Genomic DNA, 115343 nt, shown 5'->3' on the forward strand with positions numbered 1-115343 from the left:
CGCGTCTGCTCGAGCAATTGCGCGGCGATGTGGCACCGGCCAAACACGGTCGCGTGTCGCTGGCGGCGGTGCTCGACAAGGCGCTCGACGAGTGCCGCGCGCAGTCGCCGCGACCGGAGTACCTGCCGGTTACGGACGACCTGTGGGTGCAGACAGATACCGAACAGCTGGCCACGGTGCTCGGGCACGTGATCCGCAACGCCCAGGATGCAGCGCAGGCCCACGGTCATGTCATGCTGAGAGTCAAGCGCGAATCCGGACACGCCACCATTGAAATCGAGGACGATGGAGCAGGCATGGATGAGGATTTCATCCGCAATCGGCTGTTCAAGCCATTTTTCACCACCAAGGCCAGCAAGGGCATGGGCATCGGCGCCTATCAGGCTCGCGCGTACGTGCGTTCGTTGGGCGGAACGATGCGTGTGAACAGCACCCCGGGCCAAGGCAGCGTATTCACGATTCAATTGCCGCTGGTCGAGCCCGCCGGGGCTGCCATGGTGGCTGACAAGCCGCGGACCGCGCCATGAGTCAGAAGCAACGCTGCCTGTTGATCGTCGAGGACGATGTCGGCCTGCAGCGCCAGCTGCGCTGGAGCTTCGAGGATTACGACGTGGTCATGGCCGGTGATCGGCCGACCGCGCTCGCCCTGCTGCGCCGCCATGAGCCGGCGGTGGTGCTGCAGGATCTGGGCTTGCCCCCGGACGCCACCGGCACCGCCGAAGGCTTCGCCACGATCGCGGATATCCTGCAGGACGCACCGCACACCAAGATCGTCGTGGTCACCGGCAATGGCGACCGTGACAACGCGGTCAAGTCCATCGGTTACGGCGCCTACGATTTCTGCTCCAAGCCTCTGGAGTTGGAAGTCCTGCGCCTGATCGTGGATCGCGCATTCCGGGTGCATGAACTGGAGGCCGAGAACCGCAAGCTCAGAAGCCAGTCGACCACGGTGCTCGAAGGCATCATTGGCAGCAGTGAAGCCATGCTCGATGCCTACCGGCTGATAGAGAAGGTCAGCCCTTCCAACGCCACCGTCCTGCTGCTCGGCGAGACCGGCACCGGCAAGGAGGTGTTCGCGCGTGCGGTGCACCGCCTGAGCACGCGGTGCGACGGGCCATTCGTGGCAATCAACTGCGCTGCCATTCCTGAAACCCTGCTGGAAGCCGAGCTGTTTGGCCACGAAAAAGGCGCCTACACCGGTGCGCACAAGCAGACCAAGGGCAAGATCGAACTGGCGGTCAACGGCACCCTGCTGCTTGACGAGATTGGCGACATGCCGTTTGCGCTACAGGCCAAGCTGCTGCGGTTTTTAGAGGAGCGGGTGGTCGAGCGCATCGGTGGACGCGAACTGATTCCGGTGGATGTGCGCATCATCTGCGCGACGCATCAGGACCTGCCGGCGCTGATCAGTGCAGGGCGCTTCCGCGAGGACTTGTTTTACCGCGTCAGCGAAGTGACCATCCGGCTTCCGCCGCTGCGTGAACGTGCCGGTGACATAGTGCCCCTGGCACGGCATTTTCTCGAGCGGGCGGCCAGCCGCCACGGCCGTGCAGTCCATGGTTTTACTGCCAAGGCGCTCAAGGCCATCGAGGCGTGTCCGTGGCGCGGCAATGTGCGCGAGTTGGAGAACGCCGTCAACAGCGCAGTCATCATGGCGGACGGGAAGCAGATCGAGCTGGAGGAGTTGCACCTTGGTGCGGCCGGCAATGATATTCTGGACTTGCGCAAAGTACGAAACGACGCTGAAAAACGCGCGATCCAGCGGGCCCTGACCCAAGCCGGTGGCAATCTCTCGAATGTCGCGGGCTTGCTCGGGATCAGCCGTCCGACGCTCTATGATCTTCTGGACAAGCATGGCTTGAAAAAGCCTACCGATACAGATTGACCCCGCGCGTGGCGCGTGGCGAACTGAGGGTAAAGACATGCGCTTGATCAAGTTGAACACGCGAATCGTTCATTACGGCTTGGCGTTGTTATGCGCCACCTTATTGCTGAGCGGCTGCGGCCTCACCAGTAGACATGGCAGCGTCGATGCCGGCATCAAATACCAGGCCAACGGAGAGTATCGCGCGGCCTACATCGAGGCCAAGAAGGTCCTGCAGCGCGACAGCAAGAACGGCGAGGCCTGGCTGCTGCTCGGGCAAGCCTCGCTGATGCTCGGCAATCCAAAGGACGCCCTGAGCGAACTGCAAAGCGCCGAGGCGAACGGGGTGCCGATAGAACGTTGGGCGGTACCCATGGGACGGGCGCTGCTGGCGACACAACAATACGACAAGTTGCTTGCAACCCTGACTCCCGACAAGCCCTACGAGTCCAAGGTCAAGGCACGTGTAGCTGTGCTGCGGGGTGACGCCTATCGCGGGCTCAAGCAGTTCGATCAGGCTCGGCAAGCGTACACGGCCGTGTTGCCAGCGGACCCGAAGAACCCGGGCGCGCTGGTGGGACTGGCCCAGCTGGCGGCCACCGCCAACGATCCGGATTCCGCCCGCAACTATGTGCAACAGGCATTGGCCGCCGCACCGGACAATCCGCAGGCCTGGGTCGCGAAGGGTGATCTGGCGTTCGACAGCGCCGATTTCGCCGGCGCCGAAGCGGATTACCAGAAGGTGATGGGCTTCAAGAACCCTGACTGGTTGCCGCAAGAGCGCTTCTATGCGTTGACCCGGCTGGCCAACGCGCAGGCGCAGCAAAACCAGTTCGACAAGGCGCTGGCCACCATCCAGACGCTGGAAAAAATGTCGCCGCAGCATCCGTATCTGCACTATCTGCACGCCATGGTGCTGTACAAGCAGGGACATCTGGACGCTGCAATTTCCGAGCTTCAGCAGGTGCTCCAGGTGTCACCGGATAACGCCCGGGCGCAACTGCTCATGGGCGCAGTCAACTACGCACAAGGCAACTACAGCCAAGCGGAAATGTACCTCAGCAATGCCATGGGCATGGATCAGAAAAATGTCGATGTCCGCAAGTTGCTGGCGCTCACGCTCTACCGCGAAGGGCGCTCGCGCCAGGCGCTGGATACACTTCGACCGGCTACGCCGGGCACACCGTCCGACACCGAGCTGCTGGCGCTGTTGCAGAGAGCCGCCACCGCGGGTGCCGGTTCACCAGGGGCGGTAGCCACCGCAACCAGTGCAGGCAATCCAATCGACACCCAGTTTGCACGCGCCGGCAACGCGCTTGCCGGCGGAAATGAAGCGGAAGCGCTCCGCCTGCTGGGGGAGATTCCCGCGGGCAATGCCTCCACCGAGGCGCGCCGCAACAGCCTGCTGGTCATGACCTATGTGGGCGAGCAGCGCCCGGCCGAGGCAGTCAAGGTCGCCGCCGCATATGCGTCCAGCAACCCGCGCAACAGCGCCGCGCACCTGCTGTACGGGACCGCGCTGGTCGCCGCCGGTCAGTACCCCGAAGCACGCGCCCAGTACTCCGAGGCCCTGAAACTGGACCCGGAAAATCTTGCCGCGCTCCTGAGCCTTGGCGGCCTGGATTCACTGGAAGGCCATCACGAGGCTGCTGCCAGCAGCTACGCAACAGTGTTGAAAAAGGACCCGCGCAACGCGGCGGCGATGACCGCGCTCGGTCAGCTCGCCGTGCTGCAGGGTGACAGGGCGGAAGCTGCCAAGCGATTCAAGCAGGCCATCGACGCGGCACCGAAGTCCACCGGCGCGTATATCGCACTGGTGGTGCTGTACGGCGAAAGCGGCAAATTCGACGAAGCCGTGAGCACGGCCAAACAACTGGTGGCTGCCAACCCCGACAACCCGGCTGCGCTTAACGCCCTCGGGGCGGCGGAACTCAATGCCGGCCGTCACGGCGAAGCGTTGAAACCGCTGCAGCAAGCCGTGAATATCGCGCCACAGGTGCCCTTGTACCGCACCAATCTGGCGCGCGCGCAGATCGTCGGCAAAGATACGAAGGCCGCCGAAAGCAATCTCGACGCGGTGATCAAGGCCGACCCGAGTCAAGTGACGGCAGTGGTGCTGCGGGCATTCCTGAAGTCGCAGGAGCACGATCTGCCAGGCGCCATTGCGCTCGCGCAAATGCTGCAGAAGCAACCCGCCACCAAGGCAGCGGGGTTCACGCTGGAGGGCGATCTGCACATGGCGAACAAGTCTTATCGCGAAGCCGCCCAAGCCTACCAGCAGGGATTGAAGCTCCAATACGACCGGCCGCTGGTGGTCAAGAGCTTCCTGGCGCTGAACGAAAGCGGGGCCAACGCTCCGGAGGACGTACTGCGCAACTGGTTGGCCAAACATCCGGACGATGCCCCCACCCACCTGCTGTTGGCCGACTACTACCTGAAGCATACGCAGAACGCGCTGGCTGCCGGCCAGTACGAGCAGGTGTTGAAGACGTATCCGTCCAACATCGACGCACTCAACAACCTCGCCTGGATTTACACGGAGCAAAACAATCCCAAGGCGCTGGCACTGGCGGAGCGGGCCTATAAACTGGCGTCTGAATCGCCGGGCATTGCGGACACCTATGCCTGGGCGCTGATCGCGCATAACCAGCCCAAGGCCGCACTGCCGATCCTGCTGCAAGCAGCCAAGGCGGCACCCAAGGCACCGGCGATTCAATATCACCTGGCCGTGGCCCAGGCGCGTACCGGCGACCATGTCGGCGCGCGAAGCACGCTCGCGGCGCTACAAAAATCTGGCGCCGATTTTCAGGGCAAGCCAGCCGCGGAAAAACTGTATCGAGAGTTGACCGGCGTGACCGCCAAGTAGGTGGAAGCCATCGGCGGTTTCGCGCTCTTACCGACTTCCAATATAAAAGCCCAGAAGAATCAGCCCAACCCCGATGACCCAACCGGCGGTCAACGTAACCAAAAGCCGACCGATCCGGACGCCTTGCAGACGCCAGTACAGATCGCTCAGCAACCACCATAGGCCGGTGAAAACGGCAAGCGCAAAAGTGCCCCAGCCCAGATGACCGGACGACCACAAGAAGTCGTTCATGGGGAGGTAGCGCCTTCTGCAACAGCAGTTTCGCCGGCCCAGACGCGATCACCCGTACGCACCAGCAGGTTCACGGCGGCCGGCAGCTCGAGTACCACGGTGCTGCCCAGCAGGATCCGGCCGATCCGCTGGCCGCGCGCGATCTCCTCGCCCGCCCGGACCCAGGTCTCGATACGCCGTGCCGCCAGGCTGGTAATCAGGCGCACGGCGACTTGCCCGGCATCGGTCGCAATCACCAGGCGTTTTTGCACCGGACAGGATTTCTCCCGCAGAAAAGCGAACTCCCTTCCCTCTCCGTCCATGAAGCCGTCGCCGTGCGATTCCACGCTGAGCACCCTTCCGGACACCGGGCTGCGCTGCACATGCATGTCCCAGAAACTGAGCGCAATCACCAGATAGCGCACTCCTCCGTGTATCTCCGCACTGGTCACCAGCCCATCTGCCGGGGCCAGCATGCTGCTGCCGGAAGGTGCGATACGCTCCGGGTCACTGTAAAAATGGCGCAGAAATGCACGCTGAAATCCCCCCTGCTTCAGCCACGTGCGGATTTGCGTTTCCGGCCAGCGTTTGCGCGGTGGAAGCCAGCGCCGTATCAGCGGTGATGGATAAGGGAAATAAAGCGCCCAGAGCACGATGGCTGCGGCCATCAGGCACAAGATCACGATTTGCAGATCAAGTATCGTCATTTGGGATGGGACATCGTGTCTGACTTCTTGCTGGCGACAAACCGTGTAACACAACGAATACTCAAGATCGACCCCCCGTTCAGATGTGCATCGAATCCGTCAACTACCGCAAACACTGGTGGGAGGAAGCCACCGCTTCGCTTCGGTAAAGTGACATTGCGACACGATCGCGATCCGGGGAGACAAAGCGACGGCTGGGTATGAGGTTAGCGCAGGTGCGGACTGCCGCCAGGCTCGCCGGGGCAGTCAGAAGGGTTGGCGAAGCTGGCGAGACGATGCTGAACCAGATTCTGCAGGCGCAGGTGTTCACGCTCCCAGCGCCACCCCTCGTTCTGGCGCGAAAGCCGGAAAAAAATCAGGCGCAATAGTGCGTTGCGTGAACTGGTTCACGCTCCCGGGATTTCTTCACTCTATCATCACTGATGATTCATAGAGCAGCCCGCTAACTGATCAACGGTAACACCGCGTTTCCACTTCAGACCGCTTTCGCGAACAGGAGCGGGCTCTGACGGGTACGTTGCGCGCCCTCAAAGCGTAGCGAATTACGCGCCAGCGTGGCGGGTCACGGAGGAGCCGTGAAGTCCAAAGACTGGACTGCCACGCAGGTATGCATGGGGCTGATCCAACCAGCAACGGCGTCTGGGCTTGGCCGGCAACATCGCGGGAGCAACTACATCGTCAGCAAAAAGCCGCATTTGTCGAGACAGCCTGACTCATGCGACCAGCCCCTCCGGACATCATGATGCGGCATCACAAGACAGCAGGATCACAAAAACTAATGCATATAAGCGAGCAATCGGGACGGTTCAGACAAGGAAACTGGCTTGGTCAAGCCGCTGCAAAGATGTTGAGTGGGTGCGCAGGCTGCGTGTTGCTGCTCGGTGCAGTGACGGCAAGAGCGGGAACGGTGGTGACAAACCACGTGATCAGCACGGCCACGCAAGCGCAGACCAATGTCCCCGTCACCTTCGGCCAGATCTTCAAGGCCGGCGACATACCCCGGGGCGAGACGGTTACCGCCACCCTCAATGGCCAGCCGGTCGCCCTGCAGGTGGATGGCAAGGCCACCCATCCCGACGGCAGCTTGCGCCACGCAGTGCTGACAGCGATGGTTCCCTCGCTGTCAGGCAATGCCAATTTACCCTTGACGCTGTCTACCGGACCGGCGCCAACGGCGACGGGACTTGATCAGCCCGTCAGCTTGTCGCAGTTGCTTGCGACAAGCTACGACACCAACGTGTCGCTCAACATCGGCGGTCGCAAGTACACCGCCAATGCCCGCGCACTGCTGCAGACGGCCAACAACGCGAATGCGTGCAAGCCGTGGGGCACCCAATGCAACCAGTGGCTTTCCGGCCCGCAGGCCAGCGAGTGGATCGTCAACGGCCCCGTGACGGCGGCGGATGGCACGACCAACCCGAACTTGAGAATCTACTTCGCAGTGCGAGCCTACGCGGACGGCTCGCGTGGCACCGTACGCCAGGTACAAACCGACGTCATCGTGGAAAACACCTCGGCCTACATGCCGCAGGCGCAGCCGCAATACACCGCGACCCTGACTTCCGGAAACGAGATTTACTCCACTCCGGCACTTACCCAGTACGCCTACACGCGTTGGCACAAGGTGTTGTGGTGGAACCACACCGAGCCGCAAGTCTACTTGCAGCAGAACACCGGATATATCCAGGACAGCAAGGCGGTGTCGCGCTACATGCCGTTGAAGCCGGACGAGAAGTTCCTGGCCAGCTTGCGCCAGACCTGCGCGCCCCTGGATCACTGTGATCAGACCCAGAAGATGCACATGACCGGCGCACAGGCAGCGATCGGTCCGTTGCCGCGCTGGACCAGCGTGTACATCGTCGACCCGGATGTGCGGGCCTACAACTGGATGCTGGCCAACACGGATGCGCTCGGCGCCTATGGCATCCATTACCGAGACCAGGCGACCGGCTGGCCGCTCAGCATCCAGAAGCACCCCTACGTCACCACCGCGGCCTGGACCTATGCAAATGGCGTCGCAAAGCAAGCGATGACTGGATCTGCCGACAACCAAGCCAAGATTGCCGCCTATCGGCGCGACCTATTGCCGAACTGCACAAACAACGCCGTGGTCACGGGATGTACCGAGGCCTATTACAGAACCGGGAACCCAGCGCAATGGGACAACGCGCACCAGCCGGCGCAATCATACGTGCCATACATGGTGACGGGCTCGTACTACTACATGTCCGAACTGGCGTTTGCGGCCTCGATCAACGCGCTTACGCCGAATCCCGTTTACCGTGGTTACTCGCAAGGGCTGATTGACGACAGCTACAGCCAGGTGCGTGGCAAGGCCTGGGTGCTGCGCCAAATGGCCGACGCGGCGTGGTTGTTGCCTGATGGCTACCCGCTCAAGGCCGAGTTCAATGCGAATGTCAATAACTCGCTCGCGGACTGGGGTCGGAAATACGTCAACAATCCGAACGCCAATTCACTGGGACTGATGGATAGTGGCCACAGCTACAGCGCGAACGGTGGCACCAGGAACGCGATGGCGCCGTGGATGCACAACTTCTTCACTTGGTCGGCGGGCCACGCGGCGGAGCTGGGTTTTGCGGGAGCCGCGGAGCTGCGCGACTGGTTGGCGAAGTTCGAGATCGGCTTGATGACGGACTGGCAGGCCAATCCCACCCAGGGCTATTGCTGGCTGGAAGCCTCCGCCTACACGCTTGTAGTTACCGAGCCCACGGGAAAGACCTACCTGCCTTCGTACAGTGCCATGTATGCGGCGACGTTCCCGAGTCTGGTCGGGCTGGCCTGCAATTCGCCGGCCATGGTGACCGCCATGGGAACGCTGGAGAAGCAATCGTGGCAAGCCGGCAAGATGCATGGGTATCCGACCTCGGCAACGGGCTATCCGGCCAATCTGCAGGTCGGCTTGGCCGCCGCAGCCGATAGTTCCGTGCCCAATGCGCACGAGGCATGGAATCTTTTTGAGTCGCGCAGCGTGAAACCCACCGGCACGACCGCCTACAACAACTACCCCAACTTCGCCGTCATCCCGCGGTCGGCTCCGGGCGGTAGCGTGGGTACACCACCGCCAACCACGCCTCCGCCGACCGATCCCGCACCCCCTCCCACGGATACACCGCCACCCACGACGGGACAGTCTCTGTCGGCGTTGTTCAAGTTTGTTGTGAACGGCGCGACCGTCTCGATCACCGATCAATCGGTGGGTGCAGTGAAAGAGCAGTGGCAGTGGGGTAATGGCGGAACGTCAAATACGGTCGGCAACCAAACCGTTACGTACCGATATGCGGGTACTTATCCGATTCGGCTGATTGTATGGGGCGCGGACGGCAAAACGACGGATTACAAGAGCACGGTGACTACGACGGCAGACGCGGGCTCAACACCTCCGCCGCCTCCGCCGCCTCCGCCCGCGGCAAGCGGGGTCGTCTCGGCATCGTTCAAGTTCGTTGTGAATGGCGCAACTGCCTCGATCACCGATCAATCGGTGGGTGCAGTGAAAGAGCAGTGGCAGTGGGGTAATGGCGGAACGTCAAATACGCTCGGCAACCAAACCGTTACGTACCGCTATGCGGGTACTTATCCGATTCGGCTGATCGTATGGGGTGCGGATGGCAAGTCGGTAGATTACAAAGCCACCGTGACGACCACCAAAAACAGCGGCGCACTGTGACCTTGGAGTAGCCGCCCCCAGCAACGACGCCGTCAGTTCGTCGACTCAGCACTGGCAATAGTGCCGCCAAAGGCGGCACGACCAACCCAGCCCTCGCGACTACTCGTTTGCAAGTGTCGCGATGGCGCCGGCGCGCCGCCCGGTGGCATGATCCCACTTGATGTCGACCGAAACCTGCGGCGCCGCAAGGGCGCGATCGAAACACCTTCGCCGGAGGCTGCTGGGTACCTGCGTATGCCTGGTCATCTACGGCTCGTTGTACCCGTTCACGGGCTGGCGGACACCGGGCAACTTCCACCGACTGCTCAGCGCCGCCGCGCTCGATCATGTGTCGGCCGCGGACGTATTGGCGAACGTCTTCCTGTATATGCCGCTTGGATTTCTGTCCGCTTTGGGCCGGCGTTTGCGTGCGATCCCGGTGATCCTGTTGGCGGCCCTGTTGCTCAGTCTCGGCGTGGAAATATTGCAAGCGTTTCTGCCGGGACGCGTAGCGTCTTGGCTGGACGTTGCAACGAATGTTTTTGGTGCTGGCGTTGGTGCCGTGCTTGCCACCGCCGCCGCAATGACGCACTGGCTGGACGGCGGGTGGCTCCGCAATCTGGCATGGCGACTGCCGGGTGATCGTGTCGCCCGGTTGGGCATGGCGGCACTGGCTGCGTGGGGGTGTGCGCAACTGATCCCGTTCGTACCTTCACTCGATGTAAGCGACTTGAAGGCCGGGTTGCAACCGCTGTGGCACATGCTGCAGGGCGCGCGACCAGTGGACCTCTGGCGCGGCGCCGTCTATGCCGCAGCCACGGCTGCGCTGACGATAACCGGTGCCAGCGCGCTGCGTATCTGCAATCGGGGTGGCGCCGCAGCCGCCTGCTTGCTTGCGGTGTTGCCTTTGAAAGTACTGGTCGCCGGACGACAACTGTCGCCGGAGGCCCTTGCCGGCACCTGCGTGGGCGTGGCATTCGGCGTGGTGCTGTGGGCCAGCGGCCGACAACGTGCGCTGGTTGGTGCCGCACTGTTGATCCCCGTCTACATCGTGGCGGAAGGGTTGCATCCCGGCGCGCCCAACACCGTGCTTCACGCATTCAACTGGATACCGTTGCACGCCCAGCTGGCGCAACCCGTCAATGGCCTGGTCAACCTCGTGGACGCAGTCTGGCCACCACTCGCACTGGCCTGCCTCTGCCTTCGCCTGGGAATGCGATCGCTGTGGTATTTGCTGCCGGCGGTCGTGCTGCTTTTGTTTGCAGTCGAATGGATACAGCTCTGGATACCCGGCCGCTATCCCGATGTCACGGCGGTATTGACGGGCACGGCAGCGTGGGCCGTCGCTGCGGCTTATGCCGGAAAGTCACCATGTCGGGAGCAAGCCTGAATGACATTGGGCTTGGTTTTCGCGAATGCCCGGGAGATGGCTGCGGCCAACAGACGCGAGATCACGGAATCTCCATCCGGTGACCTCGACCTCCAAGCTCCTCAATACCACCGCCATCCATGGCCGTTCCTCGCGTGAGCTTGCAAATGCAACCATGAAAGCGCTCTACTGGCTGACGCTAGGCACTGGGGAAAAGTCTCCATGAATCAATTCCTTGTGAAGGTTTTGTGTAGGTGTGCAGGCTGCGTGTTGCTGCTCGGTGCGGGAACGGCGAGAGCGGGAACGGTGGTGACAGACCACGTGATCAGCACAGGCGCACAAGCGCAGACCAATGTCCCCCTCACCTTCGGCCAGATCTTCAAGGCTGGCGACATACCCCGGGGCGAGACGGTTACAGCCACCCTCGATGGCCAGCCGGTCGCCTTGCAGGTGGATAGCAAGGCGACCCATCCCGACGGCAGCTTGCGCCACGCGGTGCTGACAGCGATGGTTCCAACGCTGCCACGTAATGCAAATTTACCCTTGGCGCTGTCTGCCGGGCCGGCGCCAACGACGACAGGACTTGATCAGCCGATCAGCTTGTCGCAGTTGCTTGCGACAAGCTACGACGCCGACGTATCGCTCAACATCGGCGACCGCAAATACACCGCCAACGCTCGCGCACTGCTGCAGACGGCCAACGACGCGAATGCGTGCAAGCCGTGGGGCACCCAATGCAACCAGTGGCTTTCCGGCCCGCAGACCAGCGAGTGGGTCGTCAATGGCCCCGTGACGGCGGCGGATGGCACGACCGACCCCAACTTGAGAATCTACTTCGCAGTGCGCGTCTACGCAGACGGCTCGCATGGCACCGTGCGCCAAGTACAAACCGATGTCATCGTGGAAAACACCGCGGCCTACACGCCACAGGCACAGCCGCAATACACCGCGACCCTGACCTCAGGGAGTGCGGATTACACCAGCCCGGCACTCACGCAGTACGCCTACACGCGCTGGCATCAGGTGCTGTGGTGGACCAAAGCTCAGCCGAAGGTTTATCTGCAACAGGACACTGGATATATCCAGAACAGCAAGGCGGTGTCGCGCTACATGCCGTTGAAGCCGAATGAGAAGTTTCTGGCCAGCTTGCGCCAGACCTGCGCGCCGCTGGATCACTGTGATCAGACCCAGAAGATGCACATGGCCGGGGCACAGGCAGCGATTGGTCCGTTGCCGCGCTGGACCAGCGTGTACATCGTCGACCCGGATGTGCGGGCCTACAACTGGATGCTGGCCAACACGGATGCGCTCGGCGCCTACGGCATTCATTACCGGGACCCAGCGACGGGCTGGCCGGTCAGCATCCAGAAGCACCCCTACGTCACGACCGCGGCCTGGACCTATGCAAATGGCGTCGCAAAGCAAGCAATGACTGGATCTGCCGCCAACCAAGCCAAGATTGATGCCTATCGGCGCGACCTATTGCCAAACTGCATAAACAACTCCGTGGTTACGGAATGCACTGAGGCGTATTACGGAACCGGGAACCCAGCGCAATGGGACAACGCGCACCAGCCGGCGCAATCATACGTGCCATACATGGTGACGGGCTCGTACTACTACATGTCCGAGTTGGCGTTTGCGGCCTCACTCAACGAGATTTGGTCAAACCCTGAGTACCGCGATTATGCAAAGGGGTTGATTGACAGAAGTCATAGTCAGGTACGTGGCAAGGCATGGACGCTGCGCCAGATGGCGGACGCGGCGTGGTTGCTGCCCGATGGCTACCCGCTGAAGGCCGAGTTCAATGCGGATGTGGAGAACTCGCTGGCGGACTGGAATCAGAAATACACCAACAATCCGAACGCCAATCCGCTGGGACTGTTGGATAGTGGCCACAGCTATAGCGTGCAAGGTGGCACCAGTAACGCGATGGCGCCGTGGATGCACAACTTCTTCACCTGGTCGGCGGGCCACGCGGCGGAGCTGGGTTTTACGGGAGCCGCGGAGCTGCGCGACTGGCTGGCGAAGTTCGAGATCGGTTTGATGACGGACTGGCAGGCCAATCCCACCCAGGGCTATTGCTGGTTGCAAGCCTCCGCCTACACGCTTGTGGTTACCGAGCCCACTGGGAAGACCTACCTGCCGTCGTACAGTGCCATATACGCGGCGACGTTCCCGAGTCTGGTCGGGCTGGCCTGCAATTCGCCGGCCATGGTGACGGCCATGGGAACGCTGGAAAAGAAACCGTGGCAAGCTGGCAAGATGCATGGGTATCCGCAATCGGCAACGGGTTATCCAGCCAATTTGCAGGTTGGGCTGGCCGCCGCTGCCGATAGTGCCGTGCCCAACGCGCACGAAGCATGGAGTCTTTTTGAGTCGCGCAGCGTGAAACCCAGCGGCACGACCGCCTACAACAACTACCCCAATTTCGCCGTGCTGCCGCGATCCGTGCCGCTATGACATGTGATTGCGCTGCGTCCACGGCACTGCCGTGCAGTCGGCGCATGCACTCTCGGTGGAGCCGCTCGCCGTTCGTCTCGCGGCTGGCCTGACTTTCGACGCTGCGGTCGACCGCACATGATCCTACCGCGCGCGATCAATGGAAAAGGAGCCGACCGCTAAAAAACCGGACCTCAAGCTCGCATCTGGGCCGCCGCCTGTATTCACGACGCAGGCCACCTGCGTTGGTGTCGCCGGCCTTGCGGTCCCCTTTGTGCGTTGGTCGCGGGTATCCGTAAATCGAAGGGTACAATCCGTCGTCACCCCGAAAAGCCCGTCGATGGCTATGGCTATCCGAGACGTCTTCAACGCCGTGCGCCCCAAAGGGTTTTATCGCCCGGACGTCGACGGCGTGCGTGCGCTTGCGGTGCTGGCGGTAGTCGCCTACCACTATTCACCAGCGAACCTTCCAGGCGGTTTCATTGGAGTCGACGTCTTCTTCGTCATCAGCGGTTACCTGATCACGGGGATCCTGCTCAAGGCCATCGAGAACAATGAGTTCTCGACATTTCGTGGAATGCTGGTGGACTTTTACCAGCGCCGGATACGCCGCATCTTTCCATCGCTCATCCTGGTACTGATTGCCTGCCTCGTCATCGGTTGGCTGGTGCTGTTCTCTTCGGAATACGAGCGCCTCGGGAAGTACGTCGCGGCCGGTGCCGGCTACGTGGAGAACTTTACCTTATGGGGTGAAGCCGGCTATTTCGATCATGCATCGATCGACAAAACACTGTTGCACCTATGGAGTTTGTCCGTAGAGGAGCAGTTCTACATTGCGTGGCCACTGCTTCTGTGGCTTATCACCCGCTGGCGCTGGTCGCTGTTGATGTCCATTGGCCTGATCGCGGCGCTGACCTTTGTGTTGAACGTATCACTGGTCTTCAGCGGCCACACCACACAGGCTTTCTATTCCCCCGTCTCCCGCACCTGGGAACTCATGGTGGGCGCATGGCTCGCAGCAGGGCACCGACATGGTATGCCCTGGTTGTCCAGGTGGCGCTCTGTGCAATCCTGGACAGGCATTGCCCTCATCATTGCAGCGCTGGCTCTCATCGAGCCCTCCAGTGCATTTCCGGGTTTCTGGGCGCTACTTCCGGTGCTCGGTACTGCGTTGATCGTCAATGCGGGGTCGAATACGTTTTTGAACCGGCGCGTGCTGAGCTGGCGCCCGGCGGTATGGGTGGGGCTGATCAGTTACCCGCTGTATCTGTGGCATTGGGCATTGCTTTCGCTTGTGGTCATCGTGTTTGGCGACAGCAACCCGACGTTCCGCCACGCGTCCAGGCTCGTGCTGGTGGTGGTGTCATTCCTGCTGGCTTGGCTGACCTACCGCTACTTCGAGGACCCAATCCGCAGGAGTCGGCGAGGATATACGGCGCTCGGCCTTACGGTCGCCGTTGCGGCATTGGGTGCGGCGGGTTTGGCCGTTTACGCGGCCTCGGGGCTGCCAGACCGGCCCGCAAGTTTCGTTTCAGTCAGGGCCGAACAGTATGTGAAATCCATGCAGATGGGCACTTTCGCCAACTCCCAGGACTGCTTCAACCCCCAGACAAAAATGACGCTTTTGCAAAGACAACGGCATGATGCGTATCTGCCAGATAAATGGTACTGCGACATCGGCGACACCCACTCCAAAACGCTGGTTCTGGCTTACGGTGACAGTCACGCGAGAGCCATGATTCCGACCCTGGACAAATACGGCAAGGCTACAAATACGAGAATCATTTTCTCATCGATCGGGAGTTGCCTGCCGCTGACCAACGTTACGGTGCGCACCGATTACCCGAACGCATGCCGCGAATTGGGCGAAAAAGCAACCCACTTCGCGAGTGAAATGCGGCCAAAGGCAGTCGTATTGATTGAAGCCTGGGCAAGCTATATTGGCGCGGGAAAAATTCACATCCAGCACTCCATCACCGGCGCACAGGCGTTGCGCACCACCTTGAGCGAAACGCTCGCGATCTATCAGACGCTGGATATCCCCGTCGTGCTCATGCAGGACAACCCGCACCAACGCACGTCGGTCCCCAAGGCCAGCATTCGATTTGCCGTGAATCCGTCGGACCAACGGCTGAATACCGGCGCGGTGACGCGACTCGGGTATGTGCAGCAACAAGCGGAAGCCAATTCAATACTCAAATCGGTCGCCGCGAAGTACCCACTGTCGTCGGTGCTGGAGGTCGGCAACGCGCTGTGCAACGAAGATATATGCCCATGGGCAATGCGGCATGAATTTCTCTACTACGACTCGGATCACCTGAGTGCTGCAGGAGCCCTGCAGGTTTACCCGGCGTTTGTTGCACATATGAACGCAATATCGAGACACCGGCCATTATGAACGGGGCTCCCGACACGATGATTTCTCCAAGTCGAGGTTAAAATTGAAAACCAGCATCTCAGTGATCATTCCCGCATACAACGCCGGCAAATTCATAGCTCGTGCGCTGGCAAGTATTGAAAACCAGACGTGTGCCGCGTATGAGGTAGTCGTTGTCGACGACGGCTCCACAGATGATACGTACCTGCGGGCAAAGGAATTCGCCAAGACATCCAAGCTGAATCTCGTCATTGAGCGACAAGAAAACCAAGGTTCTGCTACAGCACGAAACAACGGGATACGGTCGTCCTGCGGCGACCTCATTGCCTTTATGGATGCGGACGACCTCATGTATCCAGATTTTCTGGAGCAAACGACCACCGGGCTCAGCCGTTACCCACACTGGGTTGCGTGCTTCAGCGACCGGGACGTTGTGGATTCACATGGGAGGCTGCTTGCAAAAGATCTGGATCACCCCAAATTTCTGGCAATTTCGAAAAACGACATGGGCCAAGGATTCTTCGAGTTGGCCGATGACGCACTGTTCTCAAAAATCTTGGCAGGAAGCGTCATTCCAATGACGATTGTCTGTCGCCGCTCCGCGGTCAAAGCCGTGCGCGGCTTCGACGAAACGATACGGTTTCATGAAGATAGACTGTTTCTTCTCGAACTCATAAAACTGGGTGGGAAATTTGGTTACACGACTGACTCACTCGGTATCTGGCAGAGACACGATGCGAACAAGACTGGCACAGGCAATTCACTCAGGGGTATCGAATCTTCCGATTTGATATTGAGGAAGATTCTCGCTGACAAGATCAGATTGAACCTGTCGCCACAAGAATTGGTTGATGTCCACTCTGCTCGAAAGCACCTAGCCAGTGGATGGATGTATGCGGCATCACGCGCTCGATCCGCAACCATATTTTCCATTGGCTACCGCCTGCTGAGCGAACGCCGTATAACGCTTGGGTGCTTCCTGAAAGCCATCGCTCGCTACGCCGTCGCAGCAGTACGCGGATAGATCCGTCACACCTGCCTTGATCCGCATGCCCCAGCGCGGAGGCCGACGACGCCGGCTACAGTATCCGCCGCCACACTACTTCGACGGCGAGGGCGCGCGCCAAGGCACGATCATCCGCCAATTGAGTGAGATCGAGCAGCGAGTCCATGCGCCATTCCCCCGGCAGAAGCGTGCGGTATCGTTGCAGCAACGCGGGTGCAACGCGGACGTTCCGCAGGCTCCGGCGGGCGGCATTGATCAGCGGCCGCAGCCGCACCGGACGAGCACATGCTGCCCACTCGGCCAGTCGTGCCCGCCAACCTGGCCCGACATCAAGGCGAAAGCCATAGGCCGAAGGCTGCGCGGCGATAGCCGGATGCAACGCGGCGACCAGGCGGCTTTCCAAGGCACCCGCATTCTTCCAGCGCAGCGGCACGCGGAGAGCCAGGCGCACGGATGCCAGATCCACCAGTGGCGTCGCGTAATACCCGTGGCGCACCGCCACACTGTTGTTGACGCCCATCCAATAGTGGCAGCGGAACAGGGGATAGAGAAGCTCAACCTGCGCGCGCGCGCGACGTTCGTTCCCGCTCGGGGACATGCCCACGATGTCCCGTATCGACGCGGCAAGTCGCGCTTCATAGTTCGCCAGGCCATTGGATTCGCGAAAGGCGCCACGACTGAAGCCGCGGTAGAAGGCTCTCACGATGTCACGTGCGGAAAACGCACGATCCGGAAGGTGGAAGAAGTTGCGGAAGATCTCGCCGCCACCACCATTGAGCGCAATGCACCCGCCGGCGGTTTGCTGCAATCGGGTGCGGCGGTCGGCACCCGGATCATCGATGCCGTCGTTGGGCAGGCCGTCGAAGAACAGCGCGCTCTGCTCCAGTGATCCGAGGTCCGGCTCCGGCAGGTCGTGATTCATCACGCCTTTGTCAATGGCTTCGAGTTCGAGGCCGGTCGCGCCAGCCACCGCCTTCGCTGTCGCTACATCAGCGGAATCGGCGTCGCCATACACAAACAGATGCGGCTGCATGCCAGCCGCGAGCAACCCCGCGACAATCAGGCGCGAATCGAACCCGCCCGACAGAGCCGCGTTGACCCGACCCGGAAAGGCCGCAGCCACCTCGTTCGATACCGTGCGCAGATGTTCGGTGATGGCTTCGACAGCCGCACCCAGCGAGGCGAACCCGGGGTCGTGCAAAGCGAACCCATCGGGAAAGCGTTGCCATGTACGTCGACGCCGCAAATCCTGGGCGTGGCCAAGAGGAAGCAAGTCGATCCCGCGCGCCACCGATTGGCAAGAGTGCGAAGCCCCCACCAGCACGTATTCAATTGCCGAGGCAGCGTCAACTTCGACGTGCTGTAGATAAGCACAGGCAGCGAGCCAACTGGTACTGAAAAAGCAACGATCCGCACTGGCGTGAATACGCACAAACCCCAACGCGTCATTCAGCAGCCAGGTGTGTTCGCCGGTGTTGAGGAACAGCGCAAAGTTGCCGCGCAATGCGCCTTCTTCCAGACGCCCGGTTGTGTGGACTTCGTCAAGCAGCGCCGCTAACGCCTGGCGACCAAAACGACCGCGAAACCACAGCGGGCCGACGCAACAGGCGGTCCCCGATGACGTTTGAACCACACAATCCTCGACCTGCCGCTGTCCTGGGCACCCCCAGGCGACAACGCTGCCGCCATCCCACTCGATTCGCTGGGCGCGAAAAAAACCCTGACGCTCGAACGAGCGTTCCGCACGGACTTCGCCTTTGGAGTCTCCACCCGCAAGAGAGATCGACAGCGCGTTCAGCACGAGCCCGGTCCTCGAGCGCTTGCACTACCCATCTGCACCTCAAGCAGCCGCGATGTTCGTCGGTTATTGCGATGCACTACACGCGAATACTCCATCGGCACCTGCATGAGCGGAAGCGTGGGATGCGAACTGCAACCCCATTGGATGACGGCGAGCGTTATGGTCATAGGAAGTTCCACCACCAAGCGCACGAGACCGGACAAATAAACACCTGTAGCCATACTGCAAGGCATTCCACTCGGGCAAGAGCCCCAATTTCACGCGTCCACAGGCACGGCAGCGCGGCCAACATAATCAACGATGATGACTCTGAGATCTTCGTTAGAATAGGGACATTGCTAAACAACAACATTCCGGCAAGTCCCAAAAAATAGTATTTGGGTCGGACGTAGGCTATGGCTCCGCCCTGCCCACGGTGGACTAAAAGTGGACACTTTACTGCGCTCGTAGCCCCACAACCGCCGCGAGACTCAGACTCCCCAGCGAATGTGCGATAGCCGCCCCCCGGTGCTGCCAGTGCACGGACTATGAACTTGTCCGCATTGTAGGCAGGAATGACGACAGAGATATTTGGGCTCAAGGGCTTCTCTGGGCGACGTTGGCTTCGACCAATTGCAGTATACGGATTCCTGATAGCACGGATTCCCCGACTCATTCCGCGACACGCATTTTCATCAGAAGACTGTGGAGGAACCACGCACGGCACCAGCGTCACCAAGCTCATGAGACTTCCCCAAGCTGCCTCGCAAGCTCTCGTATCAACGGCCCAATCCGCCATCTTGCATAGCTCGCCGCCAAGCGCCCCTTTTGGCAATAGGCACCCAAGTAGCACAGCGCGAAATATAACTGTGCCCAGTACACGGCCTGTGCGTCACCCCCATACCCATACCCGGCAAGGAACATCGACTCCCGCTGCCGGTAATGACGATTTGTCAGCAAGCCTCCAAGCGTGCGGCTGACAAGCCAGAGATGGTTCAGAAACGGTGCAAGGTCATAGACTGCCGATCCCATACTCTGCCAATGTATGTCCAGCCCAATGTATCGGGTGCCGTCACACAGCATGTTCTGGGGTTTGAAATCGCCATGCTGGCGCACGACGCGGAACTCCCTTGCGTCAAGACGCGAACCTGCCTGTTCCAGACATCGGTACGCGGTCCACGTTTCGCGGTCACGGCGCAAGACCGCACCGTAGGTGGCCGCCAGATAGTCGAGCTTGTCCGCCACGCCCAGCATCCGCGTCTTTATGTCCGGGTCGCCGCTCTCGTGCAGCTTGCGCAACCAAACCCCCGCTGCATGACATGCCTCCTGCGCGCCAGGCTCACCCAGGGATCGCAGGTGGTGGGCCAAATCGTCGCCGCAGAAATGGCGCGTGATCATGATCCCGCGTCCCGAGGACTCCAGGTAGCCCAGCGACACCAACGTCCCAAAGTGTTCGTCCTGGGGAAACACGCGCTGGAGTGTGCACAGGGTTTCGTACTCAAGGCGTACCTTCGCACGGGCATCGTTGCGCAAGTCATCCCTTCGACTCACCTTGGCCACGATCTGCTCCTGACAGCGCGCGCATCGCAGCCGCTGAATGCTCGAGTTTTGCCTCAGCAAGGGCCTCGTCACCGCGATCCAATTTCCCGACGCGCGGCAGCTGGTGCAGATGAACCGCGCGTTGAGTATTCCAGCGACGTCCAGTCTGGTCACGGCCTAGCCACGCAACAGACGGTAACGCGAGGAAACACGGGAAACGACAAGCTTGAGCTCGTCCAGCAAGGGATGGCGTGCGAGCACGAGGGCGAGCAACCACCCTGCCCCGCCTCCGACGAGAGCCAATGCAAACGCCAAGAGCATATGTCGCGCCACGAGGCCAGGCCAAAGGACCACGGCTGCCGGTACGACACAGGCACCCAGCGTGACCACGACGCTCGGAAGGAGGGCCTTGGCGCACTTGCGAACTGCCAACGCGTCATAAGTTCGCATTTTGCGGTAATACAGCACGGTAGCAATGATATAGACAAGAACCTGTGAAGCCGCGACCGCAGTGACACCATAAAAGGCTGCGCCGATGGTAATGCCGACCCTGGCGGTTTGATATTGGACCTCCACGCGGGTCACGGCCCTTACCCGCCCCAGCGCAACCAGGAACCGGTTGCACTGGAACATCAATGTCCCGATCAGTGCAGCGGAACACAGCCAACGCATCAGAGGAACTGCCGCACCCCATTGATCGCCGAACAAGATGTTGATGACCGGATAAGCAAGAATGACACCACATGCAAAAAACGGCCAACTGATCCCGGTCGTGTAAACCAACGCCTTCAGGAACAGATCCGGGGCCGTGGCGTGCTCGCGGTGCTCGCGTGCGAACGCAGGAAAGGCAACCGCTCCGATCGCACCAAGGACGTTGGTGCGGTATATGTTGACCACGCCGTATCCGCGCGAAAACAGCCCGGTATCTGTCATGCCCAGCATCTTGCCGATCACCAAGTTGGCGGACTGGTCGCCCAGCTGGCTTGCCAAGTCCGAAATCGTCCGGTTGGAGCCAAAGTGCAGCACACTTTTCCAATGGCTGAAACTCACTCCCTTCACGCGGTATTGCCAGCCCCAAACCGTGCACCCAACGATCATTACCACAATACCCGCCAACGCCGACCATGCCATGCTCATGTAGGAAAACCCGGCATACGCAAGAGCGACAGCGGTACAGCTGCGCACGACGGATTCGCCGATGCGTATCTTGGTCAGCTTCCCGAACTCCATTTCGCGTTTCAACAAAGCCATTGCCGTAGTGCCGAACGGCAGCAGAAAGAATACGACGCCCAGAACCCGCAACACCCGCGTCACACCGATATCAGCGTAGAACGTCCCGATCGCACCACTGGCCGCGACAATGACCCCGCCAAGACACCACGCAATGACGAGGTTCATCGTGAAGACGGTGCGTACCAGCGACTCATCAAGAACCGGTGCCTGTACCACGTATTCACTGACCCCGAAGTCACGGAGCATGTGAATCAAGGCGACCAGGCCCGCGGCGATCGAAAATACACCGACTTCTGAAGGGGTGAGGAGTCGGCTAATGATCGTGACCGATCCGAAGCTGAACACGAATGCGACGAACTGCTGGACGAAAGACAGCGACAGCGCCCTACGCACGCCGTTTCCTTGTTTTTGGTTCTTATTGGTCACAAGGCATCGACCTCAACTATCCCCGAGCGTGGATTCGCCGCATCGCTCTGCTTTTGCGGTGTCGTTGATTATCCGGGATACGGAACGTCGACCTTCTTTGCAACGATATACACCGCCTCGCTTATCAACGGGAGTAGCCGATAGCGCCGCACCTCACGCAGGCCGGCTCGTTCCAATAAAAGTCTGATGTTTTCGTCGGTTATCGGGAATCTGGCTGATGCCTGATTTCCCATCCACCGTTTCAGCCTCCGCCGAAACCGTTGATAACCGGAATCGAGACTTTGATTGATGACCACGACTGAACGACTGAGGCCGGCCACTCCGGTCAGGAACTGCACTTGCTGCTCAAGCGGAAAATGCATCAATACCCGTGCGCACAATGCACCATCACAGATGGGTCCGCTCGGCGGGCGTTCCTTCAAGTCGGCCACCTCACAGGTGAAGTTTTCCCCATGCGACGCCAAGCGTTGCTGTGCCACTACCAACATGGCTTGGGAAATGTCGAAGCCGTGCACTCGATACCCCGCATCCAATAGTGCTTCCGCGAGTCGCCCCGTCCCGCACGGCGCATCGGCGATCGTGGCACCTTCAGGCAGCAGGGAGAAACACTTCGCGACGAGCCGCTTTTCAAGAAAGTTGAATACCTGCCCCGGGATACTCGAGAACCTGTTCCTGTCATAGTCGGCCGCAACTGCGGTGCTCTTGTAATGCTCGTCAGGGTTCCAGCTCATGCTTTTATCCTTCGGTTCCGACATCGGATAATTCTGGGTTCGCTACCTGCGTCGGGCTTGTGGCCGCGTCGGCGATTGTCGGCGAAAACCACCTTCGCCAAGGGGGTCAGGTGCAAACCTGATCCAGCAACCCTGCCAGTAAAGCTGTCCCCTCGCGCCTTGAATATCGGGAAACGACCTCCGGGCGCGTCCGTGGAGCCTGCCCTTCGCGCAACGCGAGGACAAATTCGGACAAGTGCTGCGCGATGGCCGCAACGTCTCCCGTTGGCGCAATTACTGCGCCACCAACATCTCGCAACACCGATGCCGTATCCCCATCCGGCCCCACGAGTGCGAAGACTGGCCGCCCGATGCGCAGGTACTCATACACTTTGGCGGGTATCTGCCGGTCGAACTTGCTGCCCTGGAACAGCAGCAATCCATCCGCAGTGGCCTGCTCGACCAGCGCCTCGCGGTTACCCACGGGTGGCGCCAGGCACACGATGTCGGCAATCCCGAGGCTGTCAATGTCCCTCTGGTAGCGGACCTCCCAACCACTCGCACGCAAAACCACCTTGAGCAGTGCGGGTCCCACAAGCCCGGCAGCCTTAAGCCGGGCAAGTGCGTTAAAAAAGGGCACCGGATCGCGGCCCTCGGGATACAGCAAGCCGCTATGCAACAGCATCAACGGCCGTCCATCCATTCGCGGCGGAACGCGTGGAAGGTCGACGAAGACCGTTTCGTCATAGCCATTGCCAATGACCGACAGACGCCCGCCGCGACCAGCCTCGGGATAGCGTTCAGCATAGTCGTGCATGGCGCCGGGCGTAGTAAACACGGTTCGCTTCGCGTCGTGCAGCACACGCCGCTCCCAGCGCTGCTGCGAGGCAACCGAAAAAGGGTTTTGCGCTTCAACCGAGCTGGTCACCGGGTCACGGAAGTCCGCAATCCACGGCAGCTTCGTAATGCCGCTCAAGGTCCGCGCAATACAATGCGCGGTCATGATGGGATACGTGGACCAGATAGCACGAACTTGGTGACGGCGGATCAGGCGCAACCCCTGCGAGACCGCGGCGGGCCACCATGAGATCCAGCGATCGGGCTGCGCGAGAAACCCAGGATATTTCCCGCCTATTCCGAAATGGCGATGGGCGTCAAGCGCCAACGTGCGGTGTACCTCGCAGCCTTCCGGAATGACGCCCGCGGCGACGGGCGTGGTGCGCGGATAAGCAAATGCCCGCGCCGACAACACAATGGGATCCCATCCGAATTCCGGCAGATAGCGCGCAAAACCGAGCGTGCGCAGGTGCCCGCTGCCCATTGCGGCTGGCGGGAAGTGAAACGCAATCACCAGGACGGCACGCCCCATGTCATCAGCCCCGGATCGGATTGGGTAATTTGCCGGCACGCGCGGTCAACTCCTTGGGTGCGCGCAGCTCGAGCAATTGGCGGCTCCGGATCTGTTGCATGCAAAATTCCGCCAGCACCGCGGAAAGCGCCATCAGCTGGAAGCTCAGGTCAAAGTAACTCATGGGCAGGAACGTCCCCGCCGCCATGAACGCCACCAGGGAGACTTGCAGCATGGAAGCCATATCAAAGGCCCAGCGCATGTCGGGAATATCGCGAGAGCGTTTTCGTACGCGGCTGCAGTTTTTCCAACTCGCGAACAACAGCGCGGCGAACAATGCCAACCCCAGGAACCCTTGTTCGCCCAAGACCCGGAAATAGATGCTGTGTACCGCGCGCGGAATCGCATCCTCCGGACCGTAGCTTTCCCACGCCGGGGTGCTTTGATACACGTTGAAGCCACCGCCCAGCAATGGCCGGTGCAACGCGACGTTCGCCGAGAACTGCCACGACTGTATTCGTGTTTCCCCCGAATCCGTCTGCTGCGCGTTATGCAAAGTTCCCATGCGGGCAGTCCACTGTGCGGGCATGAAGTGCGAACCGGCAAAGCCCACCACCACGATGACAAGCACCACGGCCAGCCGTCCGCGGCTCTTCACGAACAAGGCACCCGCGACGATAGCCAAACCGATCAAGCCGCCGCGCGAGTACGTGCCCAATATCGCGATGCCGGTGAACAGCATGCTGAAGCCCAGGCCGACATGTACGAATTTCGAAGATGAATGCAACTGCAGATAACGCATGAGTGGCAGTGTCATGCACAGCGCGAGCGCCAGGGCATTGTTGTCGGCAATGAAACTTCCCGGAGGTCCAAGCACATGGTTGGCGCCACCCTGGACTAGCGTGAACACGCCACCCTTGACACCATAAAATCCCAGTGAAACCACAATCATCCATACGAGCCAATGCAGGCGCTCGCGGTTGTTGACCAGGATCAAGGTGACAAACACCATGACCATGACTTTGGCGAACTCTTGCCATTTGATCCATGCTGAATCCGGCACCATCGCATAGAAAGTGGTTAGTCCTGTCCACAACAGGAACATCAGCAGCAACACGCTGACCGCCGACCACGGAATCTTCTTGCTTTCCTTGCTGAACAACAGGCTGGCAATAGTGACGACCGCAACCAGGTACACCCACGGAAAGCTGACCGCAAAGCCGTAGCACAACCGATGCGGGTTCATGTAGCCGAGCCACGACCACACGAGCAGGCCGATGTATGGCCGCATCAGAATGCAGGGAAGCGTTCCGAAGATGAACAGGGCGAGGACGATGTCACGCATGCGCTAGCCTGCCTGCAGTTGCAACATGAGCGCGTCCATGAAGAACTTGGCGGCCCAGTTTGGATAACGGTTTTTCATGTAGTCGCCCGACCGCGGATGCGAACCCGGCATGCCACCACGCACTGCCTCGTCGCTCGCCGTCACCTTCTGGATGGACAGATTGAAGCGATTGGCGCGTTCCGCTGCCGCCTTCCAGGCGTGCTCGCCGGTTTCCGCCGCCAGACGACGCCAGATGATGGCCATTTGCGCATTGCCGGTCACACAGGTCCAGCGGCTCGCCGCCTGCCAGGTGGAATCCAACCGCCCGGGCAAGGCCCCATCACGGCGCTGGGTGCCCGCAACGGCCTGCGCCACGCGCGCCGCAGCCTCGATCAGGACACCGTCGGCAGCGATCGATCCAACTTCCAGAATGCCGCGCGTCGCATAGGCGATGGTATGCGTGAGCGGCCGCTCGTTGTCTTCCAGATCGTTGTTCTGCAACCATCCATTGGGCTGCATCTGGGTAAGTGCCCACTGCACGTTGCGCACCGCCGCATCCAGATAACGCGGCTCCTGCAAGACCTGGCTGGCCTTGGCCAGCGCAAACGCCACGCGGGTGTTGTAGGTATTCGCGCCTTGGCCGGCAAAGGGTGAAGCGTAGCGACGCCATGCGCCGTCAGGATCCTGGGCAGCCACCAGCCAATCGGCCGCACGCCTCGCCGAGTCATGCAAGCGCGCGTCTTGCGTCTGTTGCCACGCGGACAGCCAGCCAAACAACACCTGTCCAGTATTGAAGATGGTCGGCACAATCTGCGTTGCGTCCATTGTGCCGGCACGCACGCCCCCTTCAGGAAGCTGGATGGCGGTTTCCCACTCGGCCATGCGGATGGCGCGCTCCCGGTACTCGCGTTGACCGGAAAACTCCGCGTAACGCAAGAAGGTTGGAATGATGTAACCGGTGGTTTCCGGATAGGCACCAGCCCATTGCCGCTTCGTTGCATCGTAATAGGCGCTGACGCCGCCGCAACCGGTGGCGTCCTGGGCGCGCGCCAGCCATTCGGCGGCAGCTTGCAATCCACCCTGCGCGTCCACGACAGGGCGCCCCCATTGTCTGGACAGGAGTCTCGCGACCACGTTCATGGCTTGCTCCCGGCTACCGGTGATCCCGGCATCGTCTTCGAAGTACGGCTGAGCAGCGCGCGACGGACATGCCGCAGGGCTTGCACCAGGCACGGCATGGGATCACTCCACCGGCACACAGCATCGGCCACCTGCCCGCCGCGCGGATAGCCCTGGGTGATGCGCTGGCCTTGGGCAGCTGCGGACTGCACGTCCTCGGAGCGCACCCGCCATACGACTGGTCGTTTTGTTGCGGCAGGCGGCGGAAGCGGCAGACCCAACTCCGAACACCAGGCCGCGTACGGCAGATTGACGCCGTTCAAGGTTGCCACTTCTTCCTGGTAATCGGTACGGCCGATCGTTGGCTCCACCATGCGGAACTCGCCGCTGCACGTGTCGCGCTTGTACTCCATGCTGGCCATGCCGACCACGCCTGCGGCCTGGAAAAACCGGGTGGTCATGGCGGAAAGTTCCGTATGCACTTCGGGGGCGGCTACACAGCTGGCCGTACCGCCCACCTGGGGTGGCCAGGAACGGATTTTGCGTCCGGCAAAAGATCCGGCAGCCTGGCCGTATTGATCAACGTATTGCAGACAGAAATAAATATTCGAATCGGGTCCCTCGATCCACTCCTGCACCACGACGTCTGCCATCACCAACAGGATGCGGCGAATCAACGCTACCGCTTCCGCCGCACTGCCAGCGCGGTAAGCCTTTTTGAACTGCTGTGCATATGCCGCATTCCGCTCGCCAGGCTTGACCACCACCGGATAATGCAGCTCCCCAAGCGCGGGCAGATCCGCAAGCACGCGGACGTGCACCAGCGGCGGAATGGGACTGCCGAGTTGTTCGGCTCGACGCTGGAACCCCTCCTTGTGCAGCAACGTGTCCACAACTTCCATGGGCGGCAGGCTGAATCGGTACAGAGCCGACAGGCGATCGCGATGATGCGAAATGGTCTTGACACTTTCCTCCTGGGTCAGGAACAACACCGGGCGCACACCGGAAAATTGCGTCGTACCGAGGCGCACAAGGTCTTCGACCAGCGTTTCACCGTGCGTCGCACGTATCTGCAACGGCTTCGCCGCACGGGTATGCATTTCCGCGCGACGCATGTCGGCATCCAGCAGCCAGACCGGGACCCGCGCGCGCGCCAGGCTGCGCGCCACGCCCAAGCCATTGGCTCCGGCGCCCAGTACCACGGCGGGCGTATCAGCGGTCACGCGCCGCTCCTGCGTTGCGACCGTGACGGTCGAGCACGTCGCCATAGACGCCGCGGTAGCGTGCCACGCTCGCCGACCAGGTGCGTTCGCGCTCGACGAACTCCCGCCCATTGGCGATCACCGTGTCCCAGCTCGCGGGAGTCTTCAGCAGCTTGATCAAACACTGCGCGAGGGCCTCGGCCGATCCTGCGGAAAAAAGATGGCCATTGTGGCCGTCGCGAATCAGCTCGCGGTGGCCGCCGACATCCGAGGCGGCCACCAGCTTGCCCATGGCCATCGCCTCGAGCGGCTTCAACGGCGTCACCAATTCCGTCAACCGTCGCGAGATACGCGGATAGACCATGACGTCCATGGCGCCGTAGTAACGAGTGACTTCGCCGTGCGGCACACGACCGACGAAATGCACCACGCGCTCGAGGCCGAGGCGGGCGACCAGCGCCCGCAGATCGGCGTCCTGCGGTCCACCACCCAGCAACAGCAGGCGTGTCTGCGGCACGGCGCGCAGCACCGGCGGCATGGCCCGGAGCAACACATCCAGCCCCTCATAGGCGTAGAACGAGCCAGCGAACCCCAGCGTGTTCCCGCGCGTGAGTCCATATTTCTCCAGCAACTCCGCATCGGCGGTGGCCGTGAATCGAAATTGGGCGATGTCCACGGCGTTGGGAATGACGGTGATCTTGTTTGCGGAAATGCCGCGCTTCAGCATGTCGCTGCGCAAGCCGTCGCAGATCGTGGTCACGGCGTCTGCCTGTTGCAGGGCCCGGGTTTCCAGCGCGCGCGTCAGCCGATATCGCGCCCCGCCCTCTCGCGCTGTACCAAGGTCGACGGCAGCGTCTTCCCAGAACGCACGGACTTCATACACCACCGGGATGCCGACGGCCCGGCCCACCGCGAGCGCGGGGAACGCGTCCAGCACCGGAGAGTGCGCATGAAGAATGTCCGGATGCACGCTGTCCACCACTTCGGCGAGCCGGGTCTGCAATGCGCGCATCAGGTAGCGATACTGGAACAGCGGCAACCTCGCCAGGAAGCCGGGCGCCGGCGGGGTGCGGTAGAACATCCAGTCGCCGACATGTTCCTCGCGCTGCCGGTCGCAGCCCTGCTTGGGGCCGGTCAGTTGCATCGTTTCCCACCCCAACGCACGCTGCGCCCCGAGGATGGCGAGCGTCCGGAAGGTATAACCGCTGTGCAAGGGCAGCGAATGGTCGAGCACGTGCAAGATACGCAACGGCCGGTCAGCCGACGTCCCCGGCCGAGCCCGGCGCTGCGCAACGCTCAGGATGTCGTTCATGGCTCCGCTCCGGGTGCCGCGCCACCTGCAGCGGCCAACAGTACCCGCGCATAAAGTGCGTGCTGCGCTTCCACGACCGGCTGCCACCCCAGCCGCTCCGCCACGCCGCGGGTGGCGGCACGCGTCGGTGCCCGGTCCCGCAACCGCAGCCAGGCTGCGGCAATGGCTTCGGCACTGCGCTGTGCGGCGATCTCCCCCGCTTCCGGCGCATCCAGCAATTCGCCGATCCCGGCAAACGGCGCGGCCACCACCGGCGTACCGCAGGCCAGTGATTCCAGCACGGCGTTGGGCATGCCTTCACGGCTCGATGCCTGCACCAGCACGTCTGCCGCGTTGTAGTAGTCACACAGTTCCGCGTGGGAGATGGCCCCAAGCAACCGCACGCGCGCCTGGAGACCAAGCTGTTCCACCAGGCCGCGCAGCTTGCCCTGTTCCGGTCCCTCGCCGGCGATCAACAGCGTCGCATCCGGCACGCGCGCCAGCGCCGCGATGGCGATGTGCACACCCTTGAGCGCGACCAGATGGCCCACGGTCAACCATACCGGACCCGTGAGACCCAATCTGGCACGGATCACTGTGCGCTCCCGTGGCTCGAAACGATCAAGGTCAACGCCATTGCGCAAAACCGCAATCTTCCCGGGGTCCACGCCCAAGGCGGTGACCTTGTCCTTCAGCGCCTGCGATACCGCCACGATGGCAGCGGCGCGCTCTGCTGCCCACTGGATTTGCGCTCTGGGTCGACGATAGTGCGGGATCCACATCACGTCGGTACCGCGCGCGGTGATCACCACCGGTTTGCCCAGGGCCGCGCCAAGCCGCGCTGCAGCCACGCCATCCGGATAAAAGTAGTGGGCATCGATCAGATCGAAGTCGGTCCCGTTGGCTTGCAGTTTCCGGAGGACCGGCAGAAGGGCGCGATACATCAGCACTGGCGCGATGCTCATGCCCAGTTTCGGAATGGCCGGATAGCGGGGATGGCTGATCTGGATGCCATGGCGCTGCTCCTGCGCAGGCACCCTGGCAAATGCCGAGTAGGCCCCGAAGCGCTGATGCCGAAACGGAAACCATGGCACCGGCGCTACAACGGTCGCGGCAATCCGGCCGGAATCCACGAGGTGGCGCAACCGCTCCTCGACAAATACACCGTGGCGCGGCTGGACGGCATTCGGGTACAGACTGGTGAATACCAGCAGGCGAATCTTGCGTTCGCCACCCGCTTCAGCTCTGGCTCCGGCACTCCGCCACGCCGCGTGGAAGGTTGCTTCAGCTGACGGCAGGACGCCGCTGGCCACGCCGTTGACCGATGCAGTCTTCATGACTGTGCCCCAGCGGCCACGACCCTGCGCGCCGGCTCGGCGGGGGCTGCGGCAGTGGGCTGCTGCATGCGGCGCAGAAAGGCGTCCAGCATCAGCAGGCTCCACAGCGTCGCGCTGTGATCGCGCCGGCCAGCCGCATGTTGCCGCACCAGCCGATCGAGCATGGCCGGCTCGAAATACCCGCATTCAGCAATGGCTCCGGTAAGCAAGGCGTCCCGAGCGCGCTGCGCGAGCGGGCCACGCAACCATGCCGCCAAGGGCACATTGAAACCCATCTTGGTCCGGTACAGCACGTCGTACGGCAAATCCGCTTCGAGAGTTTTCTTGAGGATGTATTTGCCGGTACTTCCTCTCAGCTTCAACCCGGGCGGCAACGAGGACGCCCACTCGACCAGACGGTGATCGAGCAGCGGTACGCGGACCTCCAGGCTGTGCGCCATGCTGGCCCGGTCCACCTTGGTCAGGATGTCGCCGGGAAGCCAGGTCTTGAAGTCCAGGTACTGGGCCAGCAGCAGCGGATGATCGGTGGGCGCGCGTCCGGCGTGGGCGCGGAACACGGCGAGTGCGCTGTAACCCTGCAGTTCGCGCTTGAAGCTCGCGCTGTACAGCTGCTGGCGCAGCGCCGCCGAGGTGGTGCTGACGGTATGGAAATAGGCTTCCACATCGTCGCCGGCGAGGGCCTGCAGCGTGGTCTTGGCGCGCAGCGGGCGCGGCGCCCAGTCCGCCTTGGGATAGATGCTGCCCAATAAACCAAACAGCGGCTTTCTCAACGCCAGCGGCAAGCGCGCGCGCAGCCCGCTTTCCCACGCATGCAGGCGGTAGCGCCGGTAGCCGGCGAAATTCTCGTCGCCACCATCACCGGACAGCGCCACGGTCACCTGGGTGCGCGCCAACTCGCACACGCGGTACGTCGGCAGCGCCGAGCTGTCGGAAAACGGTTCGTCGTAAACCGTCGCCAGCGTGTCGAGCAGATCATAATCATCGGCACTGACCCGCCTCTCGAAATGCTGCGTATGCAGATGCTCGGCCACGCGCCGCGCATAGACGGTCTCGTCGAAACCGCTGCGGTCGAAACCAATCGAGCAGGTGCGCACCGGTTGCGGTGATGCCCGGCTCATGCTGGCCACCACGGCGCTGGAATCCACGCCGCCGGAAAGAAACGCGCCGAGCGGCACGTCCGCAATCATCTGGTCTGCCACGGCGCTGTCCAGCAGGCTGTGGAGCTGCGCTGCAGCCTCATCCGCAGTCATGTCGGCGGCAAGATTGAACGGCACATCCCAATATTGCCGGGGGATCGGTTCTGGTTCGCCGGCGTGCCAGCTCAACCAATGACCGGGCGGCAGTTTGAAAATTCCGCAATAGATGCTTTTCGGATCCGGCACGTAGCCGAGTGCGAGATAATCTTCCAACGCCTGCGGATCGAGCCGGCGTTCCACGCCGGGATGCGCCAGCAGTCCCTTGAGCTCGGAAGCGAACACCAGATCGCCGGAGCCGGTGAAGCCGTAGTACAGCGGCTTGATGCCAAGGTGATCGCGGGCCAGATAGACGCGCTGCGTGCGCATTTCCCACATCGCGAACGCAAACATGCCAACCAGATGCGTCAGGCAGGCTTCACCCCACCGCTGCCAGGCACGCAGCAGTACTTCCGTGTCGCAACGGCTGCGAAACACCACGCCCTGCGCTTCCAGTTCGGCTTTGAGCGATGGGAAGTTGTACAGCTCGCCGTTATAGACCAGCGCCAGACCGGCCGCTTCATCGACCATCGGCTGGCGCCCATTGTCCAGATCAATGATGGACAGGCGACGATGCCCCAGACCCACGCCCTGGCCGATATACAGCCCGGCCGCATCCGGTCCGCGGTGCCGCTGCGCATCCCGCATGGCCAGCAGAACCCTTTCATCCACACCGGCATGCTGCGACAAGACGATTCCGGTCAGACCGCACACGTCAATTCTCCTTGTGCCCGGTCAAGCCGGACATCATGCGTGGCTGTACGGCGCCCGTCTGCCGACCCAGCAGTTCGTCGTACAGTGCGACATACGCGGACACCATGGCGCGCAAACTGAAATGCGCAGCGACGCGCGCGCACCCGGCGTCGCCATGCCGACGCCGCAGTTTTTCATCTGCGACGTAGGCGCGCAGAGCCGTCGCCAGGGCGTGCGGATCGCCGGCCGGCACCAGCGTACCGGTCACCCCGGCCTCGACCACCGAGGCGACGCCCCCAACGTCGGTGGCGACCACGGGCAGCCCGGCGGCCATGGCTTCCAGCAAGGTGATCGGCATGCCTTCGGCAACGGAAGACAAGGCAAACACATCACACTCCGCCAGCAGTTGCGCCACATCACCGCGGTTGCCGAGCAACCGCACCGTTTCCGTCAAGCCAAGCTGGACAATCTGCTGCTCCAAATCCCCGCGTTGCGACCCGTCACCGGCAATGATCAAACGGCATGTGGCATTTTTTCGCCCGTCTTCTTCACACAAAAGCTTGAACGCGAGGAGCAAACCCGCGTGATTCTTGACCTTGTCGAGGCGTGCCACATTGCCAACCAGCACGGTGCCCGGCGGCGCAAAATCGCCCAGCTGTCTGCGTGGCCCGGACCGAATGCGCGGCACATCGAACGGCGCCGCGTCAATTCCGTTCGCGATATACGTCACCTTGGACGATCGAATGCGCACACGCTGCGTGAGCCAGATTCGCAAGTCCGGTGACACCGCGACGTATCGCCCAACCAGCGGCGCCATCCAACGCCGCAGCCGGTGGTATTTGCGATTGTCGCCACCCGGATCGGCAGCGTCGCGTCCGTGTTCGGCGTGAACCAGTCGGTGTACGCCGGCCAGTTTCACGACCGGCGCCAGATCCAGCGTCCCGATGTTGTAAGTCTGTACCAGGTCCGGCTTCAGCGCGCGCAGCGCGCGCCAGAATCGAAAATAGCAGGGCCAGTCCTTGCCCGGCTTCTTTTCGAGCGACACGCATGCAATGGCCGCATTCGCGATTTCGTGCCGCAATGCTCCGAAGCCGGTCAGCACAATCACGGCGTGGCGGTAACGATCATGCGTCGCGTTGATCAGCGACACCACGACGCGCTCCATGCCACCGGTGTCCAGCCCGTAGAGCACATGCACGATCAGCGGCCGCTCGTTCATGGCTGGCTCCCCGCCAGATCGGCTGGCCGCGGCGCCTGCACATCCGACGTGCCGGGCGCGGGCAGCGCCTGCGCAAAGGCGTGCAACCTCGTCCGCACCCGATCGACATCGTCGCTGGCAACCGACGACGACAATGCCCACACCGAAGATTGCGGTACCTGCCCGCGCAGCACACCCCACGCTTGCAGCAACTTGGTCAACACCGGCGAGCGGGTGCAGCGGCGATCCACGCAATACCAGTACCACACCAGCCGCGAGCCGGTCACACCGGCCAGCCGCAGCTCTCCGGCCGTCGTGCTCCACCCGTTGGCGAGCTCAACTTGGCGGCTGGCACGACTCAGGATTTTCGCGTGCGCCGGATCGTAGAGATCGTTGCCGTAGGTGATCAGGGTATGTCCGCGGCGTGGCTTGCCGGTATAGATGGCATGAAACAACTCGACCACATCACCACTGGCGGCCGATTGATAGGACGCGCGTACCTGCCCCGCCGCCCCCTTGAAGATCGGCCGCCAGCCGTCCGCGGCAGCTTGTGGCCCACTCCAGCCCGCGACCGCTGGTGCGGTCAAGTGCATGGTTTCCGGCGGTGCCGGTGCCACGAGTCCGGTGGCCAGGACCGGACCCGCGATCAACAGCGCCACCGCCGCCAGCCAAACCACGGTGCGCGCACTGGCAGGCATGCCGCCATGTGCGGGGGGATGCTCCGGCACCACGAGTGGGTCGCGGAAAAACCAGCCAGCCAGCAGCAGCACCACCAGTACCGTGCCGAAGAACTGCCAGCCAAAGATCATGTGGTCCGTGCCGGTCGCGTATTCCAGCCCCCAGGTCTCGCCGATCAGCACGGTGAAATACACCCGCAAGCCGTTCGCGACGACCGGCGCCACCGCCGCCAGTGCCACGAAGACCACCCGCTTCCACCAGCGCTGATACATCAGGTAGGCATACAGGCAGCCGAGTGCAGTGCACGCGATGAAGAATTTCACGCCGCTGCAAGCATCGGCCACCATCCATGCCGCCGAGGGCGTGATGATCTCCCGGCCGTTGAGCAGGACCGGTGTGCCGGTCAGCTCCAGCGCACGCACTGCAAAATGCGCCGTGATGTCCTGCAGCGGCCCCACCAGCGCGTCGCCCCAGGGAACCGCGAACACCACCAGATAGCCGAGTGGGAACGTCAACACCCATAGCGCGCGCCATCCCCAGCAGGCCAGCACCAGCGCCGGAAACAGCGCCACGAACGCGAAATGCTGCGCCAGATTGATGTCGAGCACGCGGCCGGCATACCAGACAAACACCAACGCAGTCACCGCTGCCAGGCCCCAGACACTCGGCACCGGCGGGTTCGCCTGGAGTTGATGGCGCAGATTGAATGCCGTCCACAGGCTCAACGGGAAGATCAGAAAGCCGTACTGGTAGGTTCCATCGTGATCCCAGGTCCACACCAGCGATTGCACGGTCTGCCAGTAGCAGCCCATCAGCACGACGACGGCGACGGCGAATGCGGCCGCAGCCAGTGTCCAGCCGGAAGTGCGCGCGGAAAAGCCAGCCATGGCGGCAAGCGGCCTGCTGCTCATGGGCACGCCTCCAACCCGGCAGTGCCCACGGCACCCACGGAGGCTGCACCGGGCTGCGCATTGCACAGCACGTTTTCATACGTGTCGAGACTGCGCGCCCAGTCATGGCGGGACAGCACCTCGGCGCGGGCCGCCGGCACCCGCACGACTTGCGGTGCATCCAGCCAGCGCAGGGCTTCCGTCGCCATGACCTCGGGCGATTCATCGATGCAGCCCTGGCGACCCGCGAAATCCGCGACGCCGGCGTAGGCCGCAGGCGTCGCCAGCAGCACCTTCTCCATGGCCAGCGCCTCCAGCACCTTGTTCTGAATGCCGCGCGCAATCCGCAACGGTGCCGCCACGGCATGTGCATGCGCCAGGTACGGCCGCACATCCTCCACCCGCCCGGTAACCGTAATGCCCGCGAGCTGGCCCAGCATGCGGACCGCGGCTGTCGGCCTGCTCCCCACGATGTAAAAGCGGGCGTCCTGCCGCCGGGCGGCAATCCGCGGCCAGACTTCGTGCGCGAACCAGCACACCGCATCCACGTTGGCGCGGTAATCCATGGCACCGACAAACACCACCACCCGTTCCCCCGGTCGGTAGGGACTGGAACAAGCTCGTTGCGGATCCCAATACACGGCATCCACCCCATTGGGGATGCCGTGCACCCGGCCGGCCGACTCCGGTACCAGGTGTCGAAAAAACGCCGCTTCGGCTTCCGAGACAAACACGCTGGCGTCGAATTGCGTGGCAATCGTGCGCTCGAACTCTGCCAGCCGCCGCGCTTCCCGCTGGTACAGCATGCGCTTCACGCTACCGCGGGCCTGCTGCGCATACTGGTGCCATTTGTCGGAGTCCACGTCCACGAAATCCATGACCCGGCGCAGTTGGGTGTGCCGCATGACGAATGGCGCCACGCCAGACGAATAGCACAAGGCCAGCTCCAGCTTGTGGTCGGCCAACAACCGTTCGACCCAGTGGCGCATCACGCGGTCGCGGTAAACCCCAACGGTAAGCGCTTCACCCCGCGTCAGCGCGGCAAGCGCGCGCCAGCCCGCACGCCAAGGCGGCAAGGGCCGAACACACACCTCGGCGCACAAGGCCTCGACCGGCGCAAGGTGTCGCCAGTCAGCCGGATCGTCCACGAACGTGCCGAGATACACGCGGTAGCGTTCGGCGAGCCGCTGCAACACGTGGTACGAGCGGATCTTGTCGCCCTTGCTGGGTGGCCAAGGTAGCCGGTGGCAGAGGAACAGTACCGATTGCATGTGCTAACCCAGATCCCGCGCAAGCCATGGGCCCAGCGCACAACTCACCGGCAGCGGCAGCCGCTTCCAAGCCTCGATGAACAGACTGTATTTGCTGTTCGTGGGACTGATATTGGGAACCGTCCTGGCACGCACCAGGTAATAGGCATAGGGCAGCGGCTGTGGCTCAAAGCCCCAATGCTTCTTGAAGTGATAGGAACCGCTGTCCTGCTTGCTGCGGCCGTAGTCGAACAGCCGGGCGCCGCGCTCCACCGCACGTTGCATCACCGCCCAGTACATGAAATCGTTGGCCGCGAGATCACGGCCACGCGCCACACTGCCGCCGTAATACGGATGCACTTCATCGCGAAAGTAGAAGCTCATGACCGCGGCCACCGGCTGCCCCTGGTGGGTGACTACGGTAACCTCGCAATCCTCGCCAAACGCCTGTTGCAGGCTCACGTAATAATTGCGCGACAACACCGGCGTGCCCAGATTGCGCACGCTCTCGGCGTACACCCGGTAAAACTCGGTAACGCTGCCGTCATGGCGCGCTTGCAAGCCGGCGCCAACGCCCTTGCGCACCATGGCGCGCTGCTTGCGCGGGATCGCCTTGAGATTTTTGTCGTGGTCCGGACAGATCGCTTTGCGGAAGCTGACGTACAGATCCTTGACCGGCCAGGCGGGGTGGCGCAACTCGCGGTCGCGCAGTTCGAGATAGTCGACGCGCAGCTCGTCGGCGAGTGCGGTCGCGGCTTGGGTGAGCTGTGCCTCGCTGTCCGGGTCGCCCGCCACCACCCCGCCATACACGCAAAACGGCGTTGAAATCAGCGCGTGGCCAAACAGCCGGCTGCGCATCTCGGTGAGTGGCAGAACGCCCGTGATGACCCCATGCCGTTCCGCGTACAAATAGTGGCAGCGGTGACCAAGCACCTGCTCAAGGATCCCGCGCCAGGCCGCCCGGTGGAAAAACGTGGCTCGCGACGCACTCTCGACAAAAGTGTCCCAGCGCCGCTCGTCGCCCCTTCCCAAGCGCTTGACGGTGCAAGGGTCGGCGGAATGACTGTCGTCCGCACGGTCGAGCATGTCGCAGGCCCTCTCAATGCGCACAGAGTTCGGCGGTCTGCAGCGCTACCACCGGATAGTCGGCGTGGGCGCGGGCGAGAAATACCCGATCCATGCGGTCGAAACGGAAGTCGCGCACGAGCCGCTCGAGCCGGGGCGCCGTGCGGGTCAGGTTCAAATAGTGGCGCACCCGGTTCTTCAGCGTCACGCCGGGCACCCGCGGCTGCTGCGGATCCATTTCCCATGGATGAAAATAGAACACGCCGGAGCGCCGCTCGCGCCGGTTGACGCGTCGCAGGCCGCGCTTGAACAGCACATACGGCAGCAGGCGGAAATAACCGCCGCCGCCGCACGGCCAGTTGCGCCCGCATAACCGCACCGTCGTCACCGGGATTTCGAGCAAGCCGGAGCGCTTCGCAAAAAATGGAAATCTCGGTGCCGCCGGCATGCCGTACAAATCATGATGGATCGGCACGATGCTGGAACTGTAGCGGTAACCCGCTTCGTGCAATTCCTCGTGGGCCCACAACGTGGTGGGTCCAATGGAATAACTGGGCGCCCGGTAGCCATACACCGCGGTACCGGTGACGTCCTCAAGCAGACGTTTTGTGCGCGTAATGCTGTCGCGAAACTCCGCCGGGCTCAGATTCGTCAAACGCTCGTGGCCGAAACCGTGGCTTGCGATCTCATGGCCGGCGGCGCTGATGTCGCGCACCAGCACAGGAAAGCGCTCCGCCACCCAGCCAAGCACGAAGAAGGTGGCATGCACACTGTGACGTTCGAAAAGCTCCAGCACGCGCCGGGTATTGCCTTCGACGCGAACGGGCCAGTCCGGCCAATCCTCGCGCCGAATGCACTTTTCGAAGGCTGCCACCTGGAAATAGTCCTCCACATCCACCGTCATGGCGTTGGTGACGGGCTCGAGCCGTGGTGACGCCGTGCTCATTTGCCTTCCTGCCCGGAACGCGGGTACCGCGCGTCGGCAATCATTGCCTCGTCCTCGACGGGTGCCTGCGACGACGCGGCCAGCAGTGCTTCCCTTCGTCGGACCTCTTCGCGCATCAATTGCAACATGAATTTGTTGCGTTCAAGGTCCAGCGCGGCAAGTCTGCTTTCCCGTCTTGACGGCGCGGCGGCACGCGCCAGATCCAGGTCCTGGGGTGCGGCGGGCGCTTCCAGTGACGGCGGCACACCGCCCATCTCCTCGTGGATTTCGTCGAGCACAACGGTGAGCGCCGCTTGGTCCAGGTCGTGCAGTTCTTCCAGATAACCGTGCAACAGCAGCCTGTCCATGACGAGATTGATCTTGCGCGGGATCCCGCGACTGGCCAGGTAGACCCCGCTAAAAATTTCCGGCGCCAGTTCCGGGTCGTTGTTCCAGCCGACGGCACGCAGGCGATGCAGGATGTACGCGCGGCTTTCCTCCTCGCTCATTGGCTCAAGCCGGTGCGAGGCAATGATGCGCTGGCGCAACTGTTCCATGTGGTTGCTGACGATGATGCGCCGCAGTTCGGTCTGGCCGACAAGAAATATCTGCAGGAGCGCACGGCCCTTGAACTCGAAATTCGACAGGATGCGCAGCATCTCGAGTGCCGCCGGGGTAAGCGTTTGCGCCTCGTCCACCACCAGCAGGGCGTGCGTCAAACGGGCGTGCAGCGATATCAGGTGCCGTTTCACATCCTGCAGCAGGGCCTCCTTGCTGCGCCCCTCATAAGGCAGGTCAAGCGCCGAAGCCACGGCCGGCAATATATCGTCGCCATCGAGATTGGCCGAGGCGATGCTGGCTACGGCAATGTTGCGATGCGCGAGTGCTTCGAACAGCTTCTGGATGAGCAGCGTCTTGCCGGTTCCGACGGCGCCGGTGATCACCACGAAGCCTTCGCCCTGCTCGAAACCGTAGAGCAGATACGCCATGGCGCGCTTGTGACCTTTGCTGGGAAACAGCATTCCCGGATCCGGGGTCAATTGGAAAGGCTTGCCACGCAGCTTGTAAAATGCCTGATACATGTCGTCCTCAGAACAGGTGAGTGAACTGCAGGAAAATCACGTTCGCGCGGTATCCCTGCGCGCCTGCCGATCCGGTAGACACATTGCGGGAATTACGGCGCAGCCGCAGGCTGGCGAAATTTTTCGGGTTGAGTTGATGCACGACCGCCAGTTGCGCGTACTGGTTGTAGTTGGTCTGCCCATCCTGGTGCTGGTAACGCTGCCAGCCATAAGTCGGGGTCAACGTGGTGAACGGCCCGATATTGAACAGCCAGGTGACATCCGCATTCGCCACTCTTTCCTGAGCGCTGCCCAACAGAAAATAAGTGCGCCGCTCGTCGTATAACGTCACCCGCAACATGCCTTTGGGCATCTCGTAGGCCGCCGACGCGGTGGCGCGCTTCATAAGGTAAACCCGCTGCTCCCTGAGTGAGGGAATCACCGGGAATCCGAGTGACGGGATAGCGTCCACTCCCTCTCCCAGCAACTGCTGGTTGAGGTCGGTGGGTCGTTCCACATAACTTACGGCCGTCGTCAGCAAGGCGGCTGTACGCGTCCAGGACAACTGGTAGCTGCGACCATAAAACCGGTGCCCGACCAGTATCTTGAAATTATTCAGCGTATTCGACCACTCGACACCGGCGTCCCAGAAGCTCGCACCCAGCCTGTCCACCGAACCATCTGCCAGGAACTTGTTTTCCTTGCCGACGTCGGCAAGCAAGCTGGCGTTGTCACGGATCTGCACGGCAGCGCCCAGCTTGGCCATCGCAAAACGCGAATTGCGGCCGGAATCAAACTCGATACGCTGATCGGAATAGCCGAAATTCCAACTCCACGTTTCGTACTGTGGACTTACAAGGTTGAACTGCAGCGCATTGCTGGTGATGTCGGATATGCCGATCAACAAATCGTTGTTTTGCGCGGGAATGCCTTTGGTGTTGTACCAAACGCGCCCGTAGCTGTAACGCAGCATCGCGGTGCCAACTTTGCCAAGGTCCTGGACCCAGTACGGGCTGAGCGTGGCTCGCGCGACATTGGCGCTGTTATTGTCCAGGAAAAACGTGCCGGATCCGGCCGGCAATTCATTATTGATGACCTCGCGTCCGTACAACGCACTGCCGTCGAGGAAGAAGTGCTGCGAAAGAAGGGTGAGCGTGCCGTGAGTGACGAGGTTTTGCGCCAACTGGTTATGGCGCGATTGCCCCTTGTACAGATATCCGGTGAGCGTGTAGTCAAACACTCCGGAAAGCCGCGGCCCGCTGTAGGCCGACTTGATGAACGGTTGAATCTCGGTGATCCAGCTCGTTTGTTTCGGTTTGCCGCTGGCCGCAAGCATGAGATTATCGGTGTACAACTCACCGAGCGTGACGCCCGTTACCACCCCCGGAGAGTCGATGCTCGGCTGCGGGATGACGCCCGGTGGCAGATTCTCGGAGCTCCCGGCGAGTCCGCCGGGGACTGAGTTCGGCGCAGGCGGCGTCCCGACATCCACGTTCTGGGCTGCAGCCCCGGCCAACCAGCCGCCCAGGGTGATCGACGACAAGACAACCGACGCCGACAGGGCACGCATCTAGGCTTCCCCGGCAAGGCGGCCCCGGGAATACAGGCCATAGTAGCTGTAGTAGTTCTCACTTGCCGGCAAGCAGCTCATATTGAGAATCAGGCCGACATATTGCGAGTCATTCAAACTTTGCATAGCCGAATTGACCGTATGCTGACCTGTGCGACCTGCGGCTACCACCACAACAACCTGGCCCATGTGGGAAGCCAGCACCTGCGACTCCGAAGTCGCCAGCAAGGGCGAAGAGTCAAATACCAGCAGACGGTGCGGGTTCCGGCCGCCAAATTCTTCAAGTACGTATTCCATGCGGAGGCTGCCGAACAACTCGGCGGTCAGTGGATGGCGTTCCCCTACCGGCACCACCAGCAGATTCGGTACATCGGTTCGCACGATGACCTCGGCGGGCTGGCGTCGTTCGTCCACCAGCACGTCCATCAGGCCGGGCCGCCCGCCGAGCCCCAAAACGCGGGTGATATGGGATTTCGGTATATCGCCGTCCACCAGCAACACCTCGAAATCCATCTCGCGCGCCAGACTCAGGGCAAGATTCAACGCAGTAAAGGTCTTGCCTTCGCCCGGCACCGCGCTGGTCACCACGATGCGCTCTGCGTGCACCAATACTTTGGGGCCATTTCCGATGGCATTGTCCATCAATGGCCGCTTGACGCGGCGCAGCTCATCCGCGAGCCGATCGTTCGCCTCGTCGCCAGCGGGGAGCAAACCCGCGCGCTCGAGCGCCATCTGATCCACGTGCCAGAGCGGCGCGGTTTCTGTGGCTTGCTCCACCGCCCGCGCCCTGCCGGACAAACGCTCGATTGTCGACGCCGAATGCGGTATTTCCGCCTCGACAGGTGGCGATGCCGGCGGTTCAGGCTGCAAGGTCTTGAGCTTCTCGACTGCCTTCTCAACGATGCTCATGCGGCCCCCACCACGAAGAAATGCTGCACCAGCTGGGTAAGCTGTCCGTCAAAGGCGAACCCCAGCACCAGCACCACGGCCAGCAGACCAGCCCCGGTGCAAAACCCGACCACCTCGCGGCGCTGATCGCGGCGCCGCGACGGCGACACGATCAAGCTGAGCGCCCCGAGCACGGGATAATCGCCGTACTCCCGCAAACTCTTGAGACTCACGAACACCGGATTTATTTTATGCAGGAAATACGCAAACCCGCCGCCGATAGCGAGCGCCAGCACGAGCACCAGCAATAACAACAGCCCGCGTTTCGGGCTCACCGGCAGCGGCGGAACGACCGGTGGATCGATAACGCGGAATTTCAGATTGTTGCCGCTCTGCGTTGCGTCCTGAGACAGTTCGGCCGTGTTCAAACGCTCCACCAATTGGTCGTACTGTTTCTTGGTGACGTCGTAATTGCGCATAAGCCGTTGCAAGGTGGCTTGCACGTCGGAGATCTTGTCCACATTGCCCTTGAGGTCGGCAATCTGCCGTTTCTGCAGAGCGACCTGCGTGGCCAGCGTCTGAATGCTGACCTGGGTGGAATACATGGATTTCTGCATCTCCTGGTATACCGGGTTGTCCGAGACCACGCCCATCATCGAGGTCCCGGGCGCATTCTTCAGCAGCGCTTCGCGCCGTGCCTGAAGTTGCGCGATCATGCGCCGGGTGGAAATCACGTCCGGGTATTCATCCGTATAACGCAGTAACAGCTGGTTGAGCTGCTGCTGGTAAGCCGCAATCTGCTTGTCGACCTCCTGGGTGCGCGGATCGATTCCCGATGAAGTCGAGCTGCTGCTTGCCATGTCGCGCATCTGCTGTTGGGTGGTCGCGCGACCCGCGACGGCCGCATCGTACTGGCCTTGCAAGTTCTGCAATTGGGTCTCGGCCTCCTGCAGGCGCGTGAAATAATTGCTGCCACCCTGGCTCGGAATGTAGCCGACGTTGGCCTTCTGAAAATCCGCAAGTTTCTGCTCCGCCTCGTTCAGCCGGCTGGCGTAAGCCTGGACTTGTTGCTGCAGGAAGTTCTGCGCCGTCTCGGTGGACGCAGTATTCGCGCCCAGCGTGTCGTTCATGAGAATCTGCAGGAACGCCTGTACCACTTTCTGCGCCATCTGCCGGTCTGGATCGACATAGCTCAGGTCGTAGAGGTCTTTGGCGCCAGCGCCCTTTACCGTGACGGCAGTACCAAGGTTCACCAACAACTCATCCTTTTCTGCCGGGGTCGTGGCGCGCAGAGACAGCCCGGTCCTGTCTGCTACTGCTTCGAGATTGGGGCGCGAAAGCAACGTTTGGGTAATGATCTGGAGGCGCCCACGCACATCTGGCTGTACCGCAACCCCGCGCAGCAGCGGGTTCGTCAACGCCTCGGTGTCGGCATACACCTGGGCATTGGCCGCATACTTGTTCGGCAGGCTGAACACCAGCAGCGCGCCGACGATCGTCACGCACCACGCGACGATCAGCGCATGCCAGCGGTAGCGCCAAGTGGCGCGTGCCTCCAGCAGCACATGCTGAAACAGCTCACGCAAATCGATCGATTGTTTCTGCATCACTTCCCTTCCCCGAGGTCATTGACGATCGCCATGCACTCGCGCCCGTCGCGTCAAAGCAATGACTGCGGAATGATCAGAATATCGCCGGGGTGCATGACCACGTTGTACTTGATCGCGCCGTTCATCAGGTCGCCGAGCCGCACCGGGATGGTCTGCTCACTGCCGTCGGACAGCCGGCGCGCGACCTTCGCATCGTTGCCAGCGGCAAATTTGGTGAGGCCACCGACTTCGATCATCACGTCGAGCAGGGTCATGCCGCTGCGGTACGGCACCGCCCTGGGCATCGCTGCCTGCCCGACGACGCGCACCTGTTGGCTATAGGCGCCGACGAAACTCTTGACGATCACGGTCACCAGCGGGGAACGGACGTAGCGGCTCAACGCGCTCTCCAGGTCGCCAGCCAATTCGTCCGGAGTTTTGCCGGCGGCCACGATGGATTGCACCAACGGGATCGAGATACGCCCGTCGGGGCGCACTGGCACGCTGGTGCTCAGACTGGGATTGTCGCGCACGAAGATTTCCAGCGAATCGCCCGGACCGATGATGTAGTGCTCCACCGGCGGCGGCGCCGCGGCCGGGCCATCGATAGTCGGTGCACTGCTGCAACCACCAAGCAGCAGCAAGCCGGCCACCATCACTAGCCAGAAGACGTAATTTCCCGGTAGCGGTTTCATCGCTTGTTCTCCCCGATTTCAGCGCGCGCCACGTCCGAACAGCACCACTTCCACGGTCTGGACCAGGATGCTCAGGTCAAACACGAGGTTGTGGTTTTTCACGTAGAACAGATCGAAATTCAGCTTTTGCTCGGCGTCCTCCAGGGACGAACCGTACGGGTAGTGCAGCTGAGCCCAGCCGGTCAATCCCGGCTTCACGCAATGGCGCAAGCGGTAGTAGCGAATGCGCGTATTGAAGTCGTCCACAAACTGCGGCCGCTCCGGGCGCGGACCAATGATGCTCATGTCGCCGCACAGCACGTTCCAGAGCTGCGGCAACTCGTCCAGCCGGGTGTTGCGGATGAAATGCCCGACCCGGGTCACCCGGCCATCGTTCTTGCTGGCCCAACGGGCCACCCCATCGCGCTCGGCATCGGTGCCCATGCTGCGGAACTTGATCATCAAAAACGGCTCGCCGTTTTCACCAACCCGTTCCTGGCGGTACAGAACAGGCGCACCGCGACCTGACTCCAGCCGGATGGCCAGGGCCGTCAACAGCATGAATGGCCATGCCACCAGCAACACCAGCGCGGCGACGGCCACGTCGAAGGCTCGCTTGATCGTGCGCCGCATCGGGGAGCTGTGGAAGCCACCCGAAAATATCAGCCACGAGGGGTTGGTGAGATCCATCTTGATCCTGCCGGCCTCGCGCTCGAAAAACTCGGTGAGCTCGGTCACTGCGATGCCGTTCTGCTTGCACTCCAATAACGCGTCCACCGGCAAGGTGCCGCGACGATCGTCCGGCCCCACCACGATTTCGTCCACGCCAAGCCGGGTCGCCCACTCGTACAAGTTCCCGTAGGGATGCAGCAGCAAAGGCGCGGAGATGGATACCGGATCGGCACCAACCGGCACGTAACCCAGCACCCTGAACCCGCGTTGATCGCTCTTTCGGCGCATCTTGCGGCTCACCTCGGCGGCGCGCTCGCCGGCGCCGAACATCACCACGCGGCGCTTGAACAGGTCGGCGTCCACGAAACCCAGAAACGCCATCCGCCACAACGCCACGACGAAGTAGCCGACGATCAGCGCGATGCCCAGAACCCCGCGGCCCAGATACGCCGGAGGAACCACGTAATACAACACGGTAAGCGCGGTGCCACCCAGCATGAAGGCAACGCCTTGCCGACTGAGCCGCCCGAGCCAGCCCGCCCGCAGATGGACCTGGTACAACCCCAGCGCTGCCATCGAGACAATCAGCACCATCGCCACCAGCAGCCCACGCCAATGCAGCGCTTCGCGGAACGCAGCCTGGGTGTCGACATCCCCCAGGTAACGCAGCACCACCGCGGCATAGACGCTCGCCACCAGCAGTACAAACTCGGCCGACACCAGCAGCAATTGCCAGTGCAGCGCACGGAATCGGAATAATCCGTACATCTCTGCGCCTCCCGCAGCAACGAATTCTTCCGTTCGCATGACTGATCGCGACGGAAGCGGACCACCCTTATACTCTAAATGTGAAACAAGTCACGTTTTTTGGCGATCTTGTGTGACATAATCGCGCGCGCGATGCGCCTTGGACCCGAGCTGTTTAACCGGGAACTGCTGTCACTCGGGTTCAGACCGCTGCACTTTTGCTTCTTTAGCCTTGAGCAAGTGACCTTCCCGTGAAAACGCTGGTGAGGGAAGGTGATCGCGCACCGCAACACCGGCACGGCGAGTGGCTGGGGTTTCTGCGCCTGATTGACCGACGCACGCCGAAAGAGAAACCCCTGCAGCCGACCCGCGGCCACTGGCTATGCACAGACACCCGAACGTGAAGGCATGGTCGGCGAGACACCCACGATTCTTCCCCCTTCATGCCCACTTCGGCTTCATCGCCGAACATGGTTGAGCGCTCCTTCCGCAGCACCTTGCCGCCGTGTACTGAGGCGAACGTTGGGCCAAACCATTCCAAAATCCCGTGTCGGCGGTTCGATTCCGTCCCCGCCACCATGTGCAGCAACGGCTTGCAGCAATGCAGGCCGTTTTTGTCGGCGGCCGAGGAAGGCTGTTTCCGCAGCGGGCTCTGCGAAGGCGCAAGCGCGCGACAGCCTTTCCATCGTGCTCTCGCCCCCGCTCTTGGCGACACGAATGGACGAGAGCCTGCGGCAGCCAGGCCTCGCTGCCGGGTCGTCGGCCACCGCCACAACGACAGTTCGCAGGCTGCGATCGCGGCACTTGGGCGCTCCGGGTCACTCGTCGACAACTTTTGTATCGTCGATCATCCGCCGGCGGGGACGCATGGTGTTCCGCTGCGCAGATCCAGGCCGCACCTGCGCCGGCTCGCCACGGGAAAATCCGGCCGGCCAGAACCTGGTCTGTGCGCCTCCAGGCCCGCCATACCAGGCCGTTCTGCACCAAGGCGCGGCGCTCGCCACTATCATGCCCCATCCATTCTGTTGCGTGATGACTATCACAGTTACACGCGTTGGCACGGATGCTGCTTTGCCATGCCTCGAACCACTTTTCGAGAAGTCGCCATGGATGAAGATCTCAAGCAGGACATTGCAGGCAGTACACAACGGCTGTTGGCCGACCGGCTGCGGCAGCGATACGCGAGATGCCGCAAGACGTTGGCAAGCTACGCCGGCGAGACTGCCGCACCACCTGCCGCGACCAAGGCGCCCCTCCGCCTCACCGTCGTGCAGAAGGATCCGGCATCCCCGCAGCGACACCCGATGGGTTCAGGCGAACGATTCGCCACGCTTTTTTCGCAGGCCTACAGCGCCGCACGCGATTCGCGGGACAGCGCCCCTGTGCCGATGCCTCGTCGCAACAGGCAGCGGGTGACGGCCTGAGCCGTCGGTTCCGCGGTGGGTGCAACACCCTGCCACGATGCGCCATCGCTGCAACTCGATCCCGACCAACCGCACGCGCTGTCCGGTGTTTCGCCATGGTTCGAATCCGGGCAGGCTGACACCAGCCTCAAACGAAGGCACCGCTGCCGGCACGCAGGCATGGTCGGTGCCGAACGCGTCGCGTCTGCGCCGCAGCGCACCGACGTGCGAAAATCGGGCTACCCATCGATCGTGCCCTTACTTCATGACCTCCCAGAAATACGACTTCCGCCAGTTCCAGGAAGAGCTCGCCAAGCTCGAACGCAAGGTTGAAAAGCAGCAGCCGGCCAAGCCGCTCGGCAAGAAGGCCGCCGCGGCACAACGGCTGGCGATGGCGCGGGAGGAGTTCCTGGTGTTGCGCAACCGGCACAATTTGAGCGTGGCGGACGTGGTGGCGTTCTTCCCCGAGGAAGAGGGTATTGCCTACCTGCAGCAGCTGATCGCGGCGGCGCAGGCGAAGCCCCGGCGGACGCGCAAGTCGTAGGCGCGCCGGACGGGCCGTCTCCCGTGCCCCAAACTGTGCGGCCGCGCCGCGGCAGTCCCGCTGACCGAAGCTATACTGCGCTGCCGACGGTGCGCACCACCCTTCCGGGACGGATGCTGCAACAGGGGACTGCCGGACGATGAGCATGCAAATCGACACCCACACGCTGCCGCCTAGCGCCAGCGTCCGGCAGCAGGGGGCTCGGGCGTTGCTGATTGCCGTAGCCCTGGCTGCGCTGGGTGTGAGCGGCTGCGCCCCGCCACGTGGGTACTCTTCGGTGGTGGTCACTCCATCGCAACCGCAGACAGTATCGCCGACACCGGCAAGAACGTCCCGGGAGCCGTCGCTGGCTGCGATCATCGGCAACCAGCTCCAGCTTGGTCACTACGCCGAGGGTGAGCATGCCCTTCGACAGTATTTGAAACAGCATCCGGGTGACCGCGCAGCGCAGGCCATGCTGCACCAGCTCACCGCCGATCCCCGCCAGGTACTGGGCGAGCGCTGGCGCGCGCATGTCGTGCAGCCGGGCGACTCCTACAGCACCCTGGCCGGCCGTTATCTGGGCGACTCGAACCGGTTCCTGATCCTGGCCCGTTACAACGGCTCGACCAACCCCTCGATGCTGCGCGCCGGCGAGACACTGCACATGCCGCTGACTGCCGCGAGCGACACCGCGGCTGCAGGCATGATGCCGGCCGCCACCATGTTGCCCACGGCGATCGTGCGCGGTACCGAACCGCCAGCGGCAGAGGCGCGCCGGTTGCAGAGCGAAAGCGTGTCCCTGCTCGGCCAGGGACACAAGGAGCAGGCGCTCGCCCGCCTCGACCAGGCGCTGGCCATCGACCCGCGATTGAAACCGACTGGGGCCGGGGCGACCGCGCTGCGAACGCAGCTGCTGGACTCGTACCACGAGCGCGCGATCGTGCTGTACCGCGACCAGCAACTGGACCAGGCCATCGCGCTGTGGGACCGGGTGCTGACGATCGCACCGGACTACGAGCCGGCCATCGTCTACCGCACCCGGGCGCGCGAGCTCAAGCAGCGGCTCAAGCAGTACTGACCTGCGACTCAGGCCTCGCCGCCGCCTTCGTCGGCCGTCACCGACATGATCCGCGTCGGCCGCGTCACGTCCACGCCGGCGCTTGCCGGCGCGGACGGCTCCCCGGGCCGATGCTGCCGGGCCTGCAACGCGCCGTTCATCAGGTTGAAGGTAGCGAACAGCCGGCCCAGCTCATCGCGGCGGGTCAGCCGGATGCGATGGCGAAAGTCGCCACGCGCCACCCGCAGCAGCGCATCGCCAAGCAGGTTCAGCGTATTGAGCGGCCGGCGGAACAGCCAGTAGGCCGCACCGACGACGGCCGCCAGGGTCAGCACCAGCACGATGGCGATCACCCACAGCGTGGTCCGTTGCGCCGCGTCCAAGGCCGCATTGCTGATCCCCAGGCGCAGGTCGCCCACCGTCTTCGCCTGGTAACGGATGGGCACGTCGAACAGCAGCATTCCGCCCTGCGCCTGATCGCCCGCGGTGCGGCTGAGATAGCTCTGGATATCGTCCGGTCGCGGCAGGTATTTCATCCCCTGCGGAGCGAGCAGCTTGTGGCCGACTTCCTCCTGCCGCGTGCTGGCGATGATGTCGCCCGCACGATCGGCGATCGCCAGGTAGTGGATCTGCTGGTTGCGCGAGACGTCCGTGACCAGGGCGCGGGTGGCGGCATGATCGTCGAGCAGCAGGTTCTCGGCCGATTCGCTGGCGATCATGCGGCCCATCGAGCTGCCGAAATCCAGCGCCACACCGGTCACTGCAGCGCTCTGCTTGGCGTAGATCGCAGCCAGCCCCAGCACCAGCACCAGGGTCAGGATGGCGCCCAGACTGCTGGCCCAACGCAGGCGCAATGAAATGATGCGGGTCGCCAGCGGATTTTCGCGCGCGCGCTCGTACTCGCGCTCGGCCAGGCGCAGGTCGTCGATGACCTCCGCGCCACGCTGGTAACGCGACTCCGCCGTGGGCGCCAACAAGGTGCGCACGATGCTGATAAGTATCGACGGTGTCGCCGGGTCGCGCGGCCGAATCGGCGGGCGCGGCGAGCGCAGGCGCTTCCTGACCAGCTGCTGCATGTTGCCGATGTCCGGCCACGGCAGCTTGCCGGTGACCAGCCAATACAGCACCACGCCCAGCGAGAACAGGTCACTGCGCGCATCGCTGCGTTCGCCGCGCAGGCGCTCCAGCGCCATGTAGGCCGGCGTGCCGCCGATTTCCGCCGGCAGGCCACCGACATCACGCGGCGAACCGCGACGTTCGGCGATGCCGAAATCGCTGATCTTGGCGTAGCTCCAGCCTTCGGCCAGCATGATGTTCTCGGGCTTGATGTCGTGGTGGACGACGCCACGGGCATGCGCATAGTCGAGCGCCGCAGCGAGCTGTCCCACCAGGTCGATGATCACCGGCAGCGACGGAAACCCTTCGCGGCTGACCGCGCTGGCGAGCGTCTCGCCCGACAGGCGCTCCATCGCGATGTACGAGCGGCCATCGTCGGTTTCGCCGACGTCGAAGATGGTGACGATGTGCGGATGGGTCAGATGGCCTGCCGCGCGCGCCTCGATCAGGAACCGGCGCCGATAGGCGGGATCGGCAGCAATCTCCCGGTGCAGGCACTTGATCGCCACCTTGCGCTCGATGCCCGGATCGAAACCGGCGTAGACGACGGCCATCGCGCCTTCGCCGAGGATGCCCTCGATGCGATAACGGCCGACCTGCTGCGGAATGGCGCTCTCGCTCACGGCAACCCGAGGAACCACCATGCCAGCACGCCCAGGGCGCCGAGCACGGCAAGCAGCAGGATCGCGCCGACCCAGCGCCGGGATGCGGCTCCTGGCTGGCCGGGCTCGCGGGTCAGGAATACGAACTCCGCCTGCCCCAGGCGGATGTGATCGCCATGCCGCAAAACTGCCTCGTGGATGCGTCGGTCGTTCACGAACGTGCCGTTGGTGGATAGCGTATTCACGATGACGCAGCGACCTTGCTGGTTGGTGATCCAGGCATGGTTGCCGGATACGCTGAGGTCGTCGACGACGATCTCGTTGTCAGCCCGGCGGCCGATGGCCTGCCGGCCCGGGCGCAGGGTGAAGCGGCGACCCTCGATGCCGGGGCTGCTGCCCTCCAGCACCGGTTCGTGCACGCTGATCCGGCCATCCACCCCGTCCGCGGCATCGCTGGCGTACTGCCGCAATGCCTCGGTGGAAAAAAACCGGGTGCCCTGCGGTCCTGAAGATCGTTCGCCGGAGCGGAACGGTGCCTGACCACGATCGCTCATCGAAACCCCATGCCTCCCAACCAGGTTGGCACTATAACGAACTGGCGACAGCCGGGCACAGGCCATGGCCACCGGGCGGAAAATCGTTGACGCGCACGTCACATGCCTTAACGGCAGCCGGCGACGGCAGTTCGCGTTCACTGCGGGTTGAATGGGCCTGCTCAAGACTCGGGCTTTCCACAGGCAACGAGGTGCTCCCCCATGACGAACAAGCTCGCTTCTCTGACTTTCACTCTGGTGCTTGGAACGTTCGCGCTGGGAGTCTGCGACGCCGCGACGGCGCAGCAAGCCATGACCGAACCGCAAGTGCAGAGCCAGCTTACCGCCCAAGGCTATACCAGGGTGCACGACCTGAAGTTCAAGAACGGCATGTGGCACGCCGAGGCGAAGAGCGCGAACGGCGACCGGGTGGACCTGCGCATCGACGCAAAGACCGGCCAAGTGTACCCGGACAGGCAGGTGTCGCAGCTGAGCAAGCAGGACGTGCGTGCGTCGCTGGAAACCCAGGGGTACACGCACGTGCACGACGTGGAATTCGAGGACGGCATGTGGAAGGCCAAGGCGGACAACCCCGCCGGCAACCGCGTCAAACTTAAAATCGACGCCACCAACGGCAAGGTGATCGGCACTTACTAGCCAGCGGGTTGTTGAAAAAGCCTGTCTTTTTCAACGCGCCGAATCCGGCATATGTGCCCGTACTCGGCCACGTCAAACCAGGCACTGCAGTGCCTGGTTTGACGTGAGCCATCCATGGCCCGCGCCAATTTTTCACTACCTTGGCAAGAATACATTGCTCGGCGCCGGATGGACCGGCACAGCTCGCCTCACTACTATCGGCAGGTTCCTTCCTCTACAGGTGACTGCCCGTGAAGCGACTGCTCCTTTCCGCAATGATCATGGCCGCGTGTTCGGTCGTGCAGGCCGCCGACACGCCGACCTTCAGCCCCCAGCGGCTGTCCGCCGAAGTGAAGACACTGTCCTCGGATGCCTTCGAGGGCCGCGGTCCGGCCACGCCGGCCGAGACGAAGACCATCGACTACGTGGTGGCGCAGATGAAAGCCGCCGGGCTGCAGCCAGGTGGCGACCTCAAGGACGGCAAGCGCAGCTGGACCCAGGCGGTGCCGCTGCGGCGCAGCCAGATCGTGGGCACGCCCACGCTGAAACTGAGCCTGGGCGACAAGCATGAAGCGCTGACCCAGGGCGAGCAGATCGCCGTGCGCGCGCCGATGGACGGCTCGACCATGGTCGCGGTCGCCAACGCGCCGCTAGTGTTCGTGGGTTACGGCGTCAAGGCGCCGGAGCGCAACTGGGACGACTTCAAGGGCGTCGACCTGCACGGCAAGATCGCCGTGGTGCTGGTCAACGACCCCGACTTCGAGACCGGCCACGGCGACTTCGGCGGCAAGGCCATGACCTACTACGGCCGCTGGACCTACAAGTACGAAGAAGCCGCGCGGCAGGGCGCGCTCGGCATGCTGGTGATCCACGAGACCGCGCCGGCCTCGTACGGCTGGGCCACGGTGAAGAACTCCAACACCAACGCGATGTTCGACATCGTGCGCGACAAGCCAGCTGCGGTGCACCCGGAACTGGAAGGCTGGATCCAGCGCGACCTGGCCGTGCAGATGTTCAAGCATGCCGGGCTGGATTTCGATGCGCTGAAGAAGCAGGCGCAGACCCGCGACTTCAAGCCAGTGGTGCTGAAGGGCGAGAGCCTGTCGGCGAACTTCAAGGTCGATTCCGAAGTGATCACCTCGCACAACATCGTGGGCCGCGTCGAGGGCAGCAGGCGCCCGGACGAGACGGTGATCTACAGCGGCCACTGGGACCACCTCGGCGTCGGCGCGCCGGACGCGAAAGGCGACCGCATCTACAACGGCGCCGTCGACAACGCCACCGGCACCGCCGCGCTGATCGAGATGGGCCGCGCGTTCGCGCAGGGGCCGAAGCCCGAGCGCTCGGTGGTGTTCCTCAACGTGACCGCGGAGGAGAAGGGCCTGCTCGGCTCCGAGTACTACGCCGCCAACCCGCTGTACCCGCTGGCCACCACCGTGGGCGTGCTCAACATGGATGCGCTCGACCCGCACGGCCCGGCGCGCAACTTCACCATCTCCGGCAGCGCGAAACTCGGCTTGCTGGACGACCTGGTCACCGTCGCGAAGCAGCACGACGTGGTCTACACCGCGGACCCGAAACCGGAAGCCGGCCACTTCTTCCGCTCCGACCACTTCTCGTTCGCCAAGCGCGGCGTGCCCGCCGTCTCGTTCGGCTCGGGCAATGACTGGATCGACGGCGGCCTGAATGCCGGCAAGGCGGCGGAAGACGACTACACCGCCAAGCGCTACCACCAGCCCGCCGACGAATGGCAGGCCAACTGGCCGTTCACCGGCATGGCGCGCGACCTGCAGCTGCTCTACATCGTCGGCGACGACCTGGCGAACTCCGACCAGTGGCCGAACTGGGGCAAGGACTCCGAGTTCCGCGGCACCCGCGACGCCAGCGCCGCCGAGCGGAAATAGGTTCGAGGTCCGTCATCTGCATGTAGGAGCCCGCTCGCGGGCGATGCTTCTGCTCTGGAGATTCGGAGCAAGCATCACCCGCGAGCGGACTCCTACAACGGTTTTCGCCGGGGCCGGCCGTAGGCCCAGCGCAGGAACACCGGCAGCATCCGTTTCCATGACGCCTGGTTGTGCACGCCGCCTTGCAGCAGGAACAGCGTGGCGTCGGCGTGCCGCGACGGATGCTTCGCGACATCCATGTTGACCGTATAGCCCAGTTGCTTCAGCCCGCGCAGGCGAAAGCCGTCGGCGCCGCGATAACCTTGCAGCAGATCCTGCGTGTCGTCGACGGTATCGTTGATGCCGTCGCCGTCGCGATCCTTGGTTTCCTCCGCCGTACCCACCGCGAACCACATGCGCAAGCCTGCACGCTTGCGAGCGCGATCGACCATCGCCTGCGCCAGCCGCGTGTGCTGCACCGCCGTGGCGCTGCCGCGATCCGCAGCTAGCCATAACGAGGGCGAGAACGCGCCGACCTGGCCGAACACCTCCGGATACTGCCAGCCGAGATTGAACGCATTCAACGCGCCCAGCGACCAGCCCAGCATCGTGCGCCCGCGTGCGGATCTGCGCGTGCGGTAGTGCGCGTCCACATACGGCACCAGCGCCGTGGCGACCCAGGCGGAATAATCCTGCGCGCGCGTACCGATCGGGCCAATCGGCGAACCGCCGACCAGGCTGCGTGCCGCGGCGCGGTCGGACAGGCCGTAACCGCTGGCGCGATCGGCGAGCATCCCGATCGCCACCACGATCACCGGCTCGATCGCCTTGTCCCGGTACAACTGCGCCAGGGTCGACGGCAGGCCGACAGCTTCCATGTCCTGGCCGTCGTTCGCATACAGCACCGGATAGCGGCGCGCCGCGGCGTGGTCGTAATCCGGCGGCAGGTACACCGTGACCGCGATCTTCTCCGGCGCGAACGCCGCTGCATCGAGCTGCAGTTGCACCACGCCGGTTTTGTTCGACGCCAGCGCCGCCGGCGCACTGCCGACCAGCAGCACGCCGCACAGCAGAGCTCGCATGAACCAGCGCCGCGCCATCATTCCACGCTGGCGAACCAGGCGCCGTAACCGGGCAGTCGCAACCGGCCGCCATCGAAATGCCCCTGCAGCAGGCCATGGCCGTCCAGCACGCGCGGCTGGTCGAGTGTCGCAGGCAGGCGAATGTCGATGGCGGCACCGGCCAGGTTGAACACCACCAGCACGGTCTGCCCGGCCAGGCGGCGGGTGAACGCCAGCACCGGCTCGGCGGTGTCGATGAAGGCAATTTCGCCCCAGCGCAACGCAGGCTGCGACTTGCGCCAATGCATGAAGCTGCGGAAACCGTTCAACACCGAATGCGGGTCGGCGTCCTGCCGGCTCACCGCCAGCGCGCGATGTTCCGACGGCACCGGCAACCAGGGCATGCCGCGGCTGAAACCGGCGTGCGCGTCGGCATCGTTCCACGGCATCGGCGTGCGGCAACCGTCGCGGCCCTTGAACTGCGGCCAGAACGCGATGCCGTAGGGATCCTGCAGCGCCTCGTACGGCAGCTTGGCCTCGGTCAGGCCCAGTTCCTCGCCCTGGTACACGCATACCGAACCGCGCAGCGAGCAGACCATCGCGGTGAGCAGGTTGGCCAGCTGCGGCGAGGGCTGATCCCTGCCCCAGCGCGTCAGCACGCGCTCGACGTCGTGGTTGGAGATCGCCCAGCACGGCCAGCCTTCGGTCATCTGCGCTTCCAGCGCCTGCACCGTGCCGCGGATGTGCGCGGCGCTGAAGTCGTCGGTCAGCAGCTCGAAGCTGTAGCCCATGTGCAGCCGGCCGGGGCGGGTGTACTCGGCCATCGTCGCCAGCGAATCCTCCGAGGAGATCTCGCCCAGCGTGGCCACGTCGGGGTAGCGGTCCATCAGCGCGCGCAGCTCGCCGAGGAAGGCCAGGTTCTCCGGCTGCGTGTTGTTGTAGTAGTGGTACTGGAACGCGTACGGATTGTCCGGGCTGAAGCCGCGGCCCACGCGTTTCTCCTTCGGCTTGGGCGGGTTGTCGCGCAGCTCCCGGTCGTGGAAGCAGAAGTTGATCGCGTCCAGGCGAAAGCCGTCCACGCCCTTGTCGAGCCAGAAGCGCACGCTGTCGAGAATCGCCGCACGCACCTCGGGGTGGTGGAAATTCAGGTCAGGCTGCGCGGCGAGGAAGTTGTGCAGGTAGTACTGGCCGCGGCGCGGTTCCCACTGCCAGGCCGGACCACCGAACAGCGACAGCCAGTTGTTCGGCGCGCTGCCGTCCTCGCGTGCGTCGGCCCACACGTACCAGTCGGCCTTCGGGTTGTTGCGACTCTCGCGGCTTTCCCTGAACCAGGCATGCTCGATCGAGGTGTGGCTGAGCACCTGGTCGATCATCACCTTCAAGCCGAGGCGATGCGCCTTCGCCAGCAGCGCGTCGAAGTCGGCCAGCGTGCCGAACAGCGGATCGACATCGCGATAGTCGGCGATGTCGTAGCCGAAGTCGGCCATCGGCGAGCGGAAGAACGGCGCGATCCAGATCGCGTCCACGCCGAGGCTGGCCACGTAGTCGAGCCGCTCGATGATGCCCGGCAAATCGCCCACGCCGTCGCCATCGGTATCCAGGAAGCTGCGCGGATAGATCTGGTAGGTGACGGCTCCGCGCCACCAGGGTGCATCACTCATTGAACGTGTCCCCGCAGCATGAGGCGGGCACATTCGACCGCCCGTCGTTGAATGCCGATCAGCTTAGCCGCAGCGTCGTTGCGACCAGCACGGGTGTGCATACGTATTCATTCGTGCTGCAGTCGCGGCATGCCGCGTGCTAGGCGTGCCGGCGGTGGTTCACGCGTCATGCGCCCATGCCAAGTCGCACCGCGGCCCGCGCCGCATCCACCCTCCTCCCGGATGCGCGATGTTGCAATGCGATAAGCGCGCCAAGGCGCCCGCCATGAATACGTATGCAGAAAATGCTTCGCTGCGGAAATGCCGGCCTACCATGCAAACACGCCGCCGAAAACCTCGGCAGCGCACCTGCCGACGGTCGTCGCCGACGGAAGCGCGGGGGAATCCAATAACCGAGATCGACGGCGACACACCTTTGTGGGAGGGGAGTACATGGTTCTGAAACATAACGTGCTGGCAATGGCGGTTGCATCGGTGTGCCTTGGCGTCTGCGCCACGGCTTACGCCGGGACCGCACCCTCGGCCAGCCAGCAACAGGACACGCAAGATCAGGCCCAGCCGTCGTCGATCGACAAGAACAGCAAAGACACCGACAGCAAGCACAAGACGAAGAAGCTGCAGGCCGTCGAAGTCAACGGCTTCATCAGCAGCATCGAGAATTCCACCGCGCTCAAGCGCAACGCCAGCACCATCGTCGAGGCCGTCTCGGCCGAACAGGTCGGCAAGCTGCCTGGCGTGAGCATCGCCGACACCCTCGGCCGCCTGCCCGGCCTCGCCGTGCAGACCATCAGCGGTCGCCCGCAGGTGCTGACCATCCACGGCCTGGGCCCGGACTTCTCCACCGCGCTGGTCAACGGCGGCCAGCAGGTCTCGACCTCGAACAACCGCGACGTGGAGTTCGACCAGTACCCGTCGAGCTGGTTCGACAACGTGGTGGTGCACCTGACCCCGTCGGCCGCACTGATCGGCCAGGGCCTGGCCGGCACCGTCGACATGCACACCATCCGTCCGCTGGAGAAGAGCGGCCCCGAAGCCGCGCTGAACGCCCATTACGTCTGGAACGACATGTCCCAGCTGGCGAATGGCCCCGGCGTCAGCGACAAGGGCTACAACCTCAACGGCGTGTGGGTGAACCAGTTCGCCGACCACACCCTCGGCGTCACCCTTGGCGTGGACCTGGAATCCAACCCCTCGCAGATCCAGCACCAGCAGCCGTGGGGCTACCCGAACGACAACGACGGCAACGCGGTGATCGGCGGCGCGAAGAACTTCGGCATCTCTGACACGATGAAGCGCCGCGGCGTGCTGGCCACCGTGCAGTGGCAGCCGAACGAGCACTACACCGGCACCGTCGACCTCACTTACGACAACTTCAAGGAAGTGCAGCAGGCCAAGGGCATGGAGTTCCCGCTGTGGTGGAGCTCCGCGCAGCTGCAGCCGGGCGGTACGGTACAGAACGGCATGGTCACCAGCGGCACCTACGGCAGCGTCAAGCCGGTGATCCGCAACGACTACAACAGCACCAGCGCCCGGGTCTACAACTTCAACTGGGACAACAAGTTCACCATCGACGAGAACTGGACGGCCGACCTCGACGCGAACTACTCGCGCGCCACCCGCCGCGACATCAACCTCGAGAGCTACTCCGGCACCGGCTTCACCCCGGCCAACGGCGCCACCGACACCCTCGGCTTCGTCGAGCGCAGCAACGGGCTGCTCTACCTCACCCCGTCGCTTGACTACACCAACGGCGTCGTGCTGACCGACCCGCAGGGCTGGGGCGGCGGCAACGACGTGGTGCAGGCCGGCTTCATCAATGCGCCGCACACCGTGGACTACCTGGCCAACCTGCGCCTGAGCGTGGAGCGCAGCTTCTCCAGCGGCCCGTTCTCCAGCATGGAATTCGGCGTAGCGCACAGCACCCGCGACAAGAGCTACCACATCGACCAGAGCTTCCTCACCCTGGGCGGCGGCACCATCAGCGGCGGCAACGCGGTCACCACCGCGCCGTTCAGCGGCACGCCGTGCTCCCCGCTGTCGTGGATGGGCGTTCCCGCCCAGCTCTGCTACAACCCGTTCGACCTGATCGACAACGGCACCCTGCAGCAGGTACCCACCTTCGGCTCGTCGCTGTCGATGCCGCCGAACTGGAAGGTACGCGAGAAGACTCTGACCCCGTTCGTGCAGTTCAACCTCGACACCTACCTGGGCGGCGTCAACCTGCGCGGCAACTTCGGCGTGCAGGCGCAGCACACCACGCAGCGCGCCACCGGCGAACGCGTGGCGCCGGGCAGCGCGATCACCGGCAACGCGATCACGCTGATCCCGGTGGTGGGCAGCACCAGCTACACCAAGGCTCTGCCCAGCGCCAACCTGATCTTCGGCTTCAGCGACAACGACGACCTGCGCGTCAGCGCCGCACGCACCCTGGCCCGCCCGCGCATGGACCAGATGAACGCCAGCCTCGGGGTGAGCGGCAACATCACGCGCCTGCAGTCGACCGACCCGAACCAGGCGTACTTCAGCGCCTCGGGCGGCAACGCCAAGCTCAAGCCGACCATGGCCGACAACTACAACGTCAGCTACGAACACTACTTCTCCGGCGGCAACGGCTACGAATGCAACGCCGCCGACGCGAAGACCTCGGACCTGTGCCGCAGCGGCGGTGGCTACTTCGCACTGTCCGGCTACTTCCTCAAGCTGAAGGACTACATCAACCCGAACGCGGCCTACCTGTACGACTTCAGCAGCTTCCTGCCGTTCGGGTTGACGCCGGTGCAGCAGGCCCAGCTGGGCACCACCCAGGGCATCGTTTCCGGCCCGACCAACGACGGCCACGGCTACGTGAAGGGCGGCCAGGTGACCTTGAACCTGCCGTTCAACCTGGTCACGCCGGCACTCGACGGCTTCGGCGCGATCCTCACCGGCAACCGCACCAAGAGCTCGCTGGTGTTCCCCGGCAACAGCACGCCGATCACCGTGCCGGGCCTGTCGAAGTGGGTTGCCAACGCCACGCTGTACTACCAGCACAACGGCTTCGAGGCGCGCGTCAGCGACAGCTATCGGTCGAGCTTCCTCGGCCGCGTGTCGGGCATCAGCGCCTCCCGCATCGAGCAGACCATCCAGGGCGGCAGCACCTACGACGCCCAGGTCAGCTACAGCTTCGACAGCGGCAGCCTGAAGGGCCTGACCTTCATCGTGCAGGGCTCCAATCTGTCCAACAAGATCTTCACCACTTACCAGAACAACGACCCGCGCCAGGTGCTGACGTGGGAGCGCTACGGCCGCCGCTACGATATCGGCGTCTCGTACAAGTTCCAGTAAGTCGTATCAGCCTTACCTTCCCAAGGCGCCCCGCTGTGTGTTTTCCGGCGGGGTTTTTTTTCATGATCCGCGCATCCGCAGCGACGGCGGCGCGACAGCGAAGACCGCACGCCGAGGAGCCATGACATGAACGATCCCCGCATCCGCCGCATCGTGATCGTCGGCGGCGGCACCGCCGGCTGGATGGCGGCGGCGCTGCTGGCAAAGGCCCTCGGAATAGGTGTTGCCATGCGCCTTCGCGCCATGCTCCGCTGCCTCGCGGCGTCCGTGCTGTTCGCGCTGTTCGCCCTGCCCGCGCTGGGCGGATTTGCACCGGCCGCAGCTGCGCCCGCCGTTCCTGCCGCAGCGGCACCCTCCGGCGTCTGGTACGAGATCTTCGTGCGCAGCTGGTACGACACCGACGGCGACGGCATCGGCGACCTCAACGGCGTCACCGCGAAGCTCGACTACCTCCAGTCGCTCGGCGTCAGCGGCATCTGGCTGATGCCGATCAACCCCTCGCCCAGCTACCACGGCTACGACGTCACCGACTACTACGCGATCAACCCGCAGTACGGCACGCTGGCCGACTTCGAGCGCCTGCTGCGCGAGGCGCATCAGCGCGGCATCAAGATGATCATCGACCTGGTGATCAACCACACCAGCGATCAACACCCCTGGTTCACGGCTGCGCGCGATCCCGCTGATCCGCATCACGACTGGTACAGCTGGGCCGGCCCGCACACCGATCTGCACGCCGCGGACGCCGCCGGTGCGCAGGCCTGGCATGCGCTTGGCGCGGCGCATTACCTGGGCGACTTCTCCCGCAACATGCCGGACCTCGACTACGACACACCGGCGGTGCGCAAGGAGATGGTCAAGCACGGCCAGTACTGGCTGAAGAAAGGCGTGGCCGGTTTCCGTCTCGATGCCGCCCAGCACATCTACTACGACTTCAAGGCGGACGCCGACAATCCGCTCACGCTCAAGAAGAACCTCGCCTGGTGGTCCGAATTCCGCCAAGGCCTGGATGCGGTTGACCCGCAGGCCTACCTCGTCGGCGAGGTGACCCGCGACTCCGCCGACGAGCTGGCGCCGTACTTCAAGCCGCTCGACGCGGTGTTCGATTTTCCGCTGGCGACGCGGCTGATCGACAGCGCGAAGAGCGAACGCGCCAGCGATCTCGGCACACTGCTCGCGCACACCGATGCCGCCTACCGCAAGGTCGCCGGCAAATCCGGTGTGGACGCACCGTTCCTGTCCAACCACGACCAGGAACGCGTGATGAGCCAGCTCGACGACAACCCGCAGCACATGCGCATGGCCGCCGCGCTGCTGCTCACCCTGCCCGGCCAGCCGTTCGTCTATTACGGCGAGGAACTGGGCATGCGCGGGCAGAAACCCGACCCGAACCTGCGCGAACCGATGCGCTGGAATCGCGTGCCGGACGCCGCGGGCGAAACCACCTGGAAAGCCTTCACCGCGCACGACGGCCCGGCAGTATCGGTCCAGGCGCAGCAGGCCGACCCGGATTCGCTGCTGCATTACTACACGATGCTGATCCACTGGCGCAGCGAACTCCCCGTGCTGCGTGACGGCGCGATCCAGGCATGGCCCGTGGACAACCCGCACATCGCCGCCTGGCGGCTCGACCACGCACACAGCCACGTACTGGTGGTGCACAACCTGTCCGGCCAGGCGCAGTCGATCCCGCTGGACGGACAGCCTTTCCGCACCGTGCGGTTGCACAGCAGGCCCGACACCACGTTGCAACACGACCGCCTGCAGATACCGGCGTACGCCACGGCGATCCTGCAGTGACCACGGAGCCCGATGCGATGACAAAACCCGTTCCCTCCCGCCGGCGTAACGCTGCCATTGCCAAGCTGTGCCTGGGCCTTGCCCTGGCCTCGTTCGGCACCGGCGCCACCCATGCAACGACTCCACCGACATCTTCCATGGCCCCTATTGCAAACCACGACATCGCAATCGACCTCGGCGCCGACCAGCTCACCGTCCGCTTCGTCGCGCCCGGCATCGTGCACGTGCAACACCGGCACGCTGGTGCGACCGATACGCCCGCGCTGGTGATCGACCGCGACGCCACCCTGCCGGGCTTCGAGCCGGTACGTGCCGACGACAGCGCGGGCGAGCCGACGCTCACCACCAGCAGCGCTTCGGTGCACTGGAACCGGCAACACCAGCTGCTGCAGATCGACGACGCGCAGCAGCGACGCCTGCTGCAGATCGACCTCGCCCCCGCACAACCCGGCACGCTGAGCCTGCGCCACGATCCCCACGACGCGCTGTACGGCATCGGCGGCTACAACGCCACCGAGGACGCCTCGGCCGGCATGTTGCGCACCGGCAAGCAGGTGGCCATGGCTGGCGAGCAGGGCCACGCCGGCGCACCGTTCGTGTGGAGCAGCGCCGGCTACGGCGTGCTGCTGGACAGCGACGGCGCCACGTTCACCCTGGCGCCGGGCATGATCAGTGTCAGCGGCGCCGCACGCCAACACCCCGACTACTACCTCCTCGTCGGCACACCCGCCGAGATCTTCACCGCACTGGCGCAGCTCAGCGGCCACTCGCCGCTGTTCCCGAAATGGGCGATGGGTTTCACCAACAGCCAGTGGGGCATCGACGAGAAGGAGCTGCTGCAGATCGTCGACACCTATCGCGCCAAGCACATTCCAATCGACAACATCACGCTGGACTTCGACTGGAAGGCCTGGGGCGAGGACGACTACGGCGAGTTCCGCTGGAACCCGATCAAATTTCCCGACGGTCCCAGCGGTGCCTTGAAGAGACAGATGGACGTCCGCGGGATCAAGCTGACCGGCATCATGAAGCCGCGCATCCACGTCGACACGGTGGAGGGACGCTACGCCAGCGCGCACGGTTTCTGGGTGCCGGGCGAGAAAGTCAGCGACGATTATTTTTCGCACAAGCCGGTGAGGAACATCGACTTCGACCTGGCCGCCGCGCGCCGCTGGTTCGGCAACCTGGCGATCAAGTACGGCTACGACCACGGCATCGTCGGCTGGTGGAACGACGAGGCGGACACCACCGGCAGTGATACCGAGTTCATGAACATGCAGCGCGCGCTGTACGACAGCCAGCGCGCCGTGTCGAACCAGCGCGTGTGGTCGATCAACCGCAATTTCTGGCTGGGCTCGCAGCGCTACGCCTACGGCCTGTGGTCGGGCGACATCCCCAGCGGCTTCGCCAGCATGGCCGGCCAGCGCGCACGCATGCTCAGCGCGATCAACGTGGGCGCGATGCAGTGGGGCATGGACGGCGGCGGTTTCAAGGACGGCACGCCGACGCCGGAGAACTACGCGCGCTGGATCCAGTTCGGCGCATTCACGCCGATCTTCCGCGTACACGGCGAGCTGGGCCAGAAGCGCCAGCCGTGGGTGTACGGCCCGGTCGCGGAGAAGGCCGCGACCGCTGCGATCCGCCTGCGCTACGCGCTGATTCCCTACATCTACAGCTACGAGCACGCGCGCCGCGCCACCGGCATGGGCCTGGTGCGCCCGCTGCTGTTCGACTGGCCCGAAGACCCCAACGTGCGCAACGACGTCGACAGCTGGCTGTTCGGCGACTGGCTGCTGGCCTCGCCGGTGGTCGTGCAAGGGCAAATCGCGAAGGACGTCTACCTGCCCGCCGGGCGCTGGACCGACTGGTTCAACGGCAAGGTCTACGACGGCGGCCGCAGCATCCGCCTGGCGATCGACAGCAAGGCGTGGAGCGACATCCCGCTGTTCGTCCGCGAGGGCGCGATCATCCCGACCCAGCCGCCGATGGACTACGTGGGCGAGCAGCCGCTAACCCAGCTCGACGTCGACGTGTTCCCCGCCGCGCAGCGCAATACGTTCGACTATTACGACGATGACGGCAGCAGCTACGACTACGAGCATGGCGCGTACTTCCTGCAATCACTCTCGGCCCAGCGCCGCGGCGACACCGTGCAGCTGGAGCTCGGCGCTGCCAGCGGCAGCTTCAAACCGGCGCTGCGCTTCTACCTGCTGAAGGTCCACGGCCACACGAGCGGCGCAGTCACCGGCAACGGCAAGCGCCTGCCGTCCTTCGCCGATCCGGACGCCTTGCGGCGCAGCCAGGGCGAAGGCTGGGCTGGCGGCCGTGATCGTTTCGGCGCGGTGACCTGGGTGCGGATCGCCGCCGGCACGCCGCAGGACGTGGTGCTTTCACCCGGGCGCTGAGCGCTCCGGATTTCCCGCGGCAGTGGACGCGCTGGCCGGAGCGTACGAGACTCTCCGTCTCGGTGTAATCGTGTGCGCCCCGCCCGCCCCCGCGCCGACATGGACATCGCGATGACCCACCTGTCTATTGCCCGCCACTTCCTGCTTTCCGCCTGCGCCGCCATCCTGCTGGTCACCGGCGCCGTGCATGCCGCTCCTGCGGCAGGCGAACAGATCCGCGTCGACGCCAGCGCCAGCGGCACGCCCTTCCCGCATTTCTGGGAACACATGCTCGGCTCCGGCCGCGCCTCGCTGGCGCTGCGTGACGACTACCGCAGGGACCTGGACGCCGTGCACCAGGCCACCGGCGTCGGCTACATCCGCTTCCACGGCATCCTCGACCACGACGTGGGCCTGGTGCAGCGCGACGCGCAAGGAAAGATTTCCTACAACTTCTCCTACGTCGACCAGATCTACGACGGCCTGCTCGAGCACGGCTTCAAGCCGTTCGTCGAACTCGGCTTCATGCCGCCGGAGCTGACCTCCGACCCGGCCGCGCTGCACCCGTTCTGGTACCACCCGAACATCGCGCCGCCAAAGGACTACGCCGAGTGGGACGCGATGATCGGCGCGCTGGCCAAACATCTGGTCGAGCGCTACGGCATCGACGAAGTGGCCAGCTGGTACTTCGAGGTGTGGAACGAGCCGAACATCGGCTTCTGGACCGGCACGCCGGCGCAGGCAAGCTACTTCACGCTGTACGAGCACACCGTGCGCGCGCTCAAGGCGGTCAGCCCGCGCCTGCGCGTGGGTGGCCCGTCCACCGCGCAGGCGGCGTGGATTCCGGACTTCCTCCAGCATGCGCACGAGGCGAAGGTACCGGTGGATTTCGTCAGCACCCACGTCTACGGCGACGACACCGCCGACAACGTGCTGCACAGCGACGAGAACGTGCCACGCCGCGACATGGTCTGCCGCGCGGTGGACAAGGTGCACCGGGAAATCGCCGCCTCGCCCTACCCGCAGATGCCATTGGTCTTCAGCGAGTACAACGCCAGCTACGCGAACCTGCCCAACGTCACCGACACCGTGTTCATGGGGCCGTGGCTCGCCAACACGATCCGCGAATGTGCCGGCAAGGTCGAGGTGATGAGCTACTGGTCGTTCTCCGACGTGTTCGAGGAACAGGGCATCGTGCGCAACCCGTTCTACGGCGGCTTCGGCCTGATCGCCGCCAACCGCATTCCCAAGCCCGCGTTCAACGCGTTCGCGATGCTGCACAAGCTGGGCGATAAGCGGCTCGTTGTGGATTCCGATGCCGCCCTGGCCACCCGCCGCGACGACGGCAGCGTGGTCATCGCGCTGTGGAACTACGCCCCGGAGGTCGGCCATACCGCCAGCTACACGCCCGGCAAACCCGCCGGCACGCCGAAGCACTTCAGCATCGACGTGCGACACCTGCCCGCCGGCGCCCACGCCACCGTCTGGCGGCTGGACGCCACCCACGGCAACGCCGTCGCCGCGTTCGACCGCATGGGCCGCCCCAACTCCCCCAGCCGCGAGCAGATCGTGCAGCTGCGCGAAGCCGGCAAGCTGGCCGCAGCGAAGTCGATGAAAGTGAGCAACGGCAAGTTCGAGGTCACTGTTCCGGTACAGGGGCTGGTGGTAGTCGAGCTGCGCTGAGGCCGATCAAGCCAGCGCAAGGCCCGACCGGCAACCCGCGCTCACGGCCTCATGCGGCAAGGGGCATGCCGCGCCGCCGGCCCATCCGCCCATGAATACGTATGCATGGGCTGGTTGCTGCAGTGCGACGCTATCTACCATGCGGTGACGACCCGCACGAACAGGCCCGCCGCATGCGTGGGCCACGTGCCGGCACGACACCATAGCTGCAGGAGGGGACATGCCGATCGAGCACATCATCCAGCGCGGGCCACGAGCGGCACGCGCATGTTGAGCATCGTCCTGGCCGCCGCGCTGGCAGCGGGCGCAGCGGCGCCGGCCTGGCACGACGGGCTGGACTGGCATGGTGTGCATGTCGGCATCAGCCGCGACGCGCAGCACAACTACACGCTGGCGTGGCCCTACGGCGAGCGCGGGATCGCCGCGCAACCATTGCGCACCGACACCGCCAGCGTGCTGTTCGACGGCCTGTTCGCGATGGCGCAGGACGACCTGGCGCTGGATTCGGTCAGCGCGATCCGCGACGGCGCGTTCGACCACGGCCAGCCGATTCCCTGCCAGTGTTTCGTGACCGGCCTGAAGTGGCCCTACGTGTGGACACGCGACCTGTCCTACGCGATCGACCTTGGCCTGTGGCGCTTCGACCCGGCGCGCTCGCGCAACGGGCTGAAGTTCAAGCTGTCCGACGCGCGCGTTGCGTCCGCGCCGCAGGGCTCGGCTCCAAAACGGCTTTATCCGATGCAGGACACCGGCTCCGGCGGCAGCTGGCCGATCAGCACCGACCGCGTGGTGTGGTTCCTCGGCGCGCGCCACCTGCTCGGGGACACGGCCTTTGCCGGCGACGTCGACAAGGCACTCGGCGCCACCCTGGCGCAGGATCGCCAGTACGCATTCGACACCACGTTCGGCCTGTACCGCGGCGAGACCTCGTTCCTCGACTGGCGCGAGCAGAGCTACCCGGCGTGGACGGCGGACGAGGTGACCTTCATCGCGCAGTCCTATGCGCTGTCCACCAACGTGCTGCATTACCAGGCGCTGCAGCTGGCCGCCACGCTGGCCGACGGACGGCACGACGCGAAGGCGGCGGCTGGCTACCGCAACCAGGCCGCCGCGCTGAAGAGCGCGATCAACGCGTACTTCTGGCGCGCCGACCGCGGCACGTACATGAGCTACCTCGGCGGCGACGGCACGCCTTACGACAGCTACGATCTGCTCGGCATCGCGCTGGTGATCACCAGCGGCGTGGCCGACGGCGAACGTGCGCGACAGGCGCTGGCGAATTACCCGAGCTGGCCCGCCGGCAGCCCGGTGATCTGGCCCGAGCGTTCCGACCAGCCGATCTACCACAACCGCGCGATCTGGCCGTTCGTCAGCGCGTATGCGTTGCGCGCCGCACGCATGACGGAGCAGCCCGCGCGCATCGCGCACGAGATCGAGTCGGTGATGCGCGGTGCCGCGCTGTACGGTTCCAACATGGAAAACTACGAGCTGCTCACCCAGGGCCAGCACGTGGACGAAGGCAGGCTCAGCGGCCCGGTGGTGAATTCGCCGCGCCAGCTGTGGTCGGTGGCGGCTTATCTGGCCGTGGTCACCGAAGGTGTGTTTGGCCTCGGCGACGACGGCCGGGTGGAACCGAAGCTGCCCACTTCGCTGGTGCCGATGCTGTTCGGCCAACGCCGCGCGATCACGCTCGACCTGCGCGACCGGCAGATCACCTTGCAGCTTCCGGAAAAATACATCGGCAACCTGCTCGTCGCCGATCGCACCAGCACGCGCGGCACGGCCACCACGGTGATGCTCAAGGCCGTGCAGGTGCCGGACGCGCCGCTGCGTACCGATGCGCCGCTGTACGCGCCCGTCGCGCCTGCCGCACCGCGGATACGCGCCGACGGCGACGGCTGGCAGATCACGACCGACGGCAAGGTGCGGCTCTACCTCAACGGTCAGGTTCACGGCAGCGTCGATGGTGACAGTCACCTCGCGCGGCAACCTGGCCTGGCCTGCCTCAGCGCCACGCGCGTGGATGCGCACGGCCTGGAATCGCTGCACAGCCCTGACACCTGCGTGGGCGAGGTGACGAAAGTCGCCGGAAACTGGCCGCGCACGTGGACCGCATCGACCAGCGGCAGTTATCGCGTCGCGCTCGACTACGCCAACGACCACGGCCCGATCAACACCGGCATCACCGCCGCAGTGAAGATGCTGGTGATCCGCTGCGCGGGCAGCGACGAGCAGCGCCTGCCGATCGTGATGCCGCACAGCGTGCGCACGCAGCCATCCACCTGGGGCCGCTTCGACGCCAAGGCAGGCGCCACCTGCCGGTTCACCCTCGACGACGGCTTCAACATGAGCTACCTCGGCCACTTCGCCCACTACACCGGCGGCAGCGGCGGCAGCGACGGCGCCCTGAACCAGGCCGACGTGCACACCCTGCTGATCGCCCCGCTCGCCACCGGCCACGCCACCCCATGAAGGACGGCACCCTCTTGAACAACAAACCGGCACTGTCGTTCTGGCAGATATGGAACATGTGCTTTGGCTTCCTCGGCCTGCAGTTCGGCTTCGCGTTGCAGAATGCGAACGTCAGCCGGATCTTCCAGACCCTGGGCGCCGACGTGAACGACATCCCGGCGCTGTGGATCGCCGCGCCGCTGACCGGGCTGATCGTGCAGCCGATCATCGGCCACTTCTCCGACCGCACCTGGAACCGGCTGGGCCGGCGCCGACCGTACTTCCTGATCGGCGCGGTGTTCGCCTCGCTGGCCCTGCTGTGGATGCCGAACGCGCCGGTGCTGTGGATGGCCGCCGGCCTGCTGTGGATCCTGGATGCGTCGATCAACGTGTCGATGGAACCGTTCCGCGCCTTCGTCGGCGACCAGTTGCCCACACAGCAGCGGCCGACCGGCTACGCGATGCAGAGCTTCTTCATCGGTATCGGCGCGGTAGTGGCCTCGGCGCTGCCGTGGATCCTGGCGCGGTTCGGCGTGGCCAACGTGGCCGCGGATGGCAGCATCCCCGACACGGTGAAGTACGCGTTCTACGCCGGCGGCGCGGTGCTGCTGGGCGCGGTGCTGTGGACGATCCTGCGCACGCGCGAATACCCGCCCGCGCAGCTGCAATCGTTCACCGACAACGTGGCGGAAAAGCCGCCGGTGGACGCGGCGCAGGCCTGGCGACCCGGCCTGGCGCTGCTGGTGGCCGGCATCGCGGTGCTGTTCGCCATCGGGCATTTTGCGCTGGAGAAAGAGGTCTACCTGCTTGCCGGCGGCCTGCTCGTGTTCGGCCTGCTGTTCGTCTGGCTGGGCTTCACCCGCAGCCGCGGCATGCTGCGCGAGGTGATGGGCGATCTCTACGACATGCCCGTCGCGATGCGCCGGCTCGCCTGGGTGCAACTGTTCTCGTGGTTCGCGCTGTTCGCGATGTGGATCTACAGCACGCCGGGCGTGACGCAGACCATCTACGGCACCACCGACGTCGGCTCGGCCCTCTACAACGAAGGCGCCAACTGGGTCGGCGTGCTGTTTGCCGCGTACAACGGTTTCGCCGCGCTGGCCGCGGTGGTGATCCCGCTGATGGTGCGCCGCTGGGGCCTGCGCATCAGCCACCTGGTGAACCTGTGCCTGGGCGGCGCCGGCCTGCTGTCGTTCCTGGTCATCCGCGACCCGCAGTGGTTGCTGGCCTCAATGGTCGGCGTGGGCTTCGCCTGGGCCTCGATCCTGTCGCTGCCGTACGCCTTGCTGTCGGACAACCTGCCGGCGGCGAAGATGGGCGTGTACATGGGCATCTTCAATTTCTTCATCGTGATTCCGCAACTGCTCGCCGCCAGCGTGCTCGGCCTGCTGCTGCGGCTGTGCTTCCACAACCAGCCGATCTGGGCGCTGGCGCTGGGCGGCGCCTGCCTGCTGGTCGCCGGCCTGTTCACCCTGCGCGTGCGGGAGCCGGTCTACGTGCCGCCCGCAGCCCTCGCTAGCGGAACCCCGACATGATCAAGAGAATGACCCTCCTGGTCGGCGCGCTGACGCTGGCCTGCGGCTACGCGCAAGCAGCCACGACCGCCACGCCGGAATTCGTCGGCACCGATGCGCCGTTCGCATCGAACGCGATCTACTTCGTGATGACCGACCGTTTCGTCAACGGCGATCCGTCGAACGACCAGCGCGACCAGGGCGGCGCCCACCGCACCTTCGACATCCCGGTGCCCGGCGCGCCGAAGGGCGAGAGCGCGAACATCGGCTACCTCGGCGGCGACTTCAAGGGCGTGCTGGACAACGCCGGCTACATCCGCGGCATGGGCTTCGGCGCGGTGTGGATCACCCCGATCGTGGACAACCCGAACGAGGCGTTCACCGGCGGCGACCCGGTGAGCTGGGGCTCGAAGTTCACCGACCGCGGCAAGACCGGCTTCCACGGCTACTGGGGCGTCAACTTCTACCAGCTCGACGAGCACCTGCCGAGCAAGGATCTTGACTTCACCCAATTCACCGCGAAGATGCGCGCGCACGGCCTGAGGACCGTGCTCGACATCGTCGCCAACCACGGCTCGCCCGCCTTCACGATGCCCAAGGCGCAGCCGATGTTCGGCCAGATCTACGACAAGCACGGCAAGCTGATCGCCGACGAACAGAACCTGCGCCCCGACCAGCTCGACCCGGTGCGCAACCCGCTGCACCGCTTCTACCACGCCTACGACGACCTGGTGCAGCTGTCCAACAACGACGATCAGAACCCGGCCGTGCTGGACTACTTCACGGGCGCGTACATGCAGTGGGCCGACCAGGGCGCCGACGCGTTTCGCATCGACACCATCAGCCACATGCCCACCGCGTTCTGGAAACAATTCGCCGCGCGCATCCGCGCCAAGCATCCCGGCTTCTTCATGTTCGGCGAAGCGTTCGACTACAGCCCCGACAACATCGGCCAGTACACCTGGCCACAGAACGGCGGCATCAGCCTGCTCGACTTCCCGCTGCGCGGCCGCATCGCCGACGTGTTCGAACACCCCGGCAGCGACTACGCCAAACTGCTCGACCGCCTGTATCTCACCAATGGCCCGTACGCGAATCCGTACGAGCTGGTCACCTTCTATGACAACCACGACATGGCACGGTTGAACGCCAGCGACAACGGCTTCATCGACGCCAACAACTGGCTGTTCACCGCGCGCGGCATTCCCGCGATCTACTACGGCTCCGAAACCGGGTTCGAACGCGGCAAGGCCGAACACCAGGGCAACCGCAACTACTACGGCCAACAGCGCATCGACGCGGCATCGAAAAGCCCGATCTATCGCCAGCTGAAACGCATCGCCCTGTTGCGCGAGAACACCCCCGCCCTGCAACGCGGCCTGATGCTGCCGATCCACTTCGCCGGCAATCAGGCCGCGTTCTATCGCGTGTACCAAAAAGGTGACGTGCATCAGATCGCGCTGGTGCTGCTCAACAAGGGCGACGCCGCCGCGCAGTTCGACGTCAGCGACTACCTGCAAGCCGGCCGTTGGCAACTAGTGCTCGGCGGCACCGCAATCGACGTAGCCGAAGGCGGCCACCTGCGCACCAGCGTCTCGGCGCACGACGTGCAAGTTTATCTGCTGGATGCCGTGGCAAAGCGCGCGGACCTGGTGGCGGAACTGACGCGGCTGATGGAGGAGCGCGGGCATCCTGAGCGCTGATTCGCCCAACCAAACACTGCCGGATTAGGCTGCTGGATTAGGCGGCCTGCAAGAGGCTAACGCCTTGATTCTTTGAGCGTGCAACGGCAAAACAGCCCCAATGACACGGGATAGGCTGCCGGATTAGACTGCAATTTGAAATCTACTTAGCGTTAGCCTCTATGACTTCCATCGAAGACTTGCCTCTACGATGCCCATGTTGCGGATACAAGACGATTGGCGAGAGAGGTGTTCACCTCATTTGCGAAGTCTGCTTCTGGGAAGACGACGGTCAAGATGACGCAAGCGCAGACGAAGTTTGGGGAGGTCCCAATGGAAATTTGAGCCTCACTCAGGCGCGTGCAAACTACAAACTGTTCGGTGCATCCTGTCGCAAAGATCTTCCTCATGTTCGTACTCCACTTCCTCATGAGCTGTGAGGCGGCGGCTAACTACTCGTTCTAGGCGGACGGCTACGCCGCCGCTTAACTCAGGCGTTAGACCACGATGGCTACATCAGTGAAATTCGCAGCGTGGATAGACGCGGCTGCCAGCGCAGCATTACTCGCAATGGCTGCGTGGCTGTATCACGCATCACAGGTAGCAGTGACGGAAACCGTCGCCAGGTATGGGCGTAACGTCGACTCTGGCGTATACGAGCTCGTCGCAGCAAATTGGTACTTCCTTCCTGCATTCGCAGTACTCGGCTTTGCTGCAGTCGCCATTTTTTCCGGTTGGGCGTGGCGTAGACCTATTCACTGGCTAGCATGGCTGCTCGTGTTGTTTCCCATCGTTTGGCTCATGGCTTCGGAGATCTCTCGTGTCATGGTCTAACATCTCGTTCAAGGCGGACGGCTTCGCCGCCGCTTAACTCCAGCGTTAGACATAGCTATGGCCAATCTCATCTCTATTCCCCTCAGCAAAGCAAAAAACTCGGCAGGTCTCGCGGCTTGCTCTGCCTTTGCTTGGATAGGATGGTGGCTGTTCCATCTAGATGATGTCCAGATTCAGTCTCTGATTTTTAACAATCCGAAATTTGTCCACTCCTTCGGACTATTCTCTTTCGTGCTTCTCGGTACCTTTGCGCTATGGTTTCTAAGGAAGCTATTTGACAATTCACCTGGATTACAGTTTCTTGAAAACGGATTTATCGACAATACCAATATGTTTTCGCTCGGGTTTATCGCCTGGGAGGACGTGACGGGGCTTGAAGTTCGTGAAGTGGCAAAAAACCAGAAACTTTTATACGTGTTACTCCGAAGTCCTGCGAAATACATTTCTAAATGTGGTTTTACAAAGAGAGTGTTATTGGGTCTTTGCATGAAGCTCGGGCCAAGTCCCGTGACGATTGTAACAAGATCGCTAAGCCTTAATCTTGATGAGGTCATCGCCCTCATGAAGGATAACTATGCGGCTTTCGAAATCGCTCGACAAACCATTCCTGCGGAGAGAGAGACATCGGCTTCATCTTGAGACTGAGCACCACTCTCCTGGAATGGCTTTTTTGTCTAACAACTCGTTCAAGGCGGACGGCTTCGCCGCCGCTTAACTCCAGCGTTAGGAGTCGGCCGTGTATGTAATGTGGAAAGTCGCGAAGCGGATCATCCTGATCTTCGCTGCCGCGATCGGCCTTCTTTTGCTTGGTGTACCCCAGCAATTCGTCTCGTGGGCTCTAATTGGCGCATATTTTGGTGCCATGGCCCACGCCACGAAATCACCATACTGGCAATACCTCCGCCATAAGAATATCAATCCCTTCTCCGAGACGTTTGGGCAGTCGTCCTTACCGAGACCGGAGACGGCCAAGTGGGTTCCTATTGCGCAAAGGCTGGACACGCCGTCGAAGAGGGTCGCATTTCTGGTATTTGTGCTCAGCGTCGTGACGTGCGGAGTTACGTTCGCTTTGTTCAAGCTCAACGAGCATTACTACAGGGGATTCTTCGACGCTATGTTCAACGCCACGTGGAGGTATCACGGTTACCGGCTAGTTTTTGTCCTATCTTGTGTCTGCCTTTGTGTTAGCTACATCTACTCGTCGCACTACAGTGCAACCTTCGGAGCTCCAGCTAAATGGCTGGCTCGGCTGTTCGGGTGGGTTAAGCATGGCGACGAAAAAAACTCCTAACATTTCGTTCAAGGCGAACGGCTTCGCCGCCGCGTTAAGCACCACACATCTGGCCAAGGAGATTTGCATGAATCTCGCGGATGCAAAGATCGCTCAACTATTGGTTCCCGTAAGCAACTTTGAGGCCGGGGTCGCCTTCTACCGGGACACACTTGGCATTCCATTTCTCTTTGCGGCGCCTCCGCAAATGGCATTTTTCAACTGCGGCGGGATCCGCCTTCTAGTTGGTGTTGTGCCTCCTGGGCAAAACGCACAAAGAGGATCTTCCATCTATTTTCAAGTGAGTGACATTCATGCCGTCTTCTCGTCGCTCAAAGCGCGCGGCGTCACGTTTATGGCCGAACCACATGTAGTGAATCGCACGCCCCAATCCGAACTCTGGTTGGTGGAGTTCGTCGACCCAGATGGCAATCAGTTGGCACTCATGAGCGAAGTTGCGCAAAATGGCGCCTAGCGACTCATTCAGGCCGAAGCCGCTTCGCGGATCGACTTAATTCAGGCTTTGGGCTTACTCTCCAGGAGCGTCGAAATGGCAAGTCTCAATCTGTCAAAGTGGTTGGCTATCGCTGCGGTTGTTGCTGGCGTCCTTGCTCTCGTTGGGCTATCCATCTCAATGGTTCAAACCGGAAAGATGAACTTTGCGCTCCTCATTCCAACACTTGTCATTGTCATTGGGGCAAGTAGCAGGCTTCGCAAATCTTCACTCAATGGCAGCTGACTGCTAGTTGCCGAACCACCCGTTTGAGGCGGACGGCTTCGTCGCCGCTCAACTCCAGCGCTAGATGACAGGGAGGCACTCATGGAACTTCATGCGCCGGAAATTTTCAGGTTACCGCTAGCCATCCCGTTCTGGCTTGTCTTCTTCGCCTTTGTGAGAGAAGGCCAGGTCATCCGCAAGGCCATCCCTGATGCGTCCTCCGCTCAGGATGCCGGTTCGTTCCGCATGCTCATGATTGGCTCCCCGATCGCAACGCTCGTTGCTGTTGCGGTAGCGTTTCTTCCTTGGCTCAATATGGCGTTTCCGGTCGCCGCGGTGGTGGCAGGCGCCGCAGCGTTATTGGCCGGGGGTGTTCTCCGGCGGTATTGCTTCAAGACCTTGGGCAAGTTCTTCACAGGTACAGTCGCCGTTTCTGCAGATCAGCAAGTCATACAGACTGGGCCATACCGACTGATACGCCACCCCTCATATACAGCCGCGCTGCTCATGTTCACCGGCATCGGAATCGCACTGGGTAACTGGATTAGTGTCGCGGTGCTGCTCCTCGCTCACTGCGTCCTCTATGGGATTCGTGTATCGGTTGAGGAGCGGGCCCTTCTTGAGACGATCGGTGAGCCCTACAGGGATTACATGTCACGCACCAAGCGGTTTATCCCATACGTCATCTAGGTAGTTCCTACGGTTTTGTGGACAGGGTTGTATGCCCATGGCCAGTGGGTGGCCATGTCCTGTACCTGCTCAATCGAGCCGAACAAGGCTCGGGTCGGCGATGTTGGGATCGTCGGCGTCGATGTATCAAGGATCGAAGACGTCATGGATGATCTGTGTGTTGGAGGCGGCTCAAGCCTATATTTCATGCTCGCAGCGTCGCACGGCCCAGACGAGACACTTCAAGACGCCATCTCTCTTGCAGAGCAATTTTCAGGTGAGCTCGCCGGCGATGCAGGCGTCGTCGAGCTCCAGCATTTAAAGCGAATGGCTACGCCGCCATCCAGCTCCAACGTCAGGTGTCATCGGCCATGTCTCCAGAATTGAGCACCAAGGGTCCGAGATTCGTGGTGCTGTACAGGTGGCGTCTTCATCCTGGCATGGAGTCCTCCTTCATCGAGGCCTGGTCACGCCTGTCGGAGCTGTTGCGCTCGGAACGAGGTTCGTTGGGCTCCCGCTTGCACTACGGCAGTGACGGGCTTTGGTACAGTTACGCGCAATGGCCAAGTGCGCAGGCTCGAAAAGACGCGTTCGCCATTGGCACTGTTGACCCTGTTGCCAGCGAGCAAATGGAGCAAGCCATCGCCGAGCGGTACCCGGAGGTCGTTCTGGAATCCGTGGCTGATTTCCTGGTCGCCCCCGCGTGCAGTGGCAACTGACTGTTCGCCCAGACAGGCAGCCGCGCTGCCGCTTGACTGCAGCGTCGAGCCTGAACAAGCAAAGGAGATATCAATGAAGCATCTGATCGGTCTTGCGCTGCTTCTCGGAGCAGCGGTGGCATACGCAACTGGCGTGGGCCCTTTCTTCTTCGGCGCGCCCGTCATGGGCGGCGCCCTGCTTGCAGCAGCCTTCATCCTTGAGGCGTTTTTCTGGCGGCGGGTTCTCCACAAGAATCCATCGCGTACAGCGACGTCTCTCAAGTAGTCTGAAGTCGTGTCGTGACCAAGTCGGGCGATCAGGCCGTCAAGTCGATCAACCACCCGCGTCGCGCAGATGCCCGGTTCAAGGATCAGCCGCCATGAGCAAGGCCGTTTCGAACCTCGCCGAGCTGCTGCACTCGATGCACCCCGTGTTGAACTGCGGTGTGTATGCGTTCGTCTCGCTGCCCGGGGGCAGCGTGCCGGATCGGGTCGAACCGATCGCCACGTTCCGCGAGAACGAGGGGCTCACGCTGATCGTCGAGGAAGGGCAGGCCAGTGACGCGGGGCTTCCGATCCTGTTTCGCGCTGCGTGGATCACCTTGACCGTGCACTCCGACCTGCAGGCGGTCGGCCTGACCGCCGCCGTCGCGACTGCGCTGGCCGCGGCAGGCATCAGTTGCAACGTCGTCGCGGCCGCGTATCACGACCACCTCTTCGTGCCCGTCGCGTCGGCCAGCCAGGCGATCGCCATCCTGCGCACGCTGCAGGAACATGCCGGTTTGGATCCCGGCGCGGCCTGACCTGGACACCACCTCGCCTGCGCGCGAGGGAGTTCGTGAGGGGTAAGGCGCTTCGCGAAAGGTCAGACCACCGAGCGCACCACCCCGCCATCCACGCGCATCGCTGCGCCGGTGGTCGCCGAGGCCTGCTCCGAAGCAAGATAGACCGCAAGACTGGCCACTTCGTCGACCGTGGCCAGCCGTTTGATCAGCGACGACGGTCGATGCGTGGCGATGAAGTCGCGCTCGACCTGCTCCAGCGGCACGCCCTGCTCCGCCGCGATCTTTCCGAAGAAGTCGCCGACGCCTTCCGAACGCGTCCGCCCCGGCAGGATCGCATTGACCGTGACGCCGGTGCCGGCCAGCGATTCGGCCAGCCCGCGCGACACCGCCAATTGCGCAGTCTTGGTCACGCCGTAGTGCACCATCTCGGCGGGAATCTGCACCGCCGACTCGCTGGAGACGAACTGCACGCGCCCCCAGCCGCGCTGCGCCATGCCCTGCGCGTAATGCCGTGCCAGCCGCACTCCGCTCATCACGTTGACCTCGAAGAAATGCAGCCAGTCCTCGTCGGGAATGTCGAAGAACGCCTTCGGCTCGAAGATGCCGAGGTTGTTGACCAGAATATCGGTCCGCGGCACCGCGGCGACCAGCTTTTCCGCCCCTTCGCGCGTGCCAAGGTCGCCAGCGACACCGCTCAGGCGCGCGCCACCGACTTGCCCGGCGATGCCGGCGATCGCTTCATCCACGCGTGCCTGCGTGCGCCCGGTGACGACCACTTGCGCGCCTGCCGCGGCCAGACCACGCGCAATCGCCAGGCCGATGCCGGCGGTGGAACCGGTGACGATGGCGTGGCGTTTGCTCAGGTCGATATGCATGGGGTTCTCCAACGGGGAATGGGGACGGGCATTCGTACAGGTTACGCCGTCATCGTTTCGCCGAATGATGCCTGCCCGGCGATGAAGTCGGCGTCACCCGGCAGCGGCGGGCCGACCCGCGTGAACCGAACACGCTCCACATGGCGTGGCGCAGCGACACGAAGGCCGCGCACCAGGCCGGTGGCTGCCTGACTCGCTAGGGGCTGAAGCGCCCTTCGGCCTGCGGCACACGCATGGCCGGGCCAAGATGGTTGCCCTGCAACTCGTCGCAGCCCGCGCCGGCGAGGAAGTCCGCCTGCGCCTGGCTCTCCACGCCTTCGGCCGCCACGCGCATCTGCAATTCGTGCGCCATCGCGATGATGGTGCGCACGATCGCTGCGTCGGCCGTGTCGGTCGGCAGGCCCCGCACGAAAGCCTGGTCGATCTTCAGCTTGTCGATCGGGAACTGCTTCAAATAGGCCAGGCTGGAATAACCGGTGCCAAAGTCGTCCAGCGACAGCTTGATGCCCAGCGCCTTCAGCTCGGCCAGCGTGCGCTGCACGCGCCACACGTTTTCCATGAACGAGCTTTCGGTGATCTCGATGTCCAGCATCGCCGGCGGCACGTCGTACCGTTGCAGCGCCGCGCCGACCTGCGTGACCAGGCCGTGACGCTGCAGTTGTTGCGCCGAGACGTTCACTGCGACGGTGAAGTCGCGATGGCCGCGGTCGAGCCAGACGCGCAGTTGCCGGCAGGCGGCATCGAGCACCCACTCGCCGATCTCGGGCATCAGGCCCAGCGCCTCGGCGATCGGGATGAAGCGGCCCGGCGACACCTGGCCGAGCTGGCGGCTGTTCCAGCGCAGCAAGGCCTCGAAGCCGGTCATCCGCCGGTCGGCGGCGCGGTGCTGCGGCTGGTAGTGGAGCTCCAGCTCGCCGTGCCGGACCGCGTCGCGCAGGTGGTTGCCGAGCTGCAGGCGGTCTTCCAGATTCTGCATCTGGGTGATCGAGAATTCGGCGACGCGGTCGCGCCCTTCCTGCTTGGCCTGGCTCATCGCGGTCTCGGCACGGCGCAGCAGGTTCTTCGGATCGCTGCCGTGCTCGGGCGAATGGCTGATGCCCACGCTGGCGGTCAACAGCAGCCGGTAGTCGTGACCCTCGACCGGCTCGGCCACCGCGGCGCGCAGGCGTTCGGCCAGTTCCAGCGCGGCAGACGAGGACAATCCGGCGGCCACCACCACGAACTCGTCGCCGGCGAAACGGGCGATCCGGCCTTGCCCACCGAGCGCGCCCTGCAGGCGCACGGCCAGCCGCTGCAGCACGTCGTCGCCGGTCAGATGGCCGACCGATGCATTCACCAGCTGGAAGCGGTCCAGCCCGACCACCAGCACCCAGGCCGGCGTCGCCGCATCCTGCAGCATCGCCGCCAGCGCGCGCTCGAGCAGCAGGTGGTGCGGCAGGCCGGTGACCGGGTCGTGGCTGGAGGCATAAGCCAGCTCCGCCTCGACCTGGCGGCGCTCGGTGATGTCGCGCGCGACCGCGTAGACCAGCCCGTCGGGCGCGGCGAATGACACCCACTCCAGCAGCCGCTCGCTACCATCGAGGCAGACACAGCGGTTGACGAAGTCGAACACCCGCTGCCCGGCTGCATCCCGTTGCAGCATCGGGTCCGCCCCGGCCTCGTCGCCTTCCACGCGCAGGAACTCACGGTAGCTTCTCGACTTCAGCTCATCGACGCCGTAACCGGTGACGCGTGGCAGCGACGGATTGAACTGCACCAGTCGTTGCGCCTGCGGATCGAGGATGCAGAAGATCTCCAGCGACATCTCGAAGAAACGGTTGCGCTCGCGCAGGCGATCGGTCAATTGCTCGCTCTCGATCGCGATGCCGGCGATCGGCAGCATGCGGTCGATGCTGTGCAGCTCCTCCGGGCGCGGCTCGCGCACCTCGCGAAAATACACCGCGAAGGTACCCAGCACCTGGCCACCGCTGCCGAATACCGGGGTGGACCAGCAGGCCTTCAACCCATGCGCCAGCGCCAGCGACTTGTAGTTTTCCCAGTACGGATGGCTGGCGATGTCGGCCACCACCACGCGCTCGCGCCGCCACGCGGCCGTGCCGCAGGAACCATGTGCCTCGCCGATTTCCAGTCCGTGCATGGACTCGTTGTATGCCTCGGGCAGACTCGGGGCGGCGCCGCGCAGCACGTGCCGGCCGGACTCGTCCAGCAACAGCAGCGAGCACAGCGCGCCGGGGTTCATCATCTCGTGCAGGTGCGCGATCTGTTCGAGGCTCTGCGCCAGCGGACGCTGCGCCGCAATGCCGGCCAGGATCTCGTGCTGGCCGGCCTCCAGTTGTTCGGCACGCTTGCGCTCGGTGATGTCCTGGCAGGCACCCATCATGCGGATCGCACGGCCGGCCTGGTCGATATCCACGGTGCCGCGGCTGAACACGGTGCGTATCGAGCCATCCGCGCGTACGATGCGCTCCTCGAACTCGAACGGCTGGTGATCCTCGGCGGCCTGTTCGATCGCCTGCTGCACGCGCTGGCGATCCTGCGGATGGACCAGCTCCAGGTAAGCCTCGAACGTGGCCGCGTGTTGCGCCGGCGTCACGCCATAGATGCGGTACAGCTCCGCCGACCAGGTCACCCGATTACCGGCAAGGTCCCACTCCCAGCTGCCGATGTGCGCCACCTGCTGCGCCTGCGCCAGCATGCGCTGGTGCTGCAGCAGTTCCTGCTCGGCCTGCTTGCGCTCGGTGATGTCGAGGAAGTAGATCGTCAACCCGTTTGCCGACGGATAGATGCGGTTTTCGAACCAGCGGTTGTAGGGCGGATAGAACGCCTCGATCTGCAGCGGCCGCTGCTCGGCCATCGCCTGTTCGTAGGCACGCTGGAACGGCTGATCGACGCCTTCCGGGAACTCCGTCCAGATGTGCCGGCCGATCAGGTCCTCCGCGCGGCGCCCGAAAAAATCGCAGGCCTTCGCGTTGAGCCAAGTGTAGCGCCAGTCCCGATCCAGTGCCACGTAGGCATCGGTGATGCGCTCGAACACCTGATGAAATTCCAGCTCCGACGGAGTGCGTTCCATGGCGCGTTCGATCCTGTCATGCGAAGGAATCCGGACAGCGAGCGCAGGTTAAGTGATCACGCACGCGCACCGCAACGACGGCCATCCAGGCGCGGTCAGCGCAGGCTCGACCGGCGCACCATCAGCTTCACCGGCAGCACTTCGCTTCCCACCGGCTCGCCACGAATCAGCGCGAGCAGGCTGTCGACCAGCACCTCGCCGGCCTGGCGGGTGTCCTGCAGCACGGTGGTCAGCGGCGGGTTGATGAAGCTGGCCATGGCGATGTCGTCGAAGCCGGCCAGTGCCACGTCCTGCGGCACGCGCAGGCCGTGGTCGCTGAGCGCGCGCATGGCGCCGATCGCGATCAGGTCGCTGGCGGCAAACACCGCATCGAAGCCGGCCTCGCGCAGGATCAGGCTGCGCATCGCCTCGTAACCGGAGCGCTCGGTGCTCTCGGCGTTTTCCTGCAGCGCCGGGTCCACCGTCACCCCGGCCTGCTGCAGGGCATCGACGTAGCCGCGATAGCGCCCGAAGAATTCCGGGTAGTGGGTGGACGCGTCGCCGAGGAAGGCGATGCGGCGGCAGCCGCGTTCCAGCAGATGTTCGGCCACCGCCTGGCCACCGCGGAAGTTGTCGCAGCCGATCGACACGCCGGGCTGGTCCGGCAGCACCGCACCCCAGCGCACGAAGCGGGTGCCCTGGGCGACCAGCTTTTCCAGCTTGTCGCGGTAGGCCAGGTAGTCGCCGTAGCCGAGCAGGATCAGGCCGTCGGCCTTCTTGCTGTCGGCGAAGTCGGCGTGCCAGTCGTGCGAGAACTGCTGGAACGAGATCAGCAGGTCGTAGCCCTGCAGCGCGCAGGCGCGGGTGATCGAGCCCAGCATCGACAGGAAGAACGGGTTGATGTGCGACTCGTCGGCGGTGGGGTCCTCGAAGAACAGCAACGCCAGCGTGCCGGTGTGCATCCGGCGCAGGTTGGAGGCGTTCTTGTCGACCTTGTAGTTGAGCTGCTCGGCGGCGGCCTGGATGCGTCGCCGGGTTTCCTCATTGACCAGCGGGCTGCCGCGCAGCGCGCGCGATACCGTGGCCTGGGATACCCCGGTCAGGTGGGCAATGTCGATCGAGGTGGCTTTTGCCTTCATCCGCAGCGCAATCCGCAAGCTCTTGCCGCGACGGCGCAACGCCGTCCGTCCCGAATCCTAGCCGGTTTGCGCGCCGCTTGTCGTATACCGCCTGGCGCCGGCCGAGGCAGGTGCAGGTCGCCACGGACGCTGGCGGATGGATGATCCTCATGCGCGCATGTCCTCCAGCTCGATGCCCTTGGTCTCGCGCACGCCGGCCAGCACGAACAGCAGCGACAGCAGCGCGAAGCCGGCGTACAGGCCGTAGGCAAAGCTGAGACCCAGCTCGGCCAGCGCCGGGAACGTGCTGGTGATCGCGAAGTTCGCCAGCCACTGCGCCGCCGCGGCCACCGCCAGCGCGGTGGCGCGGATCCGGTTCGGGAACATCTCGCCCAGCAGTACCCACACCACCGGGCCCCAGCTCACCCCGAAGAACACCACATAGGCGTTTGCCGCGACCAGCGCCACCACGCCGGTGGCGCCGGGCAGGCTCAGCGTGGCGCCGCTGCCGGTGGCCTGCGAGAAGCACCACGCCATCAGCCCCAGGGTGATCGCCATGCCGGCCGAGCCGATCACCAGCAGCGGCTTGCGCCCGACCTTGTCGACCAGCGCGATCGCCACCAGGGTCACCAGCACGTTGACGATCGAGGTGACCACCGTGATGGTGAACGAGTCGGCCTCGCTGAAGCCCACCGAATGCCACAGCGTGGACGAGTAGTAGAAGATCACGTTGATGCCCACGAACTGCTGGAACACCGACAGCAGGATGCCGATCCACACCACCGGCAGCAGCCCGGCCGTCTTGCCGCACAGGTCGCGCAGGCGCGGCTTGTGCTCCGAGCGCAGGCTGTCCTCGATGTCGCGCAGCTTGCTGTCCAGCGCCGCCTCGCTGTGCATGTTCAGCACCTTGCGCAGCACCACGCGGGCCTCGTCGATGCGGCCCTTGGCGACCAGGTGCCGCGGCGATTCCGGCACGCCCAGCACCAGGGTGCCGTAGACCAGCGCCGGCAGCGTTGCCACCAGAAACATCCAGCGCCACGCGGCCAGCCCGAACCACAATGGCTGCGCCGCTCCGCCGGCCACGCCGGCCAGCCACGCATCACTGAGCAGCGCGGCGAAGATGCCCAGCACGATCGCCAGCTGCTGCATCGAGCCGAGCCGGCCGCGGATGTGCGCGGGCGAGACCTCGGCGATGTAGGTGGGCGCGATCACCGAGGCCACGCCCACGCCGATGCCGCCGACCAGCCGCCACAGGATCAGATCCCACACCGCGGTCACCAGCCCCGAACCCAGCGCACTGGCGACCAGCAGCACCGCCGCCACCTGCATCGTGCGCACGCGTCCGAAACGGTTCGCCAACATGCCGGCATACCACGCGCCCAGCGCCGAACCGAGCAGTGCACAGGACACCGCGAAGCCGGTCTGTGCAGCGTCGAGCGCGAAGCCGCCGCGCACTGCATCGACCGCGCCGTTGATCACCGCCGTATCGAAGCCGAACAGGAAGCCGCCCAGCGCCGCCGCCGCCGAAATCAGCACTACCCGTGCGGTGGCACGCTGGCCCAAGCCGTCGCCCGTCATCTCCATCGTGCTCATCGCGTCTCCCCAACGTCATGGCATCAAGATGCGCCCGAGTCTGCACTGCGACCGTTGCCGTGTCTGGCTGAATACGTATGCAGCACTTCAGCACTAGCCTTTGACAGAACGAACACCCTTCACCCCACCCCGTTCACCCTGAGCGTAGCGAAGCGAAGTCGAAGGGCCGCGCAGCTTGGGGGGACGCGGCCCTTCGACTTCGGCCCTGCGGGCCTACGCTCAGGGTGAACGGAAACGGGAACGGGGCTGGGGCTGGGGCTGGATTGGGACTGGGACTGGGGCTCGGCAGGTAAGCGGAGCAACGGCCTATGCCGGCGCGTTGATCACCGCGAGGAAATCGCTGCCGTAGCGCTTGAGCTTGGCTTCGCCGACGCCGCTGATGGTGGCCAGCTCGTCTTCGTTGGCCGGCATGGCGCGCAGCATTGCCAGCAAGGTGGCGTCGTGGAACACCACGTACGGCGGCACGCCCTGCTGCTTCGCCAGCTGCGTGCGCAGCGTGCGCAGCGCGCGCAGCGCATCCCACAGTTCCTGCTCGTAGGCCTCGATGCCGAGGCTGCCGCCGCCGGTGGCCGGCTTGCTGTCGCGCCGGCGCCGGCTGGCGCGTTCGGGCCGCGCGTCCTCGCGCAGTTTCACCGGTTTGCCGCCGCTGAGTACGCTGCGGCTGGCGGCGGTGAGGCGAAGGGTGCCGTAGCCTTCGGCGTCCGCCTCAAGCAGACCGGCGGCGAGCAGCTGACGAAACACCGAGCGCCATTGCTTCTCGTCCATCTCGGCACCAATGCCGAAGGTGCTGAGCCGATGATGGTCGAGGCTGAGCACGCGCTCGGTCTCCTCGCCGCGCAGCACGTCGATCACGTGGCCGGAGCCGAAGCGCTGGCCGGTGCGGTACACCGCCGACAACGCCTTCTGCGCCGGCACCGTGGCGTCCCAGGTCTTCGGCGGCGCGATGCAGTTGTCGCAATGGCCGCAGGGGCCGGGATAGCTTTCGCCGAACGTGCCCAGCAACAGCTGGCGGCGGCAACCGGTGGCCTCGGCGTAGGCCAGCAGCGATTCCAGTTTCTGTCGTTCCACCCGCTTGCGTTCGTCGGCCGATTCGGACTGCGCGATCATCTGGCTCATGGTGACCACGTCGGACAGGCCGTAGATCATCCACGCCTCGGCCGGCAGGCCATCGCGGCCGGCGCGGCCGGTCTCCTGGTAGTAACCCTCGATGCTGCGCGGCAGGTCCAGGTGCGCCACGAAGCGCACGTCCGGCTTGTCGATGCCCATGCCGAACGCGACCGTGGCGACCATCACCACGCCGTCTTCGCGCAGGAAGCGCTGCTGGTTCTTCGCGCGGGTCGCCGCGTCCAGGCCGGCGTGGTACGGCAGCGCCTCGATCCCCATGCCGGCCAGCCATTCGGCGGTGTCGTCCACCTTGCGCCGGCTGAGGCAGTACACGATGCCGGACTCGCCCTGGTGGCCCTGCAGGAATTCGCCGAGCTGGCGCTTGGCGTTGTGGCGCAGGCCGACCCGGTAGCCGATGTTCGGGCGGTCGAAGCTGGCGACGAATTTTCGCGCATTCTGCAGCGACAGCCGCTCGACGATTTCGTCGCGTGTTCGCTGGTCGGCGGTGGCGGTGAGCGCGATGCGCGGCACGGTCGGGAAGCGCTGGTGCAGGATCGCCAGCTCGCGGTACTCGGGGCGGAAATCGTGGCCCCACTGCGACACGCAGTGCGCCTCGTCGATCGCGAACAGTGCCACCTCGGTGCGTTCGAGCTGGCCGAGGAAGCGCGGGGTGAGCAGGCGCTCCGGCGCCACGTAAAGCAGGTTCAGCTCACCGGCCAGCAGCTGGCGCTCGACCTCGCGCTGCTGCTCGCCGCCGAGGCTGGAGTTGAGATAGGCGGCGGCCACGCCGGCCTCGCGCAGCGCGTCGACTTGGTCCTGCATCAGCGCGATCAGCGGCGACACCACGATGCCGGTGCCCTGGCGCAGCAACGCGGGAATCTGGTAGCACAGCGACTTGCCGCCGCCGGTCGGCATCAGCACCAGCGCATCGCCGCCTTCGCCGAGGTGGTCGACCACGGCTTGTTGCTGGCCGCGGAAACTGGGGTAACCGAAAACGCTTTGGAGCAGGTCGAGGGCTGAGGCTTTCATCGGTGACATGGTAACAAACCGACCCGGCCCGGCCGCCGGAAATATCTGCGACGACTCGTCGGCAGCGCTGCCACCTAAGCGTCCGGCATGCCCCACAGCGCGTGGTCGAGATCGCCATCCAGGCCGAACCGCGACAACGGCACGCGGCCGTTCTTCACCTCGACGCCTTCGCCACGCAGCAAGCGGGATTGCTCGCGAAAACCGCGGCTGCCCGGTGGCATCGCGATGTGTCCGCTGGAGCGCAGCACGCGATACCACGGCAATGCCATGCCGTCGGGCACCTCGCCGAGCAGCCGGCCGACCAGCCGCGCGCGCCCCGGCAACCCGGCACGCGCCGCGATCGCGCCGTAACTGGCGACGCGGCCGCACGGAATCGCGGCAATGGCGGCGTAGATACGGGCAGCAGCCTCATTCATGGTTCACGCGACGCTAGCGGGGATACGTGGCAGAGTAGCTTCCGACCCTCGCCGACGGAAGCCGCTGCATGCGCCATTTCGAAGCCGTGCGTTCCTATATCGGCAGCCTGCACGAGCTGCGCCAGAACGATCCCTACCTGATCAGCTTCGACCTGAAGTTGTCGCCGGATCGCTATCAGGGCGTCTACCTGGCCGAGCTGGAGGACGAGGCGGGGCTGCGCTACCTGCGGGTTTCCACCCCGATCGGCCCGCTCGCCGGCACCGATCCCATCCGTTGCCTGCGCTTCAACTGGCAGCAGCGCACCGGCTTCCTCGCGGTGGCCGACCTGGATGGCTCACCGTACCTGCATCTGTGCGAAAACCGCCCCTACGAATTCCTCGACCGCGCCGAACTGCAGCGCGTGGTGCGCGAACTGGGCGTGCTCGGCGACCAACTGGAACGGATCATCGCCATCGGCGGCGACTCGCTCTAGAACACCAGCCGGAACAGCACCACCAGCCCGTAGGCCAGCAGCGCGGTGATCGGCAGGGTGAGGATCCACGCCCATACCATGCGCTCGACCACCGACCAGCGGATCGAACTGAAACGCTTGGCCGCGCCCACGCCCATGATCGAGGCGGACACGTTGTGGGTGGTCGACACCGGAATGCCGAACGCCGAGGCGGCAAGGATGACCGCCGCGGAACTGGTCTCCGCGGCGAAGCCGTTGATCGGATGCAGCTTGACCATCTTGTGGCCGAGCGTCTTGATGATGCGCCAGCCGCCGCCGGCAGTACCGGCGGCCATGGTCAGCGCGGAGACCACCTTCACCCACACCGGGATGGCAAACCCGCCGGCGGGATTCTCGGCAATGCGCAGGAAACCGAGCCATTCCGGCAGATGGTCGAACTGGTGCGTGGCGGTGGCGCCGGCCAGCGCCAGCGCGATGATGCCCATGCTCTTCTGCGCATCGTTCATGCCGTGCGCCACGCCCATCGTGCTGGCCGAGAGGATCTGCGCCTTGCCAAAAAATGAGTTGACGAACGGCGTGCGTCCGAAGCGGCGCGACCAACCGTGCCTGTTCGCAAACCAGGCCAGCAGCGCGTACAGCGCGCCCATCAGGAAAAAGCTGATGATGAAGCCCGCCCCCGGCGACAGCACCATCGGGATGATCACCTTGGGAATCACGCCGTGGCCCTTCAGCCAGCCGCCTTCGACCCAGATCACCGAAGCAAAATTGTTGTTCGAAGCGGCAAGCGCAGCGCCCACCAGCGCACCGATCAGCGCATGGCTGGAACTCGACGGCAGGCCCAGCCACCAGGTGATGAGGTTCCACACGATCGCCGCCAGCAGTGCGCAGATCAGCAACTGCGAACTCATGTCGATCACGCCGGCATTGATCAGCCCCGAGGCGATCGTGGCGGCCACCGCCGTGCCCATGAACGCGCCGGCCAGGTTGGTGCCCGCCGCCAGCAACACCGCCTGACCGGGGGAAAGCACCTTGGTCGCCACCACCGTGGCGATCGAGTTGGCGGTGTCGTGGAAACCGTTGATGTAGGTGAAGACGAGCGCGATCACCACCACCGCGATGACGATGCTCATGCGCGGCCCCCGACCATGGACGGGCGGACGCTCGGTGCCGGCGCCGCCGGGCAGTGCGGAATGCGCAGGGTCACGGGCGTGGCCTCAGGAGTTCTTCAGGACGATCGAATAGACGATGTTGCCGACGTCGCGGCACTTGTCGATGGCCTTCTCGATCAGCTCGAACAGGTCCTTGGCCAGCATCGCCCGCATGACGTCGCCGCCTTCGATGTACAGCGTGCGGTACGGCGCCAGCAGCATGCGGTCGCCTTCCGATTCCAGCGCCTGCAGGCGGTCCTGCAACTTTTTCACCGGGTCAATGCGCAGGCCGCGGCGCAGCTCGCCGATCATCTCGGCAACCACCTCGCTGGAACGCTGCAGCACCAGCGTGCGCTGGGCGAAATCCACCCCGGCCAGGCGATCGGCCACGATCTCGTAGCGCTCGGCGAATTTCTCGATGGTCTTGGGGATCTTGTACAGCGCCGAATTCAACGCCTCGATGTCCTCGCGGTCGAGCGCGGTGACGAAGGTGTTCACCAGTTCCTCGCTGATCTGCGCGGCCAGCGCCTTCTCGCGCGCACGGGTGGCGGTGAATGCGGCCATCACCGGACCCTTGTCGGGCTGGGTCAGCAATTCGTGCAGGGCCTTGGCGCTTTCGGAGGCGGTGGCGGCGCTCTGTTCGAGCAGTCCGTAGAACTTGTCGCCTTTGCCGAAAATCGTCTGCAATGAAAACATGCTGGCCATGCCTGAGGGAACGGGATGACGGGAATGTTACAGGACTGTCGTGCTGCTCTGCATCAATGCCCCGCTCTCCCGGGGTGATGCGAAAGCCCCGCAGCCCTTACACTGTACCCATGCACCCTCCCCCGTTACCGCCGCGATGCTGACCGAAATCGCGCTCGTCCTCGTGCTGGCCCTGTGCAACGGCTTCTTCGCCTTGTCGGAGATGGCGCTGGTGGTCTCGCGCAAGAGCCGCCTCAAGCAGATGGCCCGGAACAGTCGCAAGGCCGCAATGGCCCTGCGTCATGCCGAAGCGCCGGAGCACTTCCTGTCCACCGTGCAGGTCGGCATCACCCTGGTGATGCTGATCACCGGCGCGGTCGCCGGCGATGCGCTGGGCGGCCATATCGCCGATGCCCTGCAGGGTGAGCATCTGGCGTGGCTGCAGCCGTACTCGCGGATCATCGGCATCGTGTTCGGCTTCGCGCTGATCTCGTTCCTCCAGATCGTGATCGGTGAACTGGTGCCCAAGCGGCTGGCGCTGGCGGCACCGGAAAAGGTGTCATCGTACGTGGCCATCCCGATGCTGCTGCTGTCGCGGCTGACCGCGCCGTTCGTTTGGCTGCTGAACGCGTCGAGCAACCTGCTGCTGCGCCTGCTGCGGGTCACCCGGCAAGGCAGCGCCGTGGTCACCGAGGAAGAGATCCGCCTGCTGGTCGCCGAGAGCGCCGAACAGGGCGTGCTCGACCCGGACGAACACAACATGGTCAACCGCGTGCTGCGCCTGGGCGACCGCACGGTCGACAGCGTGATGACCCCGCGCATGCGCATCGCCTGGCTGGACATCGCGGCGACCCGCGAGGAGAACTTCGAGGTACTGCGCGAGACCCCGTATTCGTGCTACCCGGTATATCGCGGCGACGAGAGCGAGGTGGTCGGGGTGGTCGAGGTCAAGCGCCTGCTGCGCAGCTTCGCCGAGGGCACCCCGGAGCTGTTCGGCCACCTGGCCAAGCCGTTGTTCGTGCCGGCCACCGCGCGTGCGCTGGACCTGCTGGAAGAATTCCGCGACGCCGAGACGCCGCTGGCGCTGGTGGTGGACGAGTACGGCGACATCGAAGGCGTGGTCACCGTCAACGACCTGCTGGCGGCCGTGGTCGGCGCCAGCCAGATCGGCCACGGCGGCGGCAACGAGGACAGCCCGATCATGCAGCGCGCCGACGGCAGCTGGCTGATCGACGGCAGCCTGTCCACCGACGACCTGCGCGAACTGCTGCAGATCGGCGAACTGCCCGGCGAGGAGGAACACGAATACCGCACCGCCGCAGGCATGGTGATGACCGCCCTCGGCCACATCCCGCAGACCGGCGAGGTGTTCGCCTGGCACGGCATCCGCTTCGAAGTGGTCGACCTGGACGGCGCGCGCATCGACAAGCTGCTGGTCACGCCGGCGCCATCGCTGGAGCTGTCGGACGACGAGCAGTAGGGGCGCACCCTGCGCGCGATGCTCCTGTCGCCATCCCTTCGAGAAGCATCGCGCACGACCGAAGGAAGTCCCTTGTGGGCAAGGTGTGCTCCTGCATGCGGCGCCGCTGAGGGTTACTTGCCGCTGGCCAGCCCCGCCATCCGCTGCGCGTCGGCGAGAATGCCGTGCAGCACGCGCAGCTCGCGCTCGTCTGGCTGCGCACGCTGGAACAGCTTGCGCAGACGCAACATGATCGTGGTGGGTTCGCGGCCCTTGTGGAAGTCGATGTCGTCCAGCGTCTGCGCCAGATGGCGGTAGAACTGCTCCATCTGCGCTGCGTCGGCGGGCGGTTCGTCGTGCGCCGGCGGCGCGACAGGCGGCGCGTCGCCGAGCATCGCCACGCGCAGCTCGTAGGCCATCACCTGCACCGCCTGCGACAGGTTGAGCGAGCTGAAATCGTCCACGCTGGGAATCCGCACCATGGCGTGGCAGCGCGCCAGCTCCTCGTTTTCCAGCCCGGTGCGCTCGTTGCCGAACACCAGCGCCACCTGCTCGCCGCGAGCGGCCGCGGCCAGCACCTGCTGCGCCGCCTCGCGCGGTGAAAGCTCCGGCAGGTTCACCCCGCGCCGACGCGCCGACAGGCCCAGCGCCAGGCTGCTGCCGGCCAGGCCGTCCACCAGATCGGTGTGGATGCCGGCGTTGGCCAGCACGTCGTCCGCGCCGGCGGCGAGCGCATGCGCCTCCGGATCGGGGAAACGATGCGGGCTGACCAGCTCCAGCCGGGTGAAGCCCATCGTGCGGATCGCCCGCGCCGCACTGCCGATATTGCCCGGGTGCGAGGTGCGCACCAGCACGTAGCGGATATGGGCGGCGAGGTCGTGGAGATCGGTCATGCGGGGAGTGGCGTTTTGGCGGCAGGGGCGGACAAGGATAGTGGACACGGGGCGGCTCAGGCCCGCCTCTGCTAGAATCGCCGGCCGCAACCCCGCTCTCTTCCAAAGTCGAAACCATGGCCAGACCACACGTCACGATCGCGGCGCGCGCCGCGCGTTCTGCAGGCAATGTGATCCTGCGCTACATGAACCGCATCGACGGCCTCAACATCGTCGAGAAGCAGCAGATGGACTTCGTCTCCGAAGTCGACAAGCTGGCCGAGGCGGAAATCATCAAGGAACTGCGCCGCGCCTACCCCGACCACGCCATCCTCGCCGAGGAAAGCGGCGCGACCGGCAAGGGTCCGCTGACCTGGGTGATCGACCCGCTGGACGGCACCCACAACTACCTGCGCGGCATCCCGCATTTCTGCGTGTCGATCGCGCTGCTGGAAAAGGGCGTGCCGATCCATGCCGTGGTGTTCGATCCGCTACGCGACGAGCTGTACACCGCCAGCAAGGGCGACGGCGCGTACCTCAACGACCGCCGCATGCGCGTGAGCAAGCGCGAGAATCTCGGCGGCGCGATGATCGCCACCGGCTTCCCGTTCCGCCAGCGCGAGCACCTGGCATCGCAACTGGACATGACCCGCGCCATCCTCGGCCAGGCCGAGGACATCCGCCGCTCCGGCTCCGCCGCGCTCGACCTGGCCTACGTCGCCGCCGGCCGCTACGACGGCTACTTCGAGATCGGCCTGAAGCCGTGGGACATGGCCGCCGGCGTGCTGCTGGTGCACGAAGCGGGCGGGCGCTACTGCGACTTCGCCGGCCGCGACGGCATCCCCGCCAGCGGCAATATCGTGGCAGGCAACCTCAACGTGGCGAAGGCGCTGGTCGACGCGATCGGCCAGCAGGCGACGCCGGGGTTGCTCAAGGCTTAAGTGGTCCGCCGGTCGAAATGAAGGAAGGCGCCTGCGGGCGCCTTCCTCGTTTCAGGGTGTCGCTTCGCGCAAGAAGCCACGCAGAAACGGAATGGTGATCCGCCGCTGCGCTGCCAGCGAGGCCGCATCCAGTTTGTCGAGCAGATCCAGCAGCGCGCCCAGATCGCGCGCATAGCGGGCGAACAGCCAGTCCAGCACGCTGTCGTCCAGTTCGATACCGCGCGCGGCGGCCTGCTCCTTCAGCACGGCGCGGCGTTCGTCGTCGTCGAGTGGCTTGAGTGCGAATTGGGTGCAGGCGCCGAGGCGCGAGCGCAGGTCGGGCAGTTCGATGCCGAGCTGGGTCGGCGTGACATCGGCGGCGAACAACAGTGCGTCGCCTTCGGCGCGGGCGCGGTTGTAGAGGTCGAACAGCGCGTGCTCCGCCTCGCGGTTGCCGGCGATGGCGCCGAGATCATCCAGCGCCAACAGTTCGCTGCCGGCGACGCCGCGCAGGGCGGCGGCGTGATCGGACAAGGTGGCCAGCGGCAGATACTGCACGCGCCGTCCCGCTGCACTGGCCGCCTGGCAGGCAGCCATCAGCAAGTGGCTGCGGCCGCTGCCGCCGGCGCCGTGCAGATAGACCCACGGTGCATCGGGTTGCAGCGCCAGCGCCTGCACCGCGGCCAGCGCGGCGGCATTGGCACCGGCGTGAAAATATTCGAAGCGCTGGCGGCGCGGCCAACGCAGGGCCAGCGGCAACTGCGGGATCATGGCTCGGACCGGTCGTCCCGTGGCGGTTCGACCGTGGCCTCGACGGCGCCATCGCGATGCACGGCGACCTCCACCTCGGCGACCACCGGGTCTTCCGGCCCCGCTTCGTTGTACAGCTCGCTCATGCGATAACGCTCGATCAGGTAACGCAGCAGCACCATGATCACCGACGCGGCCGGCAGGGCCAGCAGCACGCCGAGGAAGCCGAACAGGTAGCCACCGGCCAGCACCGCGAAGATCACCGCCACCGGATGCAGGCCGATCTTGTCGCCGACCAGCTTGGGTACCAGCACGTAGCCTTCCAGCAACTGGCCGATCACGAACACGCCGCAGACCAACAGCACGTGAGTCCAGTCGCCGTACTGCACCAGCGCGGCGATGATCGCGGCGACGAAGCCGATGATGAAGCCCAGGTACGGAACGAAGCTGAGCAGGCCGGCGACCATGCCGATCAGCGGGCCCACGGTCAGCCCGACCACGCCGAGCCCGGCGCCGTAGAACACGCCCAGCGCCAGCATCACCAGCAGTTGGCCGCGCACGAACGCGCCCAGGATCTTGTCCGACTCGCTCGCCAGGTAGGCGATGGTGGGTTGGATCGAGCGCGGCAGCATGCCGTCGATCTTCGCCACCAGCCGATCCCAGTCGCGCAGCAGGTAGAACGCCACCACCGGAATCAGCACCAGGTTGGTCAGCCACATCGCGATGCCGAGACCGCCGCGCGACACCTTGCCCAGCACCACCGAGGCGACGCCGCCGATCGAGCCGATGTGCGCCTTGATCGCGGTCAGCAGGCGGTCGCTGTCGAAGGTGTGCGGGTCCAGATGCAGGCGCGCCTGCAGCCATGGCCACACGGTGTTCTGCGCCCAGTCGCCGTAGCGCGGCAGGTTGCTGACCAGATTCTCGACCTGGCGCGCGATCAGCGGGATCAGCAGCAGCAGCACGCCGACCACCGCCACCATGATCACCACGAAGACGATCGTGGCCGCCCACATCCGGTTCAACCCCAGCCGTTCCAGCCGGTCGGCCAGCGGGTCACCCAGGTAGGCCAGCATGGCGGCCACCGCGAACGGCATCAGCACCGGCGCCAGCAGCCAAATCAGGTAAACGATGACCGCCGTGATGGCAAACATCTGCCAGCGACGCGAGATGTCCTTGTCTTGATTCACTCGGCACACCCCGACCAGGATTGGTTATGCGTTATTTTGAATAGTCCGCACAGGGATGTGCGGGGTTTTGCGAGGGACTCGCACCGTTGGAATAGTCCGCACAGGGATGTGCGGGGTTTTGCGAGGGACTCGCATCCAGTCAATGCAGCCAGCGCAGATTCACATCCGCGCCCGGATGCGGCTCGCCCTGCAGCAGCAGGTGGCCGCCGGCGGCAAGGTTCGCGGCCAGACCGCCCATCGGCACGGAAGCCTTGACGTACAGCAGCACGCCGTCGTTCTGCGCGCCCAGGGTCAGCACCTGCTTCACCGAGGGATCGTCCTGCAGGGTCGCCACCAGGTTCGCGTAGTCCATCGCCGAAGCCAGCCCGCTAACCCACAGCTTGCCCTCGCTGGGGCCGGCGCCGATCACGTTGAGCTGCTTGCCGAGGCGGTCGACCAGGCCGTTGCCGGCGTCGCCGAGCAGCGCATCGGCGCTCGCGCCTTGGCCGTTCCAGCGCTGCGCCTGGCCGCCGGAGATCAGCGTCCAGTCCGCGCCGCCGTCGTGCAACTTGCCGAGCAGCACCAGGCCGGTGTGGTACTGCTGGTTGACCGCCGCCAGTGCGGCCGGATCGGCGGCGGCGACCTTGGCCGGATCCGGCGGATTGCTGTCCGGATAGACCACATTGGTGCCGCGCGCACCGGCCGCTGCGGCCAGGCTGGTCAGCGCCGTCTGGTCGAGCAGGTGTCCATCGCCACCCTGCACCAGCAGCAGCACCGGCGGTTTGATCCCCGCGCTCTGCACGCCCAGCTTCGACACCAGCCGGCGCACCGAGCCCGGCTCGAACTCCACGTCCAGGATCAGCCCGGTCGCGGCGCGCTGGTACTGGAATTTCTGCACCATCGAACCGGCATTGCCCAGTGCGTCGGCATAACCGGCGTTGCTGCGCAGGTCCTGGCCGCCGGCGATCCGCGTCAGCACCTGGCCGAGTGCGCTGGCGAACGCCTGGTCACGCTGGGCGTCGCTGGTGTCGGCAACCGGCACGACCACCGAATACGGCGAGCCGGCGACCTGCGCGCGCAACGGCGGCAGCGCGGCAAAAACCAGCAGCAAGGTGACGATCAACAGACGGGACAGGCGCATGGGTGTGGGCATCTTCAGGGGGAAGCTCACGGGAAGTCTGCCCAATCGCGCCCGCAGCGTCCATCGCAGCCGTCACGAACCCGCCGTCGCCTGCCGGCAACTGCGCCACAAGCTGGTAAACTTGCGCGTTTCACCCACGCCGGTTTTCGCCATGTCTGACGCCCTCACCTACCGCGCCGCCGGCGTCGATATCGATGCCGGCAATGCGCTGGTCGAACGCATCAAGCCGCTGGTCAAGCGCACCTCCCGCCCCGAGGTGATGGGCGGACTGGGCGGTTTCGGCGGCCTGTTCGACTTGAGCGGCCGCTACAAGGAGCCGGTGCTGGTGTCCGGCACCGACGGCGTAGGCACCAAGCTCAAGCTGGCGCAGATCCTGAACCGCCACGACACGATCGGCATCGACCTGGTCGGCATGTGCGTCAACGACGTACTGGTGCAGGGCGCTGAACCGCTGTTCTTCCTCGACTACTTCGCCACCGGCAAGCTGGATGTGGACACCGCGGTGGCGGTGGTCGGCGGCATCGCGAAAGGCTGCGAACTGGCCGGCTGCGCGCTGATCGGCGGCGAGACCGCCGAGATGCCGGACATGTACCCGCCGGGCGAATACGACCTGGCCGGCTTCACCGTGGGCGCGGTGGAAAAATCGCAGATGCTGACCGGCGCGGCGATCGTCGCCGGCGACGTGGTGCTGGGTGTGGCCTCCAGCGGCCCGCACTCGAACGGCTATTCGCTGATCCGCAAGATCCTCGAGCGCGCCGGCAATCCGTTCGACCTCGATCTGGGTGGCGTGGAGCTGGCCGATGCGCTGATGGCACCGACCACGATCTACGTGAAGTCGATGCTGGAGTTGCTCCGCGCGCAGCCGGAACAGATCCACGGCATGGCCCACATCACCGGCGGCGGCCTCAAGGAAAACATCATCCGGGTGGTGCCGGACGGCCTCGGCATCGCGCTGGACGCCTCCGCCATCGTGCTGCCGCCGGTGTTCGACTGGCTGATGCGCGAGGGCAACGTGGCACGCGAGGAAATGTGGCGCACGTTCAACTGCGGCGTCGGCTTCAGCGTGATCCTGCCGCGCGACGCGGTGGCCGGCGCATCCGCGCTGCTGGCGAAACATGGCCTGGCCTGCTCGGTGATCGGCGCCATCGTGCCCGCACAGGGCGACGAACGCGTGCATATCGGCTGAACCGCTCCGTGATAGCCGTACCTGCCAAAGTCGCTGTGCTCGCCTCCGGGCGCGGCAGCAATCTCGCTGCGCTGCTCGACGCGCAGGCGCGCGGCGAGCTGCCGGTCGAGTTCGTGCTGGTCGGCAGCGACAAGGCCAGTGCCGGTGCGCTGCGCCTGGCCGAGGCGGCGAACATCCCCACCCTGGCGCTGGACCCGCGCAGTTATCCGGACCGCCGCGCGTTCGACCTGGACCTGTTCCAGCGCGTCGCCGCCAGCGGCGCCGACTGGCTGGTGCTGGCCGGCTTCATGCGCATCCTCGACGGTGAGGCGCTGCGGCCGTGGGTGGGCCGCATCATCAACATCCACCCTTCGCTGCTGCCGAAGTACCGCGGCCTGCACACGCATCGTCGCGCGCTGGAAGCGGGCGACCGCGAGCACGGCGCCAGCGTGCATTTCGTCACCGCCGAACTGGATGGCGGCCCGGTGATCGCGCAGGCGCGCCTGCCGATCGAAACCGGTGACGACGAGCAGCTGCTGGCGCAACGGCTGCTGCCGCTGGAACACCGGCTGCTGCCCGCGGTGCTGGGGCTGCTGGTCAGCGGGCGTCTGCAATGGGACGGTCAGGCACCACGCTTCGACGACCGGCCGCTGGCGACGCCATTGCGGCTGGGCGACGACGGTCTTTCTCCTTAAAGCCGGTTCAGCCCGGTCTCGGCAGACTCGGCGCATGACTATCCGCCCCCTGCTCGCTCCCTTGCTCGGCCTCGGCCTGCTGCTCGGCGCCCCGGCCGCGCCCGCCGCTACGCCCCCTGCCTTCACCGCCGTCTACGACGTGTCGCAGGGTGGCGCGCCGATGGGCCAGGCCACGGTGAGTCTGCGCGCGGCCGGCAACGGCGAGTGGATCTACAGCAAGGACGTCAAGGGCACCGGCGGACTGGCTGCCCTGCTCGGCGCCAGCGTCACGGAAAGCTCGCGCTTCCGCTGGAAGGGCGACGTGCCCGAGACGATCAGCTACGACTACCAGTTGCAGGCGGCGGTCAAGCAGAAACAGCGCCATCTGGCGGTCGACTGGGCGAAAAAGCAGGTCACCGTCGACGAGGGCAAGGGTCCGCAGAGCTACCCGAGCAGCCCCGGCATGGTCGAGCGCAACACCCTCGCACTGGCGCTGGGCCTGGCCTTGCGCGACGGCAAGCAGCAGGTCGCGCTGCCGGTCGCGGTGCGCCAGGAAGTGCAGGTGCAGAACTTCAAGGTGACCGGCAAGGAAACCGTCAAGGTGCCCGCCGGCAGCTTCGACGCCAAACGGATCGACCGCACCGACGCCGACCGCGGCTTCAGCGCGTGGTACGCCCCCGACCGCTTCCCACTGCCAGTGAAACTGTCACAGCACGACGGCGGCGACATGGTGATGGAGCTGGTGAGCTATAAAGCTGACTGAGCTTTTCATGCGCAACCAGCACAAAAAAGCCCGGCAATGCCGGGCTTTTTGCCGTGCGCGATACAGAGCCGATCAGTTCGGCAGGCGACGGATCTTCGCGCCGAGCACGCCGAGCTTTTCCTCGATGTTCTCGTAGCCGCGGTCGATGTGATAGACGCGATCGACCGTGGTGTCGCCCTTCGCCACCAAACCAGCCAACACCAGGCAGGCCGAGGCGCGCAAGTCGGTGGCCATGATCGGCGCGCCGCTCATCTGCGCGACGCCCTGCACCACCGCGGTGTTGCCCTCGAGGCGGATGTCCGCGCCGAGCCGCTGCAGCTCGTGCGCATGCATGAAGCGGTTCTCGAACACGGTTTCGGTGACCACGCCGGTGCCCTCGGCAACGCAGTTCAGCGCGGTGAACTGCGCCTGCATGTCGGTGGGGAACGCCGGATACGGCGCGGTGCTGATGTTGACCGCCTTCGGTCGACGGCCGCCCATGTCCAGCTCGATCCAGTCGTCGCCGGTGGAGATGTGCGCGCCGGCCTCTTCCAGCTTGGCCAGCACCGCCTCGAGCGTGTTGGCGCGGGCATGCCGTGCGCGCACTTTGCCACCGGTCATCGCCGCGCCCACCAGATAGGTGCCGGTCTCGATGCGATCGGGCAGTACGTCATGCTCGGCACCGTGCAGGCGCTCGACGCCATGGATCACCATGGTCGAGGTGCCGGCGCCCTCGATCTGCGCGCCCATCGCGATCAGGCAATGCGCCAGGTCGACCACCTCGGGCTCTTGCGCCGCGTTCTCGATCACCGTGGTGCCCTGGGCGAGGGTGGCCGCCATCATGATGTTCTCGGTACCGGTGACGGTGACCATGTCCATCACGATGCGGGTTCCCCTCAGCCGCGACGCCTTCGCCTTGATATAGCCGTTCTCGACCGTGATCTCGGCGCCCAGCGCCTGCAGGCCACGGATGTGCTGGTCGACCGGACGCGAACCGATCGCGCAGCCGCCCGGCAGCGATACCTCGGCCTGGCCGAAGCGCGCCACCAGCGGGCCGAGCACCAGGATCGAGGCGCGCATCGTGCGCACCAGGTCGTACGGCGCCACGCAGGTACTGGTGGTGCGCGGGTCGATGTGCATCTTCATGCGGTCGTCCAGCACCAGCTGCACGCCCATCTGGCCGAGCAGCTCGATGAACGTGGTGACGTCGTGCAGGTGCGGCACGTTGCCGATGCTGACTGGCTCATCGGCCAGCAGGCAGGCGGCAAGGATCGGCAGCACGGCATTCTTGGCGCCGGAAATACCGACCTCGCCATGAAGCGGCGTGCCGCCGCTGATCAGGATCTTGGCCATCGGGTGTCCTTCAAACGAAATTTTCTGGGGGAAGTGCGGCAGCACCCATCAGCGGCGCGCCACGGCTTCCTCGGGAGTCAGGGTCTTCAGGGCCAGCGCGTGGATCGCGCCGCCCATCAGCTCGCCCAGCGTGGCATACACCAGCCGGTGCCGCGCCAGCGGCAGCTTGCCGGCAAACTGGCTGGCGATCACGGTAGCCTCGAAATGCACGCCATCGGCCCCGCTGACCTCCACCTGGGCACCGGGCAGGCCATGTTCGATCATCGCCTGGATGCGGGCGGGGTCCATCGGGGAGTGTTCCATGCGGGAGCTCGGGCCAGCCGGCAGCGGATTCCGTCACGGCGGGAATCCATTGCGCTGGCTTATGACGTTAAAATGCGGATATGCCATGGTAATGGAAATCCGCTGGCGCAGAAATGACGGCGGTTCCAGATCGGCCCGAACGGGGCCGCCCGCCATGGCCACACGGGCACCCGCCCGGTTCCTTCATCGAGTCCCCATGAACGCACGCATCGCCCCTCCCGCCCCGATCGACCTGAACCCGGATGCCATCACGCGCAGCGCGCGCACGGTGATCGCCACCGAAGCGGCCGCGGTCGAGGCGCTGGAGGCGCGGATCGGGCCGGCCTTTGTCGAGGCCTGCCGGCTGATCCTGGGCTGCAAGGGCCGCGTGGTGGTCAGCGGCATGGGCAAGTCCGGGCATATCGGGCGCAAGATCGCCGCCACCCTGGCTTCCACCGGCACGCCGGCATTCTTCGTGCATCCGGGCGAGGCCAGCCACGGCGACCTCGGCATGATCCTGCCGCAGGACGTGGTGCTGGCGATCTCCTACTCCGGCGAGACCGACGAACTGCTGCTGATCCTGCCGGTGATCAAGCGCCAGGGCATCCCGCTGATCGCGATCACCGGCCGCCCTGCTTCCTCGCTGGCGACCCAGGCCGACGTGCACCTGGACGGCAGCATCTCCAGCGAGGCCTGCCCGCTAGGCCTGGCACCGACCACCAGCACCACCGTGGCACTGGTCCTGGGCGATGCGCTGGCAATCGCGCTGCTGGAGGCGCGCGGTTTCACCTCGGACGACTTCGCGCGCTCGCACCCGGCGGGCGCGCTGGGCCGGCGCCTGCTGCTGCACATCGGCGACGTGATGCACACCGGCGACGACGTGCCGCGGGTATCGCCCGACGCCAGCCTCACTGCGGCCCTGGTCGAGATGACCCGCAAGCACCTGGGCATGACCGCGGTGGTCGATGCCGAACAGCGCCTGCTCGGCGTGTTCACCGATGGCGACCTGCGCCGCGCGCTGGACGACGAGGGCGTGGACCTGCGCGGTGCCACCGTGGCCGAGTTGATGACCCGCGGCCCGAAGACGATCGGCGCCGACAAGCTGGCGGCGGAAGCGGCGCAGCTGATGGAGAAGTACCAGATCCACGCGCTACTGGTGGTCGACAACGAACAGCACGTGGTCGGCGCACTGAACATTCATGATCTGCTTCGTGCGCGTGTTGTCTGATTCGTCTCGACGAATCAGACAAATCAAACACGCTGCTCTTGATCCTGCTCTCCTAGAATCCCACCCGTGCCCACCAACTACCTCACCAACTTCCCCGTCGACCTCCTGACCCGCGCCGCGAAAATCCGTCTGGCGGTGTTCGACGTGGACGGCACGCTGACCGACGGGCGCCTGTGGTACGGCGAGGACGGCCGCGAGACCAAGGTGTTCCATGTGCACGACGGGCTCGGCCTGAAGCGACTGCAGGCGAACGGCGTGCAGGTGGCCGTCATCACCGCGCGGATCAGCCACCCGGTCGCGCTGCGTGCCGAGGAACTGGACATCGCCCACGTCTACCAGGGCCAGGGCGACAAGCGCGCCTGCCTGCGGGAATTGCTCGATGCGTTGAACCTCACCCCCGCACAGGCGGCCTTCACCGGCGACGACCTGCCCGACCTGCCGCCGATGCGCATCGCCGGGCTGGCGGTGGCGGTGGCGAACGCCCACCCGTGGGTGGTCGAGGCGGCGCATTGGCAGACCACACGGAGCGGCGGCCTGGGTGCGGCGCGCGAGGTCTGCGACCTGATCCTGTACGCGCAAGGCAAGAGCGACGCCGAGCGGGAGCGCTGGCAGTGAGCCTTCGCCGCTACCTGCGCGACCGGCGCCTGCCGGCCGCGACCATCGCCATCGCGCTCGCCGCGGGCGTGGCCCAGCTGCTGTTGTGGTGGTTCGGGCCGGCCCCGAAGACCAGCGATTTCGTCGGTCCGCCGCGCTCCAGCTACACCCTCACCGACGCCCGGATGACCGAATTCAACGCCGCGGGGCAACCTAGCTTCCGCCTGCAGTCGCCGCACCTGGAGCGCCGCGAGGGCGACGACTCGCTCTACCTCAACTCGCCCACCTTCCAGTTGCCGGCCAAGCAGGCCGGCGTGCCGGACTGGCAGGGCCAGTCGCTGTACGGCTGGGTCAACAAGGATGGCAGCCAGCTCAAGCTGCAGGGCCCGGTGGAGATGCACCGGGAAGCGTTCGTCAATGCGCCGGCGGCGCACATCCAGACCGCCGACGTCACCGCGTGGCCGAAGCAGAACCGCCTGGAAACCGCGGCCCCGGCGCAGATGGTGCAAGGCGGCACTAGAATCAGCGGTATCGGCATGCGTGCCGACCTCAACGACAAACACCTGGAGCTGCTCGATGATGTCCATGCCACCTTCCCGCCGCGCAAGCGCTAGGAGCGCGCTCGCAGTAGCAGTCCTCGTCGGCCTGCTTGCGGCCCAGCCGGCGCTGGCCAAGAAGAGCGACCGCCAGCAGGAAATGCACATCGCCGCGAAGAACTTCGACGGCTTCCAGAAGCCGAACAGCGTGAGCACGCTGACTGGCAACGTGGTGATCAGCCAGGGCACGCTGAAGGCCAGCGGCGCCCAGGCCAAGGTGTATTTCGACGCCGACAGCCAGATCAGCCGGGTCGTCATCACCGGCAGCCCGGCCCATCTGGAACAGCTGGACGAGAACAACAACCTGGTGCTCGGCGACGCCGCCACGCTCGACTACGACAACCTCAAGGGCATCGCCGTGCTCAACGGCAACGCCTCGGTCACGCAGAAGGGCCGCGGCGACGCACGCGGCGACAAGCTCACCTACAACACCGAAACCAGCGAGATGACCGGCGAGAGCGCTGGCGACGGCCTGGTCCACATGACCTTCAAGCCCAAGCCGCAACCGGCCGCCCCGGCGCCAGCCAAGAGCAGCCCGGCGCCGCAGGGACAACCGTAACCGATGCTGTCCGCCGAAGGTCTGCAAAAGAGTTTCAAGTCGCGCCAGGTCGTGCGCGATTTCGGCTTCTCGATCCGTGAGGGCGAAGTGGTCGGCCTGCTCGGTCCCAACGGCGCCGGCAAGACCACCTGTTTCTACATGGTGGTCGGGCTGATTGATGCCGATGGCGGCACGATCAAGCTGGACAAGCAGGACATCACCGGGCTGCCGATGCACGCGCGTGCGCGGCTCGGCATCGGCTATCTGCCGCAGGAGGCGTCGGTGTTCCGTCGGCTCAGCGTGGCCGACAACATCATGGCCGTGCTGGAACTACGCGACGGGCTCAACGAACAGCAGCGCTGCGCCGAGCTGGAAAACCTGCTGGACGAACTGAAGATCGCGCACATCGCCGGACAGAAGGGCATCAGCCTGTCCGGCGGCGAGCGGCGCCGGGTGGAAATCGCCCGCGCGCTGGCCGCCAGCCCGCGCTACATGCTGCTGGATGAACCGTTTGCCGGGGTCGATCCGATCTCGGTCGGCGAGATCCAGCGCATCGTGCGGCACCTGAAGGAACGCGGCATCGGCGTGCTGATCACCGACCACAACGTGCGCGAAACCCTGGGCATCTGCGACCGCGCCTACATCCTCAACGAGGGCGAGGTGCTGTCGCGCGGCACCCCGGCGCACATCCTCGCCGACGAGAAGGTGCGCGAGGTCTACCTGGGCCGCGAATTCCGCCTCTGAATTACCTGTCGCGGCCCGCTTCCGCTGCGAACCACGGCTATGGCCGCATCCGCGGGCACGCGTTACGATGGTGGCGCCCCCATTCGACCCGGCTGGTATGAAACCTGCTCTACAGTTTCGCCTCCACCAGCAACTGACCCTGACGCCGCAATTGCAGCAGGCGATACGCCTGTTGCAGCTGTCGCAACTGGAGCTGGAAGCCGAACTGCGGCAGATCGCCGAGAGCAACCCGCTGCTGGAGTTTGCCGACGAGGTCGAGGACGACGAGGCAACCGAGAGCGTCGAGGCCGAAAGCGAATACCCCAGCGCCGAGGCGGTTGCGGCCGGCAGCAATGATGACGGCGAGGCCAGCGAATGGTCGGACGGCGGCGGTGTCGCCGAGGCGCCGATCGACTTTTCCAGCAACAGCGTCGGCAACAGCAGCAGCGGCTCGCGCGGCGACGACGATTTCGAACCGCAGAATGCCGCGCCGGAAACGCTGCAGCAGCACCTGCTGTGGCAGCTCAACCTGGCCTCGTTCAACCCGCGCCAGCACCTGATCGCCACCGTGCTGATCGACGCGCTGAATCCTGCCGGCTACCTGGGCGAAGGGCTGGAGGCGGTGCTCGCCGCCCTGCCCGCCGACTTCAACGCCAGCATCGAAGAGGTCGAGGCCGTGCGCCGCCGGCTGCAGGGCTTCGACCCCACCGGCGTGGGCAGCCTCGACCTGCGCGACTGCCTGCGCGTGCAGCTGGAGCAGTTCGACCCGGATACGCCGCAGCGCGAACTGGCGCTGCGCATCGTCGACGCCGAACTCGACCTGCTCGCGCGCAACGACATTGCCCGCCTGGCGCGGCGCCTGCGCGCCAGCGAGGACGACGTGGCCGCGGCCGCCGTGCTGATCCGCAGCCTCGACCCGCGCCCCGGCGCGGCGCTCGACGCTACCCCGGTGGAATACGTGGCGCCGGACGTCTACGCGCTGCGCGACGGTACCCGCTGGCGGGTCAGCCTGAATCCCGATGCCCAGCCGCGACTGGGCCTCAACCAGCACTACTGCGGCCTGATCGCCAAGGCCCGCGGTGAGGATGCCAGCTGGATGCGCGGCCAGCTGCAGGAGGCGCGCTGGCTGATCAAGAGCCTGGAATCGCGCGCCGAGACCCTGCTCAAGGTCGCCGAGGCGATCGTGCGGCGGCAGAGCGCATTCCTCGACTACGGCCCCGAAGCCATGCACCCGCTGGTGCTGCGCGAGGTGGCCGAGGAAGTGGGCATGCACGAATCCACCATTTCGCGCGTCACCACCCGCAAATACATGCACACCCCGCGCGGCACGTTCGAGCTGAAATATTTCTTTTCCAGCGGCGTCTCCACCGAAGATGGCGGCAGCGCCTCGGCCACCGCGATCCAGGCCATGCTGCGCAAGCTGATCGAGGCCGAGGACGTGCGCAAGCCGTTGTCCGACCTGGCAATCGCCGAGGAGTTGCAGCGCAAGGGCATCCAGGTCGCCCGCCGCACCGTCGCCAAATACCGGGAGGGGCTGCGCATTCCCACGTCCAGCGAGCGCCAGCGCGCCAGCTGATCGCCACCGGAAACACCCGCGGGAACTTGGTTAACGGAAAAGCGCTCCCATACCTGCTAGTAGAGTGATTGACGATGTGCCCGGCCCCTCGGGCCCGGCACGTCCCCCCCGCCGCGAAAAGCGGCACTGCACCACCAGAGGAGGCGCCCCATGCAATTCCAACTCAGCGGCCAGCAGATTGAAGTCACCCCGGCCCTGCGCGACCACGCCACCGCCAAGCTCGACCGCCTCACCCGCCTCGACGACAAATTGAAGAGCCTCACGATCGTGTTGTCACTCGACAAGCTCCAGCAACGCGCCGACGGCACCTTGAACGTGGTCGGCGCCACCTTGCATGCCGAAGCCACCGAAGCCGACATGTATGCCTCGATCGACGTACTGTTCGACAAGCTGGTTGCCCAGCTGCGCAAGTACCGTGAAAAGGTCGCCGACAAGCACCAGCGCGAAGCGCGCGAAGAGCGCCAGTACGGCTGAACCGTCGACTCCGCTGCCATCCGACACGGCCCGCCATGCGCGGGCCGTTCCTTTTCCTGAACACGTCCGTCCGCTCAAGCTGGCACAATGGTCATGCCGTCGCAAAAGCCCGCCGGGGCTCGGCATGCGGCGCAAAGGACCCAGGTTTGGATCGGATCAGCGCACGACAACTCTACGATGGCGTCCACGAACGCATGGCCCTGCGCTGGGTGTCCGGCATGCGCGGGGAATCGCGCGTGCTCGAGCCGGGCGCGGCGCAGGCGCGCCGGCCGTCGCTGATCGGCTACCTCAACGTCATCTACCCGAACAAGATCCAGATCATCGGCTCGGAGGAGCTGAACTTCCTCGACGGACTGGACTCGCGCCAGCGCTGGGAGGTGATGCACAAGATCGCCGCCTACCAGCCGGTGGCGCTGATCGTGACCAAGGACCAGACCGTGCCGGCCGACCTGCGCGAAGTGGCCGAGGAAACCAACACGCCGCTGTGGATCAGCCCCAAGCGCGGCCACGAACTGCTGACCTACCTGCAGTACCACCTGGCGCGCATGCTGGCGGCCAGGACCACCCTGCACGGCGTGTTCCTGGAAGTGTTCTCGATCGGCGTGCTGATCACTGGCGAAGCCGGCTCCGGCAAGAGCGAGCTGGCGCTGGAACTGATCAGCCGCGGCCACCGGCTGGTCGCCGACGACGCCACCGAATTCACCCTGATCGCGCCGGACGTGATCGACGGCAGCTGCCCCGAGCTGCTGCAGGACCTGCTGGAAGTGCGCGGGCTGGGCGTGCTCAACGTGCGCGAGATGTTCGGCCACATGTCGGTCAAGACGTCCAAGTACCTGCGCCTGGTGGTCCACCTCAAGCCGTTGCGCGACGGCGAGGTCAACCTCGGCGACAGCGGCGACGCGCTGACCCGCCTCACCGGCGACATCGGCCACCGCGAGATATTCGACGTGCAGGTGCCGATGATCACCATTCCGGTAGCCTCGGGCCGCAACCTGGCGGTGCTGGTCGAGGCCGCCGTGCGCAGCCACGCGCTGAAGAGCAAGGGCATCGACCCGGCGCAAACCTTCATCGACCGCCAGGCGCACCAGCTGCGCCGGCTGCCCCCATGGTGAATGCATGAGCGACAACCACACCCCCCCCACTCCGCTGGTCGACCCGCACGAGATTCACCTGATCGTACTGACCGGCATGTCCGGCGGCGGCAAGACGGTGGCGCTGCGCGCGCTGGAGGACCTGGAGTTCTACTGCGTCGACAACCTGCCCTCGGTGCTGCTGCCGCAACTGGTCAACGCAGCCACCAGCGGTGACCGCCGCGGCCGGCCGCGACGCATCGCGGTGGGCGTGGACGTGCGCAACCGCGGCACCGATTTCGCGCACATGCCAACCGTGCTGTCGGAACTGGCCGCGGCCGGCGTGCAGGTGCACCTGATTTTTCTGGATTGCCGCGACGAGGTGCTGATCAAGCGCTATTCGGAAACCCGCCGCCGTCATCCACTCGCCACCCGCGGCGTGTCGCTGGCCGACGCGATCGTGGAGGAACGCCGGCTGCTGCGCCCGCTGATGGCGATCGCCGAGAAGGTGATCGATTCCAGCGAGCTCAACGTGCACCAGCTGCGCCGGCTGGTCGCCACCGGCTACGCGCAGGCTACCGAAGGGCTGACCCTGATGTTCCAGTCGTTCGCGTTCAAGCGCGGGCTGCCGCTGGACGCGGACTTCGTGTTCGACGCGCGCTGCCTGCCGAATCCGCACTGGCACCCGCACCTGCGTCCGCTGTCGGGCAAGGATGCACCGGTGCGCGAATTCCTCGACGCCGAGCCGCTGGTCGGCGAATACTTCATCGACACCGCGCGCTGGCTGGACGCCTGGCTGCCGCGCTTCGAGCAGGACGACCGCAGCTACGTGACCATCTCGATCGGCTGCACCGGCGGCCGCCACCGTTCGGTCTACCTGGTCGAGAAGCTCGCCGCGCACTATCGCGACCGTCGCGAAGGCGTGCTCACCTTCCACCGCGAGCTTGAGTGATGACGACGACTCCTGCAAACACCTTGGATCGCCGGCCATGAGCGTCGGCGTGCTGCTGATGACCCACGAGGCGGTCGGCCACGCGCTGATCTCCGCCGCGCATCACGTGATGCCGAAGATGCCGCTGCGGGTGGCTGCGGTGGAAGTGCCGCCCAGCGCCGACCCCGACGTCATGCGCACGCTCACCGCGCACCACGCGCGCGAACTCGACACCGGCGACGGCGTGCTGATCCTGGCCGACCTGTACGGCGCCACGCCGTGCAACATCGGTCTGTCGCTGGGCGCGCTCGGCGTGCATCTGCGCTGCGTCTCCGGCCTCAACCTGCCGATGCTGCTGCGCGTGCTCAACTATGCGGAAAAACCACTGGACGAACTGGCCGAGATCGCGGCCAGCGGTGGCCGCGGGGGAATCTTCATCGACCATGCTTGAAAAGGAGATCGTCATCACCAACCGGCTGGGTCTGCACGCCCGCGCCTCGGCCAAGCTGGTACAACTGGTACAGGGCTTCAAATCCACCGTGTGGCTGGTCAGCAAGGGACGCGAGGTCAACGCGCAAAGCATCATGGGCGTGATGATGCTGGCCGCCGGCCTCGGCAGCCCGCTGACTGTCCGCGTCGACGGCCCCGACGAGGAGTCCGCACTGACCGCGGTGGTCGCGCTGTTCGAGCGCAAGTTCGACGAGGGAGCATGACTGGCATGGGAATCGGAGTTCGCGATTCGCGATTCGGCAAACCCGGCAGCATGGAGCTGGCGGTGAACTGCCAGCCCGTGCGCGCGCTGCTTCTACCGAATCCCGGCGCTCAACAGCCGAACGGCTGGTCATCCCGATCCCCGCTTCCCGACTCCGCAGGGAGCCGCCAATGAGACACGTCCTGCCCGGCACCATCGCTGCCCGCGGCATGGCGTTGGGTCGCGCCCGGCTGGTGCAGCCCAGCCGTTACACGGTCGATACGCGGCCGCTGGCCGAAGAGGAAGTCGAGGTCGAGATCGAGCGCCTGCACCAGGCGCTGGACACCGCGCGGCAGGAACTGCGCGAGCTGCGTGGCAAGCTGCACGGCGCGCTGGCGCGCGAGGTCAACGAATTCATCGACGCGCACAGCCTGCTGCTGGACGATGCCGAGCTGCTGCGCGGACTGGACGACCTGGTGCGGATCGGCCACTACCGCCCCGGCGCGGCGCTGAAGAAACAACGCGACCGCCTGTCCGCTGTGTTCGAGGCGATGGACGACCCCTACCTGCGCAGCCGCAAGGAAGACGTCGAGCAGGTGATCAACCGGGTGATCTCCGCGCTGCAGCGGCAGACCAGTCCGGAAGAACGCAAGCTGGCCGCGCGCGTGGGCGAGATCCTGATCGCCGACTCCATCGCACCGGCCGACATGGCGCAGTTGGCCGGCAACGGCTTGCTCGGCGTGGTCGCCAGCTCCGGCAGCGCGTATTCGCACAGCGCGATCCTGGCGCGCAGCCTCGGCCTGCCGATGCTGGTCGGTACCCGCGATGCGCTGTCGAACATCCACGACGACGACCTGATCCTGCTCGACGCCGACCGCGGCGAGGCGATCGTGCATCCGGCCGCGCAAGACCTGTCGCGCTACCGCGCCTGGCAGCGCGAGGCGGTGATCGAGGGGCGCCGCCTGGCCAAGCTGGCCAACGCGCCCACGCACACTCGCGACGGCGTCGAGATCACCCTGCTGGCGAACGCCGAAACCGCGGCTGACGTGGCGATGGCGCGCGCCCGCGGCGCCGATGGCGTGGGCCTGTACCGCACCGAATTCCTGTTTCTCAAGCACAAGCGGCTACCGTCGGAAGACGAACAGTTCATCGCCTACCGCGACCTGGTGATGGGCATGGGTGGCCTGCCGGTGACCATCCGCACGCTGGACCTGGGCGCCGACAAGGCCGACGCCGCCGGGCTCACCCTGCGTGGCGAGGACAACCCGGCGCTCGGCGTGCGCGGGGTGCGCCTGTCGCTACGCTATCCGGCGGTGTTCACCACCCAGATCCGCGCGATCCTGCGCGCCGCCTGCTACGGCCCGGTGCGTGTGCTGGTGCCGATGGTGACCCAGCCGGACGAGATGATCGCGGTGCGCACGCTGTTCAAGCTGGCGCGGCAGGACCTCAAGCGCGAGAACGTCGACCTGCCGGAAAAACTGCCGCTGGGCGCGATGATCGAGGTGCCGGCGGCGGCGATCAACGTGCGCGCGCTGCTCGAATACGCCGACTTCCTGGCGATCGGCACCAACGATCTGGCCCAGTACGTGCTCGCCGCGGACCGCGGCAACGACGCGCTGGAAAACATCTACAACCCGCTGCAGCCGGCGCTGCTGCGGCTGATCTCGCACGTGCTCAGCGCCGGCCGCCGCGCCGGAAAGCCGGTCAGCCTGTGCGGCGAGATCGCCGGCGACGTGAACTTCACCGCGCTGCTGCTGCTGCTCGGGCTCAACGAATTCAGCATGCACCCGGCGCAGATCCTGCCGATACGCGACCGCCTCGCCGCGCTCGATCACGCCAACCTGCGCCGCCACGCCGCGCAGTTGCTGCGCGCGCATACCCACGAGCAGGCCGAGGCGATGTTGAACGACATCGTGAACGCAGTCACCCCAAACTGAAATCCCTGCTTCCGACGGGGCTCATCCCCAATTCGTCACGAATCGTTTCGCTGCGCTTTACCTTTCCGGGCGCACTGTCAGCGGTTCAGGGGAAACCAGCTGCGTGCACGTTCCTCACCGCCCGGACTCCGGCACGACAACTCCGCATCTCATCAAACCGATCCACGGCCATGGGGAGTGTCATCATGAACAAGTCACTTGTCGCTGTACTTCTGGGAGGGTTGCTGGGGGCTTGTCTGATGCCCTCACTGGCCACGGCGCAAAGCGCCTTCGACGGTACCTGGAAGATCGACCTGAAGAAGGTCGAGATGCCGAAGAAACCTGACGTTCTGCTGCTGCAGAACGGCATGTACCACTGCAAGACCTGCGTTCCGCCGGTCAGCGTGAAAGCCGACGGCACGGACCAGCCCGTCAGCGGCCATCCGTACTACGACACGATGGCGGTCACCGTCGTCAACGACCACACGATCCATGAGATCGACAAGAAGGACGGCAAGGTCATCTCGGACTCGACCATGACCGTGGCCGCCGATGGCAAGAAGGCGAACTTCGAATTCACCGACAGCAGCAACAACAACACCGACCCGGTGACCGGCAACGGCACCATGATGCGCGTGGCGAAGGGGCCGGCCGGCGCGCACGCGATTTCCGGCTCATGGCGCACGCAGAGCTACGGCAGCGTCTCGGACAACGCGCTGACCCGCAGCTACAAGGTCGATGGCGACATGTTCAGCATGAACGCGCCAACCGGCGAGTCGTATACGGCGAAGATGGACGGCAGCGAAGCCCCGTACAAGGGCGACCCCGGCGCGACCAGCGTCTCGGTGAAGAAATTGAGTTCGCACGTCATGCAGGAAACCGACAAGCGCGACGGCGAGATCATCAGCGTGGCGAAAATGACCGTCGCTCCCGATGGCAAGAGCATGACCATCGCGGTCGACGACAAATTGCACGGCACTCACATGTCGTTCGTGGCGATGAAACAGTAAGTGGCAAGCGCAGGCCAGGGACGGCCTGCCGCCGGCTCAGCGCCCACGCTCGAGGTCGATCCCCTCGAGGAACGCGTCCAGCAGCGCACCGCGGTATTTCCGCCGGTGCAGCAGCAACGAGAGCTTGCGACGCAGGTCGAGGAACGGCGTCTTCAGCGCCTTCAGTCGCCCGGTCGCCAATGCATCGGTGACCGCCACCGCCGGCAGACAGGCGATGCCCAGCCCGGCCACCACGGCCTGCTTGATCGCCTCGATCTGGTCCAGTTCCAGCACGGTCTCGCCGGGCGGCAACTGCGCCAGCACGCGCTCGCTGGTGGCGCGTGTGGCCGAGCCGGGCTCGCGCAGCACCCAGCGCGCACCGGCGAAATCCGCGGGCTTCAGGCTGCGCTTGTGCGCCAGCGGATGTTCCGGCGGCGCGCATACCACCAGCCGATCGTCGCGCCACGGCCATACTTCCAGCAGCGGGTGCGCCACCGGCCCTTCGACGCAGCCGACGTCCAGGCTGTGCTCGAGCATGGCGGCGGCAATCGTCTCGGTATTCGCCACGCGCAGGCGGATCGCCACCTGCGGATGCGCGCGCACGAAATCGCCAAGCAGTTCGCCGACCAGGTAATTGCCCACCGTATTGCTGGCGCCGATGCGCAGCTCGCCGCTCAGCTCGGCGCCCTCTTCACGGCCGCGCCGGCCGAACTCGGCATGCCGTTCCAGCAGCTCCTGCGCCAGCGGCAGCAGCTCGCGGCCACGCGCATTCAGGCGCAAGCGGCCGCGCTCGCGGTCGAACAGCGGTGCATCCAGCTGTCGCTCCATCTCCGCCAACGCCATGCTGGCGGCCGGCTGGGTCAGGTGCAGCCGCTCGGCGGCGGCACGCACGCTGCCGTGCAGCGCGATCTGCACGAACACGTCCAACTGGCGCGGGCTGATGTTGATCATCAGCCGATCTTATCAGTCTCTCTTATACGTCCGATCACATATTCCAAATTTTCCTGATTGATGTGCAAGCGGACAATGGCGCGATTGCCGGAGTCCATGCATGACCGCGTCGTCCATCGCCACCCTTGTCCACCCCACGCTGCGCATGCGCGCACCCGGTCTGTTGCTGGCGGTGGGCATCGGCCTGCTGGCGCTGCTGCTGGGTCGCTGGGCGCCGCTGATCGGCGGGCCGGTGATCGGCATCGTGCTCGGCATCCTCGTGCGCAACCTGCTGTCGCCGGGCGAGCACTACAACCCCGGCATCGCGTTCGCCGGCAAGAAGGTGCTGCAGTGGTCGATCATCGCGCTGGGCTTCGGGCTCAGCCTGAGCCAGGTCGCGAAGACCGGCCTCGAATCGCTGTCGGTGACCCTGGTGACGATGAGCGTGGCCTTCCTCGCCGCCTGGCTGCTCGGTCGCTGGCTCGGCGTGCACGACAAACTGATGGTGCTGATCGGCGTGGGCACCGCAATCTGCGGCGGTTCGGCAATCGCCGCAGCAACGCCGATCATCCGTGCGGACGACCACGACACCGCGTTCGCGATCTCCACCATTTTCCTGTTCAACGTGATCGCCGTGCTGCTGTTCCCGCTGCTCGGCCATCTGATGAACCTGTCCGACCTGGGCTTCGGCCTGTGGGCCGGCACCGCGATCAACGACACCTCGTCGGTGGTCGCCGCCGGCTACAGCTACAGCCACGCCGCCGGCGACTACGCCACCATCGTCAAGCTGACCCGCGCCACCCTGATCATCCCGGTCTGCCTGGTGCTCGCCTTCGTCGTTGCCGCGCGCGAGAAGCGCAAGCAGGCAGAAGCCGGCAGCGTCGGCCACTTCAGCCTCGCCCGCATTTTTCCGTGGTTCATCCTGTGGTTCCTGGTCGCTTCGGCCGTGCGCACCGCGGGCCTCATTCCCATCGCGGTCCAGCCCGTGCTGCACATGCTGGCCGAATTCCTGATCATCGTGGCGCTCACCGCCATCGGCCTGTCCGCCAACCTGCGCAAGATGATTTCCAGCGGCGCGCGGCCGATCCTGCTGGGGCTGGGCGTGTGGGTAGCGGTGGCGGTGAGCAGTCTGCTGGTGCAACTGGTGATCGGTCAGCTCTGATGCCCTGCGATCCAAGTCTCTCGCGCCGAAGCGAAGGAACTTTGAAAACATCCGGACGGTCCATTCATGGCCTTTGCCATGGGAAGGCCGCTAGTGAGAGTAGAAGGGGACAAGTCCGGCAATCTTCGGGAATCGGGGCGCCGAGTTGCCGTGATGGTGGTGGTGATCAGTTGTCATCTTGGTTTGTTGATGCTGTTGCTGCGCCCGGCCATCTCCGATCGGGATAAAGCTCAGTCGATGAGAAGCAGCTCGCTGGTGCTCAATCTGCGCCTCATCCGGCCGCCGCAGTCGGTCTCTCTGCACTTGGCAGCGCCGGTGTCTCAGTCGGTCACGCCGACTCTGCGCATTCATGGGACGCTATCAAGAAGGCCATCGGCAACGCTGCCGGTTCAACGCGCTGCGTACGTCGCTGTGCCGTCATCTGAAACGCATTCCAGTACACCAACCACACCAAACCAGTACACGGACAACAAAGCCTCCACCGGCGACGGAGGCTTTCAAACGCGGTTACGCAACGCTCAACACTCCCATGCTGTTCGCGGGGTGCCTGGCTCCGATACGGCTTACGTACTTGGCATCCATCTAGTCGATCCGGTGAATCAAGGTATGGGCGCGGTGATGCGCAAGGTGCAACGCCTCTTTGGCGTTACAAACCGGCACTGTATCGATGTCGATGCGTGGCGATATCTCACCTCACAAGCGTTGAGTGCGCGACATATCTCGCCCAACGCCGTGGATAAGATTGACGAAAAATATGACTGCAATAGACCGCCGGGACTGAGTTTCTAGTCTCGAAAGACAACTCACGCCTTCCCTTGCTCCACCAGCGTCAACGCCACCTTGTCGCGCAGGTACACCGGCAACGCCAGTTCGGGCGCCTGCACGCGGCCAGCCTTGAACTCGCGCAGCGCCAGCTCGGCGACATGCGCGGCCTGCGGGTAGCGCACGCCGTCGGCCGAGTGCAGGGTGCCGGTGAGGCGTTGGCTCAGCACGGTGGCGTAGGTGGCCCAGCCGCTGCCGACCACCTGCCAGGCAGCTGCGTCCGGCAACACCAGCGTCCCGGCGGTGCAGATGCGCTCCTCGTCCAGCGCGATCAGACCGCCGTTGTCGTCGCGGCGGTAGCAGGCGGCGTAGATCTCGCCCATGCGCGCGTCGATCACGGCGAGGATCGCGGTGCCCTCTTCTTCCGGCGCTTCCAGCGCCAGCGCGGCCAGCGAGGAGATGGTGATCACCGGCAGATCCAGCGCCAGCGCCATGCCCTGCGCCAGCGACACGCCCAGGCGCACGCCGGTGAACGCGCCGGGGCCGCGGCCCACCGCGATCGCATCCAGCGCATGGCGGCCGATGCCGGCCTCGGCCAGCAGGTCGTCGGCCATCGGCAATACCAGCTCGGTATGCCGGCGCGGCGCGATCTCGCTGCGGGCGATCAGTTCGTCGCCGTGGATCAGGGCGACGGAGCAGGCTTCGGTGGCGGTTTCGATCGCGAGCAGGTTCATGATTTGTCCATGATAGCGGCTGGCGGCTCGGTCGACGTGGGCACGTACGCGTACCAGTCGATGCGGCGGGTCAGGTACATCATCAAGCCCACCATCGCCAGCAGCACCAGCGCGCCGATCAGCAGCGCGTACTGCTCCGCCGCGATCAGGCCGTACAGCATCGCGTAGATCAGTCCCAGCACACCACCCAGCAGCAGTCCGGCGCGCCGCGCACGCAGCACCGCCATCGCGTAGCCGCCCACCAGCACGGCCACCGCGACGGCCGCCAAGGCATACGCCGGGCCGAAGCCGATCTGCTCGGACAGCGCCAGCAGCACCACGTAGAACGTGGCCAGTGCCGCGCCGACCAGCAGGTATTGCATCGGGTGCACGCGCAGCCGCTTCAGGATCTCGAACAGGAAGAATGCCACGAAGGTCATCGCGATGAACAACAGCCCGTACTTCCCCGCACGCACGTTGCGCTGGTACACGTCGACCGGCTGGTACAGCTGCACACCGAAGGTGGAGGTCTGCAGCGCGGCTTCCATGTCGCTGTCGGCAACGGCCCAGTGCTGGCCATAGCTGCGGTTGAGGTCGAGCAGGTGCCAGTGTGCGCTGAAGCCGGCGGCGTCGATCTTGTGCTCCAGCGGCAGTGCGGCACCGATGAAGCTGGGATCACTCCAGGGCGCGCGCATTGTCACGTCGGTGCTGCGCGCCAGCGGCAGCAGCTGCAGCGCTTCGGTGCCGGCCAGCTTCAGCGTGATCTGCACGTCGATCGGCTGGCCGCCCAGCGCATCCAGGTCGATCGGCACCACCACGTTCGGCCACGGGCCGAGCCGCTCGGCCGACGATTCGAAGCGCGCCGGCTGGCCGTTGATGCGCAGCTCGCTCACTTCCTGCAGGCCGCGCAGGTCGCCCACGGCCAAGCGCAGCTCGGCCTTGTCACTCTGCCACTGTGCGTTGCTGGCGCGGCGAAACTGGGCCAGATCCTGCGCACGAAACTGGCCGCCGAGCTTCACCGTGGCGACGAACACCGGCGCGGCATAGATGCCGTAACTGCGCGTCTCCACCGCCATCGCCACATCCAGCTTCAGCGCATCGGCCAGCATGCTCTCGCTGCCGGCGCGCCACTGCGGCGGCTGGCCCTGCGCCACCGGCACGGACTGGACCGTCGGTACCACCAGCACCGGTCCGCCCAGCACCTGGGCACCGCCCCAGCCCCGTGCGATCTGGGCGATCGCCCCCTCGCGCAACTGCTGCCGCTCGCCCACCAGTTCGCGCACCTGCATCAGCGGTATCGTCATCAACAACGCCAGCACACCGACGCCCAGTACCTTGGCGGTCACCGTCTGAGTCAACTTGCCCATGTCCCCAGCACTCCCTTGATCCGGAGTGTCGATCACAACAGTGCCGGGGGCGCAGCAGCGGGCAGACAGGGGCGAAATGCGGGCAGCCGGGCGACCATTGCCTGTCCGCACGCCGTGCCTGCCGCCGCGCTGAGCGTGCGATGGCGGGCGTGCTTGCCGGGGCCGGGTTTACTGCCCGATGCCGGGCCGGTTCCAGCGCTGGTCGTCCCGGGCCAGCCAGGCGAGGAAATCGGCGCGCATCGCCGGGCCCAGTTCGTGCCCGCTCGGATAGAGCTTCGTCAGGTGATCGACGCCGAGGCGGTCGAGCCAGTCGCTGGCCCGCTGCGCCCAGCTCACCGGGAGTTTGTCGTCGTACGTGCCATGCGCGATGTAGCCGCGCAGCGCGGCCAGGCGTTGCGCGTCGGCGAGCTGCGGTTCGAGTTCCGGCAGGATCCGGCCGGCCAGCACGGCAAACGCGGCGACGCGCTCGGGCGCGGTCAACGCCACGCTGGCGCTGAGAATGCCGCCCTGGCTGAAACCGGCGACGACGGTATGCGCCGCGTCGATGCCGTGCGCCTGCTGCAGTTGTCCGATGAAGTCGATCAGAGTGCGGCGGCTGGCGTCGGCCTCGGCTTCCACGATCTGCGGACCGTTGCCGGTGAAGGCAACGCGGAACCAGCCGAACGCTTCCGGCCCCAGCGTGATCGGACCGCGCGGCAATACCACCAGCGTGTCGCTGCCAGCCTCGGCGCAGAGTGCGGCGAGGTTGCTCTCGTTGCCGCCCACGCCATGCAGCAACACCAGCAGCGACGCCGGCTTTTCCGGTAGCGGTTGCAGCGTGCGGAACGCCAGCGCGAAGGCGGGATCCACCGACAGTGGTGACAAGGTCTTCATGCGGCATCCTCCAGCGCGGTATTGGCCGCATCCGGCAGGCCGAACGCGAACGAATCCATCGACAGCACGCCGTAGGTCATGCCGCCTTCGACCAGGCGCGTCGCGTCCGTGCCAAAGCTTGCGCCCGCGGCCACCAGCAGCGGCAGATAGTGTTCCTCGGTCGGATGCGCGCGCTCGGCATGCGGCGCGCGGCGACGGTAGTCGACCAGCGCCGCGACATTCCGCGCGGCCACCGCATCGCGAACCCAGTCGGCGAAGTGCTGCGCGTACTCCGGATCACGGATGTGCTGGCGGAATTCGTACAGGTTGTGGGTGAGACTGCCGGAACCGACCACCAGCACGCCGCGCTCGCGCAGCGGCGCCAGCGCCTGGCCCAGTCGCAACGCGCCGGCCGCATCGATGTCCTGCGGCAGCGACACCTGGAACACCGGCATGTCGGCCTGCGGAAACAGGTAGCGCAGCGGCACCCACGCGCCATGGTCGAGGCCGCGGCGTTCGTCGAGCGTCACGTCGAAGCCGGCCTGCGCGAGCAGACGCGCGGCGTCCTGCGCCAGTGCCGGCGCACCCGGTGCGGGGTACTGCAACTGGTACAGCGGCGTGGGGAAACCGCCGAAGTCGTGGATCGTCTCCGGTGCGACGCTGGTGCCGACGCGCACGCCCCGGGTCTGCCAGTGCGGCGACACCACCAGCACGGCGGCAATGTCATGCAGCGCCTGGCCGATGGCGCGCAGGTTCGGACCGAGCTGGCCCGGCTCCAGTGCGAACATCGGCGAACCGTGGGAGATGAAGAGCGAGGGGGCGGTGGTCATGGCGATTCCTGATGAGGCAGCGGGCGCCGATGCGCCCGCTGCGGTGGGATGGCGGTGGCGTGGATGTCACGCGTCGCGACGCTTGTTCCACGCATTATCGAGGCTGAGCATGCCGGCACCGTGGGCGGCGAGCATCAGGAAGCCGCCGGCCATCGCCACGTTCTTCCAGAAGT

The 115343-nt window shown here is 64.7% G+C and carries 97 protein-coding genes (2 of these 97 running past the window's edge); 49 read left to right on the forward strand and 48 right to left on the reverse strand.

Going from position 1 to position 115343, the window contains the following annotated elements; all coding sequences use genetic code 11:
* The 3 genes in view from prsK to prsT are tightly spaced (at most 37 nt apart) and all read left to right on the forward strand, a layout consistent with a single transcriptional unit that may run on beyond the window.
* On the forward strand, nucleotides 1–527 hold the end of the coding sequence (gene prsK / locus ABD024_RS12670) for an XrtA/PEP-CTERM system histidine kinase PrsK (RefSeq protein ID WP_343853206.1). The gene continues 1555 nt to the left of window position 1, outside the view; the window shows 527 of its 2082 coding nt (coding positions 1556–2082); its start codon lies beyond the left edge, outside the window; it ends in the stop codon at nucleotides 525–527.
* The gene (prsR, locus tag ABD024_RS12675; protein WP_343853208.1) at nucleotides 524–1885 is read left to right on the forward strand and encodes a PEP-CTERM-box response regulator transcription factor; all 1362 of its coding nucleotides are present in this window, start codon (nucleotides 524–526) and stop codon (nucleotides 1883–1885) included. Before prsK ends, prsR begins: the two co-directional genes overlap by 4 nt.
* Nucleotides 1886–1922: 37 nt before the next feature.
* On the forward strand, nucleotides 1923–4730 hold the full coding sequence (prsT, locus tag ABD024_RS12680) for an XrtA/PEP-CTERM system TPR-repeat protein PrsT (protein ID WP_343853210.1): 2808 nt from the start codon (nucleotides 1923–1925) through the stop codon (nucleotides 4728–4730).
* Between the two features lie 27 nt (nucleotides 4731–4757).
* Here the strand turns inward: prsT and ABD024_RS12685 are convergent, their stop codons facing one another.
* A complete protein-coding gene (locus tag ABD024_RS12685; RefSeq protein ID WP_343853212.1) occupies nucleotides 4758–4961 on the reverse strand; it encodes a hypothetical protein in 204 nt (67 codons plus the stop codon).
* Complete coding sequence (locus tag ABD024_RS12690; RefSeq protein WP_343853214.1) at nucleotides 4958–5647, reverse strand: phosphatidylserine decarboxylase; 690 nt, start codon at nucleotides 5645–5647, stop codon at nucleotides 4958–4960. The genes ABD024_RS12685 and ABD024_RS12690 overlap by 4 nt, the downstream gene beginning before the upstream one ends.
* Before the next feature lie 868 nt (nucleotides 5648–6515).
* On the opposite strand from ABD024_RS12690, the gene ABD024_RS12695 reads away from it, so the two are divergent.
* The 5 genes from ABD024_RS12695 (at nucleotide 6516) to ABD024_RS12715 (ending at nucleotide 16523) form a co-directional block, all read left to right on the forward strand.
* On the forward strand, nucleotides 6516–9332 hold the full coding sequence (locus tag ABD024_RS12695; protein WP_343853216.1) for a PKD domain-containing protein: 2817 nt from the start codon (nucleotides 6516–6518) through the stop codon (nucleotides 9330–9332).
* Nucleotides 9333–9492: 160 nt separating this feature from the next.
* Nucleotides 9493–10701: a VanZ family protein gene (locus tag ABD024_RS12700; RefSeq protein WP_343853218.1), complete on the forward strand. Its 1209-nt coding sequence runs from the start codon at nucleotides 9493–9495 to the stop codon at nucleotides 10699–10701.
* Between the two features lie 201 nt (nucleotides 10702–10902).
* Nucleotides 10903–13143 (forward strand): hypothetical protein, encoded by a 2241-nt coding sequence (locus tag ABD024_RS12705; RefSeq protein WP_343853220.1) that lies wholly within the window; start codon nucleotides 10903–10905, stop codon nucleotides 13141–13143.
* A gap of 139 nt (nucleotides 13144–13282) precedes the next feature.
* The gene (locus tag ABD024_RS12710; RefSeq protein ID WP_343853222.1) at nucleotides 13283–15520 is read left to right on the forward strand and encodes an acyltransferase family protein; all 2238 of its coding nucleotides are present in this window, start codon (nucleotides 13283–13285) and stop codon (nucleotides 15518–15520) included.
* 43 nt (nucleotides 15521–15563) lie between these two features.
* Complete coding sequence (locus tag ABD024_RS12715; RefSeq protein ID WP_343853224.1) at nucleotides 15564–16523, forward strand: glycosyltransferase family 2 protein; 960 nt, start codon at nucleotides 15564–15566, stop codon at nucleotides 16521–16523.
* A 55-nt stretch (nucleotides 16524–16578) separates the two neighbouring features.
* On the opposite strand, the gene ABD024_RS12720 is transcribed toward ABD024_RS12715, so the two are convergent.
* The 22 genes from ABD024_RS12720 to ABD024_RS12825 all read right to left on the reverse strand — a co-directional run bounded on the left by ABD024_RS12720 (nucleotide 16579) and on the right by ABD024_RS12825 (nucleotide 45006).
* A complete protein-coding gene (locus ABD024_RS12720) occupies nucleotides 16579–18306 on the reverse strand; it encodes an asparagine synthetase B family protein (protein WP_343853226.1) in 1728 nt (575 codons plus the stop codon).
* 720 nt (nucleotides 18307–19026) lie between these two features.
* Nucleotides 19027–19845: a phosphotransferase family protein gene (locus tag ABD024_RS12725; protein ID WP_343853228.1), complete on the reverse strand. Its 819-nt coding sequence runs from the start codon at nucleotides 19843–19845 to the stop codon at nucleotides 19027–19029.
* A 156-nt stretch (nucleotides 19846–20001) separates the two neighbouring features.
* Nucleotides 20002–21483: a lipopolysaccharide biosynthesis protein gene (locus ABD024_RS12730; RefSeq protein WP_343853230.1), complete on the reverse strand. Its 1482-nt coding sequence runs from the start codon at nucleotides 21481–21483 to the stop codon at nucleotides 20002–20004.
* A gap of 68 nt (nucleotides 21484–21551) precedes the next feature.
* Entirely contained in the window at nucleotides 21552–22214 is a 663-nt protein-coding gene (locus ABD024_RS12735) for a class I SAM-dependent methyltransferase (RefSeq protein ID WP_343853232.1), read from the reverse strand.
* A 106-nt stretch (nucleotides 22215–22320) separates the two neighbouring features.
* Nucleotides 22321–23562, reverse strand: coding sequence for a glycosyltransferase (locus tag ABD024_RS12740; RefSeq protein WP_343853234.1), 1242 nt, complete (start codon nucleotides 23560–23562; stop codon nucleotides 22321–22323).
* A gap of 4 nt (nucleotides 23563–23566) precedes the next feature.
* Nucleotides 23567–24886 carry a putative O-glycosylation ligase, exosortase A system-associated gene (locus tag ABD024_RS12745; protein ID WP_343853236.1) on the reverse strand — a complete coding sequence of 440 codons (1320 nt, stop codon included), beginning with the start codon at nucleotides 24884–24886 and terminating at the stop codon, nucleotides 23567–23569.
* Nucleotides 24887–24889: 3 nt separating this feature from the next.
* The gene (locus ABD024_RS12750; protein WP_343853238.1) at nucleotides 24890–26005 is read right to left on the reverse strand and encodes a hypothetical protein; all 1116 of its coding nucleotides are present in this window, start codon (nucleotides 26003–26005) and stop codon (nucleotides 24890–24892) included.
* A complete protein-coding gene (locus tag ABD024_RS12755; protein ID WP_343853240.1) occupies nucleotides 26002–27207 on the reverse strand; it encodes a carboxylate--amine ligase in 1206 nt (401 codons plus the stop codon). Before ABD024_RS12755 ends, ABD024_RS12750 begins: the two co-directional genes overlap by 4 nt.
* Nucleotides 27197–28498: a TIGR04063 family PEP-CTERM/XrtA system glycosyltransferase gene (locus tag ABD024_RS12760; RefSeq protein WP_343853242.1), complete on the reverse strand. Its 1302-nt coding sequence runs from the start codon at nucleotides 28496–28498 to the stop codon at nucleotides 27197–27199. Before ABD024_RS12760 ends, ABD024_RS12755 begins: the two co-directional genes overlap by 11 nt.
* The gene (locus ABD024_RS12765; protein WP_343853244.1) at nucleotides 28495–29814 is read right to left on the reverse strand and encodes a glycosyltransferase; all 1320 of its coding nucleotides are present in this window, start codon (nucleotides 29812–29814) and stop codon (nucleotides 28495–28497) included. Before ABD024_RS12765 ends, ABD024_RS12760 begins: the two co-directional genes overlap by 4 nt.
* Nucleotides 29811–31760, reverse strand: coding sequence for an XrtA/PEP-CTERM system amidotransferase (locus tag ABD024_RS12770; protein ID WP_343853246.1), 1950 nt, complete (start codon nucleotides 31758–31760; stop codon nucleotides 29811–29813). The genes ABD024_RS12765 and ABD024_RS12770 overlap by 4 nt, the downstream gene beginning before the upstream one ends.
* A 1-nt stretch (nucleotide 31761) precedes the next feature.
* Nucleotides 31762–32958 (reverse strand): TIGR03088 family PEP-CTERM/XrtA system glycosyltransferase, encoded by a 1197-nt coding sequence (locus ABD024_RS12775; RefSeq protein WP_343853248.1) that lies wholly within the window; start codon nucleotides 32956–32958, stop codon nucleotides 31762–31764.
* Entirely contained in the window at nucleotides 32955–34526 is a 1572-nt protein-coding gene (xrtA, locus tag ABD024_RS12780) for an exosortase A (protein WP_343853250.1), read from the reverse strand. The genes ABD024_RS12775 and xrtA overlap by 4 nt, the downstream gene beginning before the upstream one ends.
* Entirely contained in the window at nucleotides 34523–35776 is a 1254-nt protein-coding gene (locus ABD024_RS12785; RefSeq protein WP_343853252.1) for a TIGR03087 family PEP-CTERM/XrtA system glycosyltransferase, read from the reverse strand. Before ABD024_RS12785 ends, xrtA begins: the two co-directional genes overlap by 4 nt.
* A 3-nt stretch (nucleotides 35777–35779) precedes the next feature.
* A complete protein-coding gene (locus ABD024_RS12790; RefSeq protein ID WP_343853255.1) occupies nucleotides 35780–36841 on the reverse strand; it encodes a FemAB family XrtA/PEP-CTERM system-associated protein in 1062 nt (353 codons plus the stop codon).
* Between the two features lie 13 nt (nucleotides 36842–36854).
* Nucleotides 36855–37766: an XrtA system polysaccharide deacetylase gene (locus ABD024_RS12795; RefSeq protein WP_343853257.1), complete on the reverse strand. Its 912-nt coding sequence runs from the start codon at nucleotides 37764–37766 to the stop codon at nucleotides 36855–36857.
* The gene (locus ABD024_RS12800) at nucleotides 37763–38827 is read right to left on the reverse strand and encodes an XrtA/PEP-CTERM system-associated ATPase (protein ID WP_343853259.1); all 1065 of its coding nucleotides are present in this window, start codon (nucleotides 38825–38827) and stop codon (nucleotides 37763–37765) included. The genes ABD024_RS12795 and ABD024_RS12800 overlap by 4 nt, the downstream gene beginning before the upstream one ends.
* Before the next feature lie 7 nt (nucleotides 38828–38834).
* Nucleotides 38835–40376 (reverse strand): TIGR03016 family PEP-CTERM system-associated outer membrane protein, encoded by a 1542-nt coding sequence (locus tag ABD024_RS12805; RefSeq protein WP_343853261.1) that lies wholly within the window; start codon nucleotides 40374–40376, stop codon nucleotides 38835–38837.
* Nucleotides 40377–41285 (reverse strand): P-loop NTPase family protein, encoded by a 909-nt coding sequence (locus ABD024_RS12810; RefSeq protein ID WP_343853263.1) that lies wholly within the window; start codon nucleotides 41283–41285, stop codon nucleotides 40377–40379. It lies immediately after the preceding gene.
* The gene (locus ABD024_RS12815) at nucleotides 41282–42871 is read right to left on the reverse strand and encodes an XrtA system polysaccharide chain length determinant (RefSeq protein WP_343853265.1); all 1590 of its coding nucleotides are present in this window, start codon (nucleotides 42869–42871) and stop codon (nucleotides 41282–41284) included. Before ABD024_RS12815 ends, ABD024_RS12810 begins: the two co-directional genes overlap by 4 nt.
* Before the next feature lie 53 nt (nucleotides 42872–42924).
* Nucleotides 42925–43548, reverse strand: coding sequence for an XrtA/PEP-CTERM system exopolysaccharide export protein (locus ABD024_RS12820; protein WP_343853267.1), 624 nt, complete (start codon nucleotides 43546–43548; stop codon nucleotides 42925–42927).
* Between the two features lie 18 nt (nucleotides 43549–43566).
* Entirely contained in the window at nucleotides 43567–45006 is a 1440-nt protein-coding gene (locus ABD024_RS12825) for a TIGR03013 family XrtA/PEP-CTERM system glycosyltransferase (protein ID WP_343853269.1), read from the reverse strand.
* A 1046-nt stretch (nucleotides 45007–46052) separates the two neighbouring features.
* Between ABD024_RS12825 and ABD024_RS12835 the strand changes: the two genes are divergently transcribed.
* From ABD024_RS12835 to ABD024_RS12845, 3 genes are all read left to right on the forward strand, one after another.
* Nucleotides 46053–46370: a hypothetical protein gene (locus ABD024_RS12835; RefSeq protein WP_343854765.1), complete on the forward strand. Its 318-nt coding sequence runs from the start codon at nucleotides 46053–46055 to the stop codon at nucleotides 46368–46370.
* Nucleotides 46371–46614: 244 nt separating this feature from the next.
* Nucleotides 46615–46893, forward strand: coding sequence for a 2-hydroxyacyl-CoA dehydratase (locus ABD024_RS12840; RefSeq protein ID WP_343853271.1), 279 nt, complete (start codon nucleotides 46615–46617; stop codon nucleotides 46891–46893).
* A 145-nt stretch (nucleotides 46894–47038) separates the two neighbouring features.
* A complete protein-coding gene (locus ABD024_RS12845) occupies nucleotides 47039–47953 on the forward strand; it encodes a LysM peptidoglycan-binding domain-containing protein (RefSeq protein WP_343853273.1) in 915 nt (304 codons plus the stop codon).
* A gap of 8 nt (nucleotides 47954–47961) precedes the next feature.
* Here the strand turns inward: ABD024_RS12845 and ABD024_RS12850 are convergent, their stop codons facing one another.
* Both ABD024_RS12850 and ABD024_RS12855 read right to left on the reverse strand, forming a co-directional pair.
* Nucleotides 47962–49671, reverse strand: coding sequence for a protein kinase domain-containing protein (locus tag ABD024_RS12850; RefSeq protein ID WP_343853275.1), 1710 nt, complete (start codon nucleotides 49669–49671; stop codon nucleotides 47962–47964).
* Complete coding sequence (locus ABD024_RS12855) at nucleotides 49668–50270, reverse strand: FHA domain-containing protein (RefSeq protein ID WP_343853277.1); 603 nt, start codon at nucleotides 50268–50270, stop codon at nucleotides 49668–49670. Before ABD024_RS12855 ends, ABD024_RS12850 begins: the two co-directional genes overlap by 4 nt.
* Before the next feature lie 135 nt (nucleotides 50271–50405).
* On the opposite strand from ABD024_RS12855, the gene ABD024_RS12860 reads away from it, so the two are divergent.
* Entirely contained in the window at nucleotides 50406–50840 is a 435-nt protein-coding gene (locus tag ABD024_RS12860; protein ID WP_343853279.1) for a PepSY domain-containing protein, read from the forward strand.
* Nucleotides 50841–51094: 254 nt separating this feature from the next.
* The gene (locus ABD024_RS12865; protein ID WP_425543162.1) at nucleotides 51095–52723 is read left to right on the forward strand and encodes a M28 family metallopeptidase; all 1629 of its coding nucleotides are present in this window, start codon (nucleotides 51095–51097) and stop codon (nucleotides 52721–52723) included.
* Between the two features lie 92 nt (nucleotides 52724–52815).
* Here the strand turns inward: ABD024_RS12865 and ABD024_RS12870 are convergent, their stop codons facing one another.
* Together ABD024_RS12870 and ABD024_RS12875 are read right to left on the reverse strand one after the other, a co-directional pair.
* On the reverse strand, nucleotides 52816–53784 hold the full coding sequence (locus ABD024_RS12870; protein WP_343853283.1) for an alpha/beta hydrolase: 969 nt from the start codon (nucleotides 53782–53784) through the stop codon (nucleotides 52816–52818).
* A gap of 17 nt (nucleotides 53785–53801) precedes the next feature.
* A complete protein-coding gene (locus ABD024_RS12875; RefSeq protein WP_343853285.1) occupies nucleotides 53802–55424 on the reverse strand; it encodes an alpha-glucosidase in 1623 nt (540 codons plus the stop codon).
* A 432-nt stretch (nucleotides 55425–55856) separates the two neighbouring features.
* On the opposite strand from ABD024_RS12875, the gene ABD024_RS12880 reads away from it, so the two are divergent.
* The 15 genes from ABD024_RS12880 (at nucleotide 55857) to ABD024_RS12945 (ending at nucleotide 75254) form a co-directional block, all read left to right on the forward strand.
* Nucleotides 55857–58748, forward strand: coding sequence for a TonB-dependent receptor (locus ABD024_RS12880; protein ID WP_343853287.1), 2892 nt, complete (start codon nucleotides 55857–55859; stop codon nucleotides 58746–58748).
* Nucleotides 58749–58874: 126 nt separating this feature from the next.
* The gene (locus tag ABD024_RS12885; RefSeq protein WP_343853289.1) at nucleotides 58875–60548 is read left to right on the forward strand and encodes an alpha-amylase family glycosyl hydrolase; all 1674 of its coding nucleotides are present in this window, start codon (nucleotides 58875–58877) and stop codon (nucleotides 60546–60548) included.
* Between the two features lie 137 nt (nucleotides 60549–60685).
* Complete coding sequence (locus tag ABD024_RS12890; RefSeq protein ID WP_343853291.1) at nucleotides 60686–62953, forward strand: glycoside hydrolase family 31 protein; 2268 nt, start codon at nucleotides 60686–60688, stop codon at nucleotides 62951–62953.
* A 111-nt stretch (nucleotides 62954–63064) separates the two neighbouring features.
* Entirely contained in the window at nucleotides 63065–64615 is a 1551-nt protein-coding gene (locus tag ABD024_RS12895) for a GH39 family glycosyl hydrolase (protein ID WP_343853293.1), read from the forward strand.
* A gap of 267 nt (nucleotides 64616–64882) precedes the next feature.
* Nucleotides 64883–67087, forward strand: coding sequence for a Six-hairpin glycosidase-like protein (locus ABD024_RS12900; protein WP_343853295.1), 2205 nt, complete (start codon nucleotides 64883–64885; stop codon nucleotides 67085–67087).
* On the forward strand, nucleotides 67084–68601 hold the full coding sequence (locus ABD024_RS12905; protein ID WP_343853297.1) for an MFS transporter: 1518 nt from the start codon (nucleotides 67084–67086) through the stop codon (nucleotides 68599–68601). Before ABD024_RS12900 ends, ABD024_RS12905 begins: the two co-directional genes overlap by 4 nt.
* Nucleotides 68598–70283 (forward strand): alpha-amylase family glycosyl hydrolase, encoded by a 1686-nt coding sequence (locus ABD024_RS12910; protein WP_343853299.1) that lies wholly within the window; start codon nucleotides 68598–68600, stop codon nucleotides 70281–70283. Before ABD024_RS12905 ends, ABD024_RS12910 begins: the two co-directional genes overlap by 4 nt.
* Before the next feature lie 161 nt (nucleotides 70284–70444).
* Entirely contained in the window at nucleotides 70445–70702 is a 258-nt protein-coding gene (locus tag ABD024_RS16310) for a CPCC family cysteine-rich protein (protein WP_425543148.1), read from the forward strand.
* A 451-nt stretch (nucleotides 70703–71153) separates the two neighbouring features.
* Nucleotides 71154–71735: an STM3941 family protein gene (locus ABD024_RS12915; RefSeq protein WP_343853301.1), complete on the forward strand. Its 582-nt coding sequence runs from the start codon at nucleotides 71154–71156 to the stop codon at nucleotides 71733–71735.
* Between the two features lie 629 nt (nucleotides 71736–72364).
* Nucleotides 72365–72841, forward strand: coding sequence for a VOC family protein (locus tag ABD024_RS12920; RefSeq protein WP_343853303.1), 477 nt, complete (start codon nucleotides 72365–72367; stop codon nucleotides 72839–72841).
* Between the two features lie 75 nt (nucleotides 72842–72916).
* The gene (locus ABD024_RS12925; protein ID WP_343853305.1) at nucleotides 72917–73105 is read left to right on the forward strand and encodes a hypothetical protein; all 189 of its coding nucleotides are present in this window, start codon (nucleotides 72917–72919) and stop codon (nucleotides 73103–73105) included.
* Nucleotides 73106–73186: 81 nt separating this feature from the next.
* Nucleotides 73187–73774 (forward strand): methyltransferase family protein, encoded by a 588-nt coding sequence (locus ABD024_RS12930; RefSeq protein ID WP_343853307.1) that lies wholly within the window; start codon nucleotides 73187–73189, stop codon nucleotides 73772–73774.
* 350 nt (nucleotides 73775–74124) lie between these two features.
* Nucleotides 74125–74472 carry an antibiotic biosynthesis monooxygenase family protein gene (locus ABD024_RS12935; RefSeq protein ID WP_343853309.1) on the forward strand — a complete coding sequence of 116 codons (348 nt, stop codon included), beginning with the start codon at nucleotides 74125–74127 and terminating at the stop codon, nucleotides 74470–74472.
* Nucleotides 74473–74545: 73 nt separating this feature from the next.
* Nucleotides 74546–74737, forward strand: coding sequence for a glycosyl transferase family 39 (locus ABD024_RS12940; protein WP_343853311.1), 192 nt, complete (start codon nucleotides 74546–74548; stop codon nucleotides 74735–74737).
* Between the two features lie 94 nt (nucleotides 74738–74831).
* Nucleotides 74832–75254, forward strand: coding sequence for an ACT domain-containing protein (locus ABD024_RS12945; RefSeq protein ID WP_343853312.1), 423 nt, complete (start codon nucleotides 74832–74834; stop codon nucleotides 75252–75254).
* 62 nt (nucleotides 75255–75316) lie between these two features.
* Here the strand turns inward: ABD024_RS12945 and ABD024_RS12950 are convergent, their stop codons facing one another.
* The 6 genes from ABD024_RS12950 to ABD024_RS12975 form a co-directional block, all read right to left on the reverse strand.
* A complete protein-coding gene (locus ABD024_RS12950; protein WP_343853314.1) occupies nucleotides 75317–76111 on the reverse strand; it encodes an SDR family NAD(P)-dependent oxidoreductase in 795 nt (264 codons plus the stop codon).
* 196 nt (nucleotides 76112–76307) lie between these two features.
* A complete protein-coding gene (locus ABD024_RS12955) occupies nucleotides 76308–79181 on the reverse strand; it encodes a sensor domain-containing protein (protein WP_343853316.1) in 2874 nt (957 codons plus the stop codon).
* 95 nt (nucleotides 79182–79276) lie between these two features.
* A complete protein-coding gene (locus tag ABD024_RS12960) occupies nucleotides 79277–80299 on the reverse strand; it encodes a LacI family DNA-binding transcriptional regulator (RefSeq protein ID WP_343853318.1) in 1023 nt (340 codons plus the stop codon).
* 147 nt (nucleotides 80300–80446) lie between these two features.
* Nucleotides 80447–81871: a sugar porter family MFS transporter gene (locus ABD024_RS12965; protein WP_343853320.1), complete on the reverse strand. Its 1425-nt coding sequence runs from the start codon at nucleotides 81869–81871 to the stop codon at nucleotides 80447–80449.
* A 306-nt stretch (nucleotides 81872–82177) separates the two neighbouring features.
* Nucleotides 82178–84004 carry a DNA helicase RecQ gene (recQ, locus tag ABD024_RS12970; protein ID WP_343853322.1) on the reverse strand — a complete coding sequence of 609 codons (1827 nt, stop codon included), beginning with the start codon at nucleotides 84002–84004 and terminating at the stop codon, nucleotides 82178–82180.
* A gap of 74 nt (nucleotides 84005–84078) precedes the next feature.
* Complete coding sequence (locus tag ABD024_RS12975) at nucleotides 84079–84420, reverse strand: MGMT family protein (protein WP_343853324.1); 342 nt, start codon at nucleotides 84418–84420, stop codon at nucleotides 84079–84081.
* A 68-nt stretch (nucleotides 84421–84488) separates the two neighbouring features.
* Between ABD024_RS12975 and ABD024_RS12980 the strand changes: the two genes are divergently transcribed.
* On the forward strand, nucleotides 84489–84893 hold the full coding sequence (locus ABD024_RS12980) for a hypothetical protein (RefSeq protein WP_343853326.1): 405 nt from the start codon (nucleotides 84489–84491) through the stop codon (nucleotides 84891–84893).
* Here the strand turns inward: ABD024_RS12980 and ABD024_RS12985 are convergent.
* Together ABD024_RS12985 and ABD024_RS12990 are read right to left on the reverse strand one after the other, a co-directional pair.
* On the reverse strand, nucleotides 84890–86002 hold the full coding sequence (locus ABD024_RS12985) for an inorganic phosphate transporter (protein ID WP_343853328.1): 1113 nt from the start codon (nucleotides 86000–86002) through the stop codon (nucleotides 84890–84892). The genes ABD024_RS12980 and ABD024_RS12985 overlap by 4 nt on opposite strands.
* Nucleotides 86003–86086: 84 nt before the next feature.
* Nucleotides 86087–86716, reverse strand: a complete 630-nt coding sequence (locus tag ABD024_RS12990; protein WP_343853330.1) for a DUF47 domain-containing protein — start codon at nucleotides 86714–86716, stop codon at nucleotides 86087–86089.
* Nucleotides 86717–86861: 145 nt separating this feature from the next.
* Here ABD024_RS12990 and ABD024_RS12995 point away from each other — a divergent pair, with 145 nt between their 5' ends.
* Nucleotides 86862–88184, forward strand: a complete 1323-nt coding sequence (locus tag ABD024_RS12995) for a hemolysin family protein (RefSeq protein WP_343853332.1) — start codon at nucleotides 86862–86864, stop codon at nucleotides 88182–88184.
* A 113-nt stretch (nucleotides 88185–88297) separates the two neighbouring features.
* On the opposite strand, the gene ABD024_RS13000 is transcribed toward ABD024_RS12995, so the two are convergent.
* Nucleotides 88298–89056, reverse strand: a complete 759-nt coding sequence (locus tag ABD024_RS13000; RefSeq protein ID WP_343853334.1) for an RNA methyltransferase — start codon at nucleotides 89054–89056, stop codon at nucleotides 88298–88300.
* A 116-nt stretch (nucleotides 89057–89172) separates the two neighbouring features.
* On the opposite strand from ABD024_RS13000, the gene ABD024_RS13005 reads away from it, so the two are divergent.
* Nucleotides 89173–89976 (forward strand): inositol monophosphatase family protein, encoded by an 804-nt coding sequence (locus ABD024_RS13005; protein ID WP_343853336.1) that lies wholly within the window; start codon nucleotides 89173–89175, stop codon nucleotides 89974–89976.
* Nucleotides 89977–90027: 51 nt separating this feature from the next.
* Here the strand turns inward: ABD024_RS13005 and hda are convergent, their stop codons facing one another.
* From hda to ABD024_RS13020, 3 genes are all read right to left on the reverse strand, one after another.
* A complete protein-coding gene (gene hda, locus ABD024_RS13010; protein ID WP_343853338.1) occupies nucleotides 90028–90726 on the reverse strand; it encodes a DnaA regulatory inactivator Hda in 699 nt (232 codons plus the stop codon).
* On the reverse strand, nucleotides 90723–91892 hold the full coding sequence (locus ABD024_RS13015) for an AI-2E family transporter (protein WP_343853340.1): 1170 nt from the start codon (nucleotides 91890–91892) through the stop codon (nucleotides 90723–90725). The genes hda and ABD024_RS13015 overlap by 4 nt, the downstream gene beginning before the upstream one ends.
* Nucleotides 91893–92031: 139 nt before the next feature.
* Nucleotides 92032–93012 (reverse strand): DUF2066 domain-containing protein, encoded by a 981-nt coding sequence (locus tag ABD024_RS13020; protein ID WP_343853342.1) that lies wholly within the window; start codon nucleotides 93010–93012, stop codon nucleotides 92032–92034.
* Between the two features lie 151 nt (nucleotides 93013–93163).
* Between ABD024_RS13020 and purM the strand changes: the two genes are divergently transcribed.
* Genes purM through ABD024_RS13035 form a run of 3 tightly spaced genes read left to right on the forward strand, consistent with a single transcriptional unit; the run spans nucleotide 93164 to nucleotide 95614 of the window.
* On the forward strand, nucleotides 93164–94198 hold the full coding sequence (gene purM, locus ABD024_RS13025) for a phosphoribosylformylglycinamidine cyclo-ligase (protein WP_343853344.1): 1035 nt from the start codon (nucleotides 93164–93166) through the stop codon (nucleotides 94196–94198).
* A gap of 8 nt (nucleotides 94199–94206) precedes the next feature.
* Complete coding sequence (gene purN / locus ABD024_RS13030) at nucleotides 94207–94872, forward strand: phosphoribosylglycinamide formyltransferase (protein ID WP_343853346.1); 666 nt, start codon at nucleotides 94207–94209, stop codon at nucleotides 94870–94872.
* Between the two features lie 34 nt (nucleotides 94873–94906).
* The gene (locus tag ABD024_RS13035) at nucleotides 94907–95614 is read left to right on the forward strand and encodes a DUF3108 domain-containing protein (protein ID WP_343853348.1); all 708 of its coding nucleotides are present in this window, start codon (nucleotides 94907–94909) and stop codon (nucleotides 95612–95614) included.
* Between the two features lie 72 nt (nucleotides 95615–95686).
* Here the strand turns inward: ABD024_RS13035 and murA are convergent, their stop codons facing one another.
* A complete protein-coding gene (gene murA / locus ABD024_RS13040; RefSeq protein ID WP_343853350.1) occupies nucleotides 95687–96946 on the reverse strand; it encodes a UDP-N-acetylglucosamine 1-carboxyvinyltransferase in 1260 nt (419 codons plus the stop codon).
* 48 nt (nucleotides 96947–96994) lie between these two features.
* Nucleotides 96995–97234, reverse strand: a complete 240-nt coding sequence (locus ABD024_RS13045; RefSeq protein ID WP_343854697.1) for a BolA family protein — start codon at nucleotides 97232–97234, stop codon at nucleotides 96995–96997.
* A gap of 211 nt (nucleotides 97235–97445) precedes the next feature.
* Here ABD024_RS13045 and ABD024_RS13050 point away from each other — a divergent pair, with 211 nt between their 5' ends.
* From ABD024_RS13050 to ABD024_RS13110, 13 genes are all read left to right on the forward strand, one after another.
* A complete protein-coding gene (locus ABD024_RS13050; protein ID WP_343853352.1) occupies nucleotides 97446–98456 on the forward strand; it encodes a KpsF/GutQ family sugar-phosphate isomerase in 1011 nt (336 codons plus the stop codon).
* Between the two features lie 66 nt (nucleotides 98457–98522).
* Complete coding sequence (locus tag ABD024_RS13055; protein WP_343853354.1) at nucleotides 98523–99071, forward strand: KdsC family phosphatase; 549 nt, start codon at nucleotides 98523–98525, stop codon at nucleotides 99069–99071.
* Nucleotides 99068–99664, forward strand: coding sequence for an LPS export ABC transporter periplasmic protein LptC (gene lptC / locus ABD024_RS13060; RefSeq protein ID WP_343853356.1), 597 nt, complete (start codon nucleotides 99068–99070; stop codon nucleotides 99662–99664). Before ABD024_RS13055 ends, lptC begins: the two co-directional genes overlap by 4 nt.
* Nucleotides 99627–100205 carry a lipopolysaccharide transport periplasmic protein LptA gene (gene lptA / locus ABD024_RS13065; RefSeq protein ID WP_343853358.1) on the forward strand — a complete coding sequence of 193 codons (579 nt, stop codon included), beginning with the start codon at nucleotides 99627–99629 and terminating at the stop codon, nucleotides 100203–100205. Before lptC ends, lptA begins: the two co-directional genes overlap by 38 nt.
* A 3-nt stretch (nucleotides 100206–100208) precedes the next feature.
* Nucleotides 100209–100928, forward strand: coding sequence for an LPS export ABC transporter ATP-binding protein (gene lptB, locus ABD024_RS13070; RefSeq protein ID WP_343853360.1), 720 nt, complete (start codon nucleotides 100209–100211; stop codon nucleotides 100926–100928).
* Nucleotides 100929–101025: 97 nt separating this feature from the next.
* Nucleotides 101026–102483 (forward strand): RNA polymerase factor sigma-54, encoded by a 1458-nt coding sequence (locus ABD024_RS13075; RefSeq protein WP_343853363.1) that lies wholly within the window; start codon nucleotides 101026–101028, stop codon nucleotides 102481–102483.
* Between the two features lie 150 nt (nucleotides 102484–102633).
* A complete protein-coding gene (gene hpf, locus ABD024_RS13080) occupies nucleotides 102634–102957 on the forward strand; it encodes a ribosome hibernation-promoting factor, HPF/YfiA family (RefSeq protein ID WP_343853365.1) in 324 nt (107 codons plus the stop codon).
* Nucleotides 102958–103103: 146 nt separating this feature from the next.
* A complete protein-coding gene (gene hprK, locus ABD024_RS13085) occupies nucleotides 103104–104069 on the forward strand; it encodes an HPr(Ser) kinase/phosphatase (RefSeq protein ID WP_343853367.1) in 966 nt (321 codons plus the stop codon).
* 4 nt (nucleotides 104070–104073) lie between these two features.
* Complete coding sequence (gene rapZ, locus ABD024_RS13090; protein ID WP_343853369.1) at nucleotides 104074–104979, forward strand: RNase adapter RapZ; 906 nt, start codon at nucleotides 104074–104076, stop codon at nucleotides 104977–104979.
* Nucleotides 104980–105016: 37 nt separating this feature from the next.
* A complete protein-coding gene (locus tag ABD024_RS13095) occupies nucleotides 105017–105409 on the forward strand; it encodes a PTS sugar transporter subunit IIA (RefSeq protein ID WP_343853371.1) in 393 nt (130 codons plus the stop codon).
* Nucleotides 105402–105671, forward strand: coding sequence for an HPr family phosphocarrier protein (locus tag ABD024_RS13100; RefSeq protein WP_343853373.1), 270 nt, complete (start codon nucleotides 105402–105404; stop codon nucleotides 105669–105671). The genes ABD024_RS13095 and ABD024_RS13100 overlap by 8 nt, the downstream gene beginning before the upstream one ends.
* A gap of 169 nt (nucleotides 105672–105840) precedes the next feature.
* A complete protein-coding gene (ptsP, locus tag ABD024_RS13105; RefSeq protein ID WP_343853375.1) occupies nucleotides 105841–107586 on the forward strand; it encodes a phosphoenolpyruvate--protein phosphotransferase in 1746 nt (581 codons plus the stop codon).
* 239 nt (nucleotides 107587–107825) lie between these two features.
* Complete coding sequence (locus tag ABD024_RS13110) at nucleotides 107826–108575, forward strand: hypothetical protein (RefSeq protein WP_343853378.1); 750 nt, start codon at nucleotides 107826–107828, stop codon at nucleotides 108573–108575.
* A gap of 36 nt (nucleotides 108576–108611) precedes the next feature.
* On the opposite strand, the gene ABD024_RS13115 is transcribed toward ABD024_RS13110, so the two are convergent.
* Complete coding sequence (locus ABD024_RS13115) at nucleotides 108612–109505, reverse strand: LysR family transcriptional regulator (protein ID WP_343853381.1); 894 nt, start codon at nucleotides 109503–109505, stop codon at nucleotides 108612–108614.
* Nucleotides 109506–109605: 100 nt separating this feature from the next.
* Between ABD024_RS13115 and ABD024_RS13120 the strand changes: the two genes are divergently transcribed.
* Nucleotides 109606–110646, forward strand: a complete 1041-nt coding sequence (locus ABD024_RS13120) for a YeiH family protein (protein WP_343853383.1) — start codon at nucleotides 109606–109608, stop codon at nucleotides 110644–110646.
* A 66-nt stretch (nucleotides 110647–110712) separates the two neighbouring features.
* Nucleotides 110713–111435 carry a hypothetical protein gene (locus ABD024_RS13125; RefSeq protein ID WP_343853385.1) on the forward strand — a complete coding sequence of 241 codons (723 nt, stop codon included), beginning with the start codon at nucleotides 110713–110715 and terminating at the stop codon, nucleotides 111433–111435.
* Between the two features lie 14 nt (nucleotides 111436–111449).
* Here the strand turns inward: ABD024_RS13125 and tsaB are convergent, their stop codons facing one another.
* From tsaB to ABD024_RS13150, 5 genes are all read right to left on the reverse strand, one after another.
* A complete protein-coding gene (gene tsaB / locus ABD024_RS13130; RefSeq protein WP_343853387.1) occupies nucleotides 111450–112142 on the reverse strand; it encodes a tRNA (adenosine(37)-N6)-threonylcarbamoyltransferase complex dimerization subunit type 1 TsaB in 693 nt (230 codons plus the stop codon).
* The gene (creD, locus tag ABD024_RS13135; RefSeq protein WP_343853389.1) at nucleotides 112139–113488 is read right to left on the reverse strand and encodes a cell envelope integrity protein CreD; all 1350 of its coding nucleotides are present in this window, start codon (nucleotides 113486–113488) and stop codon (nucleotides 112139–112141) included. The genes tsaB and creD overlap by 4 nt, the downstream gene beginning before the upstream one ends.
* Before the next feature lie 168 nt (nucleotides 113489–113656).
* The gene (locus ABD024_RS13140) at nucleotides 113657–114361 is read right to left on the reverse strand and encodes an alpha/beta hydrolase (RefSeq protein WP_343853391.1); all 705 of its coding nucleotides are present in this window, start codon (nucleotides 114359–114361) and stop codon (nucleotides 113657–113659) included.
* Entirely contained in the window at nucleotides 114358–115170 is an 813-nt protein-coding gene (locus tag ABD024_RS13145; protein WP_343853393.1) for a dioxygenase family protein, read from the reverse strand. The genes ABD024_RS13140 and ABD024_RS13145 overlap by 4 nt, the downstream gene beginning before the upstream one ends.
* 66 nt (nucleotides 115171–115236) lie before the next feature.
* Nucleotides 115237–115343 carry the 3' end of a DoxX family protein gene (locus tag ABD024_RS13150; RefSeq protein ID WP_343853395.1) on the reverse strand. The gene runs 283 nt beyond the window's last position, so the window shows 107 of its 390 coding nt (coding positions 284–390); the start codon falls outside the window, past its right edge; the stop codon is at nucleotides 115237–115239.

Source organism: Rhodanobacter soli (assembly GCF_039523495.1).
GTDB classification, from domain to species: Bacteria; Pseudomonadota; Gammaproteobacteria; order Xanthomonadales; family Rhodanobacteraceae; genus Rhodanobacter; species Rhodanobacter soli.

What these genes read in the sequence shown, in the direction of transcription:
- prsR (WP_343853208.1), top strand. Translation starts at nt 524, where the DNA reads ATGAGTCAGAAGCAACGCTGCCTGTTGATCGTCGAGGACGATGTCGGC.
- prsT (WP_343853210.1), top strand. Translation starts at nt 1,923, where the DNA reads ATGCGCTTGATCAAGTTGAACACGCGAATCGTTCATTACGGCTTGGCG.
- ABD024_RS12685 (WP_343853212.1), bottom strand. Translation starts at nt 4,961, where the DNA reads ATGAACGACTTCTTGTGGTCGTCCGGTCATCTGGGCTGGGGCACTTTT.
- ABD024_RS12690 (WP_343853214.1), bottom strand. Translation starts at nt 5,647, where the DNA reads ATGACGATACTTGATCTGCAAATCGTGATCTTGTGCCTGATGGCCGCA.
- ABD024_RS12700 (WP_343853218.1), top strand. Translation starts at nt 9,493, where the DNA reads ATGTCGACCGAAACCTGCGGCGCCGCAAGGGCGCGATCGAAACACCTT.
- ABD024_RS12705 (WP_343853220.1), top strand. Translation starts at nt 10,903, where the DNA reads ATGAATCAATTCCTTGTGAAGGTTTTGTGTAGGTGTGCAGGCTGCGTG.
- ABD024_RS12710 (WP_343853222.1), top strand. Translation starts at nt 13,283, where the DNA reads ATGGAAAAGGAGCCGACCGCTAAAAAACCGGACCTCAAGCTCGCATCT.
- ABD024_RS12735 (WP_343853232.1), bottom strand. Translation starts at nt 22,214, where the DNA reads ATGAGCTGGAACCCTGACGAGCATTACAAGAGCACCGCAGTTGCGGCC.
- ABD024_RS12740 (WP_343853234.1), bottom strand. Translation starts at nt 23,562, where the DNA reads ATGGGGCGTGCCGTCCTGGTGATTGCGTTTCACTTCCCGCCAGCCGCA.
- ABD024_RS12745 (WP_343853236.1), bottom strand. Translation starts at nt 24,886, where the DNA reads ATGCGTGACATCGTCCTCGCCCTGTTCATCTTCGGAACGCTTCCCTGC.
- ABD024_RS12750 (WP_343853238.1), bottom strand. Translation starts at nt 26,005, where the DNA reads ATGAACGTGGTCGCGAGACTCCTGTCCAGACAATGGGGGCGCCCTGTC.
- ABD024_RS12760 (WP_343853242.1), bottom strand. Translation starts at nt 28,498, where the DNA reads ATGAACGACATCCTGAGCGTTGCGCAGCGCCGGGCTCGGCCGGGGACG.
- ABD024_RS12765 (WP_343853244.1), bottom strand. Translation starts at nt 29,814, where the DNA reads ATGAAGACTGCATCGGTCAACGGCGTGGCCAGCGGCGTCCTGCCGTCA.
- ABD024_RS12775 (WP_343853248.1), bottom strand. Translation starts at nt 32,958, where the DNA reads ATGAACGAGCGGCCGCTGATCGTGCATGTGCTCTACGGGCTGGACACC.
- xrtA (WP_343853250.1), bottom strand. Translation starts at nt 34,526, where the DNA reads ATGAGCAGCAGGCCGCTTGCCGCCATGGCTGGCTTTTCCGCGCGCACT.
- ABD024_RS12785 (WP_343853252.1), bottom strand. Translation starts at nt 35,776, where the DNA reads ATGCAATCGGTACTGTTCCTCTGCCACCGGCTACCTTGGCCACCCAGC.
- ABD024_RS12790 (WP_343853255.1), bottom strand. Translation starts at nt 36,841, where the DNA reads ATGCTCGACCGTGCGGACGACAGTCATTCCGCCGACCCTTGCACCGTC.
- ABD024_RS12795 (WP_343853257.1), bottom strand. Translation starts at nt 37,766, where the DNA reads ATGAGCACGGCGTCACCACGGCTCGAGCCCGTCACCAACGCCATGACG.
- ABD024_RS12800 (WP_343853259.1), bottom strand. Translation starts at nt 38,827, where the DNA reads ATGTATCAGGCATTTTACAAGCTGCGTGGCAAGCCTTTCCAATTGACC.
- ABD024_RS12805 (WP_343853261.1), bottom strand. Translation starts at nt 40,376, where the DNA reads ATGCGTGCCCTGTCGGCGTCGGTTGTCTTGTCGTCGATCACCCTGGGC.
- ABD024_RS12810 (WP_343853263.1), bottom strand. Translation starts at nt 41,285, where the DNA reads ATGAGCATCGTTGAGAAGGCAGTCGAGAAGCTCAAGACCTTGCAGCCT.
- ABD024_RS12815 (WP_343853265.1), bottom strand. Translation starts at nt 42,871, where the DNA reads ATGCAGAAACAATCGATCGATTTGCGTGAGCTGTTTCAGCATGTGCTG.
- ABD024_RS12820 (WP_343853267.1), bottom strand. Translation starts at nt 43,548, where the DNA reads ATGAAACCGCTACCGGGAAATTACGTCTTCTGGCTAGTGATGGTGGCC.
- ABD024_RS12825 (WP_343853269.1), bottom strand. Translation starts at nt 45,006, where the DNA reads ATGCGAACGGAAGAATTCGTTGCTGCGGGAGGCGCAGAGATGTACGGA.
- ABD024_RS12835 (WP_343854765.1), top strand. Translation starts at nt 46,053, where the DNA reads ATGGATGAAGATCTCAAGCAGGACATTGCAGGCAGTACACAACGGCTG.
- ABD024_RS12840 (WP_343853271.1), top strand. Translation starts at nt 46,615, where the DNA reads ATGACCTCCCAGAAATACGACTTCCGCCAGTTCCAGGAAGAGCTCGCC.
- ABD024_RS12845 (WP_343853273.1), top strand. Translation starts at nt 47,039, where the DNA reads ATGCAAATCGACACCCACACGCTGCCGCCTAGCGCCAGCGTCCGGCAG.
- ABD024_RS12855 (WP_343853277.1), bottom strand. Translation starts at nt 50,270, where the DNA reads ATGGCCTGTGCCCGGCTGTCGCCAGTTCGTTATAGTGCCAACCTGGTT.
- ABD024_RS12860 (WP_343853279.1), top strand. Translation starts at nt 50,406, where the DNA reads ATGACGAACAAGCTCGCTTCTCTGACTTTCACTCTGGTGCTTGGAACG.
- ABD024_RS12865 (WP_425543162.1), top strand. Translation starts at nt 51,095, where the DNA reads ATGATCATGGCCGCGTGTTCGGTCGTGCAGGCCGCCGACACGCCGACC.
- ABD024_RS12870 (WP_343853283.1), bottom strand. Translation starts at nt 53,784, where the DNA reads ATGCGAGCTCTGCTGTGCGGCGTGCTGCTGGTCGGCAGTGCGCCGGCG.
- ABD024_RS12875 (WP_343853285.1), bottom strand. Translation starts at nt 55,424, where the DNA reads ATGAGTGATGCACCCTGGTGGCGCGGAGCCGTCACCTACCAGATCTAT.
- ABD024_RS12880 (WP_343853287.1), top strand. Translation starts at nt 55,857, where the DNA reads ATGGTTCTGAAACATAACGTGCTGGCAATGGCGGTTGCATCGGTGTGC.
- ABD024_RS12885 (WP_343853289.1), top strand. Translation starts at nt 58,875, where the DNA reads ATGAACGATCCCCGCATCCGCCGCATCGTGATCGTCGGCGGCGGCACC.
- ABD024_RS12890 (WP_343853291.1), top strand. Translation starts at nt 60,686, where the DNA reads ATGGCCCCTATTGCAAACCACGACATCGCAATCGACCTCGGCGCCGAC.
- ABD024_RS12895 (WP_343853293.1), top strand. Translation starts at nt 63,065, where the DNA reads ATGACCCACCTGTCTATTGCCCGCCACTTCCTGCTTTCCGCCTGCGCC.
- ABD024_RS12900 (WP_343853295.1), top strand. Translation starts at nt 64,883, where the DNA reads ATGTTGAGCATCGTCCTGGCCGCCGCGCTGGCAGCGGGCGCAGCGGCG.
- ABD024_RS12905 (WP_343853297.1), top strand. Translation starts at nt 67,084, where the DNA reads ATGAAGGACGGCACCCTCTTGAACAACAAACCGGCACTGTCGTTCTGG.
- ABD024_RS12910 (WP_343853299.1), top strand. Translation starts at nt 68,598, where the DNA reads ATGATCAAGAGAATGACCCTCCTGGTCGGCGCGCTGACGCTGGCCTGC.
- ABD024_RS16310 (WP_425543148.1), top strand. Translation starts at nt 70,445, where the DNA reads ATGACTTCCATCGAAGACTTGCCTCTACGATGCCCATGTTGCGGATAC.
- ABD024_RS12915 (WP_343853301.1), top strand. Translation starts at nt 71,154, where the DNA reads ATGGCCAATCTCATCTCTATTCCCCTCAGCAAAGCAAAAAACTCGGCA.
- ABD024_RS12920 (WP_343853303.1), top strand. Translation starts at nt 72,365, where the DNA reads ATGGCGACGAAAAAAACTCCTAACATTTCGTTCAAGGCGAACGGCTTC.
- ABD024_RS12925 (WP_343853305.1), top strand. Translation starts at nt 72,917, where the DNA reads ATGGCAAGTCTCAATCTGTCAAAGTGGTTGGCTATCGCTGCGGTTGTT.
- ABD024_RS12930 (WP_343853307.1), top strand. Translation starts at nt 73,187, where the DNA reads ATGGAACTTCATGCGCCGGAAATTTTCAGGTTACCGCTAGCCATCCCG.
- ABD024_RS12935 (WP_343853309.1), top strand. Translation starts at nt 74,125, where the DNA reads ATGTCTCCAGAATTGAGCACCAAGGGTCCGAGATTCGTGGTGCTGTAC.
- ABD024_RS12940 (WP_343853311.1), top strand. Translation starts at nt 74,546, where the DNA reads ATGAAGCATCTGATCGGTCTTGCGCTGCTTCTCGGAGCAGCGGTGGCA.
- ABD024_RS12945 (WP_343853312.1), top strand. Translation starts at nt 74,832, where the DNA reads ATGAGCAAGGCCGTTTCGAACCTCGCCGAGCTGCTGCACTCGATGCAC.
- ABD024_RS12950 (WP_343853314.1), bottom strand. Translation starts at nt 76,111, where the DNA reads ATGCATATCGACCTGAGCAAACGCCACGCCATCGTCACCGGTTCCACC.
- ABD024_RS12955 (WP_343853316.1), bottom strand. Translation starts at nt 79,181, where the DNA reads ATGGAACGCACTCCGTCGGAGCTGGAATTTCATCAGGTGTTCGAGCGC.
- ABD024_RS12960 (WP_343853318.1), bottom strand. Translation starts at nt 80,299, where the DNA reads ATGAAGGCAAAAGCCACCTCGATCGACATTGCCCACCTGACCGGGGTA.
- ABD024_RS12965 (WP_343853320.1), bottom strand. Translation starts at nt 81,871, where the DNA reads ATGAGCACGATGGAGATGACGGGCGACGGCTTGGGCCAGCGTGCCACC.
- recQ (WP_343853322.1), bottom strand. Translation starts at nt 84,004, where the DNA reads ATGAAAGCCTCAGCCCTCGACCTGCTCCAAAGCGTTTTCGGTTACCCC.
- ABD024_RS12975 (WP_343853324.1), bottom strand. Translation starts at nt 84,420, where the DNA reads ATGAATGAGGCTGCTGCCCGTATCTACGCCGCCATTGCCGCGATTCCG.
- ABD024_RS12980 (WP_343853326.1), top strand. Translation starts at nt 84,489, where the DNA reads ATGCGCCATTTCGAAGCCGTGCGTTCCTATATCGGCAGCCTGCACGAG.
- ABD024_RS12985 (WP_343853328.1), bottom strand. Translation starts at nt 86,002, where the DNA reads ATGAGCATCGTCATCGCGGTGGTGGTGATCGCGCTCGTCTTCACCTAC.
- ABD024_RS12990 (WP_343853330.1), bottom strand. Translation starts at nt 86,716, where the DNA reads ATGTTTTCATTGCAGACGATTTTCGGCAAAGGCGACAAGTTCTACGGA.
- ABD024_RS12995 (WP_343853332.1), top strand. Translation starts at nt 86,862, where the DNA reads ATGCTGACCGAAATCGCGCTCGTCCTCGTGCTGGCCCTGTGCAACGGC.
- ABD024_RS13000 (WP_343853334.1), bottom strand. Translation starts at nt 89,056, where the DNA reads ATGACCGATCTCCACGACCTCGCCGCCCATATCCGCTACGTGCTGGTG.
- ABD024_RS13005 (WP_343853336.1), top strand. Translation starts at nt 89,173, where the DNA reads ATGGCCAGACCACACGTCACGATCGCGGCGCGCGCCGCGCGTTCTGCA.
- hda (WP_343853338.1), bottom strand. Translation starts at nt 90,726, where the DNA reads ATGATCCCGCAGTTGCCGCTGGCCCTGCGTTGGCCGCGCCGCCAGCGC.
- ABD024_RS13020 (WP_343853342.1), bottom strand. Translation starts at nt 93,012, where the DNA reads ATGCGCCTGTCCCGTCTGTTGATCGTCACCTTGCTGCTGGTTTTTGCC.
- purM (WP_343853344.1), top strand. Translation starts at nt 93,164, where the DNA reads ATGTCTGACGCCCTCACCTACCGCGCCGCCGGCGTCGATATCGATGCC.
- ABD024_RS13035 (WP_343853348.1), top strand. Translation starts at nt 94,907, where the DNA reads ATGACTATCCGCCCCCTGCTCGCTCCCTTGCTCGGCCTCGGCCTGCTG.
- murA (WP_343853350.1), bottom strand. Translation starts at nt 96,946, where the DNA reads ATGGCCAAGATCCTGATCAGCGGCGGCACGCCGCTTCATGGCGAGGTC.
- ABD024_RS13045 (WP_343854697.1), bottom strand. Translation starts at nt 97,234, where the DNA reads ATGGACCCCGCCCGCATCCAGGCGATGATCGAACATGGCCTGCCCGGT.
- ABD024_RS13050 (WP_343853352.1), top strand. Translation starts at nt 97,446, where the DNA reads ATGAACGCACGCATCGCCCCTCCCGCCCCGATCGACCTGAACCCGGAT.
- lptA (WP_343853358.1), top strand. Translation starts at nt 99,627, where the DNA reads ATGATGTCCATGCCACCTTCCCGCCGCGCAAGCGCTAGGAGCGCGCTC.
- lptB (WP_343853360.1), top strand. Translation starts at nt 100,209, where the DNA reads ATGCTGTCCGCCGAAGGTCTGCAAAAGAGTTTCAAGTCGCGCCAGGTC.
- ABD024_RS13075 (WP_343853363.1), top strand. Translation starts at nt 101,026, where the DNA reads ATGAAACCTGCTCTACAGTTTCGCCTCCACCAGCAACTGACCCTGACG.
- hpf (WP_343853365.1), top strand. Translation starts at nt 102,634, where the DNA reads ATGCAATTCCAACTCAGCGGCCAGCAGATTGAAGTCACCCCGGCCCTG.
- rapZ (WP_343853369.1), top strand. Translation starts at nt 104,074, where the DNA reads ATGAGCGACAACCACACCCCCCCCACTCCGCTGGTCGACCCGCACGAG.
- ABD024_RS13095 (WP_343853371.1), top strand. Translation starts at nt 105,017, where the DNA reads ATGAGCGTCGGCGTGCTGCTGATGACCCACGAGGCGGTCGGCCACGCG.
- ABD024_RS13100 (WP_343853373.1), top strand. Translation starts at nt 105,402, where the DNA reads ATGCTTGAAAAGGAGATCGTCATCACCAACCGGCTGGGTCTGCACGCC.
- ptsP (WP_343853375.1), top strand. Translation starts at nt 105,841, where the DNA reads ATGAGACACGTCCTGCCCGGCACCATCGCTGCCCGCGGCATGGCGTTG.
- ABD024_RS13110 (WP_343853378.1), top strand. Translation starts at nt 107,826, where the DNA reads ATGCCCTCACTGGCCACGGCGCAAAGCGCCTTCGACGGTACCTGGAAG.
- ABD024_RS13115 (WP_343853381.1), bottom strand. Translation starts at nt 109,505, where the DNA reads ATGATCAACATCAGCCCGCGCCAGTTGGACGTGTTCGTGCAGATCGCG.
- ABD024_RS13120 (WP_343853383.1), top strand. Translation starts at nt 109,606, where the DNA reads ATGACCGCGTCGTCCATCGCCACCCTTGTCCACCCCACGCTGCGCATG.
- ABD024_RS13125 (WP_343853385.1), top strand. Translation starts at nt 110,713, where the DNA reads ATGGCCTTTGCCATGGGAAGGCCGCTAGTGAGAGTAGAAGGGGACAAG.
- tsaB (WP_343853387.1), bottom strand. Translation starts at nt 112,142, where the DNA reads ATGAACCTGCTCGCGATCGAAACCGCCACCGAAGCCTGCTCCGTCGCC.
- creD (WP_343853389.1), bottom strand. Translation starts at nt 113,488, where the DNA reads ATGGGCAAGTTGACTCAGACGGTGACCGCCAAGGTACTGGGCGTCGGT.
- ABD024_RS13140 (WP_343853391.1), bottom strand. Translation starts at nt 114,361, where the DNA reads ATGAAGACCTTGTCACCACTGTCGGTGGATCCCGCCTTCGCGCTGGCG.
- ABD024_RS13145 (WP_343853393.1), bottom strand. Translation starts at nt 115,170, where the DNA reads ATGACCACCGCCCCCTCGCTCTTCATCTCCCACGGTTCGCCGATGTTC.